Source organism: Pseudomonas sp. 13159349, from assembly GCF_013305685.1.
In the GTDB taxonomy this organism is placed as follows: domain Bacteria; phylum Pseudomonadota; class Gammaproteobacteria; order Pseudomonadales; family Pseudomonadaceae; genus Aquipseudomonas; species Aquipseudomonas asiatica.
In genome coordinates, this window is record NZ_CP045553.1 from 769639 (window position 1) to 883237 (window position 113599).

Genomic DNA, 113599 nt, shown 5'->3' on the forward strand with positions numbered 1-113599 from the left:
CAAGGACGACATCTGCTACGCCACCCAGAACCGCCAGGACGCGGTCAAGCAACTGGCGGACGAGTGCGACGTGGTACTGGTGGTCGGCAGCCCGAACAGCTCCAACTCCAACCGCCTGCGCGAGCTGGCCGAGCGCATGGGCACCCCGGCCTACCTGATCGACGGTGCCGAGGACCTGCAGCGTGGCTGGTTCGACCAGACGGCGCGGGTCGGCATTACCGCTGGCGCTTCGGCTCCCGAAGTGCTGGTGCGTGGCGTGATCGAGCAGCTCAAGGCCTGGGGCGCCACCGGTGCTGAAGAGCTGGATGGGCGGGAAGAGAACATCACCTTCTCCATGCCCAAGGAGTTGCGGGTTCGGTCGCTGATCTGACCGCAGTTTGCGCAATCCCCCCTGTAGGAGCGGCCTTGTGTCGCGAACGGGCTGCAAAGCAGCCCCAGGATTTCAGCGTTAGAGCTGATATTGCCGGGGCCGCTTTGCGGCCCTTTCGCGACACAAGGCCGCTCCTACATTGACCGCGCTGATCTGCTAGTGGTGTCTTTGCATCGGGATTTTTTTGGCTCTCCCATCTGTACGTTGACCCTGCCAGTCGATGCCATCACCACTTGATACTGGCTAGTTGCGGTCAAGCGCTCGCAAATCTCCATCGTTGAACCTAACCAATTACCGTTGGCCCCAAGCGGAACACCCTGCGCACTGAATTTCAGCTGCTCACCGCGATTGCTCGTGATCTTCAGCGGCCGTGAAAGACGCTGCTCGCGCAGCACCTGCCCGTTATGCTCCAGCATCACCTGCCAACCATTCCCCCAGTTACCGTCCAACGCCTGCACCAGCACCGGCTGGCTTTGCAACATGGCATGGCTGCGCGCACTGCGCAGCGCCTGCGCCAAGTCACGCGCAGCTGCCGCCCTGTGTAGGTCGTCGCTCAATCTGGCGTAGGCCGGCATGCCGAGCTGTGTCAGCAACACGGCCACCGCCAGGGCCGACAACATTTGAATCAGTGTTACACCTCGTTGCTTCACCGTGCATTCCTCCCTGGAAGTGCTTGGCTGTAGCTTCACGGTCGTTGGACCCGCGGTCCAGTCGCCCGGGTTCAATGCAATTGCAGGAAAAGTCGCAGGAGGTGCAGGGATGCACGCAAGACAGCGGGGCATGACGCTTCTGGAAGTGTTATTGGCGGTGGTAGTGGTGGCTGTGGGTATGTTCGCAGCGGCAGGCCTGCAACTGCAGGCATTGCGGGCTGCGGAGGACGCGCGCCGCGATGGGAAGGCGGCAATGGCGGCGCACAGTGAGCAGGAAAGGGGGCGGCCATGAGTCGGGGCCAGCGTGGTTTCGGCTTGCTTGAGGTGATGCTGGCGCTGACCATCGGGTTGCTGCTGTTGGCGGCGGCCAGCCAGCTATTCGCCTCGGCCCACCATACCTGGCGGCTGCAAAGCACGGCAGTACGCATGCAGGATGAGGCACGCCTGGCATTGCTGCGAATGGCCCAGGATATCCGCATGACCGGGATGTTTGGCTGCCTGCGACTGCGGCCAAAGCACTTCGGCAGTTCGAGCGCAGAGCACGCATTCGCCCGGCCGATGGAAGTCGAAGCATCCACCCTTAGCCTGGTCGTTGCGGAGTTACCTGGGCAAGCCGGGGGCCCGCAGTGGTTCCTGCACACGGACTGTACTAGCAAAGTGTCTGTGGACGATGAGTTGAAGGAGGGCTATCCACAGGTTTACCCCATCAGCAGATATGTCTACCAACTCCAGGGCAATACGCTGAAATTCAAACGCAACAAAAGCAACTTCCAGCCGCTGGTTGAAAATGTGCGGTCAATGCGTTTGCAGCGTGTGCAAATGGCACAGGGTGAGGGGGTGGATATTGCCCTGACGCTTTACGAACCCACGCTCGAACTTGAACAGCACCATGAACTGAGCGTCGCAATCCGCAACCCGGTGCCGAACCCATGAATCGTCAGCGTGGCATAGTCCTGTTGTTGGCTTTGGTCCTGAGCCTGCTGCTTGGGCTGCTTGCGGCGTCCGCCCTGCGTGATGCGCTGGCGCAAACGCGAATGACCGGCTATCTGAGCGAAGGCCTGCTGGCGCTGGAGCAGGCCGAGGCCACGCTGCTGGCAGGGGCAGGCGAGCTCGAGCGGGCTCCCCCCGACCCTTGCGAGGCGTGCCCGCCACCCGCTCGACCGCATGACCTGAGCGGGCAGTGGCAGCGCACGCGAACCGGCTATTTCCATTTGCAGAATCTGGGTACCAGCGAACACGCGGCGCATATGCCGGAAGGGCAGCAGGTCACCCTGTACCGCGTCACCGCCGTCAGCCTGCAAACCCAGTCACGGCATGTGCTGGAAGCGGTCTACGCCATGGCCGGCGACACAACCCGGCGCATTGCCTGGCGGCAGAGATTGCGAGGAGACTGACATGCAGCAAGGCTTGAGCCTGATCGAGTTGTTGATTGTGCTGGCCGTGACCGGCATTCTGGCAGCCATTGCCTACCCCAGTTACAGCGACCAGCTACGGCGAGCCGCGCGCAGCGAAGTGGTTGGCCTGCTGCATGACGCCGCCCTGCGCCTGGAGCGCCACCGCGTACGCACTGGCCAATACGCCGAGGGCGACCCTGCCTTGCCCGACGGTACCCGCTATTACAGCCTGCAGGCCCAGCGCGACAGCGACACCTTCACGCTGCGCGCCCGGCGGCTGCCGAGCGGGCTGATGGCGCAGGACCGCTGTGGCGATTTCCAGCTCGACCAGGCCGGCGTGCAGCGCAATCCGGGTGCCGTCGAAGACAGCGTGCACTGCTGGGGAAGCTGAAGATTGAATGATGCCCGGTGCATCGCGGATTTACTTCAGGTGTTGGATCGACAGATGAGCAAGCAAGTAGTGGTGGTCGGTGGCGGGGTGATCGGCCTGCTGACGGCATTCAACCTGGCGGCGAAGGTCGGGCAGGTGGTGGTGTGTGATCAGGGTGAAGTCGGCCGCGAATCGTCCTGGGCCGGCGGTGGCATCGTCTCGCCGCTGTACCCGTGGCGCTACAGCCCGGCCGTGACCGCCTTGGCACACTGGTCGCAAGACTTTTATCCACAGCTGGGCGAGCGTTTGTTCGCCAGCACCGGCGTCGACCCCGAAGTGCACACCACCGGCCTGTACTGGCTCGACCTGGACGACGAGGCCGAAGCGCTGGCCTGGGCCGAGCGTGAGCAGCGGCCGCTGAGTGCCGTGGATATTTCGGCGGCCTATGACGCGGTGCCGGTGCTGGGCCCGGGCTTCAAGCGTGCCATCTACATGGCCGGCGTGGCCAACGTGCGCAACCCGCGCCTGGTGAAGTCGCTCAAGGCGGCGTTGCTGGCGTTGCCCAACGTGACCTTGCGTGAGCACTGCCAGGTTACCGGTTTTGTCCAGCAAGGCGGTCGCGTGACCGGGGTGCAGACGGCAGACGACGTGCTGGCGGCGGATGAGGTGGTGCTCAGTGCTGGCGCGTGGAGTGGCGACCTGCTGCGTACGCTCGGCCTGGAACTGCCGGTGGAGCCGGTGAAGGGCCAGATGATTTTGTTCAAATGTGCCGAAGACTTTCTGCCGAGCATGGTGCTGGCCAAGGGGCGCTATGCGATCCCGCGGCGTGACGGGCATATTCTGGTGGGTAGCACGCTGGAGCATGCCGGGTACGACAAGACCCCGACCGAGGAGGCGTTGGAGAGCCTGAAGGCCTCGGCGGTGGAGTTGCTGCCTGAGCTCGAGGGGGCCACGGTGGTGGCGCACTGGGCCGGGCTGCGGCCGGGGTCGCCGGAAGGTATTCCGTATATCGGGCCGGTGCCGGGGCATGCGGGGTTGTGGTTGAACTGCGGGCATTACCGCAACGGGCTGGTGCTGGCGCCGGCTTCGTGCCAGCTGTTTACCGACCTGTTGACCGGGGCAGAGCCGATCATTGACCCGGCGCCGTATGCGCCAGCCGGGCGGTTGAGCTGAGATTGCCGGGGCCGCTCCTACAGGGGCTGCGTATTCCCTGTGGGAGCGGCCTTGTGTCGCGAAAGGGCTGCAAGGCAGCCCCAGTTTCTAACGGGATTGCCCCGGCCCTTGCTGCAGGTGTGCCTGGCTGCAATACCACTCGTTGCCCTGCTGCAGCGCCCGGTCATTGGGCAGGTGCACGCCGCAATGGGCGCAGCGCACCATCTGCAGCGGCGCATCCAGCTTCGCCTCGGGGTGCGACTGTTGGCTGGCTTTGAACTTGCGCCACAGCCAGAACGCGGCGGCGATCAGGGCGATCCAGAAAAGTAGGCGAACCATGGTGTCCAGCTTGTCGGTTGAAGAAGCCGACAGTCTAGGACGCGGCCAATAAAAAAGGGAGGCCCAGGGCCTCCCTTTCATGTACCGCTACGTATCAGTCGAACAGACCAAAGGTCATGTAGCTGAACCAGGAACGGTCCTTCTCGGCTTCCTTCGGCCCTTCCGGCACGATCGGATCACCGTTCTCGTCGGTTGGCAGCAGCTCACGCGGCATCTCGTCACGTGCGTCCTGGAACTGCTTGACCACGTCCTGGTTCGCGCGGGTTTCACCCGGCGGCAGCGGGGTGTCGGTCTCGATCAGGCCCAGGGTCGCTTTGGACAGCCAGCCGCGGCCGTCAGACTCGGTCTGCTTTGGCTGGAACTCGCCATCTACCAGGCTCGGGTGGTCCGGGTAGTTGAGTTTGAGGGTTTCCAGGCTGGTGGCGGCCAGTTCGTCCAGGTGCATCTTCTGGTACGCCTCGACCATCACCGCCAGGCCGTCGCCGACCGATGGGGTTTCCTGGAAGTTCTCCACCACGTAGCGGCCACGGTTGGCGGCGGCTACATAGGCCTGGCGGCTCAGGTAGTAGTCGGCCACGTGGATTTCGTACGAGGCCAGCAGGTTGCGCAGGTAGATCATGCGCTGCTTGGCGTCGGGCGCGTAGCGGCTGTTGGGGAAGCGGCTGGTCAGCTGGGCGAACTCGTTGTACGAGTCGCGGGCAGCACCCGGGTCACGCTTGGTCATGTCCAGCGGCAGGAAGCGCGCCACCAGGCCACGGTCCTGGTCGAACGAGGTCAGGCCCTTGAGGTAGTAGGCGTAGTCGACGTTCGGGTGCTGCGGGTGCAGGCGGATGAAGCGCTCGGCAGCCGACTTGGCAGCCTCGGGCTCGGAGTTCTTGTAGTTGGCGTAGATCAGCTCGAGCTGCGCCTGGTCGGCATAGCGGCCGAACGGGTAGCGCGACTCCAGGGCCTTGAGCTTGTTCACGGCGCTGGTGTAGCTGGAGTTGTCCAGGTCAGCTTGCGCCTGCTGATACAGCTCGGCCTCGCTGAGGTTCTCGTCGATCACTTCCTTATTGGAGGAACAGGCCGCGGTGAGCCCGAGGATGGCGATCAGCAGCAGGTGTTTCACTTGCATGGCGGCTTGCGTCCCTTTGACGGCCGCTGTCTTGGGCGGTGCCGTCCTGTTATGATGAGCGCCCCGGCCAACCCCGGGACAAAAGAAGCCGTATTTAACCACAAGCTCGCAGCCGAAACCAAAGGCTGTGCGCCCGCCGAATCGAGCATGTCCGAGATCATTCAACTTAGCGCAGAGGTCCCGTCCGAACTGGGCGGTCAACGCCTCGACCAGGTCGCCGCCCAATTGTTCGACGAGTATTCGCGCTCGCGGCTGACTACCTGGATCAAAGAAGGCCGCCTGACGGTCGATGGCGCGGTCCTGCGCCCGCGTGACACCGTCCATGGTGGCGCCGTGCTGGCCCTGGAGGCCGAGCAAGAGGCCCAGGGCGAGTGGGAGGCCGAGGACATCGCGCTGGACATCGTCTATGAAGACGACCAGATCCTGGTGATCAACAAGCCTGCCGGCCTGGTTGTGCACCCGGCTGCCGGGCATGCCAGCGGCACCTTGCTGAACGCGCTGCTGCACCATGTGCCCGACATCATCAACGTGCCGCGCGCCGGCATCGTGCACCGCCTGGACAAGGACACCACCGGCCTGATGGTGGTGGCCAAGACCCTGCAGGCGCAGACCAACCTGGTCGACCAGCTGCAAAAGCGCTCGGTCAGCCGCATTTATGAATGCATCGTGGTTGGTGTGGTGACTGCCGGTGGCAAGATCGACGCGCCCATCGGCCGCCACGGCGGCATGCGCCAGCGCATGGCAGTCACCGACGGCGGCAAGCCTGCGATCAGCCACTACCGTGTGCTCAAGCGCTTCCGCTCGCACACCCATGTGCGGGTGAAGCTGGAAACCGGCCGTACCCACCAGATCCGCGTGCACATGGCTCATGTCGGCTACCCGCTGGTCGGCGACCAGACCTACGGCGGCCGCTTCCGCATTCCGCCGGCAGCCAGCCCGACCATGGTCGAGGCGGTGAAGACCTTCCCGCGTCAGGCCCTGCACGCACGCTTCCTGGCGCTGGTACACCCGACCACCGGTGAGCGCATGGAATGGGAATCGCCGTTGCCGGATGACTTCGTCTGGTTGCTGTCGCTGCTGAACCAGGACCGCGAGAGCTTTATCGGATGAGTGGCCTGACTCAGTCGCTGCTGTTCCCCGACTGGCCGGCCCCGGCCTCGGTGCGCGCCTGTGTCACCACTCGCCAGGGCGGCATCAGCCTGCCGCCCTATGAAACCTTCAACCTTGGCGACCATGTAGGGGACGACCCTGCCGCGGTAGCCGAAAACCGTCGTCGCCTGAGCGACGAATTCGCCATCCAGCCGGCCTGGCTCAAGCAGGTGCATGGGCTGATGGTGGCAAATGCCGACCCGGCCGTGGTGGCCGAGGCCGACGCCAGCTGGACCGACCAGCCTGGCATTGCCTGCACCGTGATGACTGCCGATTGCCTGCCAGCGCTGTTCTGCGACCGGGCCGGTACCCGTGTGGCGGCGGCGCATGCTGGCTGGCGCGGGCTGGCCGGTGGTGTGCTGGAGGCCACCTTGGATCGCCTGGCACTGCCACCCGAAGAGGTGCTGGTGTGGCTGGGGCCGGCGATTGGCCCACAGGCGTTCGAAGTGGGGCAGGAAGTGCGTGATGCCTTTACGGCGGAGCACCCGGAAGCGGCCCGGGCCTTTGTCGATGGTGCCCGGCCGGGCAAGTTGATGGCCGACATCTATGAGCTGGCGCGTATTCGTTTGGCGGCGCGTGGGGTGACTGCTGTTCATGGCGGTGGCTTGTGCACGGTCAGCGACGAGCGGTTCTTCTCCTATCGCCGTACTCCGCAGGGGGGGCGGTTTGCTTCCCTGGTGTGGCTGGAACCGCGCTAGCCTGCACTGGCCTCTTCGCGGGCACGCCCGCTCCCACAGGTTTCAAACATTACGGATTCCCTGTAGGAGCGGGCATGCCTGCGAATGGCCCAGCACTAATCCAACAGGTTGATCCTGGTCAACCCCGCTACGCTTGAATCTTCCAGAATCAGCCTTATCTATAAGGTCATCTCAGGCAGGTTTCTTCACAAACAGGCGCTGTCCATCGCTCCGACCTGCCCTTTAAAAGGAAGGTACCCCCATGCGAATAGACCGTTTGACCAGCAAGCTGCAGCTTGCGATATCCGATGCCCAATCCCTGGCGGTTGGCATGGATCACCCTGCCATCGAGCCGGTGCACCTGTTGCAGGCACTGCTCGAGCAGCAGGGCGGTTCGATCAAGCCGCTGCTGATGCAGGTAGGCTTCGACATCAACAGCCTGCGCCAGGCACTGGTGAAAGAACTCGACCAGCTGCCGAAAATCCAGAACCCCACCGGCGACGTGAACATGTCGCAGGACCTGGCGCGCCTGCTCAACCAGGCCGACCGCCTGGCCCAGCAGAAGGGCGACCAGTTCATTTCCAGCGAACTTGTGCTGCTGGCTGCCATGGACGAGAACAGCAAGCTCGGCAAGCTGTTGTTGAGCCAGGGCGTGAGCAAGAAGGCCCTGGAAAACGCCATCAACAACCTGCGCGGCGGTGCGGCGGTCAATGACGCCAACGCCGAGGAATCGCGCCAGGCGCTGGACAAGTACACCGTCGACCTGACCAAGCGTGCCGAAGAGGGCAAGCTGGACCCGGTGATTGGCCGTGACGACGAAATTCGCCGTACCGTACAGGTGCTGCAACGCCGTACCAAGAACAACCCGGTGCTGATCGGTGAGCCTGGCGTAGGTAAAACCGCCATCGCCGAAGGCCTGGCCCAGCGCATCATCAATGGTGAAGTGCCGGACGGCCTCAAGGGCAAGCGCCTGCTGGCGCTGGACATGGGCGCGCTGATTGCCGGTGCCAAGTACCGCGGCGAGTTCGAAGAACGCCTCAAAGGCCTGCTGAACGAGCTGTCCAAGCAGGAAGGCCAGATCATCCTGTTCATCGACGAACTGCACACCATGGTCGGCGCCGGCAAGGGCGAGGGCGCCATGGACGCCGGCAACATGCTCAAGCCGGCCCTGGCTCGTGGCGAGCTGCACTGCGTTGGCGCCACCACGCTGAACGAGTACCGCCAGTTCATCGAAAAAGATGCTGCCCTGGAGCGCCGCTTCCAGAAGGTGCTGGTCGAGGAGCCGAGCGAGGAAGACACCATCGCCATCCTGCGTGGCCTGAAAGAGCGCTATGAAGTGCACCACAAGGTGGCCATCACCGACGGCGCCATCATTGCTGCGGCCAAGCTCAGCCACCGCTACATCACCGACCGTCAGCTGCCGGACAAGGCCATTGACCTGATCGACGAAGCGGCCAGCCGCATCCGCATGGAGATCGACTCCAAGCCGGAAGTGCTCGACCGCCTCGACCGTCGCCTGATCCAGCTGAAGGTGGAGTCGCAGGCGCTGAAGAAGGAAGAAGACGAAGCGGCGAAAAAGCGCCTGGAGAAGCTGACCGAGGAAATCGACCGGTTGGAGCGTGAATACGCCGACCTGGAAGAAATCTGGGCCTCCGAGAAGGCTGAGGTGCAGGGCTCGGCGCAGATCCAGCAAAAGATCGAGCAGGCCCGCCAGGAGTTGGAAACTGCCCGTCGTAAAGGCGACCTCAGCCGCATGGCCGAGCTGCAGTACGGGGTGATCCCGGACTTGGAGCGTAGCCTGCAGATGGTCGACCAGCACGGCAAGACCGAAAACCAGTTGCTGCGTAACAAGGTGACCGAGGAAGAAATTGCCGAAGTGGTCTCGAAGTGGACCGGTATCCCGGTGGCCAAGATGCTCGAAGGCGAGCGTGAAAAGCTGCTGAAGATGGAAGAGCTGCTGCACCAGCGTGTGATCGGCCAGAACGAGGCGGTAACCGCCGTGGCCAACGCGGTGCGCCGTTCGCGTGCCGGGCTGTCCGACCCGAACCGGCCGAGTGGTTCGTTCCTGTTCCTCGGCCCGACCGGGGTGGGCAAGACCGAGCTGTGCAAGGCGCTGGCCGAGTTCCTGTTCGACACCGAAGAGGCAATGGTGCGCATCGACATGTCCGAGTTCATGGAGAAGCATTCCGTGGCTCGCCTGATCGGTGCCCCACCAGGCTATGTGGGGTATGAAGAGGGCGGTTACCTGACCGAGGCAGTACGGCGCAAGCCATACTCGGTGGTGCTGCTGGACGAGGTGGAGAAGGCCCACCCGGATGTGTTCAACGTGCTGCTGCAGGTGCTGGAAGACGGCCGCCTGACCGACAGCCACGGGCGCACCGTGGACTTCCGCAACACCGTGATCGTGATGACCTCCAACCTGGGCTCGGCGCAGATCCAGGAACTGGTGGGTGACCGCGAGGCACAGCGTGCGGCGGTGATGGATGCGGTGGGTTCGCACTTCCGTCCGGAATTCATCAACCGTATCGACGAAGTGGTGGTGTTCGAGCCACTGGGCCGCGAGCAGATTGCCGGCATTACCGAAATCCAGCTGGGCCGCCTGCGCAGCCGTCTGCTGGAGCGCGAACTGTCGCTGAGCCTGAGCCCGGAGGCATTGGACAAGCTGATTGCCGTGGGTTACGACCCGGTATACGGCGCACGGCCACTGAAGCGGGCGATCCAGCGCTGGATCGAAAACCCGTTGGCGCAGTTGATCCTGGCAGGCAAGTTCATGCCGGGGACTGCGATTACCGCCAAGGTGGAAGGCGACGAAATCGTCTTCGGCTGATCTGTTTCACCATGAGCCCCGCATCTGCGGGGCTTTTTTTTGTCTGTATCTCCCAGGCCTCACACACATTCCGAGGACCGGTGCCGTACCTGTGGGAGCGGGCATGCCCGCGAAGGGGCCCTCACAGCCCCAGCAAATCCGGGCCTTTCCGGCTTCCTGGATAACTAGCTGAAATTTTTGAAATTTTTGCTTGCATCTAAAATCGGGTGCCCCTAATATACGCCGCGTTGTCAGGCACTAAGCGAATCACCAGCAACATCGGTGACCGCAAAACAACTTACAAATCAGTAAGTTGAATGAAAAAAAGTGGTTGACAAGCAAAACGAAGAATGTAGAATAGCCGGCCTCAGCAGCTGCAACGCGAAAGCGGATAGCCAAAGAGACCGAAGCTAACACAAGCTTCGAAGCTGTAAAGATGTGCCGAAGTTCAGTTCCGCGATAGCTCAGTCGGTAGAGCAAATGACTGTTAATCATTGGGTCCCTGGTTCGAGTCCAGGTCGCGGAGCCAATCTCGGGGTGTAGCGCAGTCCGGTAGCGCGCCTGCTTTGGGAGCAGGATGTCAGGAGTTCGAATCCCCTCACCCCGACCATTTTCCGGGTCGTTAGCTCAGTTGGTAGAGCAGTTGGCTTTTAACCAATTGGTCGTAGGTTCGAATCCTACACGACCCACCATGTAAAAAGGGCATCTCAAGCGAGATGCCCTTTTTCTTTAAGTATCACGGGGTGTAGCGCAGTCCGGTAGCGCGCCTGCTTTGGGAGCAGGATGTCAGGAGTTCGAATCCCCTCACCCCGACCATTTCCGGGTCGTTAGCTCAGTTGGTAGAGCAGTTGGCTTTTAACCAATTGGTCGTAGGTTCGAATCCTACACGACCCACCATGAAAAAAAGGGCATCTCGCATGAGATGCCCTTTTTTTTGCCAGAATTTTGGGCCTGCGTTGCAGGCCATCGCGACACAAGGCCGCTCCTACAGCAAGCAGATATTGCGCGGTCGTTTGTAGGAGCGGCCTTGTGTCGCGAAAGGGGCGCAAAGCGCCCCCAGCAATCTTCAGTGTCAGTGCAACTTCAACCTAGGCTCGGTACCCCGGCCAATCTTGCTACCCAGCATCATCAACGCCGTACGGAAGAACCCGTACAACGCCATCTGGTGCATCCGGTACAGCGACACGTAGAACATCCGCGCCAGCCAGCCCTCCAGCTTCACGCTGCCCATCAGGTTACCCATCAGGTTGCCCACCGCCGAGAAGCGCGACAGCGACACCAGCGAACCGTAGTCCTTGTACTCATAGGTCGGCAATGCCTTGTTCTCCAGCCGCGCCTTCAAACTCTGCGCCAGCATTGAGGCCTGCTGGTGAGCCGCCTGGGCACGTGGCGGCACGTTGCGGTCGCTACCCGGTTGCGGGCAGGCGGCGCAGTCACCGAAGGCAAAGATGTTGTCATCGCGCGTGGTTTGCAGGGTAGGGCGCACCACCAGCTGGTTGATGCGGTTGGTTTCCAGGCCATCGATGTCCTTGAGGAACGCCGGCGCACGGATACCAGCCGCCCACACTTTCAAACTGGCCTGGATCACTTCACCGTCTTTGGTTTTCAGGCCATCCTCGGTCACTTCACTGACCGCAGCGTTGGTCATCACCTTCACCCCGAGCTTTTCCAGAGTCTTGTGCACCGGCACGCTGATGCGCTCTGGCAGCGCCGGCAATACGCGCGGGCCGGCCTCGATAATGGTGATGTGCATGTCCTTGGGCTGGATGCGGTCCAGGCCATAGGCCGCCAGTTCGTGGGCCGCGTGATGCAGCTCGGCTGCCAGTTCCACACCGGTGGCACCGGCGCCGACGATGGCCACGCTGATCTTCTCGCTCGCCACGTCACCGGCATGGGCACGCAGATAGTGGTTGAGCAACTGCTGGTGGAAACGCTCGGCCTGCTTGCGGGTGTCGAGGAACAGGCAGTGCTGCGCCGCGCCCAAGGTGCCGAAGTCGTTGGTGTTGGAACCCACGGCAATGACCAGGGTGTCGTAGCCCAGGGTGCGCGCAGGCAGCAGCTCGCGGCCCTCTTCGTCGAGGGTGGCGGCCAGTTGAATCTGTTTGCCTTCACGGTCCAGGCCGCTCATGCGCCCCAGCTGGAAGTTGAAGTGGTTCCACTTGGCCTGGGCCACGTAGTTCAGTTCGTCTTCCGAGGAGTTCAGCGAGCCGGCGGCCACTTCGTGCAGCAGAGGCTTCCAGATGTGCGTGAGGTTGGCGTCGACCAGGGTAATCTCGGCCTGCTTGCGCTTGCCCAGGCTTTTACCCAGGCGGGTCGCCAGTTCCAGGCCGCCGGCGCCGCCGCCGACAATCACGATGCGATGAGTCATGGGGATATCTCATAAGGTTTACGGAATTCGTGGCCCCGGGGGCCGGCCGCAAACTGCACGAGGGGAGGGCGAGCGCGAAGCAGCTCATAGCACCAGTCCACTGAGCAGGCGGCTGATGAGACCCAACCCGATGGTCACGGCCACCACCAGCACAAGGAGCAGCCACGGCCGGAAGGGCCTGCGCTCGACTTGGTGCTGGGGGGCTCGCAGATACTCATCGACACGACGCTGATCTTCCGGATTCAGGCGGCTGGTCATGGTGGGGCCTCGTCAGGTAGACGTTTGGGACTGCGTAAACGCTACAGCGTTCACGCAAGCGCTTGAAACAAATGATAAGGCTTTCTATCTCTGGCGCCGAGTGTACGCCATCGCAAACACTCGCTGCAGTGGATCAAAGACTGATGCCCACGTCGAACACAATGCTGCGGCCCAGGTTGCCGCGCAGGAAGTCCGGCGCATCGGGGTGGGCGAACAGCACCCGGGCAAATGTCGGCCCGACCAGTGATAGCGAGCGCCAGCCCTGGCGCAGATATTCGGTGGGCGGCGGGAAATGGGTGTTGAGGTCGAGCACTTCGCGCTTGAGGCTGGCGAAGGCAATGATATCCAGCTCGTTCAGTTCCAGCCCGCGTTCCCGGTAGTTGTGCGCCTTCTTGCGCAAGGTCGGCGCCAGCCGCCCCAGCAGCTCGGTGGCACTGATGCGCCGCGGGCGCGCTTCGCGGCGCACCAGTTGCGCCAGGGAAAACGCACTGCGCCGGCGCTGCAGTTCTTCGCGCCATTCATCGTTGAGCCGGCGGCCCTCGTCGAGCACGAAAAATACCTCGAAGGCCGCGTCGCGGAACAGCACGTCTGGCGGTTCTTGCCCGGCCGGGGTGAAGTCCTCGCTGCGATAGGGGATGTTCAGCCCCTGCAACAGGCGTTGGCACACCCAACGCTCCCGCTCCCACTTGCGGGCGTTGGAGAGAAAGGCGTTGGCTTGTTCCGCCTGGATGGTAAGCAGGCGCAGGTAGTCTGAGTCATCCATGCAGACAAGCTTAGCTGCTAATCGATGACGATAAGATGCTGTTTGTGCGCAGAAATCAGCCCAGTATTGGCCATTGCTGCACCACCCCAAGCAGGTGCACCAGGCCAAACCCCAGGCAGATCAGCGAACTGACCACGATGAAACGCCGCGAGCGCCCGGTACCCGCCAGCAATATCGGCCCCAGCAGGCCGCGCGCCAGGTACACCAAGGTGATCAGGCAGATGGCCGGCAGCAGCAAGGGCAACCGCCCGATGGCCCCGGCAGCTGACAGCGCATACCCCGACCAGGCCAGCAGCACGCAGGCGATGGCAGCGGTGATCAGCCCTGGGTAGCAGCGGCCGTTTTCGGCGGCCACGGCCATGCGCTCGCCGGCCCCGAACAAACGGTACCAGCGCGGCCCGACGGCGATGATGACCAGGTGAAGTACTCCGATGATGGCGTTGAGCGCTGCTGCCAGCAGCAGAGCGAGGTTGATTCCTTCCGGCATGAGCAATGCTTCCTGCATTGAGTGAGGGTGCCAGCCTAGCGCAACCGAATGAAACGGAGAATGGGTGTAGACTCGGATTTATCCACATGGCTGCAAGGGGCATTCGTCAGGTGATCAGCGCGCAGGTGTTGTCGGGCACCACCCTTACGCTTGGCTGGCTGGGATATGTGCCGTTGCTGATCTGGGCGGTCAGCCAGGTGCGCTGGGTTGAGCTGTTCACCGACCGGCGCCGCCAGCATCTGCTGTTTGGCACGGTGTTCTGCCTGTTTGCCTTGTGGTTGGTGCGGCGCGATTTCGATACCGGTGTGTCGTACCACTTCATAGGCATGACGGCGGTAACCCTGTTGCTGGACTGGCCACTGGCGGTGCTTGGCGGGTTCATGGCCCAGCTCGGTTTGCTGGTGCTGGGGCGTCAGGACCTGGCGGCGCTGGGGGTGAATGGCTTGTTGCTGGTTGGCCTGCCGGTGCTGATCGCCGAGGCGTGCGCGATAGGGGTCGAGCGCGCCCAGCCGCGGAACCTGTTTGTGTATATCTTCTGTTCAGGGTTCTTCCCGGCGGCACTGACCGTGCTGGCCTGCCTGTCGACCGCGCTGGGGTTGTTGTGGCTGGACGGGCGCTTCGCCATGCCGGAGTGGCTCAGCGATTTTGTCGGCTACCTGTGGCTGATGATGTTCCCCGAAGCGTTCATCAACGGCACGGTGATCAGTGCGCTGGTGGTGTTTTGCCCGGAGTGGCTGGAAACCTTCAACCGCACGCGGTATCTGCAGGCGCCGTGGAAGGAGGATGATCGATAACTAACCAGGCCACCGCAGCGGTGCGGTCCTTGCTTGTAGGAGCGGCCTTGTGTCGCGAAAGGGCTGCGGAGCAGCCCCGGCGAACTTTGGGTTAACGCTGAAATCGAGGGCCGCTTTGCGGCCCATCGCGACACAAGGCCGCTCCTACAGGTACCGCGTCAGTCTTGAAGCTTGTGGGGTTGCCTGTGGGAGGGCTGCGGAGCAGCCCCGGCGAACTTTGGGTTAACGCTGAAATCGAGGGCCGCTTTGCGGCCCATCGCGACACAAGGCCGCTCCTACAGGTACCGCGCCAGTCTTGAAGCTTGTGGGGTTGCCTGTGGGAGCGGGCATGCCCGCGAAACGGCCCGCACAGCCACTTGGCTATCGGATCAATGCCGCGGCTCCAAATCCCCCGAGTACAGCTCATCCTCGGACTCTTCCGCCCCCGGAATCTTGTGCTCCTCCGCCGCCCAGGCCCCCAGGTCGATCAGCTTGCAACGGTCCGAACAGAATGGCCGGAACGGGCTTTTCTCGTTCCATTCCACAGGTGCGCCACAGGTCGGGCAATCGACGGTCAATGGCTGGCTCATGGCTGGCCTCCTCGTAAAGTCAGGTAAAAGTGGTGCAGGCGGTCAATCTGCTGATGCAGCGCGGCGAGGTCGCCGTCATTGACCACCACATCATCGGCATGGCGCAGGCGCTCCTCGCGGGCCAGCTGGGCCTTGAGAATGGCCTGTACCTGCTCGGCGCTGGTGTTGTCACGCGCCAGGGTACGCGCCACCTGCAGCTCCTGCGGCGCATCGATCACCAGCACCCGTTGGGTCTTCTGGTGCTGGCCCGACTCGATCAGCAGCGGCGACACATACACCGCATACGGCGACTCCGCCTTGGCCAGGTAGCTGAAAATCTCCTGCCCGATCAGCGGGTGCAGCAATTGCTCCAGCCATTTGCGCTGCGCCGGGTCGGCGAATATCAGCTGGCGCAGTGCCGAACGATCGAGTTGGCCGTCCGCCTGCAGTACGCCGGCGCCAAAGCGCTCGACGATGCTGGCCAGGGCCGGGCGGCCAGGCTCGACCACCCAACGCGCCGCCTGGTCGGCATCGACCAGGTGCACGCCAAGCTCGACGAAACGCTCGGCAGCGGCGCTCTTGCCGCTACCAATGCCGCCGGTAAGGCCGAGAATCCAGGGGGTAAAGGCCGCAGTGGTCATCAGAATCCAAGCAGGTTTGTGTATGAGGCGTATATTTCATCACCCCAGAGCACGGCAATCCACCCCGCAATCGCCAGATAGGGGCCAAACGGGATCGCGGTGCCCATGGCATGGCGGCGCAAGCGCAACAGGCACAGCCCAGCCAGCGCCCCGACCACCGACGACAACAGCAGGGTCAACGGCAACACCTGCCAGCCACCCCAGGCCCCGATCAGCGCCATCAGCTTGAAGTCGCCATAGCCCATGCCCTCCTTGCCGGTAACCAGCTTGAATACCCAGTACACCGACCACAGGCTGAGGTACCCGGCCACCGCACCCCACAGTGCGCTGGTCAGCGGAATGTAGAGGCCGAAGGCATTGACGATCAGCCCCAGCCACAGCATCGGCAGCACCAGCGCATCCGGCAGCAACTGGTGCTCGGCATCGATCAGGCTCAGGGCCAGCAGGCACCAGGTCAGCGGCAGCGCCAGCAAGGCCTCGGGCGAAACACCAAAGCGCCAGGCCACCACTAGCGACAGCAGCGCGCTGGCCACCTCCACCAACGGGTAGCGCGGGCTGATGCGGGTTTTGCAGGCTGAACAACGCCCGCGCAAGGCCAGGTAGCTGATGACCGGAATGTTCTCCCATGCGCGAATCCGATGCGCACAATGCGGGCAGCGCGAGGCGGGTAGCCACAGGTCGAAACGCTCGTGCGGCGTGATCGGCAATTCCAGCATTTCCTGCGCCTCACGCTGCCATTGCCGCTCCAGCATGATCGGCAGGCGATACACCAGCACGTTGAGAAAACTGCCCACCAGCAGGCCGAGCACCGTGGCCAGGGTGAGAAAGTACGCCGGCTGCTCAGCCAGCAAAGTCCATAAAGTCATGTTCAGATCAAGCTACCCAACTGGAAGATCGGCAGGTACATCGCCACCACCAGGCCGCCCACCAGCAGGCCCAGGACCAGCACGATGGCCGGCTCCAGCAGGCTGGTCAACTGGTCCAGCGCCTGGCTGACCTGTTCCTCGTAATGGCTGGCGGCTTTTTCCAGCATCTGGTCCAGCGTGCCGCTGGATTCCCCGATGGCCGTCAGTTGCACCAGCAGCGGCGGAAACAGCGGCTCAGCGGCCATCGCCTGGTGCAGCCCCTGCCCATTGGCCATGCCCTGGCGCAGCCGCAACACCGCCTGCTCATGCAGGTCGCCGCCACTGACCCTGGCCACCGTGCCCAGTGCATCCAGCAACGGCACCCCGGCGGCGTAGGACGTTGCCAGGCTGCGCGCAAAGCGCGCCAGAGCCGCCTGCCCCAGCAGCGTGCCGAACACCGGCAAGCCCAGCACCCGGCGAGATATCCACAGGCGTGCTGGCGCGTGCTGCCGGTAGAGCTGGCGCATGGCAAAACCCAGCACCACGGCCACCACCAACAACAACGGCGCAAACCGGCTCAGCCCTGTGGACAAGTCGATCACCCATTGGGTAAATGCCGGCAACGCCACGCCCATGCCAGAGAACATGCCCTCGAATTTCGGAATCACCTCCAGCAACAAGATGGCCGACACCCCCAGCCCCGTCAGCAACAGCAGCAACGGGTAGATCATCGCCTTGCGCACCTTCTTGTGCAGCACCCGACGCTGCTCCAGCATGCCCGCCAACTGTTCCAGCTGCCGGTCAAGCGTGCCGGACTGCTCACCCACCCGCACCAGGTTGCAGTACAGTGCATCGAACCAGCCCGGGTGGCGCTGCAACGCATCCGCCAGCCCCAAGCCCGAGGCCACATCCTGTTTCAATCTATCCAGCAATGCGGCCTGCGCTGCATCACAGCCACTGCGCCCCATCACCTCGAACGCCTGCAGCAGCGGCACCCCGGCCTTGAGCAAGGTCGCCAACTGCCGGCTGAACCCCGCCGGGTCGGCCTTTGCCCGCCGATTCGGCAAACTGAACGTCAGCCCACCGGCAGGCCGCAAACTGGCCACCTTGATGCCCTGGCGGATAAGCCCGGCACGCACATAAGCCGGGCTGCGCCCGGGCGTTTGCCCGCTGACCGGCGCGGCGTTGGCGTCGGTGCCGTGCCAGGTGTAGAGGAGTGTGGATTGGGTCATGCAAGGTCCTTTTTCTGCCCGTGCGACAAGCCTGGAAACAGCTTGCCGCGCCCATGCAAGGGCGCGCGTCCGTGATGCTCACTAGAGTAGTTCAGCGAAGACGACGCCCAAGCGGGCAGGGGTGACAAAAGGTGTCTGTTCAGGCCTACTGCGCCGCTGCCAGCCGGGGTCGAGCCTGACCTCAACGAGTACGCGTATCAAAAAGGAAAACGTTCATGAAAGGGCAACGCGGTATCACCCTGATCGAACTGATGATCGTCGTCGCGATCATCGGCATTCTGGCGACCATCGCCTTACCGATGTACACCAACCACCAGTCACGCTCCAAGGCCGCGGCCGGGTTGCTGGAGATCAGCGCGCTGAAGACCGCGATGGACCTGCGGTTGAACGACGGGAAGGATGTGCCGGATGTGGCCGCGTTGGGTGGCCAGCCGGCGACGGCGCACTGTGCGATCACGGCTAGCGGCAAGGCGGCGGATGGCACCGGGAGCATCGTTTGCACGCTGGTGGATGCGCCGGCCAATGCGCTGGGCAAGGCATTGACCCTGTCGCGTTCTGCTACCGGATGGGCGTGTACGACCAACATCGAGGAAGACCTGGCGCCGAAGGGGTGCAAGGCGCCTTGAGGGTGGGGCAATAAACTAGGGGAAACAGGGGTTTGCGTAACGGGTGCGAGCAGTGGTACGTTGCGCTACACGCCGGTGTAGCTCAGTCGGTAGAGCAGCGCACTCGTAACGCGAAGGTCGCAGGTTCGATTCCTGTCTCCGGCACCAGTCAATAGATTCATGCAGTGCCAAGCAGTCGCATGAAACCCCTCAGAAGCCCGCCTAGTGCGGGCTTTCTGTTTCATGCGGTGCCATCCGATCCCATCCCAGCGCTTGCTATCTGAGTACCCCTGCGAGTACCTTTGTGCTGTTCAATAATCTATAGGTACTCGCATGCCTTTGACAGTGCTGCAAGTGAAGAACGCCGCACCCCGCGAAAAGGACTTTGGCCTTGCTGACGGAGGTGGCTTATTCCTCTGGATTCGAGCCGCCGGCGGCAAGTCTTGGCGCTTCCGTTTCAGGCTGGACGGTAAGCAATCACACATTTCTTTGGGCACTATCGACAACGTTACGTTGGCGCAGGCTCGCCAGCTTGCGTTTGATGCACGCCAGCTGGTTTCACAGGGACGGCATCCAGGCCTTGAGAGAAAGGTCGCTCGGGCTCAGGCGGCAATTTCTCGTGCCAATACCTTCAAAAGTCTCGCATTGGAGTGGCATCAGCATAAGTCTGCACGCTGGTCAGAAGGGTATGCGACTGACGTCATCGAGGCTTTTGAGCTGGACATCTTTCCGCAGGTTGGAAGCTTGCCTCTGTCTGAGATCAAGCCTATGCAGTGGTTACAGGTCTTCCGCCGCATAGAGTCGCGTGGGGCTTTGGAAAAGCTACGCAAGGTTCGACAGCGCTGCCAAGAGGTGTACCGCTTTGCGATTGCCACCGGCAGGGTCGAGTACAACCCCATTGCAGATATCGGAGGGGCACTTCAAACGCCTACCTCCCGGCACTACCCCTTCCTTCCTATCGCGGAAATCCCAGATCTGATTCGAGGCTTCCAGGCGTGCCCAGGGCATGACGTGGTGAAAATTGCTACCCGTTTGCTAATTCTCACGGGTGTACGGACTGCCGAGCTCAGAGGGGCGCCGTGGTCCGAGTTTGACCTCGACAATGGACTTTGGACGATTCCAGCCCAGCGGATGAAAATGCGCCGAGCCCATCTAGTCCCTTTGTCGACGCAAGCGGTGACTGCGTTGCGTGAACTAGAAGGCATCACAGGTGGTTATACGCTTGCGTTTCCTGGTCGTAATGACCCCGCGAAGCCGATGAGCGAGGCTGCGATAAATCAGTTGCTTAAACGCTCTGGTTACGACGGTAAGGCGACAGGTCATGGATTCCGCCACACGATGTCCACCACTCTGCATGAGCAGGGATATCGTAGTGAGTGGGTCGAGACCCAGCTGGCGCATGTGGATAAGAACAGCATTCGCGGTACCTATAATCACGCTCAATACCTTGAAGGGCGTCGTGAAATGCTTCAGTGGTATGCCAACCGTTTAGACGCTTTGTCGTGCGGTGCTGCCTAGATTTCAATTGAATAAATATGGAGTTCCCAGTGAGTGATGACGCTATGCGCCTGTCTGATCTGGCGCCGATGTACGCCCGATTCTACAAGGTTAGCCCTCAAGAAGCTGCATATGCATTGTATGAATTGATTGAAAGATTATATATTGAGTACGGTGTGAACCGATTTAGTCCGGACTCGGTTAATGATATTTTCTGGGTTGGGTCTGTTGGAGGCTATAAACGTTCAGCTAGAACTCATGTGATTTATTTTCAGGGGTTGAGCAGGTACTTTTACGATATTTTTTGCTCGTCACAACAAAGTGATAAAGATAACTTGGATTGTTATTGTGAGGATGCCCAGCAGTCAATAAGTGTCCCTGCTAGCGTAGTATATTTCTCAAAATCCGCCCTGTCTGAGTGGATTTTGAATGCAGGTTTCGAGTCTCCTGATTTTATGATAAGTGACAAATTGGCTGGGAAGGGAAATAAAGTCGGGGGCGGTGATGAGTTTAGCCGGCAGGAGTTAGGGAGCATCGTTAAGGTTATGAAGGGTTTGCTTGAGGTAATAAAGGCAGTTGACAAGGCTCATCGTGAACCACCTAAGGACTATCATGGTGAAAAGCGTGCTCAGAAGATTAAGAACTTGGCCAATCTGTTTAATAATCCGCCGCGTGATGGATTTGATGTTTGCTCTCACTTGATACTTCTTGCGCAGGAGGCGGAAGTTGATATGCTCTCATGTCATAAGACTTTTCGGAAGTACATGGGGATTGGGCCTAAAAACGGCAAAAAGGTGTGAGCTATCCGTAGAAAATCTTGGGGAACCCTCTGAGAGTTTGGGGTTCCCCATGACTCCTCTATCGCGGTGCCATTGAATTCATAGCCATCCAAACCGGCCCCAGGAGGTCCCATAGATGGCTAATCAGTCTGTATCACCTTTGTTGCTTCGTCTGCCGGGAGTCTGCGCCCTTGTAGGGCTGAGTAAGTCTCAGATCTACCGCTTGATTCGAGCTGGGGATTTTCCTCCCGGAATCTCTCTCGGAGCGAATTCTGTGGCATGGCCGGCGGAGCAGGTACAAGCTTGGGTAGCGGATAAAATCAGTTCGGCTGTTCGTTGACGATGGCTACAAATCCGCCATTTCCACCACGCGTCAATATCAAGATAGAGGAGCTTAGAAAGAGCTCTATTGCTAGGCGTAAGGAAAAAGAGAAAGATAAGCACGTTGAGGTCGAGGTTGAAGCCAAGCGTGAATCACTACCAAGCTGGTCCGACTCAGTTAGGCGTATACCTAATGTAGCTCTTAGATCGGCGTTGTTTGGAACCATGAGGAAGGGGGCGCATCCTTATGTTGAACAAATGGAGGTCAGCGCGCTAGGTGGTGTCAGTATCCTCTATACAGGCGCTCTCCTTGATCAAGGTGATTTGGACGTTTGGGCAGCAGTTCTACATTTGGCGCGAATGCAAGAGTTGGGAGAGGAGTGCAGAATTACTGCCTACCGCCTTTTGAAGGTTTTGGGGAAAACCGACACGGGTAAAAATCGTCGTGTCTTGGACCTGAGCATCAGCCGCTTGAAAGCCACGGCTTTGCAGGTAAAGGTTGGTCGGTACGCATATGAAGGCAGCTTGATTCATGAGGTTTATCGTGATCATCATGAGCGAAGTGAACGAATTTATGTCATACGATTGAATCCGAAGCTCGGGGCGTTTTTTCGTGAAGACCAATTCACCGATGTAGATTTGTCAATAAGGTATGCTCTGCGCGGTAAGCCGCTTGCAAAGTGGATACATGGATTCTATTCCAGTCACGCACGGCCATATGATCTTAAGATCGAAACTTTGCATAGGCTGTGCAGAAGTCAAGCAAGCTCCTTGATTGATTTTAAAAAGGACTTGCTGAAGTCTCTTGAAGCAGTAAAGCAAGCAAGTGCAAATGTTGGTAGACCGTTTAGCTATCTTGTTGACGCTCATTTGATCCAAGTTAAGACGACTCCTAGCGCCTCTCAAAAGCGGCACTTAGATAAGAAGCGTTGATAGCGTCTCAGTCCCGCTGGTACCGTTTCAGCATTCCTGCTCGTAACGTACCAGCCTTCAACTTATACCGTTCCAGCACCCCTGTCGATACCGCTCCAGTACTCCTACCGATGCCGTTCCAGCCCCCCTGTCGATACCGTTCCAGCACCCCTATCGATACCGTTCCAGACCCCTATCGATACCGTTCCAGCACCCCTGTCGATACCGTTCCAGCACTCCTACCGATGCCGTTCCCGCACCCCTGTCGATACCGTTCCAGCACTCCTACCGATGCCGTTCCCGCACCCCTGTCGATACCGTTCCAGCACCCCTGTCGATACCGTTCCAGCACTCCTACCGATGCCGTTCCCGCACCCCTGTCGATACCGTTCCAGCACTCCTACCGATGCCGTTCTAGCACCCCTGAATACCGTTCTAGCACCCTTAGAATGCCGTTCTGATACCCCCATCATTACCGTTCCAGCACCCCTTGGACGATTTGAAAAATCGCGCTCCAGCCCAGTAGGAATAGGGTGTCGGCCGTAGCACGGGAGGCTGCTAATCTCTTACTAATCAAATCTAATCGCTGCTTGCAGTTGGGTGCTAATAACTGACTATGAGAAGAGATTACGATCCCTCTGGAGGGCTTGTTTCACGACTGCTGCCGTCGCATCGTCGCCAGTAGCCCATGTCTCCATGAGCACGTTTAGGTAAGCGATGCGGTCGTGCATCAACTTGACCTGTCTCTGATCGTCAGAGGCGGCCTTGATCGCGGCGTCTCGTTCTTGGTCAGCGATACCGAGAATCTGCATGAGGCTAGCTACCTCATGTCGATGATGCGTTGCAGTTGCAGCTAAGTAAGCGGCCAGAGAACACACCTTCAGAAATCCGGAAACAAGGGCGATGGTGTCCGCCTATTTTAAGCGGACGCGATCACCCTTATCGCTAGGATTTCCATGCGCCAACGAAGCTCCTATCCCAAACCCTTTAAGGCCCAGGTCGTGCAGGAATGCCTGAAACCCGGTGCCTCAGTTTCCAGCGTCGCCATCAGCCACGGCATCAATGCCAACGTGATTCGCAAGTGGCTGCCGATTTACCGTGATAAACCCGTCGCGCCACTTCCCGCGTTTGTACCGCTGCAACCGATTCCTAAACGGCAAGCTGATGAAGCCGTGGTCATCGCACTGTCGCTGGGCGACAAATCCATCACGGTAAAATGGCCCATCTCCGACCCGGACGGCTGCGCACGTTTTATCCGCAGCCTCTCGCAATGATGCGCATCGACGCCATCTGGCTAGCCACCGAGCCCATGGACATGCGCGCCGGCACCGAAACTGCGTTGGCCCGCGTGGTCGCTGTGTTCGGTGCGGCGAAGCCGCACTGCGCTTATCTGTTCGCCAACCGCCGGGCCAACCGGATGAAGGTGCTGGTGCACGATGGCGTGGGCATCTGGCTTGCCGCGAGGCGTTTGAACCAAGGCAAGTTTCACTGGCCTGGCACTCATCGCGGCTTGGAAGTTGGGCTCGACGCTGAACAACTTCAAGCGCTGGTGCTCGGTTTGCCATGGCAGCGAGTTGGCGCTAACGGCGCAATCACAGTGATTTAGCCTTGCTTTTCAGCTGTGGCAGGTGGATCGCTTTGGTAAAATCCACGGCATGACTTCCTCGCCCAATCTCGCCCAAATGACACCCGAACAACTGCGCGCACTCGCTGCGCAGTTGCTGTCGAAGGTCGACACCATGGCGCGAAAAATCCATCGTGACGAGACGATCATCGAGCAGCTCTCTCACGAGATTGCCATCCTCAAGCGCCACAAGTTCGCCAAGCGCAGCGAGCAGATCAGCCCAGCGCAAGGCAGCTTGCTGGATGACTTGCTCAACACCGACCTTGAGGCTATCGAGGCAGAACTGAACGCGCTTCGTCCCGCCCCAACGTCGGACGAACCCCGCCAAAAGCCCAAGCGCGCGCCGCTACCGCCGCAGTTCCCACGTACCGTCATTCGTCACGAGCCAGAGAACACCCAGTGTGTCTGCGGGTGCCAGCTTCAGCGCATCGGCGAAGACGTTAGCGAGAAGCTGGATTACACACCTGGCGTGTTTACCGTTGAGCAGCATGTACGTGGAAAGTGGGCCTGCCGCCAGTGCGAAACACTGATCCAAGCACCGGTGCCGGCCCAGGTGATCGACAAGGGCATCCCGACCGCAGGCCTACTGGCGCATGTGATGGTAGCCAAATTCGCTGACCATCTGCCGCTGTACCGGCAAGAAAAGATCTTTGGCCGTGCAGGCCTGGCGATCCCGCGTTCAACGCTGGCTCAATGGGTGGGCCAAACTGGCGTACAGCTACAACCGCTGGTGGATGCACTGCGCGAAGCGGTGCTGGCTCAGCGAGTCGTGCATGCCGATGAAACTCCGGTGCAGATGCTGGCTCCCGGAGAGAAGAAAACGCATCGAGCTTATGTCTGGGCTTATTGCACGACGCCTTACTCGGCCCTCAAGGCGGTGGTCTACGACTTCAGCCCCAGCCGCGCCGGCGAACATGCGCGCAACTTCCTGGGCACCTGGAACGGCAAGCTGGTCTGTGATGACTTCGCGGGTTACAAGGCCAGCTTCGACCTGGATATCACCGAAATCGGCTGCATGGCGCATGCCCGCCGTAAGTTCTTCGACCTGCATGCAGCGAACAAAAGCCAGTTGGCCGAACAAGCGCTGCACTCAATCGGCGGGCTGTACGAAGTCGAACGGCAGGCCAAAGACATGTGCGATGAAGAACGGTGGCGATTACGCCAAGAAATAGCGGCGCCCATTGCACAGAAGTTACATGAATGGATGCTGGCTCAGCGCGACCTCGTGCCCGAGGGGTCGGCCACGGCCAAGGCTCTGGATTACAGCTTGAAACGCTGGGTAGCGCTGATGCGCTACCTGGATGATGGTGCCGTACCCATCGACAACAACCCGGTGGAGAACACGATCAGACCATGGGCGCTTGGGCGCTCCAATTGGTTGTTCGCCGGGTCTCTGCGCAGTGGCAAACGAGCGGCAGCGATCATGAGTTTGATCCAGTCGGCACGCATGAACGGGCATGATCCGTACGCATATCTCAAGGATGTACTGACGCGATTGCCGACGCAGAAAGCTAGTTGTAACGGCTCGCGTTTGAAATCGGCCGCGCTCGCAATCAATGCGATTCCCGGCTCAGATTAACTGCAACTGACGGAGCAGCCGGGCTCACATTAACTGCGAGTGAGCTTGCATTCAGCTGCGTCGGCTTGCATTCCATCATCGTGGGCTCACGCTTTCTGCAATTAACCAGAGCCACTTTCCAGAGGCAAAGCGAATTAGTCGTCGTGACGGGTACTGACCTTTTGTGTGTAGGGGCTATCAGGCTCGAATGCCGCCCTCTTATCCGCGCGAGACATAAAGCGTTGATAGCACTCCAGGCCACAGAAGTGCACGACGTACTCGGAACCTTCCGGCGTAAGCGCGGCGTCAAGGGGAATGTCCTTGCAACATTCGCAGCAGCTGATGGTAGGGGTGTTGTTTGCGTTCATGATGGGGTTCCTCCATCGTCCAAGAAAACCTAGTAACGCTTCCGCACCCGTGATCGAACCTGTGCGCAGATCGACCTGCGGCCGGTAGTGCAGAAGAATTCCCGGCGCTCCCAAGTCTGCCGCAACTCGGCAGCGGAGACCGCGCAGTGGTCTGAGCGGATCACGGCCGCTCCCGAAAGGTCCGCAGTGCCGCTCGCAGGAAGAGGCAGAAGAGAACGGCCAGCGCAAGCACGGCGACACCCATATGTTCGCTGACGAAGGCCCCGGCCGCTGTCCCCGAAAGTAGCAATGCCAGCACCGGTAGATGACAGGGGCAGGTGAGCGCGGCGAGCACGCCCCAGGTATAAGCGCGTGAGCGGGAGACCTTGGTCGATTCGGCTTGGTCGGCGTTACGCATGGGCATGACCTTCGTCGGCGCAGTGGGTCAGCCCGGCCAACTGCGTTTCCACTACGGCTAAAGCCGCCTGTCGTGCCGCGATTTGCCGGAGCAAACGCTCGACACAGCCGATCACGTCGGAGCCATCGTCCGCATCGAGCGCCCGGCAGAGCCGCGCCAATTCGTCGAGCCCGATACCGGACTCGAAGGCGGCACGCACGAAGCGCAGCCGCATCAGGGATTGCTCGTCGAAAATGCCGTAACCGCTGTCCGTGCGCCGCGCGGGGTGCAGCAAGCCACGCAGCACATAGTCGCGCACCACATGCACGCTGACGCCCGCGTCCTCGGCCAATCTGGATATCGTGTAGGCATTCATCACCGACACTCCCGGCCTTCTCCGCAAACTGGGGCACTCAGATATTTCCTTCCGGCCAGGCGCTCAGGTAGCCAGAGGAGCAACGGTGTAGTACCCAGTGCCAGTAGCAGCCACAGTCTGGAGAGATGCTCGCCGTTTTGGTCAAACACATAAACCAGCAGCGCACCAAGCGCGAGCAACAGGAAGTAAGGCCCCGTGATGTAGCAGTGAAGTCGGCGACAGCGCGCGGCGTTGACCAGGCAGGCGCCGCCCATCACGGCCAGCGCGGCGCTCGCTGCCAGGAACAACGCGGGGCGTCGATCCGCCAGAACAATCGCTATCGTCGCCGCGACGGCAGGCAGCACCCATAAGCCGATCACCTGCCATGTCTTGCGTAGGCTGTCGCACCCACCGAGATCGCCTGCCGTGTTGCTCATGCTTCAACCTCGCTCTCTCATTACCCTGCGCAGCAGGACAATTGTTTGACGTCCTTCGTGAAGGTTTGCGCAGCTAGTTTCAGGCCCTCGACCATCGTCAAATAGGGGAACAATTGATCGGCGAGTTCCTGCACCGTCATCCGGGCGCGGATGGCAATGGCGGCGGTCTGGATGATCTCGCCCGCTTCCGGAGTCACCGCCTGCACGCCCAGCAGCCGGCCGGAGCCCGCTTCGGCGACCAGCTTGATGAAACCTCGCGTGTCGAAGTTAGCCAACGCTCGTGGCACGTTGTCCAGGGTCAAGGTGCGGCTGTCGGTTTCAATGCCGGCGTGGTGCGCTTCCGCTTCGCTGTAACCGACGGTGGCCACCTGTGGATCGGTGAATACCACGGCCGGCATGGCGTCGAGATTAAGCTTCGCCTCGCCGCCGGTCATGTTGATCGCCGCGCGGGTGCCTGCGGCAGCCGCGACGTAGACGAACTGCGGCTGGTCGGTGCAGTCGCCGGCCGCATAGATATCCGCTGCGCTGCTGCGCATGCCCTGGTCGATCACCACGCCACCGCGCTGATCCAGCTTCACGCCGGCACCTTCCAGATTCATGCCTCGGGTATTGGGTGTGCGTCCGGTGGCGACGAGCAACTGGTCGGCGCGCAACTCGCCATGGTTGGTGCTCAGGACGAACTCGCCGTCGGCGTGGGATACCTGGCTGGCTTGCGTCTGCTCCAGCACTTCGATGCCCTCCATACGGAAGGCCGCCGTCACCGCTTCGCCGATGGCCGGGTCTTCGCGGAAGAACAGCGAGCTGCGCGCCAGGATGCTGACCCGGCTGCCCAGCCGGGCGAAGGCTTGTGCCAGTTCCACCGCTACCACCGAGGAGCCGATCACGGCGAGCCGTTCCGGAATGGTGTCGCTCGCCAGTGCCTCGTCCGAGGTCCAGTAGGGCGTGTCCTTGAGACCGGGAATCGGCGGAACGGCCGCGCTCGCGCCGGTGGCGATCAGGCAGCGGTCGAAGGCAACGATGCGCTCGCCGCCCTCGGCCAGTTCCACGCTGAGCGTGTGGCCGTCCTGGAAACGGGCGGTGCCGCGCACCAGGCTGATCGCCGGATTGTTTTCCAGAATGCCTTCGTACTTGGCGTGGCGCAGTTCGTCCACACGACCTTGCTGCTGCGCGAGCAGCCGTTCGCGCAGGACGGTCGGCGTCGTGGCGGATAGCCCCGCGTCGAACGGACTCTCGCGGCGCAGATGGGCAACATGCGCGGCACGAATCATGATCTTGGAGGGCACGCAGCCCACGTTGACGCAGGTGCCGCCGATGATGCCACGCTCGATCAAGGTGACGCGGGCACCGCCTTCCACCGCCTTGAGTGCGGCCGCCATGGCGGCGCCACCGCTGCCGATGACCGCAACGTGGAGCCTGTCGCCATCTTTCCCGGCGCCAATGCTGCCGCTCAACCAGCCCCGCGCCTTGTCGAGCAGGCCAGGACGGGGTTGTATCGTGGAATCTTCGAACGCCGCTCGATACCCCAGTGCCTCGACGGCGGCCTGCATTTGTTCACGGCTTACGCCCTTGTCGACCGTCAATTCGGCCTTCCCGCTGGCGTAGGAAACATCCGCCTGGTGCACGCCGGGAATCTTCTCCAAGGCATCTTTCACATGCTCGACACAGGATGCGCAGGTCATGCCAACGATTTGCAATTCGGTCATAGCGTTACTCCTTCAGATGGGTCTCTTGTCGGCATCACTGTTTCTGCGGAGTTGGACAGGCGTCCGGCCCACAATGGCGGTTGGCGGGCGACACCAGATCCCATATGGACACCCCAAGCATGAGGGCCAGGCCGATATAGAGCAGCCAGCCGCTCCGCCAGCCGTGAGCCAGCATAAAAAACACCGCTGCCAGCACCAGGACAGGGCCGATCAGGCCGAGCGCAGTCCGTCGCCACTGCCGATGATTGAGCCAGCCGAGGGCATTGACGACCAGAGCCAGTCCGGCAAACAGGGGCAGCAGCGTGGTGATGAACAGGCCTTCCCACTGGCTCAAAAAGCCCAGACCGAACGCGGCACCCAGGCTGGCAAGGGCGGGAAAACACGTGGCGCAGCCTATGGCAGAAACCAGCACGCCGACGGAACCGGCTTTGTCACCGATCCGAGTGAACAGATTGAGCGGATTTGCCATCGGAACTCCCTCCTATTGCTTGACGCTGGACGGATAGCCTGCGTCCTCGGTCGCCTTGGTCAGCGCCGGGGCATTGGTCTTGGTATCGTCAAAGGTGACGATGGCCTCGCGGTTCTCGAAACTTACTTCCGCCTTGGTCACGCCATCGACCTTGGTCAACGCCTTCTTCACCGTAATCGGGCAGGCGGCGCAGGTCATGCCGGGCACTGACAGGGTGACGGTCTGCGTGGCCGCCCAGGCGGGCGCAGCGACGAGGATGGCAAGGGCGAAGGATGCGAACAGCCTTTTCATGGCGAACTCCTGATCAGTAGAACAAGGGAAGGATGTAGGGGAAGCCGAGTGCGATCAGCACCAATGCCGCCACCACCCAGAAGAGCAACTTGTAAGTGCTGCTAACCTGGGGGATAGCGCAAGCCTCGCCCGGTTTGCAGACTTGAGCCGAGCGAAAAATGCGCCGGTAGGCGAAAAGCAGCGCGACCAACGCCCCGCCGATGAAGATCGGGCGGTAAGGTTCCAGCACGGTCAGGTTGCCGATCCAGGCCCCGCTGAATCCCAGTGCGATCAGAACCAACGGCCCAAGACAGCAAGTCGACGCGAGAATCGCAGCGAGCCCCCCGGCGACAAGAGGGGCGCGCCCGTTTGACGGTTCAGACATGCATTTCTCCTTTTGAGCATGTGAGCGATGGTTTAAGGTTACTTCCGTAGTCAAGTACGGAATCAAGCACTGTGGAAAACTCTGTGGACAGCCTGACCATCGGCGCCTTTGCCAAGGCGGCCGGGGTCAACGTGGAAACCATCCGGTTCTATCAACGCAAGGGGCTGTTGCCCGAGCCGGACAAGCCCTACGGCAGTATTCGCCGCTACGGCGAGGCGGATGTCGCACGGGTGAAATTCGTGAAATCCGCGCAACGACTGGGCTTTAGCCTCGATGAAGTGGCCGGACTGTTGAGGCTGGATGACGGCGCTCACTGCGACGAAGCGCGTGTGCTCGCCGAGCAGAAGCTCGAGGATGTACGTGGGAAACTCGCGGATTTGCAGCGGATCGAGTCAGTCTTGGCGCGGCTGGTTCACGACTGTTGTGCGAGTCACGGGACTGTTTCCTGTCCGCTGATCGTTTCGCTGCATGGAAACAAAGAGCCGTGCTGACCTACGATCTCCAGTTTTGTGAGGCGCCCCTGTTTGTCGGCTTGAGCTTGGAAAAAAGCGGCGCTCAATGAGCGCCGCTGAATGGCCAAAGGAGCAATTGCAAAGGCCACAGATTGGTACTGCTATTTGCACTTGCGCCTCATCAGGGCAGGCTCACGCTGAGCCTGGTCGAGCGGATCGTGCAGCAGTCGCTCATGTCCTACCTTGCAGGTGGACAGGCGGGCTGCTCTTCGACACGGCCAGCCGCCGTGGCCCCCAGTTGCTCAATCTTCTTGGCGGTTTCCGCCACCAAGGCCGCCTCAGCCTTGTCGTGCATAGCGGCCCTCCACTCAAGCGCTCGATCGGCTCCGTTCTCGGCCCATACGGTGGATGACAGCAGAGTCGAACCAACTATCAGCAGCAGTCTTAGGTATTTCATAACAGCAATCTCCTCTCAGGTTTTCAGCCCACGATTCGACTCTACTTCCGTATTTAAGTACGGAATCAAGGGGGGAATGGAGTTGAGAAGGACCTAGATTATGGCGCTGAGAGGAGATGGCAGGGCTTAAGTGCACTTTCTATTCCGTTGCTCCCCAAACCCAAAACCCCAAAACGTACAATTTCCCAGCGCTCAGATCGGCAGCCCCGCCGCCAGCATCTTGTCGCGCAGCTCAGCGGCGCGCGCCGGATCGAGCGCGTTGCTGAACAGCGCCTTGATCTCATTGGGTCTGGCGTCGAACTGATCTACCAGATCCTTGATGCGGTAACCGTGGCGCGTCAGGGTCGGTTCCAGATCATCCAGTTGACGCGACAGCACTGATTCCACCAGCTCCGCCGAGACGGGTTTCTCGCCAGTCAGGTAGCCGGCTTCCAATGCCATGCTGAGGTGCAGTTGGATTTGCAATGGTGTGCGCAGCTTGGTGGCGAGCAGGTCGATGGCGTCTTCACTCAGGATCGACTCGGGTTCGACCTTCCCCGCAGTGCAGGTTTCCAGCAGCCAGTGGATGTACTCGCGCTGACTGCCGGCGATGCCGTCGAGCGAGAAAATATCTGTGCGGTAGCCGATTTCCTCCATCGTCGGGCGGCGCAGGTCGTTACGCAGCTTGGGATGCCCGGCCAGCACCACCGACAATCGGCCGTCGCCGTCCTCGACCAGTTCCATCAGGCGCTTAAGGCCGGTCAGCGTATGGCCGTTGAGGTCATGTGCCTCATCGACGAACAGGGCCACCGGGCGCTTATTGGGGTTATGCCGAGATAAGGGGAAAATTCACTCACTTCACTCCTATCTATCTGACTTTACTGATGATTTTAAGTTCTTTATTTCGCGCGCTAAGAGCGACTGGCCGGCATCAGGGGGCTGCGTCGGACGCCGTGCCTTCGAGGCCACTAGGTGTAACGGCTCGCATTTGAAAATCGCCGGGCTCGCAATCAACGCGATTCCCGGCTCAGATTTACTGCGGCTGACGAAGCCCTCGGGCTCACATTAACTGCGAGCGAGCTTGCATTGGGGACGATAGAGAAAACGGAAAAAATCGTACGTTAAGCGTACGGCCTGTCAGGTTGAGGCCCTAGAGGTTGCCGGCGAGGCGTCAGAAAATGCTGGAATCGGCCCTATCCTGACGCGGCCCAAGGTTCCGGCCTGACGCCTAGTTAGGGCGTACTTCAACTGGACGTTCGCGGCGGGCCTACGTTGGGTTTTGGTTCCATTGCTCCCCAAATCCCGAATAGGGAGCAGTGGAACAGGAAACGCACTTAAGCCAAGTCGGCTTAGCGTACGATTCTTCCCGAATTCTGCGGCTTCCCTCTGAAGAGCTGGGATACGTGAGGGCCGGTGGAAGTGATGACCGCATCCGTATGCAGAAGAAAAGCCTTCCCGATAAAGACCCCATGCGGGAAATCGTCATTAAATCCAAGGGCGGATCGATTACATGGGTCTCAAATACCGGGTATGACTCAAAGCTAGGCGGTGATGTTTTTCATCTCCACCAGCACTCCACCGGACAGGGTTTTTTGCAAGCCCGAGACGCACTGAGAAAGTTCGCTGACAACAAGGAGTTCGAGGCCGGAGTCAGCTACGAAGGAATGAGCACGCCCGAGCGTGAAGCCAAGATCCAAGCTCGCAAGGAACAAGAAGAAATCAGGAAAGAGCTTCGGAGAGTTGCTGTTTATGGTAGCGTTTAAGCTTTGGGAAATCAACAAGACGGCATAGCGAATGATCCCCTCTGGCAAACCAAGCCGACTGTCGCCGAGGCTAATCCCTCTTGTGGTTTTTTTGATCGGCCTGTGCTCCACCGTAGTGCTTTACCAACTCATCGTCGAGTCCGTCGATCAACGACAACAGGTCTACTTCGACTTCCGCGCCCGGGAGGCTGCTGAGCGCATCGAGAACCGCATGGCCACCTACCAGCAGGTCCTGCGGGGCACGGCCGGGTTCTTTGATGTGCATGATGATGTCGGACGTGAAGATTTCCGAAGGTATTCCGATCGCCAGGCTCTGGACCAGTACCTGCCTGGCATCCAAGGCGTGGGCTTCGCCAGGGCCATCCGGCCTGCCGATCTGCAAACCCACATCGATCAGGTCCGCGCCGAAGGCTTTCCCTCTTACACGGTGCAACCAGCAGGCCAACGAGACCTGTATTCCTCGATCGTGTATCTGGAGCCGTTTTTGGGACGCAACCTGCGTGCCTTCGGCTTCGACATGTATTCAGAACCCGTGCGGCGCGAGGCCATGCAGCGCTCGGTAGATACGGGTGCCATCGCGCTTTCGGGGCATGTGCGTCTCCAGCAGGAAACGGGGGTTCAGGAGCAGTCGGGGTTCCTGATCTACCAGGCGATCTACGCTACTGACCAGCCAGCGGCAACCGTAGCAGAGCGCCGGGAACAACTGCGCGGCTGGGTCTATGCACCGTTTCGCATGACAGACTTCCTGCAGGGTCTCCTCGGAGAGCAGGAGCGTGACCTGATCATCGACATCTTCGACGGCGAAGAGATGGTTGAAGCGACACGAACTCACTTTGGCAGTTCAGGGCGTACCGATATCCGTCCAGGGTTTGAATCGGTGCATCGGCTGCGCATGATGGGACAAACCTGGACCGTTCGCGTGCATGGCAGCACGAGCCTTCTGCAACGGGTGGACAGAGGGCTACCGATCGTGATCGCGGTAACCGGTGTCTTGCTCAGTGCCATGCTGGCTGGGCTGATGTTTTTGCTGGTGTCGGGTCGGTCCCGGGCAGAAGCGGCGGCCCGCGCGATGACAGAAGACCTGTCTCTGGAGAGGTCTCGATTGAGTGCCATTCTTGAAGGCACCCGGGTCGGCACCTGGGAGTGGAATGTCCAGAGCGGTGAAACCGTCTTCAATGAGGAATGGGCGAGGATCGTTGGATACAAGCTCCAAGAGCTTGAGCCGATCTCCATCGTCACCTGGGCAAAGCTCACGCATCCGGAAGATCTGCAAAAGTCAGAACAGCTGCTCAAGCAGCACTTGGCGGGGGAGTTACCGTTCTACGAGTGTGAGGCCAGGATGCGCCACAAGGATGGGCACTGGATCTGGGTGCTGGACCGCGGGAAGGTGGGGAAATGGGATCGGGATGGCAAGCCTCTCATCATGTACGGTACCCATCAGGACATCAGCCGGTCCAGACAGGAGCTGGATACCTATCACCATCGAGCGCATCATGACGTATTGACCGATCTACCCAACCGGGTCTTACTCGGTGACCGCATACAGCAGGCGCTTGCATTGGCAGAGCGCGAGAACACGCATCTGGCTGTGCTGTTCATGGATCTGGATGGGTTCAAGTCGGTCAACGACACCCATGGCCACGAAGCGGGGGATGTAGTGCTAAAGACCGTGGCCCGCCGTCTCCTGCGTTGCATCCGTGCCTCCGACACGCTCGCCAGGGTGGGAGGCGATGAGTACGTGGCCTTGCTGCAACACGTCAGCGACGAACAGGAGGCGCTCAAAAAGGCCAGCCTGTTCATCTCGGAGGTCCGCCGACCAATCCCCTTGTCTGCGGGTGGCGAAGCACGAATTTCCATTAGTGTCGGTATCGCGCTCTACCCTCAGCATGGAACGACCATCGAGGTGCTCAGCGAGCATGCCGATCAGGCGATGTATCAGGTCAAGAAAGGCTCCAAGAATGGAGCCTTGGTGCTTCAGGATAGCGGCTCGGTGTAGCTCTGCGTTCCCGTAGCGTTTAAACGCACCCTGATCGACAACTCCAGATCTTGTGTTGCCGGCGACAGCGTCCACGCATGAAGTTGGTCCATCACGACCGATCAGGCATTGACCGCCGATTGCTTCGAGCAACTGGCCCCACAGATGACCGCCAAGGGCTGGAAAGGGAAGCCGCAGAATTCGGGAAGAATCGTACGCTAAGCCGACTTGGCTTAAGTGCGTTTCCTGTTCCACTGCTCCCTATTCGGGATTTGGGGAGCAATGGAACCAAAACCCAACGTAGGCCCGCCGCGAACGTCCAGTTGAAGTACGCCCTAACTAGGCGTCAGGCCGGAACCTTGGGCCGCGTCAGGATAGGGCCGATTCCAGCATTTTCTGACGCCTCGCCGGCAACCTCTAGGGCCTCAACCTGACAGGCCGTACGCTTAACGTACGATTTTTTCCGTTTTCTCTATCGTCCCCCATTCAGCCGCGCCGGCTCGCATTCAATCTCAATGGGCTCACGCTTTCTGCAACTAACCAGAGCAATCCAGAGACAGCGTGCCGTGCCTGGCTACCGCCGCACTGCAAGAGAACCCGCTAGCCTTTGCTTCTACGGTCTCGCCCAAAGGGTTCGGCGAACTGCGCAAGGTAGCCTTTGGGGTAGTCCTTTTCATGCAACCCGACCTCGGCCTCCCCCAGCTTCCCCGCACTGTCGAGGAACGTGCCAAACAGTTGATCCCACACCATCAGAAACTCACCAAAGTTGACTTGGGCATCTTCAAAGTCGCGCTTGTGATGCCAGCGATGAATTTCGGCAACCCCGATAATGTGACGCAGCCACCCCAGTCGGTAGTCCAGGTTCGAATGCTGGAAGGCCAAGTGCACGGTCAGAATGCCAAACCAGGTGGCGACTACGGCAGACGGGGCGCCTAATGCGAGCAGAATCACCAGCCCCGGACCGGCCATGAGCGCCGCGTGCAGGGGATGGCGTCGCTCCCCGTTCACCCAATACAACCGCTCGGCGCTGTGATGAATCATGTGAAAACGCCACAGCCATTGCACTCGATGACTAATCCGGTGCATGCCGTACAGGCCCAGATCGAGCACGACGGCGACCAGTAGCAACTGGAGCCACAGCGGACTCTCGATCGGAAAGAGACGAACCGAAGCCGGCACCGCATCGCCAAGTTTGGCCAGGATTTCAGCGGTGAATTGAATGACGGAAAGGTTCACCAGCATGTGCAGCAGATCTGTCGCGGTGTCTTGATGATCCTCAAGCCAGGCTTCGCGAAACGGTTGGATGCGCTCCAAACCAGCGATGCTCAACAGTCCTATCGCGGCGGCTATGGGGGTGGTGGGCCAATACGGTACGCCGGCATACAGCGCCCAGATCATGAAGGCGGCAGCGCCACCAAACACGAGTGGATAGCTCACCCACCGTATGGCAAATCGAAGAAAGGTCGACATCGTTCAGCTCCCTGTGATGGAGTCATGACTCTATGCGGAGAGACGAGCTTTCGACTTGAACGAAAGAGCTAGGATTCCTGGAGATCGACTTCAGCCAGGGCAGATGATGGATCGATGCCCAGCAGCGTCCGGAATGTTCGGGAGAAATGAGCCGAGTCAGAAAAGCCTGCCTCATGCGCCGCTTCGGTCAGCCGCCCCCCTTTGGCTAGGTGCTGTAAGGCTTGCGTGAGACGTAACCATTTCGCATAGCTGCGAAGCGGCAGACCTGTCTGTTCCACGAACCAATGGGAAAACCGTGTGGGTGATAAATGCACCAGTGCGGCCATTTCTTCGCGTCTCATTTGGCCTCTACGCAGCGCTTCAATCACCTTGGTCAAGCGAGGATCTGGGATCGGTGGGTCGGGAAGCCGCAGCGTCTGGCGCACCCCAGCCTTCAGCTGTACAGCACTGTGTCCTGTCTCGCGCAGCGCGCCGATAATCGCCGCTACGTCCGCCGGCGTGATCTCAATCACCCTCGCTTCTTCGGTACCCCGCAAAGCACGAGCTTCCTCGGACAGCGCATCCACATAGATCGACAGAACTCGACCGGCGCTCAGCCGGTGTTTCAAGCCTGCCGGGATGAAGATGGCTGCCCCTGAATGAATACCCAGCGGGGTTTCGACCGCTACGGTTGAATCGAGGCCCACTGAGATCTGATGCGCCTGATGGTGGTGCCAGCCTTGGTGACCAACACGCCCATGAAAGACTCCGATACCGGGTCCGACCCATGCATGGCCTACCCAGCGCACTGTGTCCGTCGAAGACGAGCTTTTCATTCTCTGGCTCGGTTCACTTCCGCTTTTGGGGTCAGCAAACTGCTCAGGATCAACATGGCGGCGCCACCGACGATACCGATATCCGCCAGGTTAAACGCCGGCCAATGCCAGGACTGCCAGTAGAAATCCAGGTAGTCGATCACATGACCACGGAATGCGCGGTCAATCAGATTCCCAACTGCACCGCCCAGTATGAGGCTATAGCCCAGCGCTTCGCTCTTGGGACTGGGCTTACGCAGGATCAGCGCGAGCACTATCGAAATGATGACGGCCAGGGCGATGAAGACGTATCGCTGCCAACCGCCCGCGTCAGCCAGGAAGCTGAATGCTGCACCGGTATTCCAGAAATGAACCAGATTGAAGAACGTGGTCAGAGGAGTCACGGAGCCGACCGGGAGCGAACCCTCAATTACGCTCTTGGACACTTGGTCGGCTAACGCAATCGCCAGCGATAATGTCCACCAAAGCCAAGGAGCGCCGAAAAATGACCTTTCAGGAGAGGAACTCATCGCGGCTCTCCTTGAAGAAGTCGCTGCAACTCTTGGGAGACGGGCATCGGCGCGAAAGCACTAACCCTGGCCCGCCCGGTGTTTCCGAGTGGCACCCAGATCCTGGAGAACAGCAGTGCCGCAATGATCCGAGGCATTTGGCCGAGCACCTCCCGATAGTCGCGCAACTGCCAGCCAGCCCTCAGCATCAGCCAATGGCTCTGAGCGTGAAGGACTGGCATTCGCTGGCTCAATATGTGGGCCCGCTCCAACCAGGGAAAGGTTCCGGCTTCATCCTTTTCTCGGAGGGCCTGCTTTGCTCGTGAGAAGGCTTTATCAATGGCAATGCGAAGGGCTGTATTCATCTGGATCTCACTTGCGCAGCGGTCGAAGGCCGTTCAGGACAACCAGCAAGCTGACACCCATAGACGCGCAGCCGCATGGGGACGGTCCGGCTTGCTGCAAGGCGCAAGTCCTAGAGGAATTAGTGGGCTTAGGGTCATCGCCACAGCAACTGGACATGAAATACTCCTTGGTCAGATGTGCCAAGTGAACACCCTGTAGTCGCTATAGGGTCAAGCGCTATGGATTGAGGCGATGCAAAAAAAGAATTTAAGCCGTGAATAGGAAAGAGGTCTGCCGCATGGTCCTCGATCAAAAGCAGGGTCTTCGACCTCAGGATTGAAGACGTGGAATGCCGCCCTCCACCAAACCCGAAAGTATTCCGCAGTCCAAGCTTTGTCGTTCATCATCGCAGCAGCCCCGCAACGTCACCAACTGGTTTTCGAGGGCATGTAAGGATGCGATCTGAGCCCTTACCTGGGCGATATGTCTATCAAGGAGCGTATTGATCGCCGTGCATGGTTGCTGCGGCTGCTCCTGAAAGCCCTGTAAAACACCAATTTCTTCCAGTGACATGCCAAAAGAGCGGCATTGGCGAATGAACAGCAGTTTCTCCACATGATCCGCTTCGTAGGCTCGGTAGCCATTGTCCTGACGGTTAGGAGGTGGGAGCAGTCCCTGACGTTCATAAAAACGAATCGTCTGAATGTCCGCCCCCGTCAGCTTTGCAAGTTGGCCTATGCGCATGGCCTTCTCCTGAGTCAAAACTCAGTATATCCATGCTTGACCCTATACCTGCTATATGGTTTTTAATTGACAAAATAAAGCCCGATAGGAGAAGCGAATCATGAGTTCTTGTGAGAAGTCCTGTGGCTGTGGCCCAGTTTCGGCAACCACAGAAGCGGCAACCGCGCCTTCGAATGAAGGAACATGGGTCAGCAGTTTTTCTGTACCCAAGATGGATTGCCCTTCAGAAGAACGAATGATTCGGCTCGCACTGAATGGCTTGCCTGAGCTCAATTCGTTGTCCTTTGATTTGACCAGCAGACAGGTACGCGCTTTCCATGACGGGGCGGTTGACCAGATCGCTACCAAGCTGGAGTCACTTGGCCTGGGTGCAGCGTTGCTGGGTACTGAGCCGGCCAGTCAGGAAGCAGCCTCGGCCAATAGTGCCAATGAAGAGCTGACTGCTTCGAAAGAGGCAAGCACGCTGAAGATCCTGCTCGGTATCAATGCCGCGATGTTTGTCATTGAGATGGGTGCAGGTTTGATCGCCCAGTCGACTGGCCTGGTTGCCGACTCGTTGGACATGTTTGCTGATGCTGCCGTCTATGGGCTGGCTCTCTATGCGGTCGGCCGGAGTGCACGGCTTCAAGTTCGGGCTGCCCACCTGGCGGGGGTCTTTCAGATCGTGTTGGCTCTGGGCGTGCTCGTGGAAGTGGCTAGACGCGTCCTCTACGGCAGCGAACCTGAGTCGATGCTGATGATGGGGATTGGCGCAGTCGCACTAGTCGCAAACGTCAGCTGTCTCTTGATGATCTATGGCCACCGCGAAGGTGGTGCACACATGAAAGCGAGTTGGATTTTTTCAGCCAATGATGTGCTCGCGAACATTGGTGTTATCGCAGCAGGTGCATTGGTTGCCTGGACAGGTTCTTCCTACCCAGATTTGGTGATTGGTACTGTCGTGGGCCTCATCGTACTGAACGGTGCGCACCGAATACTGGCATTGAAAGCCTGACCAACCGGACACCGACATGCCCGTGATTCACTTGAGCACTACCGACGTACAAGCAAGGATCAGCGTGAGCAGGAGCAGCGCCGGCACGAAGCGCAGGTGCAGCAGCTGCAGATGGAGGCTCGCCAGCTACAGCAGACGCTGATCGTCAAGCAAGACGAACTGACCCGATTGAATCGTGACAATGAGCACCTGCTCACCGAGGCCCGACTACTGCTGAAGGAAGACGCGCTTCGACGCCTTGCAGTCGGAGAGCGCCGAGCTACACAAAACCGTTTCGACGCAACGCCAACGCGCACAAAGCTTAGAGATTACCCTTGCCGAGACTAGGACAGCGTCGAAGTTGGCTATTTTTGCCCAACCCCCGAAAACGTGAAATTAGCCAGTAATCAGATCGGCAGCCCCGCCGCCAGCATCTTGTCACGCAGCTCGGCAGCGCGCGCGGGGTCAAGCGCGTTGCTGAACAGCGCCTTGATCTCATTGGGTCTGGCGTCGAACTGATCTACCAGATCCTTGATGCGGTAACCGTGGCGCGTCAGGGTCGGTTCCAGATCATCCAGTTGACGCGACAGCACTGATTCCACCAGCTCCGCCGAGACGGGTTTCTCGCCAGTCAGGTAGCCGGCTTCCAATGCCATGCTGAGGTGCAGTTGGATTTGCAATGGTGTGCGCAGCTTGGTGGCGAGCAGGTCGATGGCGTCTTCACTCAGGATCGACTCGGGTTCGACCTTCCCCGCAGTGCAGGTTTCCAGCAGCCAGTGGATGTACTCGCGCTGACTGCCGGCGATGCCGTCGAGCGAGAAAATATCTGTGCGGTAGCCGATTTCCTCCATCGTCGGGCGGCGCAGGTCGTTACGCAGCTTGGGATGCCCGGCCAGCACCACCGACAATCGGCCGTCGCCGTCCTCGACCAGTTCCATCAGGCGCTTAAGGCCGGTCAGCGTATGGCCGTTGAGGTCATGTGCCTCATCGACGAACAGGGCCACCGGGCGCTTATTCTTCCTCACCAGCTCGCGCAGGTCACGCTCACGTTTTTCGCCCTGGGTCGGGATGCGTACCTGCTTTTCGGAGGAGAGGTCGTAGAAGAGCGCGGCGATGAAGGTGGCCAGTTTGATGCTGTGCTTCTCGATGGCCAGCGACTTGGAGACCGTGATCTTCTTTTCCTCTTCCATCGCTTGCTGAAGCCGGCGCAGCATCACGGTCTTGCCACTGCCTATGACGCCGCACAGTGCGATCAGGCGCCCCTCGAAGATCGCCCCCTTGATGTCCTTGATCAACTGCTGATGGTGGGCGGTCTCAAAGTAGCCGGCCTGGTTCAGCGGCAACGTCAGTCCGTAGTGCTGCATCACTTCAACCCGCATGTTCTTCTCCTGCTTTCTTGTGGCGGAAGTAGCCCCGAACGCGCTCCAACACGATGCGGCGCGTCAGGGTTTCGCTCAGCACCTGGTGGATGAATGCCTGATCTTCGGGTGAGAGCTTAGCCAACGGCTGCGCCAGATCATCGGCAATGGCGAGCTTGGCTGCGATGACGCTGGGAAACCGGTATTCATGCGCCTCGGCATCGAAGGGTTGGCGCGGCAGTGCCATGGGAGCTGCGGGAGGTGTCAGCCGCACATCGTCGCCGGCCAATGCGGCGATGGGTAGACCAAGCTGGTCAGCCAGCGAGCGGATGCGCTCGGATCGTTCATCGGCCTTGCCGCGTTTGAATGCGCGGTAGCGATGCAGTGGAATTGGCCCGGAGACTGGGTAATAAGGCCCGAAGCGCTCCCCCTCGAACTCGGCATAGAGCTCACCATCGAACAAGCCCCAAAGCAACACCACGGACTCACCGGCCATGTCGGGCTCCACCTCGTAGGCCGTGCCGTCGATGGTGACTCGCGCATCGACGCCAACCTTGCGTCGTTCGGGCTCGCGGGCGAACCGGCAGAACTGCTCCCAGGTGCACATTTCGCGCAGGCCCTCGGCGGGCAGGTTAGCCAGCCAGTCCTCGATCCGCGAATGCGGCTCGGAACGATGGCCCTGTGCGTTGTAGGTGCGCACCAGATAACGCATCAACCACTCGTTGGCCTGCGCTTCGGTTTCAGGCTTGTGGAAGTGATACAGCGTCTCGTGGGCTTCCTTCACCGTGCGGAAAGGGCGCTCCACCTTGCCTTTGGAGCGGGCTGTGGTACGGGCGCCATCCTTGCCGGCCGGGATGTGTGTCTGCCACTCGATGCCCAGCCCCTGCATGACGTTCTGGAAGACGCGGCGCTTGGCCACCGGGCCATTGTCCAGGTAGATCATCTTGGGGCGGCCTTGGAACGGAAAGGTGGGGTCAGCCTTCGGCGCCATGGCGTTAAACAGGAAGCGCAGCGCCGACTCTGCGTCCTCGCCGTATACGCAGTGGTATTCCTGATAGGCCACACCACTGCGATCATCCACCACGCTGAACAGCATCAGCGTTGGCTCACCTCTGGCCGGGTCGATCCAGTCCGGTTTATCGATGTGTTTGAGGTCAGAGGGCGACAGGTCGAACTGCCAACAGTCATTGCTGTGTGCCGCCTGAAAGCGCGTCGCGGGCGGCTGCCGCAACAACCGCGGTTGATCCAGTCGCCACAGGGATAGGTAGCGGTTGACGGTTGGTCGGCTGAGTACACCCTTAGGCGCCTTGACCAACCCTTGCACGGTCTCCACCCCGTAGTCTTCCAGCAACTCGATGGCGCGGCGGGTAGACAGGTGCCGCCCTTGCTTGTTGGTGGTGCGCAGTTTCAGCGCTGCAATCAGCTCGCAGTAGCGTTCCAGCTCGGCCTGCTGCAACACGCGCGGTTTACCGTGATCGGCCCGGTGGGCCGCGTGGGGTTTATGGATGAAGTTCAGCGCCCGGTACACAGTGCTCGGGGACACGCCATACAACTCAGCTATCGCAGTCACCTGGGCGGCCCGTTCCGGGCTTTTCTTCGGCAGACGGTCGAGCCGCTGCCGCAACTGCATCAGCGAATCGGTTGGGATGGCCTTATGCTGCCCGCTGGGCATTGCGTTCGGCCTCGGTCAGATAGTTGTAGAGCGTCGAGCGGCCAATGCCCATCATGCGGCAGATTTCCGCCACGGTGTGTTTCCGCTCGTGATAGAGACGCAGGGCGAGTTCTTGCTTAGCCGGATCGAGCCGTTTCTTGCGCCCACCCTTGCGGCCACGGGCCCGCGCAGCGGATAGTCCGGCTTGGGTGCGCTCGCGAATCAGGTTGCGCTCGAACTCGGCCAAGGCGCCGAATAGGTGAAATACCAGACGGCCTCCAATCGAGGCGGTATCAATGTTTTCTTGCAAGCTGCGCAAGCCGACGCCGGCGGCGTCCAGTTGTTCGACCAGTCGGATCAGATCCTTCAGCGAGCGGCCGAGGCGATCCAGGCGCCAGATCACCACGGTGTCGCCACGGCGTAGCGTGGCCAGCAAGGCGGTCAAACCAACCCGCTCGGCCTTGGCTCCGCTGGATGTATCCTCGAACACGCGCTCACAGCCGACCTTCGCCAGAGCATCGCGTTGCAGATCGAGGAGTTGGTCGTAGGTCGAGACACGGGCGTATCCAATCAACATGGCTTTGTCCAACTATTCAGTGAGAGTCCAGTGTAGTCGGATATTGAAAGCTGGAGACTGTAGCTGGATGTCAGCAATGCGGGTTTGCGCGAGGGTTGCTGTCGTTTTCAGAAGACGGCTGCACTGAACGTCAGAAGCCGACTGCACTATAGCAGCGGAGGGGTTGGATCCATCAGGCAACGACGGGCTGCTGCCGGCCATCAGCGGACGCAGGGAGGACTTTCCGCAACCGGCCGTTCGATGCGGCACCGATGGCCTTCGCGCAGGGGTAGTGAATCCGCCAGGATTGACTTGCGCTGCCCTACCTCTCACTAGTGAGGGGCGGCAGCGCATCAAGCGGTGAGCGCACTCCGGCACCGCCAACTTTCAGCACATGCGTGTAAATCATCGTCGTAGAGACGTCGGAATGGCCGAGCAGATCCTGCACGGTTCGAATGTCGTAACCGCTGCGGAGCAAGGCCGTCGCGAACGAGTGGCGGAGGGTGTGCGGTGTGGCGGGCTTCGTGATGCCTGCTTGTTCTACGGCACGTTTGAAGGCGCGCTGAAAGGTCTGGTCATACATGTGATGGCGACGCACGACACCGCTCCGTGGATCGGTCGAATGCGTGTGCTGCGCAAAAACCCAGAACCACGGCCAGGAATGCCCGGCGCGCGGATACTTCCGCTCAAGGGCGTCGGGAAGCGCAACGCCGCTGCGGCCCTCGGCCTGGTCCTTCAGCCACCATGCCCGTGCACGCGACAGCTGCTCGCGCAGGCTGGGTGCCAAGCTCTCGGGTAACATCAAGGCCCGATCCTTGGAGCCCTTGCCCTCCCGCACGATGATCGTGCCGTGATCGAAATCCAGATCCTTGACCCGCAGTTGCAAACCCTCACTGATCCGCATGCCCGTTCCATACAGAAGCTGGGCGAACAAACGATGCTCGCCTTCCAGAAAACCGAGGATGCGAACCACTTCATCCGGGGTCAGCACCACCGGCAAGCGCCGCGACGGCCGAGGTCTTCCGATCTCCTGAAGCCAGGGCAGATCCGTGCACAGCACCTTGCCGTAGAAGAACAGCAAGGCCGCCAATGCCTGACGATGCGTGGAGACCGAAACCTTGCGCTCGTTCGCCAGCCAGGACAGAAATGCCTCGACTTCGCTGCTGCCCAAGGTTGCCGGGTGACGCACACCGTGGAAACGGATGAAGGCACGAACCCAGTGGACATAAGCCTGTTCGGTTCGTAAACTGTAATGCAAGTAGCGTATGCGCTCACGCAACTGGTCCAGAACCTTGACCGAACGCAGCGGTGGTAACGGCGCAGTGGCGGTTTTCATGGCTTGTTATGACTGTTTTTTTGTACAGTCTATGCCTCGGGCATCCAAGCAGCAAGCGCGTTACGCCGTGGGTCGATGTTTGATGTTATGGAGCAGCAACGATGTTACGCAGCAGGGCAGTCGCCCTAAAACAAAGTTATGCCGCACTCACCCCCATGGAGTTTTGATGTTCAAACTTTTGAGTAAGTTATTGGTCTATTTGACCGCGTCTATCATGGCTATTGCGAGTCCGCTCGCTTTTTCCGTAGATTCTAGCGGTGAGTATCCGACAGTCAGCGAAATTCCGGTCGGGGAGGTCCGGCTTTACCAGATTGCCGATGGTGTTTGGTCGCATATCGCAACGCAGTCGTTTGATGGCGCAGTCTACCCGTCCAATGGTCTCATTGTCCGTGATGGTGATGAGTTGCTTTTGATTGATACAGCGTGGGGTGCGAAAAACACAGCGGCACTTCTCGCGGAGATTGAGAAGCAAATTGGACTTCCTGTAACGCGTGCAGTCTCCACGCACTTTCATGACGACCGCGTCGGCGGCGTTGATGTCCTTCGGGCGGCTGGGGTGGCAACGTACGCATCACCGTCGACACGCCGGCTAGCCGAGGTAGAGGGGAACGAGATTCCCACGCACTCTCTAGAAGGACTCTCATCGAGCGGGGACGCAGTGCGCTTCGGTCCAGTAGAACTCTTCTATCCTGGTGCTGCGCATTCGACCGACAACTTAGTTGTGTACGTCCCGTCTGCGAGTGTGCTCTATGGTGGTTGTGCGATTTATGAGTTGTCACGCACGTCTGCGGGGAACGTGGCCGATGCCGATCTGGCTGAATGGCCCACCTCCATTGAGCGGATTCAACAACACTACCCGGAAGCACAGTTCGTCATTCCGGGGCACGGCCTGCCGGGCGGTCTAGACTTGCTCAAGCACACAACGAATGTTGTAAAAGCGCACACAAATCGCTCAGTCGTTGAGTAGCAGGCAGATGCGGCATAACATGAAGTTGCAGCCGACCATCACTCCGCTGCGCTCCGTTCTGGCGGCTGAACTTCGGCGTTAGACATCATGAGGGTAGCGGTGACCATCGAAATTTCGAACCAACTATCAGAGGTGCTAAGCGTCATTGAGCGCCATCTGGAATCAACGTTGCTGGCCGTGCATTTGTACGGCTCCGCAGTGGATGGCGGCCTGAAGCCATACAGCGATATTGATTTGTTGGTTACTGTGGCCGTAAAGCTTGATGAAACGACGCGGCGAGCATTGCTCAATGACCTTATGGAGGCTTCGGCTTTCCCTGGCGAGAGCGAGACGCTCCGCGCTATAGAAGTCACCCTTGTCGTGCATGACGACATCATCCCGTGGCGTTATCCGGCTAAGCGCGAGCTGCAATTTGGAGAATGGCAGCGCAATGACATTCTTGCGGGTATCTTCGAGCCAGCCATGATCGACATTGATCTAGCTATCCTGCTTACAAAAGCAAGAGAACATAGCGTTGCCTTGGTAGGTCCGGCAGCGGAGGAATTCTTTGACCCGGTTCCTGAACAGGATCTATTCGAGGCGCTGAGGGAAACCTTGAAGCTATGGAACTCGCAGCCCGACTGGGCCGGCGATGAGCGAAATGTAGTGCTTACGTTGTCCCGCATTTGGTACAGCGCAATAACCGGCAAAATCGCGCCGAAGGATGTCGCTGCCGACTGGGCAATAAAACGCCTACCTGCCCAGTATCAGCCCGTCTTACTTGAAGCTAAGCAAGCTTATCTGGGACAAAAAGAAGATCACTTGGCCTCACGCGCAGATCACTTGGAAGAATTTATTCGCTTTGTGAAAGGCGAGATCATCAAGTCAGTTGGTAAATGATGTCTAAAACAAAGTTAGCCACCAAGAAGGTGCCATGAAAACATTTGCCGCATATGTAATTATCGCGTGTCTTTCGAGTACGGCATTAGCTGGTTCAATTACAGAAAATACGTCTTGGAACAAAGAGTTCTCTGCCGAAGCCGTCAATGGTGTCTTCGTGCTTTGTAAAAGTAGCAGTAAATCCTGCGCTACCAATGACTTAGCTCGTGCATCAAAGGAATATCTTCCAGCATCAACATTTAAGATCCCCAACGCAATTATCGGCCTAGAAACTGGTGTCATAAAGAATGAGCATCAGGTTTTCAAATGGGACGGAAAGCCAAGAGCCATGAAGCAATGGGAAAGAGACTTGACCTTAAGAGGGGCAATACAAGTTTCAGCTGTTCCCGTATTTCAACAAATCGCCAGAGAAGTTGGCGAAGTAAGAATGCAGAAATACCTTAAAAAATTTTCCTATGGCAACCAGAATATCAGTGGTGGCATTGACAAATTCTGGTTGGAAGGCCAGCTTAGAATTTCCGCAGTTAATCAAGTGGAGTTTCTAGAGTCTCTATATTTAAATAAATTGTCAGCATCTAAAGAAAACCAGCTAATAGTAAAAGAGGCTTTGGTAACGGAGGCGGCACCTGAATATCTAGTGCATTCAAAAACTGGTTTTTCTGGTGTGGGAACTGAGTCAAATCCTGGTGTCGCATGGTGGGTTGGGTGGGTTGAGAAGGAGACAGAGGTTTACTTTTTCGCCTTTAACATGGATATAGACAACGAAAGTAAGTTGCCGCTAAGAAAATCCATTCCCACCAAAATCATGGAAAGTGAGGGCATCATTGGTGGCTAAAACAAAGTTAGGCATCACAAAGTACAGCATCGTGACCAACAGCAACGATTCCGTCACACTGCGCCTCATGACTGAGCATGACCTTGCGATGCTCTATGAGTGGCTAAATCGATCTCATATCGTCGAGTGGTGGGGCGGAGAAGAAGCACGCCCGACACTTGCTGACGTACAGGAACAGTACTTGCCAAGCGTTTTAGCGCAAGAGTCCGTCACTCCATACATTGCAATGCTGAATGGAGAGCCGATTGGGTATGCCCAGTCGTACGTTGCTCTTGGAAGCGGGGACGGATGGTGGGAAGAAGAAACCGATCCAGGAGTACGCGGAATAGACCAGTTACTGGCGAATGCATCACAACTGGGCAAAGGCTTGGGAACCAAGCTGGTTCGAGCTCTGGTTGAGTTGCTGTTCAATGATCCCGAGGTCACCAAGATCCAAACGGACCCGTCGCCGAGCAACTTGCGAGCGATCCGATGCTACGAGAAAGCGGGGTTTGAGAGGCAAGGTACCGTAACCACCCCAGATGGTCCAGCCGTGTACATGGTTCAAACACGCCAGGCATTCGAGCGAACACGCAGTGATGCCTAACCCTTCCATCGAGGGGGACGTCCAAGGGCTGGCGCCCTTGGCCGCCCCTCATGTCAAACGTTGAACGACAGCTTTCCCAAAAGCTCTACGGCTGCTCTGGGTCGACACCGGTAATCGGATCGTTGCCGCACTGAACAGCGCCCCGTTCCAGGTCGCCTCCATTTATGCGGCTGAACCGAGGGAGAGCAGCTTTACGCCGTCTGGCCGCAGTTCGCCCTTGGGCGACACGTGCCGGTAGAGCGTCTGCCGGGTAATCCCGAGTTCTTCGCAGAGATCGCCCACCTTGGTTTCCGGTTGCCCCATGCTGGCCATCGCCAGGCGTAGCTTGGCGGCGGTCATCTTGAAGGGGCGCCCCCCTTTCCTGCCGCGAGCGCGCGCCGAGATAAGTCCAGCGACTGTTCGCTCGGAAATCAACTCACGCTCGAACTCGGCCAGCGCGGCAAAAATACCGAACACAAGCTTGCCGGCGGCAGTCGTCGTGTCGACCGCCGCACCGTGACCGGTCAGGACCTTCAGGCCCACGCTACGCGCAGTTAGGTCGTGCACGGTGTTGATCAGGTGGCGCAGATCACGGCCAAGCCGATCGAGCTTCCACACGATCAGCGTGTCCCCTTCACGAAGCGCCTTCAGGCAAGCAGCCAACCCTGGGCGATCATCGCGCCTGCCCGAGGCCAGATCCTCGTAAAGGTGCGCAAGGCTCACACCAGCGGCGATGAGCGCATCGCGTTGCAAATTGGTGGACTGGGATCCGTCCGCCTTCGATACCCGCATGTAGCCGATCAGCACCTTTTCACCCGTCACGTATACGTTCGATTATGTGACAGTGTGAGCCGGAAAGCTCTATCCGTCAAAATTTGTCACTTAACCCGTCATTTTGTTTAAGACATGCAAAGGGTGCATCAGGCAGGTAATGTGACAGAAATTCCGGCGGGATGCCTTCCTTCACGAAGGTGGCGCGCAACCGTTCCAAGGAAGCGGGATCGCGCCGACCATAGGAAGCCAACGCGAACAGCGAGCGTGCCGTCTCGGGGTTGTGTCGCGCTTCAATGATGGCCTCGTCGATGGCCTGGACTGCACGCTGCCAGTGATTGATGGGCTCGGGCTTCGGCGCTTTCGTCGGCAGGCCACTGGTGAACCCGGTTTGGGGCTCGGACCAGAATAGCTTTGCCTGCTCGCCTGGCGGGCTGATGTCCCTCACCTCAATCAAGCTGATTGCCGTTGCCGCCGCCTCCAGCATCTGTAACCGTACTATCGGATTCAGGGTTTCATACGGTCGCCACAGACTTTGCCCAGCACGCAGCGGATGCCCGCAGCCTTCCCAGACTTGGCGGGGATACCCCGCGCAGGTTCCGCACGCGGAAAGCGGGGTGTTCAGCTCATCGAGCAGCGTGCGAAGAAGTCGAAACCACAATCCGGCGTGGATGCGTCGGCGCGGCAGCTCCACGTGACCGGTTGTCAGTGCCTGCCAGGTACGCTGGTCCATCGCCGCAATCGCGTCGCTGGCAGTGCGCGGTTCGGCGTCGGCGTTCTCCCAGCCGAGAAACCGCCCTGGCACGCCCCAATAGGATTCCAGCCAGCAGCCATGCAGTGGGCAGCTCAGCATCAGGGGCAGCTTCCACGCGAGCAGTACGGCTTGGTTCTCCGGATCGTTCAGGCAGAGCGGACAGGCGCGGTGTATCGGTTGGGTGGGCAGCCAGGCACGCCAGCTCGTGATGGATCGCGTCTTACGGCGGAGTCTCGGCAGCAGTACCGAGAGCTGGAACGCATAGGTTTCCAATGCGGCTGGAATCTGATCATCAAGGCTGTCCAGTAGCCAAGGCACCCAGCCGGCGAAACTCATGCAGCGCAGCCGATCCAGCTCGATACCGCTCCGCTGGAAGAGCATCATCAGCAGCGACAGTGGTGGCGCGGTATCCAGGTCATCAACCTGGCCGTGACCAAGATCGTGCTCCAGCAGGTCGGACACCTCCATGTGATAGCAAAGGGCCACGCGGTTGAGCCATGAAGACAAGGCTTCGCCTTCCTTGGGAGCCGGATGCAGCGGCCAGCGTGGCGCTGGCTTCACATCAGTTCCCGCTCGAATTGCCGACGCCGCTCGCTTGGGCCGGTGTAATCGGCCATGCTGAGCGTGCGGTGGTTGATCGCTTCCTCGCCGCTCTCCACGGCGACGAGGGCCGCCGCCATCAGCAAGTGCGCCAGTTCGCCGATGGTGCCCTCGCTGCGTGTGAGCAGGTAGCGGGCCATGTCCAGCGTGGCAATCGACGAGGGTCGCCGCAATGGAAGCGAAGCGGCGAAGCTGGCCAGCAGTGAGCAGCAATCGTCGTTGGCCTCCCACACCGGCAGCATCATGGGCTCGAAGCGGTTTTCCAATTGGTCATCCGAGCGGATGGCCAGGTAGGCGTCGCGCGTGCCGACCCCGACCAATGGGATGCGCAGCTCATTGCCGAGGAAGCGCAGCAGGTTGAGGAATTCCCGGCGGTTGACGCTGTTGCCGGCCAGCACGTTGTGCAGCTCGTCGATCACCAGCATGCGCACGCCGACCTTGCGCAGCAGTGCCAGAGCCAGTTGCTCCATTTCCGGCAACCGTGGGCGTGGGCGCAGCGGCGCGCCCATCGCGGCGAGCAGCGCGACGTAGAAGCGGATCACGGACGGCTCGGACGGCATCTGCACGACCAACACCGGGATGTGCTCCTGGTCGGCGTCGGAGCTGGCCGGGTGGGTGCGGCGGAACTTCTCGACGATCATCGACTTGCCATTGTTGGTCGGGCCAACCAGCAGCAGGTTGGGCATGCGTTGCTTGTTTGGCCACGCATAAAGGGCTTCCAGCCGGTTCAGCGCCTCGACTGCGCGCGGATAGCCGATCCAGCGGTCGGCGCGAAGGCGCTGGATGCGCTCGTCCGCCGGAAGACGGGCCAAGCCCTGGGCCGCCGGCAGCAGGTGGGACAGGTCGATGATGGGATATTCGTCCACGGCTACCACTCCTCAATCTGGTCGAACGGTTTGGCGGGTGGCAAGTTGTCTGCCTGCGGGTCGGCAATATCCGTATCCGGCGGAACGGGCTTGTCCGGCCGAGCTGATGTCTTGAGGTGCTGGCGGCGATCCGCGTCACGCCGCGCCTTGCGTGTGGCCTTCTGCGCGCTGGTCACAATCTCACGCATCTGGCCGATCATGCGGAACAGCGCCGACTCATCCACCTGTTCGCGCCCTTGCTGCCGCAGTTTCGCCAGCGCCTGCCGTTGTTCCCAGAGGGTGACAGCCGGATGCGACAAGGTACGGTAGGGAATTTCCAGGTAATGCTGTCCCTCCGGTTCCAGGACCCAGATACGGCTGATGTCGCGCGGATCGCGCCGGATCAGAAAGGACGGCCAGCGTTCACGCCGCGCAATCCACGGCTTGAGCGCATCGGCGTAGTAGTGGATGTGGTCGATGACAAAGCCGGTGCGGGTCAGCGTGCGCCGGAGGATCGGCAGAAAATCGACCAGGAACGAAGTAGCGCGTGTGACGACGGCCGGTACGCCGACACGCGCCACGGCCTCGGCCCAGCGCGCGGCCGGCGGTTGGAGCAGGCCGTTGTGCACCGAACCGTGGTAGGTGCCGACCGCCAATGTGAGCCAGCGCTCTAGCTCGCGCAGCGTCAGGGCGGCCTTGTTTTCGGAATCGTAGTCGCCGCGCTGGTCAGGGTTGGAGAAGGTCGTTCCCGGCAGTTCGTCGTGAATCATCTGCATCGCCGTGCCGATGATCCGTTCCACGATGCCGCCATAGTGCGGCTGTCCCAGCGGGCGATAGTCCAGCCGGATGCCATGCTGCTCGCAACCCCGGCGCAGGGCCTCGCTCTTGAACTCGGCCGCGTTGTCTAGGTAGAGCAGCAAGGGCTTGCCGCTCATCTGCCAATCCATTTCCACGTTCAGTCCTTCCAGCCAAGGGCGCTTGTCGCAGGCGACATGCACGAGGCACAGGCCAACCGAAACGGCAGACGGCGCTTCCAGCGTGACGACCATGCCGAGCACGCAGCGGGTGAACACGTCGATGGCGAGGGTCAGGTACGGGCGGCCAATAGGTTGCCGGTCGCGGTCATCGACCACGATCAGGTCGATGACCGTATGGTCTATCTGCACCTGCTCCAGCGGCGCGGTCACGGCAGGAGGCTCGCCGCCCACACCTTGTAGGTCACGAGCGGCATCCTGGCCTTCCCGCCGGCGGATGACCTTGCGCGGGTCAAGGCTAGCGATCCGTAAGGCCACGGTATTGCGCGCCGGCACTCGCAGTTTTTGAGCCTTGCACACCTGAGTGACTTCGCGGTGAAAGGCCGCTAGGCTGCGCTTCTGCTTGGTCAGGAACCGCTTTTGCAGTAGCTCGTGGATGACGCGCTCGACCGGTTCCGGCAAGCGCCCCTTACCTTTACCTCCACCGGACTGGCCGGGCACCAGATCCGTCACGAGGCCGCTGCCTTGCCGGGCACGCCGGATCAGAACGTATACCTGGCGCCGAGACAAGCCCAGCGCCTGAGCCGCCATATCGGCCGCTTCGTGCCCGACCGTCTCCGACTGCGCCAACGGACTGATGATCTCCGCACGACGGCGCGCACGCTCCCAAGCCTCATCAGGCAGAGTGGCCACGCCTTGTTCTGGAATCCGTGGGGTGTCCGTCGCCATGCTCACCTCGCTTTGGTGCACACGAGTATTGAGCATAGTCGAGATTGGTGCAGATCACTTCTGATATTGAACTGTCAGGAGCTGGCTGCACAACAGCCATTACGCCCAATCAACTGGTGCAGTCGTCTTCTGAAAATGACAGTTGCCTGCTGAGAGACGGCCGTCCAACAAACCCTGGTTTATTGGACGGTCTGAGCGAGGGGCGTTCAGTTGCAGAAAGCGTGAGCCCATTGAGATTAAATGCAAGCCGGCGCGGCTGAATGCAAGCTCGCTCGCAGCTAATGTGAGCCCGAGGGCTTCGTCAGCCGCAGTTAATCTGAGCTGGAAATTGCATCGATTGCGAGCCCGGCCGTTTTCAAACGCGAGCCGTTACAGCTAGTGAGATCGAACATCTACTGCCGCATCAGTGGATGCTGCGTAATTGCATGGACTTGACCACCCGTTTGCACTCGACTTGACCAGTTGTTTGCATCGAATTTGAACCGCGCACGGGTACGCCCTGACCGGCAGAAATCGACCGACTCTGTTGAAAAAGTCGGTTCGCCCAAACAGCCCGGTCATTGACTGGTTAAAACGCCTTTTTTGCACACTGCTACGTGAAATCTGAGTCCGGAAGCCTCTGCCGAAAGTAAAGATTTCAATCTCGGACGCATACTTTTCTGCTGCGGAAACCATGGTCGACTTTTTTAACAGAATCGGCCAAAAGCGGACGTAGCTAATAGACCACTGCTTTCGGTCAGTGCGCGGTCATGAAAGCAAGTAGCTGGCCGCAGGCACTCCGGATAAGGCCATCAGCGCCCTTCGATTAACTCTCCGAACAACTCCCTGACCTTGACTTTGGCATCCGCCAACGCGACTCGGCCTTCATCGGTAATCTCGTACATGCGTCGCTCACGGCGCCCGGTACGCTCATGGTGCGAGCGCAGATAACCTTTCTTTTCCAGACCGTGCAGCATCGGATACAGCGTGCCCGCGCTAAGCTCGTAGCCGTGGTGTCGCAACTCTTCGATGATGGCCAGCCCGAAGATGGGAGCCTCGGCGGCGTGGTGCAGGATGTGCAGGCGGATCAACCCGCCGTAGAGGTCTTTGTCGGTCATTCGCCGCCTCTCACAGGGCAATGCTCAACAGCCCGCCTAGGATACCGCTGCCCAGCACGACCAGCCACGGCGGCAGCTTCCAGAACATCAACGCCACCAGTGCCACAAGGGCCAGGCCGAAGTCTTGCGGGCCATGAATCGCACTCGTCCACACGGGCTGGTAGAGAGCAGCCAGCAGCAGGCCGACCACGGCCGCATTGATGCCGAGCAGTGCAGCCTGCGTGCGCAGGTTACGGCGCAGGTGTTCCCAGAACGGCAGGGCACCCACCACCAGCAGGAAAGACGGCGCAAAGATCGCCAGAAGGCAGATCAGGCCGCCAAGCCAGCCAGTTGGTGCTTGGTTCATCGAGGCGCCGAGAAAGGCTGCAAAGGTGAACAGAGGCCCCGGCACGGCCTGCGCCGCACCATAGCCCGCGAGGAATGCATCATTGTCGACCCAGCCTGTTGGTACGACCTCAGCTTGCAACAGCGGCAGCACGACATGCCCGCCACCGAATACCAGCGAGCCGGCGCGGTAGAAGGCATCCACCATCGCCAATGTCTGATTCGGGAACACAGCTGCTAGCAACGGCAGCCCCAGCAGAAGAGCAAAGAACAGCGCCAGCCAGAACAGGCCAACGCGACGCCGCACGCTGATCGGCAGTGGATCATGGGCCTCTCCCTGTTGCGGTTTGAACAGCAGCAGGCCGACGATGGCTGCAAGGATGATGACACTCACTTGCCCCCAGGCAGAGGGTATGAGCAGCACGAAGCAGGTCGCCGCCGCCATGATGGAAATACGCGGTGCATCGGGACACAGATTGCGCGCCATGCCCCAGACCGCCTGGGCGACCACTGCCACGGCCACCACCTTCAAACCGTGCAGCACGCCAGCAGGCATGGCATCACCATAACTGGCGATGCCGAGTGCGAAGAGGATCAGGGCAATTGCGGAGGGCAAGGTGAAGCCCAGCCACGCGGCCAGCGCGCCGCGATAGCCAGAGCGCGACAGACCGAGCGCGATACCGACCTGGCTGCTGGCCGGCCCTGGCAGAAACTGGCAAAGGGCGACAAGATCCGCATAGCTGCGCTCGCTCAACCATTGTCGACGCACCACGAACTCATCGCGGAAATAGCCCAGGTGTGCGATTGGGCCGCCGAAGGAGGTGAGCCCCAAGCAGAGGAAGATCAAAAAAACAGCCCAAGGGCTACGGTCAGTCTTGGTGATCTCAGTCATGGTCATTACTTGATCTGTGACAGGGTTGGATGAAATTATCGATGTACGATAGCGTAAATCGATAATTGAGGTCGACCATCATGGAACTCATTCTGATCGGCTTTGCGGCACTGCTGGCTTCAGGGCTGACGTTGCTCTCTGGCTTCGGTCAAGGGACAGCGCTGATGCCAGTATTTGCCCTTTTCTTCCCCTTGCAGCTCGCTATTGCGGCCACCGCCGTGGTGCACTTCGCCAACAATCTTTTTAAGCTCGGGCTGATGGCCCAGCAGACTGATTGGTCGGTTGTGGTGAAGTTCAGCTTGCCGGCTGCCTTCACGGCAACCCTGGGCGCAGGCTCACTGGCGTTCTTCGACCAACTGCCGCGCGTCGGCCCATCTGGACACCATGGTCTTTCAGCATCCGGAACGACGCGGAAAGAACTCCTTGGAAGCTACGCACCAGACTGATGTGCGAACTTCTGGCCGGCGATGTGGGGGTAGATGTTATGCACGCGATGCGGCCGCAGTTCGCACTGCAGATCGACATAGGGCAGATCGCCGCCGATTTGGTGAAAGAGTTCAACAAGACTCCAGCACTCAAAACCTGGGGCTGGATGTGCATCATTGATGGCACGCCGCAGATGATGCCGCCCACATCGTTTTTGTAGCTATTCAGTTACGCCGTGCTTTGAGTGGTCAGATCCAATGCAATTGGCTGGTCAAATCCGATGCCAACAGGTGGTCAAGTGCAATGCAAACGCTTGGTCAAGAGAGGTGCAATTTCCCAGGATGCCTGGCTGATCTACGCAAGGCGTATTCCCCGTACGCTTACGCAGCTAAGCGCTCAAGGTGCAGTTGTTCGAGAGCTTCAATTTCTTCGCCTTGTTCTTTGTGCAGAGCTAGCTGTCGCTGAGTGCTGGCATCCAGCAACGTTTCAGTTTGCGCTATAGCTTTTTTGCTCTCGATGAGTAGGAGGAGGAGCACGACAATTAGAATGAGCGACGCACCTAAAACGAAGAGAAGGCAGCTGTGAATCAGGGTTGGATCGATAGTGGTGCTCAACGCAGATAGACCTCGGTAATCTCAGGGCGGAAATGGCCTAGTTCCTGTGAGACCACCTCCAAGGCTTGTTTCCGTGGGAGATGACGTTGTAGCGAAGCCATTCGCTCTTGAGCGTACGTGTGGCGTAATCCATGTGCGCCATTTGACCAGCCGAGAGCTTCCTTCGAGGCAGTGCTGACGCTTTTGCTCCAAGGCTGGCCGCCGCCAATTGCATAGAATTGCTGGTAGTTGATGCCGCGATCCGTTACGCCCCGTGGTGCCGCCAGCCGGGTCCTTTCTAATCGTTGAGCCAGTGGAATCGGGATACGCACCTCGCGAACTAGTCCACCTTTACCGTGAACGGTGTAGCTGATCGTAGTTTCCCGAATTCCTGCAAATTTCATCCCGTGCGTTGGACGTTCATCCGCTACACGGCGATGAGTTCTTTGGAGACTCAGCAATTCATGAGCACGGAGACCCGCTGCGTATGCAATCTCTGTCGCAAGCGAGTTGTGAGGAGCTTGCCGAGAGGCGATCAGCGTCATCTGCTCGCGGTTATATGCTCGTGTTTGGTTGGCCAAACGGCGACCCAAAGTCGGGTGCTGCTTCGTGCTGGTGCGAGCGGTCGCGCTGCTTTTAATTACTTCCAGAGACCGGCCTATCGGCAGTTGTAGGGTGACGTGTTGCATCATGGCCTGGAGAGCCTGACGCTCCATATCGAGTGTTTTCTGACCCACGGTCGTCGCCCTTTGCTGGAGGTAGCTAATCGCGCGATCAGGGGTCATTTCGCGGAGGCTGCCTAAGCGATGCTGCTGTAGGTAAGCGGTGATGCGTACCAACCGCTGCTCGTAGTTACGGACAGTGCCCACGGATCGAATTTGGGTGCCCTGGAGCTTTTTCATCACGGATGCAGCTTGCGTTGTAGGCTTGGCAAACTTAGCCACTCAGGCGATTCCGATGTAGCCATCGGTGCACTGTAGAGCGTTGAATCTTGATACCTCTTTCCGCTATCCAGCGTTGCAGTTCGGTGCCATTGCAGCCTGCTGAATCAAGCTGCAACAGCTCGTATTTATAGTTATCCAACAATGAGCGACGCTGGGCATAAGTTCGGGGTTTTCTCCGAATCCTTGATTCGGCCTTGAGGCGTGCAGTAATGCTCTGCGCATCGAATTCGCTCATGGGATTCTCTCTATCAGGTGTAAGAACTCCTGACCGTTGCCGGTTCAGCGACACACCATCCGGAGATGGTTCGTTGTGTGCCTGTTCGCCCCCTGCGGATTCCACGCCATCCGGCCACCCAGTCCACGCTCATCTGGCCAGGCATTCCACGGCCATCTGGCCACCTGTTCCACGGCCATCCGGCCGGGCAGTCGGAGCGCAGCGACGCAGGGGTGGCATTGTTAGTCCGGGTTGGCTGGCGTCGTCAATTTCTGCGTCCGTTTGCGCATTGATTCACCCTTCAGATTGATCCGATAAGCGTTGTGCACCAGGCGGTCGAGGATGGCATCGGCCAGGGTCGGATCGCCGATCAGTTCGTGCCAGTTGTCCACCGGCATCTGGCTGGTGACGATGGTCGAGCGCTGGCCGTAACGGTCGTCCAGTAGCTCCAGCATGTCGCGCCGTTGCTCGCCGGTGAACGGGGCCAGGCCCCAGTCGTCGAGGATCAGCAGGTCGGTCTTGGCGTAGCTGCTCATCAGCTTGGCGAAGCGGCCGTCGCCATGGGCCAGACCCAGTTCTTCCAGCAAACGTGGCAGGCGCAGATAGCGCACGCTGTAGCCCTCTCGGCAGGCCTGGTGGGCCAGGGCACAGGCCAGCCAGGTTTTACCGACACCGGTGGGGCCGCCGATGATCAGGTTGAGGCCGTCGCTCAGCCACTGGCCACTGCTCAGTTGCAAGATCAGCGCCTTATCAAGTCCGCGCGGGCTGCGGTAGTCGATGTCTTCGAGGCAGGCGTTGTGCTTGAGCCGGGCCTGGCGCAGACGGCTGCTCAGGCGCTTGTCGTCGCGTTCAGTCAGCTCGCGGTCGACCAGCAGGCCGAGGCGTTCCTCGAAGCTCAGGCTGTCGATGTCCGGGGTTTTCAGTTGCTCGGCGAGTGCCTTGAGCATGCCGGTCAGGCGCAGGGTCTGGAGCTTGTCCAGGGTCGGATGGGGCAGCATGGTGGGATTCCTTGGGGTCAGTGGTAGTAGCCGGGGCCGCGCAGGTTGGCGTGGTCGTCTGGCAGTAGAGGCAGGTTGGCTTGAGCCAGTGGCAGGTTTTCCAGCCCCTGGCGCAGGATCGATTCGAGGCTCTTGTAGCTGCACGCGCCGAGGCTGAGGGCGCGTCGGCAGGCCAGCTCCAAGCGCACTTCGCCATGGGTCTTGCCCAGGCGCAGGATGCCCAGGCAGGCCCGGTAGCCGTGAGTCGGGTGGATGCGCCGTTCGAGGATGTGGCTGATCACGCCGGCGGTGTTCGGCCCGGTCTGCTCAGCCCAGCGGATCAGCCGTTGTGGCGTCCACTCGGCGTGCTCGCGATGGCTCTTGGGCATGTGCTCGGTCTGCGTGCTGTGCCTGCCCTTGTGCATTGAGCGCAGGTGGCTGGCCACTCGCTGGTTGGCGTGGAAACACTCGACGGTGCGCGCCGTCAGCCGTACTTCCAGTTGCTTCTTCACCAGTTGGTACGGCACCGAGTAGTAATGCCCATCGACCTCGACGTGGTAGTCGATGTGCACCCGCGCCTTCTTCCACTCGGCGTAGACGTAGGGTTGCTCCGGCAGGGGGCGCAGCGCTGGACGATCCAGGGCTTCGAAGGCCGACTGCCGGGAGCCCGGCAGCTTGCGAAACGGTCGTCGGTTGAGCCGCTCCAGCAATAAGGCGATGGCGCTGTTGAGTTCATCCAGGGAGAAGAACTGGCGGTTCCTCAGCGCGGCGAGGATCCAGCGCTCGACCACCTGCACGCCGACCTCGGCCTTAGCCTTGTCGCGCGGCTTACGCGCCCGCGCCGGCACCACCGCCACGCCATAGTGCTCGGCCAGATCGCGGTAGCTCGGGTTGATGTCCGGCTCGTAGCGATGACTCTTACTCACCGCGCTGCGCAGGTTGTCCGGCACCACGATCTCCGGCACGCCGCCGAGGAAGGCGAAGCAGCGGACATGGGAGCCCAGCCAGTCCGGCAACTGCTGCGACCAGGTCGCTTCGGCGAAGGTGTAGCTGGAGGCGCCGAGTACCGCGACGAACACCTGCGCCTGGCGGATCTCGCCGCTATAGCGGTCGATCACCGGCACCGTCTGCCCGGCGTAGTCGACGAACAACTTCTCGCCAACGCGATGTTCCTGGCGCATCACCACGTCCAGCTTGCCCTGCCAGGCTCGGTAGTGCTCACAGAACCAGCTGTACTGAAAGCCCTGCGGCTGGCTCAGACGGTACTCCTGCCAGAGCAGCGCCAGGGTTACGCCGGGGCGGCGCAGTTCGGCATGCACCCATGCCCAATCGGGTAAAGGCCGCTTCTCACTGGCAACCGCCGGGGCCGGCGGGAACAGTTGCTGCTCCAACTCGGCATCGGACAGCGAACAGGGCCAGGTGAGGCCGCTGGCGGCAAAACGATTGAGGTAGTCGCCGACGGTGACACGACCGACCTGCACGCTGACCGCAATCTGGCGAGCCGATAGTCCGACCTCGAACTTGAGACGTAGTACTTCGCGAATCTTACGCATGGATAAACGCTCCACGACGACCTCTCTGCTTCGAAAAAGAGGTCGATGGTAGTGAAGAAATCCTGCGTAGCTGCCTACCCGGTTGGGTGGCCGGATGGCCGTGGAATCAGTGGCCGGATGCGCGTGGAATGGGTGGCCGGATCACCGTGGAATCGGTGGTCAGATGCTCATGGAATGGGTGGCCAGATGACCGTGAAATCCGCACCCCCCTTAGCATGAGATGCAGGCGGGGACTGTTCACGCCTACTCGGATTCTCCGAGTGAGTTCCTGAGTGTCCGCTCAGGTTCGGCTGCCATTGGGTCTGGCTGACCATGTTGGGTTGTCTTCACTCCTCAAGTGATTGGTCGTTGATGGTCCCGATACGTAGTCGGCGTTGGGCCGGGCACACACGCGATGACGCAGGTGTGGCCGATGGGCTAATGCCCGCGATGACGCAGGCTGAGCCCCCTGCCACTGTCGCAACCCACGAATCACACGGGTAACGACTGCCGGGCAGTGCGGTTTGGTTCCTGATCAGCTTACGAAAACGGGGGCGGGCAAACAACGCAACTGCGCTGCGTTGTATTTGTTGCGCGAAATCAAACCGGTCGATGGTGCCCGCTATGTAGCGCGACGTTTACGAGCGTTACATAGCGGGCACGGGGCGCGAGCAGAACCAGTAGCAGTAACTACATAGGGTTCGGTAGAACCGAAGCCAGTGGATTCATAGGATCGATACGTATCCTTTATCACTGGAGTGATGTGACGATGAAATTCGCGATTTTTTTGGACTGGGTTCAGGTGCGTATGCCATTCCTTACCAGGTGGGCGGGTCGGCTGGGATTGCTCCTAGGCCCCGTTCTTTGCGTTCTGCATCTGATCGCCGCATCAATTTTTCCACCATACGGGCAACTCGTACTCGCCCAATATGATGCGGTCCAGCTCACCGGAAGCCTCTTAGCCGCTCCGACTGCGCAGTATTTCATTCTGTTGGGCGTGGTCTTCGGTGTCCTGTGGGTATTCCTTTGGGCTGTCCGGTGTGCCTTGGCTCTGCGTAGTTGGATCATCTGTCGGCGGGCGGCATGATGAGCATTGGCACGGCTGAGGATTTCGCCGGATTCAATTGGGTATTCGGGCTGTGGGAAAACGTTGCGTTGACGATCCTGACTGCCACCGAGCCGCTATTTGTTGCATTCAACGAAACCAGCAACGCGCTTATCGTTGCGGTTGGTTTTGGGTGGATGCTGCTTGTTGCATTGCGCGTGGGACAGGGCGCGGCGCGAACGTTGTTGTCCGGAATTATGATTTTCCTGGTTGTAGCGTACGGAATGAGACCGGTGACCGTAACCCTTCCAAGCGGAGCAACGGTCCGGTTGGTTGAGGCTCAGGCGGTGCCGCTCAGTTTCGTGATGACGATTCACAAAATCTACAGACAGGCTTTTGATCAGGTTCTTAGTGATCAAACAGTGGCAGGGACAATCGTCCCCGCGCAGTCCGCGATTGACAACATGGTAGGTCGATCAGCCGAAGTGTTTGCCGGCAGTGATTTGGCTCGGTTGATTAGAGATTACAACGCTAGTTGTGCCCCGGCGCCGGCGGAGCTTGCCGGTCCCGAGCACGCGGCCAAAGTCGAAGCTTTGCAGTCTATAGGGCTGCTCGGCGGTGGTGGCTTGGGGATACCGGATGAAGAAGTCGGCGTGATAGCACAAGCACGCACCGCTATTGGCGGCGCGTGGACATATGTGTTCGGTTCAGCCGAAGAAAATGGAGGTTGGGGAGCTTATCTGTTAGGCGGCGGGGCTGCCCGAGCTAGTCTGGGTCAGGTGCTTGACCAGAGAGCTATCCAGTCGCGTCGTGAGGCCGGTATTCGTGCTCTTGAATCTGCCGGGCCGTTCATGGGGGACCGCTATGCCCTGCCAACGCAAGCGCATTGGGCCGCCAAGCTTGCAGGGGAATCTCAAGCTACGCCGTCTTACTTGTCGATCAGCACAGTGCCAGGGCAGGAGTCGGCTATCGTCGGCGACGATCAAGGAATAATGTTTCGACCCACCAGTTGCATCGAGGCATACAAAATTGCCCAGATGGGCGCTGAGCAGGCGTATCAGGCGTTGCGCGAGTCGGGTGCGGTTATAGCAGGTGGGCAGAGAGTAAGCGCTGAGGTGGGGGCTGTCAGTACAGCGACAGCTTGGCAGCGATTCATGGCTGGTTCATTGCAGAAAACGGCGGGCCTCTCTCGTGGGGATAGTGAGGTTGCTGGAAGCTTCTTAGCCGCGGCTCAGATGTGGAAGAACTTTAGCGGGTGGCTTGATCTGCAAACGCTGTTACCTGGTTATGTGATCATGTCAGCCTGGTTGTTTTGGATTGTGTTACTCCTCGCGCCGTTCTTCTTGATGCTCGCGCCTCTCAGGGGCGGTAGGATGTTGACCAATTGGCTGTCGCTGCTGATGCTGCCGGTCATCTCCGTCATGACCGCACAGATGATCACTGTTGCGGTGTCCCAGACGGTGGCTGCTGTTGCGGTTGCCCAAGCGGGGGCTGCTAGTGGGTGGTCAGGCGTCGGAGCGGACTATGACGGTCTTCGTGGGTTGATGTCAGCTATTGCAGCTGTATCACTGGGCATTTCCACCTGGATCACTTCGAGTATGCTAGGTGTATCGTTGGGGGGGTTGGCTGGTAGCCTGTCCGGCGCTGTGGCAACTGCCAGCGATGTAGGACGCCTAGGTATGAAAGCGGTTGGGTTTGCCATGATGGGCTCCCGAATTGCTAGCATAGCGGGAGCGGCCTCGACTGGGCGCAGGCGTGGCTCTAAAACTCAGTCGGGCAACGAAACCCCTCCATCCATGCCACCGTCAGCCAATCCGGTTGGGCCTAGCTCGATTCCCACATTTCGGCCCGGTAGCCCTGGTGTGAGATCGCTAAACCCACCGAAAGCCGGACGTTAGAGTTCGGGCAAGGGGGGCGGCGCTGACCGCCCTGGTACAGGTGATGACGTCGCTTTTTGCGGGGCTCATCTGTACAAGCCCTCCATTTCCGAAAGAAACCAACAGATGCATTCGCGGCGCCCTAACAACTCAATTGGGGGCACCGCTTTTGCGTTGCCGAAGCAGTTGGCCGCACAAGCTCGCAACTGCCGTTCCAGTGACTCACCTTTAAGGCTCCTCTGAGATGAGTCACTGGTTCTTCGCCCTGCCATTGGCATGGCGTCGCCAGACCCAATCAAGCCTGCGCCACACCAGTGACTACCCAGCGAAAATCTCCGAAAAACCACTGAGAATCATCGGCGCACCCTCTCGTGCTTTGGGGGACTGTTGATACACCCCGGCTTACCTATGAGATCCGCCACGAACTCCTCGATTCCCACTTGGGGTAGTGAGCATTTTTTTCCGTGGCCCGATGACACCATGCCAAGTGGTGTTTTGCTTCCCCCTCTACTGGGAGAGGAGATGAGCATGAAGACTCTTTTGATCACGGTTGTATGCGCTGGGGGAGGGTATTTGCTGGGAACGAATCGCTTAGTACCTCCATGGCTGGTAATCGGATTGGCAATTTTGGGCGTGGGGTTATGGGCCATTGCCGAGTGGATTGAGCTCCGGGAAGGGAATGACGAGGGCAAACCATGATGTATGCCGATATGAAGGATCTTGCCGTTCTATCTGCAATGTTTCCTTCCTGGAGTTGGAGGCTGGCGGTGAGACGACGGGTATTTGTGGCATCGGAAGGGCCAGTCATCCGACTCTACTGGATGCCAGCCTTGTTGAGCCTTGACGAGTTTCGTGCCCAGCTTTTTGTGAAGGAGCTCAACGCCTTAGGCGCGTCTGGTGGCTCAAGACAGGGGGAGAGGTGATAATGGCAAATTGTTATCAAGGAGTGTGCTGTGTGAAAAAATGGAAACTGGTGATGCTGGCTGTGGCATCCGCCTCCCTTGCCGGGTGCTGGCAGAGCGATTACGCCTTTGAGGGGAAATACTTCGTTGCGGAGGGAGAGGAGTGCGCGCCCCCTACTAGCGCCTCGGATCGCGAGCAATATCTTCTGGATATCACCAAACAGGTCCACGACGGTAAAGCTTTGTACTCGGCCAGATTCCCAATCGCTGCGAAGCTGGGAGCTCCTCTCACCAGCGAACAGAGCGTGACTGCAACAGACGATAATGAGCTGACTTTCCGGTTCAATAAACCTGAAGTTTCCGGAGTGTTTTCAGGAAGCCCGGCAGTGGAAATCATGCTCACCGTCGTGCCTAACAAGAGCAGAAAAGATCATCTCTGGATGAAAAAAGCGACTTTCACTAGCGTTCGAGACGGGAAGGTCATCGAACGAGATTTTTTAGCCAGTCTGAGAGCTGCAAGCAAGGTCGGGGAGTCCGGTGCTTGTTTGAGAAAAGATAGCGTCGCCCTATGATTGGCTAAACATCGGGCTGCCAGAGATAAGGGGGAGCGCCTTGGCGCTCCCTCCGTGTAACAAACCAATCGTGTTGCAGTTCGCTTGAGAGCGGGCAGAAGCCGCGAGCCATTTGGGATTTTCGAGTGATGCGCTAAAGTCCGCTATTTTCGCTCTGTCACTCGGCCAAGATAGTGGCAGTCTGTTTCCCGGTTGAGTATGTCTATAATTTCATCAAGTGCAATTTTTTCATGCAGTCCAATTTTGAAGCTGGCTCCATTGGTATAAAAAAGGTCGGCATGGTCTAAGGGGTGTTTGTGCCCATCTCGTCTGTCGGGGTCATGGTCGAAGCGCAGATATCCGTCTTCTGCATCAAGTAGCTCGGCCAGAACAGGCCAAAAGTCATTTGAAGCCCCACCCTGGCTTTCGAAATGTTCCGCTAGAGTCCACTCATTGATCAAGCCATTATTTTTCAGAAGTGATGCTATCAGTAGTATTTCTGAGGATAGCCTACTATCAATATCAATGCCGGAGATGGTTTTTACGGTAAATGAGCCTGCATCGGCTTCAACCCTAAATGGAAAGGCTACGGAAAAAGTTTTAGGGCCGCTGGAGTAAAATAGTCTACTCATTCTGGAGTTGTGGATGTGGATTTCTGCGGCAGTAATAGCTTCATGCGGTGGAAAGTAGTTGATGATTACTTTTATTGAGTCCATCCATAGTCTCAAAATATCAAACCTGCTGCGTATGGCCTTAGTGAAAGCTTCAGTCTGATATTGGTCCACTTTGAAAATATTTACCGTCATGCCGAGCTATTCCGACGTAAGCTTACGGGCAAGCTTGTGGATCTCGACTTTAGATGCATCAGGATCGAGGAGAGACTTCATTGCACTGAGATAACGAGCGACTTGAGATTCAGGTGTGCCCAGTTCTGTGAGAATGTCTAACGCGAGATCATCGAAAGATTTAAGTCTGCCATGCCATTTGACGGAGGCTCTAATTCGATCTTGTTCTTCAGCTGGTGGCGGCATGACTCTCAATACACCGCTTTCGGAGATCTTTTCTAGACCTTCCTGAATCCTGTCGAGCGTTTGATTCATAGCCCCATTCGGGACTAAAAAATACGTCTTAAGGAAGGACCTCGTAATTGCCATGTAGAGTGCATTTCGATGATTGAATGACTCCGAGAGGTGGGAGGTTACGCAGATTACAAATGGGAACTCTAAGCCCTTCACATGGTTAGTGTTGCTGAGGAAAAGCTCTCCATCTTTGCTTGGATTACCAGATTCATAGGCTTTGTTAACAGGCCAGCCGACTTCTCTAGGTATGATCTGAGCAAGCATGTCAGACATTTCGTAAATTGCTTTTCCTTTGTCGATCATGATAATACCGACATCATTTGCAGTTACGTTGGGGTACTGTCTTTTTATATCTCTTATGCATTCTATGATTTGCAGGCAGCTTTGCTGACGATACTCTCCATTTAAGCGAATTAAGTCTACGCTTCTGCTTTCTTGAGATATGTCTTCAAATCTGCTGATAGGCTCGCGCTTGAGAATTAGCTCTCCCGTGTGCGGATCGGTATGGTTTTGGTAGCCGCAAGCATCTAAATCGTCGTTGTCTAGCCAGTTAAGTTTCCGGTCTTCGAAGTATCCCATAGCTAGCGCCTGTGCGAACATAAGCGTAGTGGGTGCCGTGCGGTAGCACTTGCTAAGTGTAAATTCCGCCTTAGCTCCGGCGTTTTTTCTTTCGTCGAAAATGCTTTGGAATATGTCGCCGGCTATGAATAGAGAGTTTTTTGTTGCCAGTTCGCATAGCACAAAGAAACTCTCGGGGAAATCTTGACTTTCATCGATCAGCATGTAATCGAACGCATATACTCCGTCCGTTCCACCTTTCGCTTTCAGTGCTTCTAAAGACAGTGAGCAAGCTCGGTCAAAATCCATGGAGCGTGACCAGGGGTGGCAGGGGATATCGTACGCGCTGCAAATAGCTGCGTATGCGCCGGAATATGGCTGGCCAGATGAACCCCATGCATGAACACAAAGAAGCCTATGGTTCCATTCAATCTGCTGCTCAACCTTCATGAAGTTAAAGAACTTCGGGATTCTTGCTCGAAGGTTAGCGGCAAGAATTTTGTTGTGGCACGTGACAGCAATTTTGGAACTGTCATCGGCAACGTAGAGCTCTTTAAGCTTGTGAAGCAGTAACTCAGTTTTGCCGGTCCCTGAGAGACCTTGTATGCGGACTTCTTTTTGTTTCAAGTCTTGATATACGAAGCGAGTCTGATCTCCATCGAAAAGCAAAATATTACGCTTAATTCGATCGAGGTCATTTTCAGGTACTTCTACACCGACACGTTCGATGTCGTTAATGCTGCCGGTGGCTAATGAAACAAGCAATTCTGAAAGGCGTTGTTCTTCTGGATTGTCTAGTTCCGACGCTTCAAGGTATTCTGCTATTGATAGATTTTCGGCGTTTGGCTTCTGAGAGGTTAAAACATTTTGCCAGCGCTTCGGTCGACCGATTTTTTCTTTGTAGTTGAATTTTGTTGAGATGTAGCCAATATCCTCAACGAAATCATCGGCATATTCTGATAGGGTGTTTTCGTCTGTGCTGCAACTTGCGAATACGATCTTTCGTTTTGGGATTAATATGGCGAAACATTTGTCTGATTCGTAGTTGCCTTTGACTTCAATCAGTGGCTTGTCGATGATGTAGCACTGTACGAATTTTTGTGCGCACCAATCGGCCAGCTCATGCAGAAAACCTTCAATTTCTGCGCTTGCCTCAATGCTACTGAAGATATAACTGCTCATATTTTTCTCTGTTCTGGATGGCGCTTGAGCGAGGGGTGGTGCTTTTTACTGAGTACTCAAGCTAGGTCGTGAACGGATGATGGCCCAACCTTGGGCCACCGGCAAGGAAAGCAGCTGTTACCGGCGGTGTCTCAGCTCTACCTACAGGCTCACCAGCTCGGATATCACCGTGAGGATGCTTTGTCCTTTGTCCTACCGCTGAGAGCGCCGAAGGTAGCCCTCAATCGCATTCCCTTGTGAAGACGAGCCCGAGCCCGAGCTGAGTACCTAGATGAGTGCCTTTTTGCATATTCAAACTGAATTCAACGCCTGATTCTCTGGCGTTGAGCTAGCTGATTCGACTCCTGTCTCCGGCACCAGATCTTGTTGGCACGATGCAGGTTTTCCTGGCTTCGGCTCCTCCAAAAATGCCCGCCTTGTGCGGGCATTTTTGTTTCTGCCACATTCTGTTTTTGGCTGATCAGGCTACCTTCTGCCCTGCATTTTGGCCGAGTGAATGGTTAGCTGCTTTTCACTTCCGGTTGCACGGGTTTCAAGATAATGGATGGCTGGCATTTGGCTTTCGCCCCGTGTTTTCGGGGTGTTGGGCAAAATTCTTTTAGATAGTGTTTTCACCGGTTAGAGATATCTCAGATGGCCTGCCTGGTCACCATAGCCAGCAGACACTCCGCATTACCCTGTGGGAGCGGGTTCACCCGCGAACACCGGCGAAGCCGGTGCCATTCACTGAGGTGCTTTCTTCCCGGATAACCCAGTCCTCCAGGGATAGCCTCAGGCCAAGGGGGCATGCCATACCTGAAAAGGCAACTGTCGTGCTCAATACGAAAATGGATGGCGTGATCCCTGTGGGAGCGGGCGTGCCCGCGAACACGGGCGAAGCCCGTGCCATGCACCGAGATGCTGACTCGCCGTAGGCGCGTAGAAAGAACAGTGCCAATGCAATTTTCACCAGCGACCCTATGGTACGAGCCCTGAAAACCACGGCAATGATTTTTGGCGGATCTCCCCAAGCTGATAGCTCGCATGTTCCCGACCCATGTGATGGACGCCGATTCCAGTACACCGCTTTCGTGTGCCGGACGCTCCTCTTTTCTTTGCGGTCCTGCAGCAACCTATCCACTTGGCCAACTATTGCGCCAACCTGTGCCCGTCTCATTCTTCTGGAAAGAGACGGGCACTTCTACCACTGCTGCAGCCCTGATCGCACAAGGCTTTGCGGCATTCCCCCTCGTGACAATCGGCGTGACAAACGCCGATGTCACCAGCAACAGCGCTGTAGATGATGGTGCCGCAGACCAAGGAATGGACTGCACCTGACTGACAGTCAGGCATGCCCCGGTCATCGCATTGCTGCTTGCACATGGCTCAGGATCTTCAGGCGCAGGTCTCGTCAGCCAGTGCTGCCTCCACCCGCCCACCGGTAACGGTGTTCAGGAGGCCAGATCATGAGATGCCCTTGCTCCCGGACGTAAGGAGCCGCCAGTCCCGCGTAGTGGACATCCCCACAGGTCGCAGGGGCCTTGATCCCTGATAACACTCAGCATTCTTGGCGGGATGACGTGGGGAACGTTTCAATGGCTTTGGCATTTGAGAGCCGGGACATGGCCGTATCGACGTGGTGTCGACTTACATTGGCGGTCGAGCATGAGCCAACCATCTGGTATGGAACGGTTCCTAGCCGAAGCTCTGACCGGGTCACACGCCAACACCATCTCCGTCAGGCGGAGGCTATCCAACAGCAGTCTTTGCCGAGCTGCAATAGCGACAATCCATAGCCGTGGAAAAGAAAAAACCTTGCGTGATTCTAAAATACCACCTAAATCAGCACTCCGACTCGAAGCGTTATTACTATTTGCTGACTATGTAACCACTCACCAATCGCCTAGGCGAATCATGGCAGTTCAAGCGCTAAGCGAAGGTCAGAAAACGGAGTGGAATGGATGGCAGGTGAGCAACGGGAAAGGCCCGCGACTGCCTTTGATGGGCATTGGCGACAGAGCAACTTATTGTGCTATAAGTAAAAACATGCAGGCTGCTTTGAAATACTTTTCCTGCTAAACGCAAATGCGGATGAAAATTGGGGAGCGAGGGATATGCCATTAAGTTACGAACAATATCAAGATGAAGTGACTTCCGACATACTTAACGTTCTCGGCCAGGCCGCATGCCAGCCCATCTTATTTGTCGGATCCGGCTTTTCAAAAAGATACTCTAATGGGCCGAACTGGGAGGAACTGCTAAAAATCTTAGCTTCGAGATGCCCAAACATCAGCTTAGACTTAGCCTACTACAAGCAGAAGAACAAAAGTCTAGTTGAAATTGGAAGTATATTTTCTGACTGCTTTCGTGAGTGGGCGTGGACTGAAGGTAAAAATGAATTTCCTGCAGAGTACTTCTCTGAAGAATACCCTTCTGACATCTTTATAAAGCATACAATTGTAACAATTCTTAATGGAATGGGACCAAGCGAAGCTGGCTCCTATGGCACAGATGATTTAGATGCTGAAATAGCTGCCCTACAGGCCATGAGTCCGCACGCACTCATCACCACCAACTACGACCAGCTATTAGAGCTGATTTTTCCAGATTTCGAGCGCGTTGTAGGCCAGCAGGTGCTGAGCAAACCTTACTTATCAGTTGGCGAAATATTTAAGATACACGGATGTATTTCTGACCCTTTATCACTTGTGTTGACCGAAGAAGACTATCAAGTTTTTGAGGCAGACAAAAAGTACTTGAGCGCAAAGTTGCTCACATACTTCGCAGAGCACCCTCTTCTATTTGTTGGATACCGAGCTGAAGATCAAAATATAAAAAGCATATTATATGACGTCACTCGAATGTTTAAAGCAAGCCAGGCTTTAACTCCAAATATATACATATTGGAGTGGGATAAAGACATAAATGAATCGTCTTATCCAGCTCGTGAAAGAATTATCAACGTCGGAGAAGATGTGACAATTCGCGTGAAAAGCATTACAGCTTCTTCCTTCGAGTGGGTGTTTAAGGCTTTCGGAAATAATGGAACCCTAGAGCAGATTAACGTGAAATTACTTCGGGCATTAATGGCTCGGGCCTTCAACCTAGTGAGGAGGGATACACTGGCAAAAGAGGTAGAAGTAAATTTCTCCATGCTAGAACATGCCGTAGAGAGTGATGAAAACTTCGCCAAAATTTTGGGAATCACATCTCTTGATGGGCCTGCCAGTGTGAACGCCAATTATCCTTACACCCTTCAGTTAGTCGCGGAGAAGCTTGGATTTAGTAGCTGGAATGGTGCACACAAGCTAATTGAAATATTGGAGCAAATGACAGGTTTTGATATGAAAAACTCCGACAACCCATACCACTTCAAATTAAAAACCGGAAAGTCGGAGAGTAGCTTTACTAGGAAATACTCGGAAGCTGCTGTCATCTTGCTTGGAAAGGTTCAGTCTGGCGAAAGCTTCAAATTGGCTCCAGGTTGCTTGGCCTAGCATTCAAAGCCTGCGTCTTCTTAATTTCTCACAAAATTCGGATTACGAGATTTGTACTTTTAGTTTTTGTATCGTCGAGATTAGTCGTGGGGTTGTAGCGCCTATCGCAATCGACGGCGACCGCCTCATGACAATGAGCTCAAGGCACCTAATTCAGCAAGGGCAATTCAATCCAAATGATGTCTCTTCGCCACCAAGCGGGGAAATTTCACATCCAAACGCAGTTGACACAAACAGTGTCGCGTCAGCAGGTGATACTTATCTCAATTCCAACTCAAGATGTTTATAGAAGGCAGCAGATTTAGTCGAAGACATTCAGTAGTAATTGCGAGCCAAATGGACAGAGCATACATCAATAACGGTCAACTCCTTATGCAAAAAACGTCACCTCCGACAAAATATAAAGAACTAGACATCGAAGAGAAGATTCTAGGCGACCAACGATTTTTAGATTTAAGAACCTATTTCAACTTTGATTTCTCTATATTTTTCAACTCCCCTGCAACAGCACAACAAGAAGGCAGTGGAACTCATAGCTTTAAAAAATTCAAAAAAGACCAAGAGAAAAAGAAGTCAGAGCTCGCGCGAGCTATATTCAAAACAGAAAAATTTTTAAGTCCAGGAAAAGATATTGAGACACATGCCAGCTTTCTCATGCAACTACCAAAAAGCCACTTTAATTTTGAGCTGCTATCAAAACACATTAGAAAGTTTGAGGGTTACGCAAAAAGTTGCATTAACAGAAAAGACGCGAATGCTCAATCACTTGCTTCAATCGCAGTCCCAGCACTGATCCAACCATTGTATCATTGGTCAGAGGCACTGAATGATGATCAGCGAAAGTCTTTAATGTTGCAATTCGAAGAACTCATCCACAATATCAATAGAGTTCTTCCACCTGCAACAATTACTTCTGGTTCAGCAGAATTTAAAAGCTATATTCTATTTGCTTATATGGTTACTGCTGAAATCCTGACGCACGGATTATCCAGTGCAATATTAGCATATAATTTGGTTTACTTCAGACAGCAAAGCGTATCTACCTGGGCAAATATTCACCCTAGAGAGCGCTTACTATTTTCTGTAATAACGCTACATATTTTTCTGCGCTTTTACAACAAAAGTGACTCTTTCTCGCCAAAATATGGGTTCAGCCATAACACCTTTACTGACTTGCATGCGCTAATGTACGACGCATACGATGCATGTAGTAGCTTGGGGTTAATCACCGCAGGTCAAGTTTTCATGTGGATTGTCGAGCGCATTGAGTCAGAAGCACTAGCTTACAACGACCTTGCAGGCGGCAGGCGCGCATTGAAAGGGCTAACTCCAACAGAAACAAGATCAGTAGTCGAGTTGGTTAAGCGTTTTTCTTCCTATCGAATCCCAGTCACGGTAGAGCGTGTTGAACGCTTTCTCGCTCAATTTGTAACTACTGGAAGAATAAGAGCGGTATTAAAATTACTGAATCATCTAAAATTTTACCCTCTTTGGCAGCTTGGGGAAGCCATGGAGAATATGTTACGTATCGAGTCAAGATCTCATGGAAAAATAGTTGTTGCCCCATTGGGAGATCGAACAGGCAGCACTGCCATAATAAACTATCTGATATCTCACTCCGAATTAACCGGTATAGTGTTTGCTGACGATTTGGCACATGCGATACGCCTAACCGAGGCAGGAGATCGGATATATTTTGTCGATGACTGCACCCTCAGCGGCACGCAGTCTATCCACATTATGCAGGAATTAATGGGCGAACGCGTTTTAAAGCCTCATCACACCAAACATTGCGATACCCTTTCAAAAACTCAGCAAGCAGACGTATGTAAACGGACACTAGTATTTACTTACTGTTTAGCCTGTGACACTGCAATTAACCGTATGAAAGACGAACTCTCAAAGCTTCATGACGGAAAGATTAATTTTGAGATTATTTACGACATTCCAGAACCTTCAAAGTCAAAAGCTTTTACTTCTGCAAGCGCCGTTCCTTGGGAAAGTCAGGCTGAAAGGGATGACCTAAAAGAATATTGTTCTGACGCGGGATATTCAATCCTTGAGAAAATCGCTATAGATAAGGGCTGGAACGAAGAGCGCAGACTGGAAAGTTCTTTAGGCTATTCCGACTTCCAGAGGCTTTTAGTATTCCCATATAGCGTACCTAAAACCACTTTACCTATCCTTTGGAAAGAGGGAGATTCGGGATTCAGGTGGACACCTCTCTTCCCTGTCCTCGATTAGTGGCTGGCAACACTCGGTCAATAGTAGACAGTCAGTCCCAGTAATTTCAACATAGAGACGAACGTTCGAGTTCACCCTGAAATATTCAGGGTGATTCCGATCTGAAGCTTTGAGGTCCGCCTCAACCCTCGGATTGACCACAACCGTAGAGAGTGTCTTCTTGAATGGTTGCCGAACGGCGATTCAATCTGGTGCTACCCCTGCTTCGCTAATGGTCCTAAAGCTCTGGGAGGAACATCCCAATTTTGGTGCTCAGCATCTGCGACTTCTGGTGATGCCCGCACCAGTATGGTTTCTCGCTTAAGCGAGATTCTCTAAGAAGGGTTGCCACAATTTATCCGCGTGATCGAATAGGCTGATTTCTATCAGCCAGTTGTAGTTGGATGTCAAACATTGATGCCACATGTACTCAAACACAGCTCCTGTGCTGCCGCGCAGGAGCTGCCTAGAATAGAATTAATGAAATTTTCCGCTTATTTCCCCTGTTCTATAAACTTGGTGATGAGCGCATCCATGTTCGATAGCTTGTCATTTAGACTATGGTCTATTGAGTTAATTATATGTTTAAGTTCGTCGCTCAAAATATTCATGCGCGATACGAGAGCTAAATCCAAATTTTCTATTTCAAGCAGCGCCAACCCTAGTGGGATGCCTAACCTTGGATTTAATTCTTCGAGAATCACGTTTCCTAAGCCTTGGAATCTAGCCTGAGTTTCATAGATTTTCTGTGCTAGAAACTCTCTTGCTTGCTCAGCGCCAAACAGCGAGGTGTAGGCAGAAAAAAAAGAACTGAAAACTTCATCATCAACAGCTTCGGCGGGTACCACTTTATCTAGTGTGGTTTTTTGCTCAAAACAGTAGCGGCAAATTAGGTAAGTCAAATAAGTGTATAGAAATGCGCCTAGTGCTCCTGTTCTTTTTTTTATATTGCCATGATCTTGTAGATAACGAAACTGACAATAAAATGCTACAGCTTCAGCTAAACTTTGATGGCGATACAGTGCGTTGTCATCTGCGGAAGCTTGCCTTGAATTAGTAAAATCAGCTGCGTGACCCAGCTCGTGGCAGAGTAAATCGACAGAGCTGACCTGGTTGCTATCGATAGAGTAATAGATGTGGTGATTGTCCTGATTGCAGGATACGCACTCACCTTCAGTATAAGCACACTCATAACGCTCCAACCGGACTTCTTGCACGTTGGAGAGGTCGACGTCAGCGATACCACTCACGTAGCTAATGGCATCACCAAAAGACGTAGTTGTAATATCACTCAATCCATCCAAATCCATATGAGCAAGTTTTCGTATGGTCTTGCTCGACAAACTTATCGAATTATATATGTGAAAAATTGATTGGACTTCCCTTTGGGACCACTCGGTCCATTTCGGACAATTTTCCAAAATCAAGGAGTTAATCTTGCTGCGAACGTTATTTGCTTCGGCATCGTCACGCTTGTAATGGTTGCAATATTCAAGTTCTAATTGATAAAGCTCTTCCCTGAACAATGAGCTGCGAAGGGTCGTGGTGTCTCTCATCTTTAATATCCTTATTTAGCCAGCTTTTCGGGTTTGATCAAATGATTAGGCTGCCACTCATGATGCTGCACGCCCAAGAGCATGTGAATCATATCGACTTTTCTGTAGTCGGTCACTACAGCGTGCTTCAAGCAAACGAGCACAAATTCGGAACTATCGCTTCAGATTCCATCCAGAAGCAGACTGTCAGCACGGTTATGATTTCTCCCATTAGAGATACCAGTAAAGGTTTAAATGACATTTCAGGCAAGCCGGCAGTGCATGCAGCTCTATGATTAGATTTTAGCTGGGCAACGGACTGACATGCAGGACCGGGTTGTTCCTGACCTTGGCCAGTCGGATCTTGACTCGACTACCTGGTTTGCCAAAGAACCTCGCGGCTCTTTCACCCGTCAGCTTGTGCCCCGCCGTGTAGTTGAAACTCTCGGTCACGCTTCGGCGAACAAGCAGTTCAAAACTGCGAGAGTTCTCCGCGATCCACGTAATCACTTCTCTTGTAAGCTTGGTTGGTGCGGGTTGAATGGGTTCGGGGCGTCCTTTGATTTTTGGCCTTGCTGGCTTCGGCCGTTTGGCTTCAAACAAAGTGATGTCATCAAGCTGGAAAGAGCCAGGCACTGTGCATACGTGCGATTTCCCCCACCACAAACTCACGACGAGGTTGGTGCCGTTTGGATGGCCGATCAAGCTCTTAGCAGCCGAGGACACCCGGAGAGACAGCTTCGGGAAAGCGTTGAATACCCCCGGCTCGAAAGTGATCCCTCGACCAATCAGGCTGATTTGTTGACCAGCGACCCTTGCCCAGCCAAAGTCGTTCGACTCCAGGAAGCACAAATAGCGGTCACCTTTATCTAACCTTGCCTCAACCTTTCCGTTCAACCGTTCCCAGACCAGTAAATTGGCTTTATCTTCAGTCTTAAGAACAGAAGACTGGTCTATGCGCTTTACCTGAGCAGTTTTTGTGATGCTCGCTCTCAAGACTTTTTTGAGCTTACTGGCGATCGCAGCTCGATTTTTCGCATGCGCTTCGAAGCGCTCACGTCGGGCGCGTCGCCGGAACTTGTCAACGAAATCCTTTTGGTGCTCCGCACATTGTTTCTGGAACTCTTTGTACAAGCCCTTCAAGCGCTCGATGTCCACCTTCATATCCGCGACCATTTCTGGCGTAATGCGCTCGGCATCATCCAGCCAGGGCTCAACGATGTCCATTGCCTGCCGGCGAGCCGGTTCGTCATTGAGGTGAACACTGAGCTCGAGATTGTGCTTTCCACCTCGAGTCAGGTTCTGGCTGCCTACCGTGACAAAGGTGTCTTTGTCAGTCACCAGCTTGGCGTGCAGCCCATCGAGCTGGTAGACCTCATGTTTTTGCATCAACTCGACGATGTCCTCCAGATCCGAACCGCCGGTAGCAAAGACGTTGGTGTCAAACAACGTGTAGATCCGCGCGCCTGTCTTGCCTTTAACCAGACTCAATGCAACGTCCTGGGTGATATAGGGCGACAGGATGATCAATGGTTGGGAAGAACGCTTTGCCTGTTGTTGCCAGCGTGGGTGGATGTCCTTAAACATGCGCATGTAAGCTTCGTCCTGAAGTGCTGCCCGCCCGGAAAAACCGAGCTGATTCCAAGGGGGGCGTTGTATTAGGGGAGGATAACGCGTTCATAGAAATTAAACGGCTCAGCATGAATGGCCGTCTGGCCCGCACCGGGATGCGGAGGGTTGGATAGGTAGTTTAGTATACGGGCATGATCGCACTAGGGACCGGTAGCAGCAATGAATCACAGTGAATGTTCCCGAGTTTTCTAGACACCTATGAGCGGCTGCTTATGGCCGATTGCTGCCCTTCGCGAAGGACAGTTATGGGTCGTATTCTGCCGGGCCTCACCTAGCATTTGATGAGGGTGTACATAGCTCTCACTGGATCCTTCGCAAGTCTCGATTCGATTCCACTGAAAGCCATAATCAGCTGATTTTTTATAGCTAACCTATGAGGTACGGCTAGAAATCCACCAAATTCCAGCCCCGCGAAAACCGTGCCCTCACGACCAACAACCGTCCGTCTGTCTCCCCACCAGTTCAGGTTCCAGTGAGGGCTACCAAAATCTCTGGAACCCCCGTAAACCCGCCTTCTGGCGTTTTTTTCGTTATGGTTACTTCATTTGCAGCATGCGAAGCTTGCCCGGGCTTAAATTGAAGAAAGTCGAATAGCGAACAGACTGCTTCTTCCTCTGAAGTTCGAGAAAATAAAATCGTCCATTTTTTGTAGTAAAAATTAATCTGTCCACTTTTGTATTTTCTCGACTTGATTTCGTGAAGTGCCACATTCGAAATTTGACACTTTCACATCAAGTTAGATTGAATATAAACGTGCACGCTTGGTAAGCTTAACTAACAAATACTCTCAGGCGGCCTGTGTCGTCGGCCAAATACTCTTTATAACGTCGAACTTCTTCCTGGGTTCTACATGTCAAGTATATTACAAGGCCTTTGGAGAGCCATTTTTGTATATCTGCAACTATCGAAAGCGCTCGTGATCTCATATAGACTCTACTGGAGTCCACGTATATTGAATTGCAGCTAGTGTCAAAAACCAAAACTCCAGATTCGGAGTGGAATGAGCTTCCAATTGTAGAGCTTTTGATTTTGGCAGTGCAGCTAATTTTTGTCTCTCGAAGTTTGGTATTTATTTTTAAAAGTGAAAATTTATGGTTTTTATTTTTTGCTTCATATAAAGCATTGCCTGGTGCTATGTAGTTTTTATTGAAGGTCCCCCAAGCTTGCGCCCCACCTTTGTTGCCAGGTATCTGTGTTGCATCATATGCATTGTTGTCCCCGCTCAAAATAATTGAGGTCTGGTTGAATGTAAGGGTTAGCTTTGTTGATCCATTGTGTTTGAATGCATTTTGTACCAGTTCTAGCAATAAGTCGCACATTGTGAACGAGAATTCAGTGTCGTATTCATCTTCCGAACAATATGAGGAAAGTTTGTGTTGAATAATTGGGCCGTACTTGTCATTTAATATGTCATTGAGGTTGTCTGAGTTAAAATCGGAGAGGTAAAATGTAATGCTATTCCCAAGCATCGCATCAAGTAAAGCTAAGCACTCGTTGCTAGACTGCGAAAAATAAAAATTATTGGTATTGCAAATGGCATTGAGAATTTTGGGTGCAAGATTTGCTGAGGTTTTGGCTGTAGCTGATTGCATGTCTCTTTCAAATGAGTCACAGCCATAGTCGGAGACGGTTTTTACTATCAGCCACGGTATGCCCGTAATTGATGGTATAAGGCCGAATGCTTCCATTTCCCCCCCATCCACCGTAGGGAACTGATCAATAATATTATCTCTTTCCGTAGTGCTTGTGAGCAGCGTTTCCAAACTTACCATAGATGAGAATTTAAATGTCGAGCCGCCTTCAATGGCCTCGTATAAGCTATCAATGCTAACGGAGAGAGGGCTGTTGAAGATGGTTGATTTGTACTCAATCCTTTCTGGCGTCGAAATTTGTTTGTTTATTGAGTGTATTGTAGTGCAGATGAGAGTCTGCCCGATTTTTACTTTTTGAGGGTCTCCCCAGCAAAAGCCTATCAGAGCAATAAGTTTGGGTTTGGGGTTTTCGGCTTTTTCTAAAAAACTAGCTGCTATTCTTGCTATCGAGTCTTTTTGAGAGATTCCGCAAGTTCCGCTTATGTGAATAACAAACATATCTCCAATTTTGCCAACATAGCATCCGCGACTAGGGCCTGCTAAATTGGCGCTGCACGTATCTTCAATTAATTCGTTAATGGCCTTTTTTTCTTTCTCGTTAGATGTCAGTAGTAGTATGTAGTTGTTGTCTAGTGCTGCTTTGTGAAGATTAATTGAAATTTGGTTCATGTTGAGAGCATCCTGCATTAAGTTTGTTGTATGGAGTTTTTTTCGTTGGGGTGTGCTCGGTTACAGGGTGCAAGCTTAGAAGCACCACCTTGGAGCTTCATTGTGCCATATAAGGGACGGCAGAGCAGCCGGCAGAACTCAAAATTAGATTTCATCTTTCAAAGATAGGATAGTTGTGGCGGCAGTCTACTCTCGCTCAGGGCCACTTTTGCCAATACTGATTACCAGCCCGTAGTGGTGTTCAAGTACCGTGTGGAAGCGCAAGCGTGCAGTGAATCGCTGCAGGCACGTGCAGCTCCCCAGGACACGATCGCAATAGCAGATAAGAATAGTTTTTCATAAGGCTGCCCATCGAAAACCAAAGCATTTTCCATAAAGCAGACTGTCTGCGATGGGTTGCAGAAACCTTTTCCATCCGCAAATTCGATCCAACCGCTAACCTTTCCATGCCGCTTCTGGCCGATTGTTGTCCTCCGCCAAGGATCGCTAGGGGGCTTTTTTGCTGTTACACATCTAGGATTTGAAGTGGGTGGTCGTAGCTCTCACTGTAGCCAAAAATTCCCAGTTCGATTCCACAGAAGGCCATAACTAGCTGATTCGGTTATAGATACCCTTTGAGGTACATCAAAAAATCCATCAAATTCCAGTCCCGCGAAAACCGCGCCCTCCCGACCAACAACCGTCCGTCTGTCTCCGCAGCCGAAGCACGAACTCATGATACGGATACTTCAGTTTGGGAGTGCGTTGCCGGGGTCGATTTCCTAGCAGCTTTGATGAACATCGCCGTTCCACCTTGCCGCATATCGATCTCGAACAACTCTGACGTTCGGATGAGATCGCTAAGGGTCCGATGCCCGTAGTTCACGGCTGAAAACGAACTGTTGTTGCGGATAAAATTACCGACCTGGCTGAGGCGCGACCAACCTGTGTCATCAGCGGTCTTCTCAGCAGCCGTTCTCAGCAAGCGCACTAGCGCCGTGTCACTGCGTAGCTCGTTTCGGGTGCGTTTACTGCATTTCGCTTCGCCTTCAACAACTTTTTCCTGATCATCGCCAAGCAGGTTCTCTGTGTAGATAAACTGCGAGCAGGCATCTACAAAAGGCTTCGGTGTCTTTTTCTCCCCAAAGCCGTAAACCGGCAAGCCGCTTTCCAGCAGCCGAAGCACCAACGGGGTGAAGTCGCTGTCGCTTGTCATGAGCGCAAAGGCATCGACGTTTTTGCTGTACAGCAAGTCCATCGCATCAATGATCATCGCTGAGTCAGTGGCATTCTTGCCCTTGGTGAAAGCGAATTGCTGCATGGGGCGGATGGCGAACGGGTGGATCTTCTCGACCCAGCCAGCGAGTAGAGGAGAACTCCAGTTCCCGTGTGCATGCCTGATGTTGACCATGCCGTACTTGGCCAGCTCATCGAGTACGCCTCCGATGGAAGCATGGCTCACATTGTCGCAGTCAATCAGCAGTGCTATCCGTTTCGACTCCACGGTTACCCCCGTCAGTCCCTGTGTCACCAAACTCTAGCTCAACTGCCCTGGCAGCACTTTCAATGTTCATATCGTGCACCTCATCTCACCTTGGGAATTTCAGCTGAGCCTAGTTCGCTGCATTCGAAGTTTGATTGGGTATTTTGGTGCGTATGATCGGATGTGGACTTAGTGTTACGTTCAACGCTGTTCGCACATCATTCAGAGACGTTTCCTACAACTTCGACACTTGCTTGACCGAGATGTATAGGGCTAAATTTCCTCTGTCGCGGAAAATTCCGTGACCGGGCGTAGGAACCCGTTGGTAAACTTGGCGCACGCACTAGGCGCCCCTGCACCACAGCTGGCGCTTTTTTTGTGCCTGCCGTGCTGTGTCATGGCGGCTGTGTGTGGGCAGGCTTCGGCCTGGCCGGGTTTCCAAGTTTCCCGGTATTCCTACCCCATACACAGCTGCCACCCAATCCCGTAGGAAGGATCGTGGCAGCTCCAACTAAAACTTGGAGTGTCATGCATGCTTATCCCGAGTCCATCCAAGATCCTCGCATCCGTTCTCCACCGTCGTTCCTCGACGGCCCTCAGCGATCTCACTTCCAGTCAATCTCGCTCTGTCTCTGCAACAAGGGAGTCACGCCATGACTGACCAAGAACGCCTATCCACCATCCAAAGCTACGCCTGGACCCTCGAACTGCTAGGCGAAGCCCTGGTCCAGCACGACGAAATGCTGGAGTGCGAACACAACCCACACCTGAGTTTTCGTAACACGGCCGGTATCCATCAGGCGATCCGGATCATCAGCCGTTTGGCCAGTGAGCAGTGTGGGAAGGTGATGGAGCGAAACGGGCAGGACCCTGTTAGTTAGGCAGGATCATTGATGAGCGGCGGGCCGGATATCACGCTTGCGGCTGGCCTTCTGCTAATAGCCTCCTGGTGGTTTATTCCTGTCGGGTAGGGTTATGGGGCTGCTGCGCAGCCCTTCGCAGGCAAGCCAGCTCCTACAGGGACCGCGCTAGTCCCGCCAGCACGGCGAAATGCTGGAGTGCGAACACAACCTCCACCTGAGTTTTCGCAACACTGCCGGTATCCACCAGGCGATCCGGATCATCAGCCGTTTGGCCAGTGAGCAGTGTGGGAAGGTGATGGAGCGAAACGGGCAGGACCCTGTTAGTTAGGCAGGATCATTGATGAGCGGCGGGCCAGATATCACCCTTGCGGCTGGCCCTCTGCTAAAGGCCTCCTGGTGGTGTATTCCTGTCGGGTAGGGTTATGGGGCTGCTGCGCAGCCCATCGCAGGCAAGCCAGCTCCTACAGGGACCACGTTAGTCCCTCCAGCACGGCGAAATGCCGGAGTGTGAACACAACCCGCGCCTGAGCTTTCGCAACACGGCCGGTCTCCATCAGGTGACCCGGATCATCAGCCGTTTGGCCAGTGAACAGGGTGGGAAGGTCATGGAGCGAAATGTCCAGACCCCTGAGCGTTAGGCAAGATCCCGTTGTTGCGTGTAATCGCCATGCCGTCGTCAGCCCCGCACCGAATCGGAGGCTGGCAGGCTGCTGTGAGGCGCTTTGGCACGCCTTGCCTGCTCGTCTTGACCAAGCAAGAAGAACGCCGCTCCAGCCGACAACACGGTGAACCCGATCAGCACCAGAACCAAGGTGCCGAAGCCGTCTAGATACGCGGCCTGCAGCAGCAACGGATCGACGCCCTGAACCTGGCCCAGGTCGCCCATCACCAGGCGCTGCGCCAGTTCGCTGTAATCGCCGGCAGGCAGTACGCGCCTAAGACTGTTACCTACCAACGCGGTGAGCAGGGCGATGGTGATCGCCAGGGCGACACCTTCGCCCGCTACCCGGGTGGTGTTGAAGATGCCGGCGGCCATGCCTGCCTGCTCTTTGGGGATCACGCTAACCGCCAGCCCGTCCATCAGGCCCCAAGGGACACCGGTGCCGATACCAATAACCAGCATTGCCAGCACCAGTTGCTGGTAATCGCCAATAGCGGCATGGGCCAACAGGTACAACCCCGCGGCCGCCACCAGGAAGCCTGCAGCCGACAGCACGCCAGCACTTACCCAGCGGGTCAACCAGGCGGCCAGCAGCGGGACCACCAGCATCGGCGCCGACAGTGCCAGCATGATCAGGCCGCTTTGCATCGGGGCGATGCCTTCTACGCCGATCAAGCGAAACGGAAGCAGTACGATCAGCACGATGTAGCAATAACAGGTGCCGATCGGCAGAATCTGCACCCCGACAAAGCGCGGGTATTTCAGCAGGCTCAGCTCGAGCATCGGCTGCCTGGCGCGCAGCTCGATGGTCACGAACGCCAGCAAGCTCAGTGCCGCGCCGCCGAACAGGCCCAGTATCAGCGGGGAGCGCCAGCCGGCCTGCGGCCCCAGGATGATCGCAGTGGTAAACAGTGCGAGCATGCTCGAGAAAGCAAGCACACCGGGCAGGTCCAGCTTGGGCGCTTCGGGGTTAAAACTTTCGCGCATCCGTGACAACGCCGCCAGCAGCGAGATCGCAGCAAGGGCCGCGGTGCTGACGAAGATCGAGCGCCAGCCGAACTGTTCGATCAGCAGGCCGCTGACCATCGGCCCGAACGCCAGGCCCAGCCCGAACGTGGTGCCAAGCAGGCTGAACGCGCGCGTGCGGGCCTGGTCCTCGAACTCTTGGGCCAAGGCGGCGGAACCGCTGGCCAGGGCAGCGGCGGCGGCAACGCCTTGCACCGCCCGCAAGGCATCAAGCCAGACGATGCTGTAGACGCTCGCCAGCAGGATGCTGACGATGACGAACAGGGCCAGGCCCAGCGTGAACAGGCGCTTTCGCCCGTAAATGTCCGACAGGGTTCCGGCTGCCATCAGCAGGCTGCCGAAACTGAGCATGAAGGCGTTGGTGATCCAGGTAAGCGAGAACGGTTCGGCATCGAAGGCCTTGCCGATGGCAGGCGTGGCCACGGCGCCACCGGTGAAACTCAGCGGCAGCACCAGGGCGGCCAGGCAGATGGCTGCCAGAACATAGTAACGGCCCGCGTGCGGGGTGTGATCAGTAGCCTGATCCATTGCGCTATCCCTCCTGTTGTAGCACCGGGTGCGTTAAATCTATAGTGGCCGCAATGCTGGATAAACAGGCTGTAACTCCACTCATAATGGACAAAAAGGAAGTAATGCCATGGAGAGCTTGAACGGCATCCTCGCCTTCGTGAAAACCGCCGAGTCGTTGAGCTTTGTCAGCGCGGCGCGGGCGATGGGTATTTCCGCATCGGCGGTCGGCAAGAACGTTGCCCGCCTGGAAAGTTCGCTGAAGGTGCGGCTGTTCCAGCGCAGTACGCGCAAGGTCAGCCTGACGGCGGAAGGCCAGCTGTTCTATGAGCGCTGCCGGCGCATCCTCGACGACCTCCAGGATGCGGAGGCCATGCTGTCCCATGCGATACAGGCCCCGCGTGGTCGCTTGCGGGTCAGCCTCCCGACCATCGGCTACCGTTTTCTGCTGCCGTTGATGCCGGCTTTTCGCAAGGCATACCCTGAAATCGAACTGGAAATGGACTTCAACGACCACCTCGTCGACCTGATCGACGATGGCTTCGATGTGGTGATCCGCAGTGGTGGGCTAGCCGATTCAAAATTGATGTCGCGCAAGCTCGGGCCGTTCCGCTTTGTCCTGTGCGCAGCGCCTACCTACCTGGCACGCAAGGGGCGGCCCCAGACGCTAGCCGACCTGGAGCGACACGACTGCCTGCGCTATCGCTTTGTCACGACCGGCAAGATCATGGACTGGAGCCTCGGCGCTGATCCCGAGATTACCCAGTTGCGCTTACCCACGGTGCTGACGCTGAACAACATGGAGGCAATGCTGATGGCTGCGGTGGACGGCCATGGTATCGCCTACATGCCGGACTTTCTGGTACGTGAATCGGTCAGGACTGGCGCACTGGAAAGCCTGCTTGATGCGCATACCTCCGACCAGGGCCAGTTCTGGGCGCTGTGGCAATCGAGCCGCCACCTGTCGCCGAAGATCCGAGTGTTCGTCGACTTCATCGCCGAGCGTTTGTTCAAGGCGTAAATTGCCCGGCGCCTCCAACGATCTCCACAACACATAACTCATTGAGTTGGCAGTGACCTAGTGGGAGCGGGCGTGTCGAGGCGTCGAACCGCCGTGAACACCGGCGCAGCCGGTGCCAGGCATCGCGTTGGATTCTTCGCAGGCACGCCCGCTCCCACACGGTACGCGTACCGCTTGCGAGCGCTTCACAAATGAAGCAACCCCAACGCCCCGATCAAGGCAGGCGGCATTACCAGCGCCCCCAGGCGCAGGAAGTCCAAGGCACCGACGTGTTCGCCTTCACGGCGAACGGCAACCAGCCAGAGCAAAGTGGCCAGGGAGCCGGTAATCGACAGGTTCGGCCCGAGGTCGACGCCAATCAGCAGCGCCGCAGTGGTTTTCGCGGGTAAATCGACAATATGGCCAACGGAACCTGCGATCAGGCCGGTCGGCAGGTTGTTCATCAGGTTGCCGGCGATAGCCGCGACCACGCCGGCGCCCCAGCTCGCCTGGGTCTCGGAGCTGCGCGCCAGCGCGGCCAAACCATGGGCCAGGTGCTCGATCACACCCGTCTGTGCCACCGCTTCCACCAGCACGAACAGGCCCGCGACCAACGGCAGTACGCCCCATGCCACACCTTTGAGCACCGGCATCGGGTTGCGCCGTTGGCGCAGGTGGATCAGCCCGGCCGTGGCGATGCCGGCGCAGAAGGTGGGCAAGCCAAGCTGCCGGTCCAGGGCGGAAGTCAGCAGCAACAGGGCGCCTGTCAGCACGATACCCAGCGCGCACAAGCGTGCACCGCTGGACAGCGGTTGCATGTCGATAGTCGTTGCCAGGGGCTGGCGTATCTGTTTGCGCTGGGCCAGCCGCAGCACCAGGTAGGTCAGGCCGATGGCCGCAAGCGACGGCAAGGTGAACTGCCGCAGCCAATCCAGCAACGGCGGCATCTGGCTGCCGAACACTACCAGGTTGGCCGGGTTGGAAATGGGCAGCACAAAGCTGGCGGCATTGGCGATGAAGGCACAGATGAACAGATAAGGCAGCGGCTCGGCCTTGGCCGCCCTGCATGCGGCGTACACCGCTGGGGTAAGCACCACCGCGGTGGCATCGTTGGAGAGGAACACCGTTACCAGTACCCCCACCAGGAATACCAGGTCGAACAGGCGCTGGCCGGAGCCGCGGGCATGCTGCACCGCGTACATGGCCAGCCAGTCGAACAGCCCTTCCTGGCGTGCCAGTTCGGCCAGCACCATCATACCGATCAGAAACAGGTAAACATCGCCACCCTCGGCGACAGCGCCGAGGGCCGTGGGTAGTGGCACCAGGCCAAACGCGGTCAGCAATACAGCGGCGCCGACTGCCCAGACATATTCCGGCACCCGCCAGGGGCGCAGGATTACCCCACCGGTCGCAACGGCGGCGACGGCCCAGATGAGCGAGGATGGATCAAATACAGGCATGCAGTTTACTCAGGTGAATGAATGAGTTGGCGCGGCTTGGCCGGGTGCCAGCCTTTGGAGGATGGCGTGCAGCACGCTATATCGTGTCAACGTTATTTGGCTGAGCTGGCAATTGCCGGCTTGGGTGTCCCTTCCTAAGGCCTGCCTGATAGGTGAGTAGCCCGATTGCAGCCACGATACCGAGAACAACGAAGGCCGTGCCATAGCCGAAATGTTGCGCGATCCAGCCGGCGAGTGCGTGGCTCATGGCCGCGCCTATTCCCTGTATCGTCATCACTGCACCAAGCCCTGCATTGATGTGCCCAGTGCCGCGCAGGATGGAAGCGACAAGCCCAGGCAAGGCGACACCCAGCAGGCCTGCCCCGATTCCATCAAGGGCCTGTACCGGAATCAGGGCCCACGGGGACTCCCAGCAACCGGCGATCAGCCCGCGCAAGGGCAAGGCCAGGAGGGCGGCAAGGATCAGTGCCCGATACCCGTGCCGAGAGGCATGCCGCCCGGCCCAAAGCGCCACGGGGATCATGACCAGCTGCGCGACGATGACGGTGGATGCCGTGAACACGCTGGGGTCGGCCAGCCCACGCGTGACAACCGACTGTGCCAGCAAGGGCAGCATCGCGGCATTGCCAAGGTGGAACAGCAGCATGGTGATCGCGAGCAGGCCCAGCTCGCGCGAGTGCGTCAAAACCCGCACCATGGAAGGCGAGGGGCTGCTACCTTGCGCAGGCTGGTTGCCAGTGAGGTCACCACCGCGGGCACGCTCATGATCGATGTCATGTGGATCGATCTTGCGCAAGCAGGCAAGAGCCGCGCACGCCATCAGGGCCATCAAGACGAATACGGCTGACAGCCCCCAGCGGTAGCCTGCCAGCCCGGCCAAGGCAGCCGCTACCACGTTGCCGGCATGGTTCCAGGCTTCGTTGATGCCGAGCTGCCGAGACAAGTCTTTCTGATCAACGATGCCCAAGGTGATGCCCATGATGCCGGCGCCCATCAACGCACCCACAACACCCGTCACCACTTGAGAGGCGACGGCGACGCCGAACGTTGGCGCCGTCCATAGCGCTGCCGTGGCGAGAATGAGTGCAATTGCGCCGCTTGCCAGAAGCAGTCGCTTGTGGCGCGAGGCGTCGATCCACGCGCCCATCGGCGTGGTCGCCAACATGCCTGCGATGCCGCTGGCGGCCATCACGTAGCCAATGTCATCGGCTCGCCAGCCGTGGCTGGCCAGAAACACACCAAGGAAGGGGCCCAGGCCGTCACGGACATCGGCCAGGAAGAAGTTGAGGCCGGACAGCCAGCGCCGTGAGCTGGCATGCGCCGGGGGTATGGAAGGTGTTGCCGGGTGCATAGAGGCATTCCCTTATGGCGCGCGGTCATAGAGCGGCTGCAGGGTGGATAACGTGGTGCCCATGCTGACCGCTTCCAAAGCGGTGCCAAACGCATTGCGCGTGCCCAGCCCGGATGCCGCGAACGGTGCGCCCGTCTGCACGGAAATACGCAGGCTCTCTGACGGGAAACGTACGATGCTGCCATCGCTCAGGATGACGCCGTTGGCCTCGCCCCGTGGGCCAGTCAGCACGGTCTCCACCTGGCCTTCCACCTGTTGGGGCTGCAGGCGCTGGGCGCGCAGGTGTGGCGGCAGGGCTCGGCCTTCGCCAACCGGTGGCGGCTGGTTGTACACGGTGCGCCCGCTGTCGGCGTGGATGATGGCGTCGGCTTTGACCGTGCCTCGCGTTTCCGCCCGCCCGATGATGCGGACGGCGTCCCCCACTTTGACCGTGGCTGTGAGCGCATCGGCCATGTGCGGTGGAAACTTTGCAATGGTCCCGTCGCTCAGGCGCAGCCCGTCGACCTCACCATAGGGATTGATGAGCATCAGTTGCACCTGGCCTTCCACCACGTACTGGCTCACCAGGCCAGGTGTTTCCACACCCTGATGCGGTGTTGGAGACAGATGGGCGGCGGCGGGCGGCATGGCATGCGCGCTGAGGCTACCCAGGCCAATTGCCAGTGCAAGAGATGTGGCGATGAAATACCTGGACATTGGAGAAGCTCTTTTGGGTGGGAACACCCAACCTGTAGCGCAAACACCATGCCAGATAAAATTGTTAATTAAATCAATCAGTTATGATTGATAGGAGTGATGTGCCGTCCGATTACGTGACGCTAAGGTGTCACGGAATCGGACACCTCCTTTGCGTGCGAAGGGGTTAGTCCAGATCGAACTCGGCCAGCTTGCGGTAGAGCTGCTGGCGAGACAGACCGAGGCGCCGCGCCGCCTCTGCGCGGTTGCCCGCCGTCGCAGCCAGGGCGCGCACGATCATTTCGCGCTCCAGCTGGGCAACGGCCTGTGCCATTGGGCCTTCCCAGTCGATGTCCAGGCCTGGGGTGGGCGCCGCCGCCGTCTGCAACCCGATGTGTTCGGCCTCGATGACCGGGCCGTGGCTGAGGATGGCCGCGCGCTCCATGGCATTGCGCAGTTCGCGCACGTTGCCCGGCCAGGAATGGGCCAGCAGCAGCCGGGCTGCCGCCGCGCTCAACCGCTTGGGCGAGTCGCCGCCCAGCAGGCGTAGAAAGTGTTCGGCCAGCAGCAGTACGTCGCCCAGGCGCTCACGCAGCGGTGGTAGCCACAGTGGTACTACCTGCAGGCGGTACCAAAGGTCTTCCCGGAAGCGCCCTTCCTTGACTGCGCTGGGCAGGTCGCGGTGGGTGGCCACGATGATGCGCACGTTCACCGGCTGGGCACGATTGGCGCCCACGGGGGTGATCTCGCGTTCCTGCAGCACCCGCAGGATCTTCGCCTGCGTGGACAGCGGCATATCGCCTATTTCGTCGAGGAACAGGGTGCCGCCATCGGCCTCGCGAAAGCGCCCGGTGCGTTCATTGATGGCACCGGTGAACGCGCCTTTGACATGACCGAACAGCTCGCTTTCCATCAGTTCGGCCGGGATCGCCGCGCAGTTGACGGCGACGAAGGGGCCGGTGGCTCGCCCGCTGTTGCGATGCAAGGCACGCGCGACCAGTTCCTTGCCTGTGCCCGTCTCGCCCAGGATCAACGCAGTGGCATCGGAGTTCGCGGCCAGCCCGATACGCTTGAAGACCTGGCGCATGGCCTCGCTGCTGCTGACCAGTTCGGTGCCATCCACGGGCTCTTGTGCGGCAGGTGATGCCCCGGCCGCCTGGGGGGTGTCTGGGGTGTTGGCTGCCCATCGCAGGGCCCGTTCGAGCGTCTCGATCAGGGCGGCCCTGGTCACGGGCTTGGTCAGGTGGTCGAACGCGCCCAGGCTCATCGCCTCGATGGTGTTGCCGCCACTCGCATAGGCGGTGAGCATGATGCAAGGCACCTGCGAGATGCGCGCCGCGCGGCGCAGGAACACCAGGCCATCCTCGCCCGGCAGCCGCAGATCGACGATGGCCGCATCCACGTCCTCGGTGCGCAGCCGGTGCAGGCCTGCATCGGTGGTTTCAGCCTGCAGCACCGCATACCCCAGGTCTTGCAGCATTTCTGCAAGGCTGTCGCGGAATGCGGCGTCATCGTCGACGATCAGGATTCGGGCCACGGTAGCTCCATCTCTATGCGCGTTCCTTTGGCCGACTCGGCGAGACCGACCCGCCCGCCGTGACCCTGCACGATCTCGCGCACCAGCGCCAGCCCCAGGCCGGTACCTCCAGCGCGGTTGGTGGAGAACGGTTCGAACAGTGTATCGCGCAGGTCATGCGGAATGCCGGAACCATCGTCCGCCACCCACAACAGCAATGTGCCGCGGTGCGTGCGATGCGCACCGAGCTCGATTTCACCGCGTTCTTCCGTGTGCGCCAGCGCATTGAGCAGCAGGTTGTCAAAGACCCGCGCCATTTGTGTCGGGTCGAACAGCGCAACTTGCTTCGCGCTAGCGGTCAGCTCCGGTTCAACGGCCAGTGTTATTCGTACGCCTTTCTTTTGCGCTGCTTCGGCGTGGGCATTACGCCGCTCCTCCAGCCATTCCTGCAGGTCAACTGCCTTGCGCTCGGCGCGGAAAGGTTGCGTCAATGCCAACAGGCTCGACACCAGCGTCTCCAGCCGTGCCGTTTGCGAAAGTACGGCCTCCAGGGCACCAACCACACGTGCTTCGCGCCGGTCAGCCGGGGCAGCCATCGCGTTTTCCACCTTCATGCGCATCGTGCCCAGCGGGTTGCGGATCTCGTGTGCAAGCCCGGCGGAAACGCGCCCCAGCGTGGCCAGGCGTTCGGACTGGGCCAGTTGCTTTCGCAAATGCGCCGACTGGCGCTGCCAACGCGAAATCATCCAGCCCAGCCATGCCCCGGAGACAACGACCAGCGCCAGCAGCAGGCTTACCGCGAGTATCAAGGTATTGACTGTTTCTGTGGCCAAAAGCGGAACGCGCATCAGGGTCCAGGCGATCAGCTGTCGGTCATAGGCCTGAACGGGGCAGGCGGCGAAAGCCACGGCTTCGCGTAAGCCCGGTCGCACATCCGCCACCAGGCCTGCAGAATCCTGCGCACGCTGGGCCGTGGAGGCAATGCGCTGCAACTCGGCGCTCGGCGGGTCGCGTTTGATTCCCGTGCCGTCGTAGGTTGGGAAGGCGTAGGCCACCACACCCGCATCCGCTCGCCAGAAGCCGCCCTCCATGCCCGGCTGATCGCGCAGCGCCAAATCCAGCACTGCCTGTGCGGCAGCGGGGGGCATGAGATCGGGGTGGTCTTGTGCAGGCGGGAGCTGCTGGCGAACCCGTGCCGCACCCGCCTGGAGCGCCTGGCAACTGGTCGAGGTGAGTTGGCGCGCCTGCGCAATCTGAGGGCCGGCGCCTTGGCGGCTGATTATCAGCAGCAGCCATCCCAGCACAAGCGCAACTGCGGCAATGGAAAGCCACAGAATCAGCAGATCACGGCGAACGGAGGGTTGCAGTGACAGGTCAGGTTTCCTTGGATGTGGGGCACCGCTGGTCAGTCGGTGGGCGTTCTGCTGGCAACCTTGCCAGATGGAAAATCGCCGTGCAAGGACAGGGTCGGTTGAATTAGCAGTCACTCTGTGGGCGCTTGGCGGTGAACCAGTACTTTGTGGCCATTGGCGATGCGCGGCAGGTGAGCTTGTCCAGTACCTTCGAGTTCTAGGCCAGCCTGCACCGGCCTCTTCGCGGCTAAAGCCGCTCCCACAGGTACTGCACTGCACTCGAAGGTGGCGCGGTCCTTGTGGGAGCGGCTTTAGCCGCGAATACCGGCGCAGCCGGTGCCAGGCAACGCGTTGGATTCTTCGCGGTTAAAGCCGCTCCCACGGGGTACGCGTACCGCTTCCATTTGCCTTTGAGTGGTCTTTTCGCCTCAGCAGGCAATACTTCTCTGTATTGCAGGCGTGTTCCTGGTGGCGCGCGCCGCTGGGAGGTGTCGTGTGAACAAACTGACAATCGTGGGTGCCGGCATGGTCGGCGAGGCGGCGGCGCAGATCATCGCTCGGGAAGAGTTGTGCCGTGAGCTGGTGTTGATGGATGTGCAGGGCGAGATGGCGCAAGGCAAGGCGCTGGATGTGTGGCAGGCGGCAGTCGAGTCGGGTTCCGATACCCGGGTTCACGGCGGGGCCAAGGCTGAAATGCTGGACGGCTCTGAGCTGGTGGTCATCACTGCAGGCGTGCCGCGCAAGCCGGGGCAGTCGCGTCAGGATGTACTGAGTATCAACCTGCCAATCCTCGACGGCATCATGGCCGACATCAAGCTGCATGCACCAACTGCGACCGTGCTGGTGGTTTCGAACCCGGTCGATGTGCTCACCTATCGCGCCTGGAGCTTGAGCGGGCTAGGGCGCACCAAGGTGTTCGGCCAGGCGGGGGTGCTGGATACCGCACGCATGAAGTGTTTCATCGCCGAGCAGACCGGGTTCTCTGCCCGGGATATCACGGCGCTGGTCCTGGGCGGGCATGGCGACAGCATGGTGCCGCTGATGCGCTACTGCCAGATCGGTTCGGTGCCGTTGTCGCACTTCCTGTCCAGTGAGCAGATCGAGCAGATCGTCGAGCGCACCCGCAAGGGTGGTGGCGAGATCCTGGGGCTGAAGAAGCTGGGCAGCGCCTGCGATGCGCCGGGCGTGGCGATTGCGCAGATGGTCGATGCGATCGCCAACGGGCGAAACCGCATCTTGCCGGCGGTGGCGATTCTGGAAGGCGAGTACGGGCGCACGGATATTGCCATGGGTGTGCCCTGCGTGCTGGCAGAGGAGGGGTTGGCGCGGGTGATCGAGTTGCCGCTGGATGCGCAGGAGCAGGCGATGTTCGATCAATCGGCTGATCAGGTGGCGCGGGATATTGCTGAAATGAAGGCGCTGTAACGCTGTGGGAGTGGCTTTAGCCGCGAAGAATCCAACGCGGTGCATGGCACCGGCTGCGCCGGTGTTCGCGGCTAAAGCCGCTCCCACAGTGTCCCTGCTAATTCAATGAGTTTACGTGCAGTTCAATAAGGGGGGGGGCTGCCAACCCAGCCTGGCCCCTAGCGCTGGTAAGCCTTGCCAAAATGCCGCTCCAGCCGCGCCTGCACCAGCTCGAGCAGGATCGACAGCACCCAGTAGATCACCGCCGCCGTGGTCAGCATCTCCAGGTATCGATAGCTCGACCGCCCGTACGACTGCGCCAGGAACATCACCTCCCATACCCCCATCACCGATATCAGCGATGAATCCTTCAGCATCGAGATGAACTGGTTGGCCGTAGGCGGAATGATCACCCGCATGGCCTGGGGCAGGACGATATGCCAGAAGATCTGCGGCGTGCGCATGCCCAGCGCCAGTGCCGCTTCACGTTGCCCGCGCGCGACGCCGAGGATGCCGGCGCGGAAGATTTCGCTCAGGTAGGCCCCGTAGTTCAGCGACAAGGCGATGATGCCGGCGCTGATGGCGCCCGGTACCAGGCCCAGCTGTGGCAGCCCCAGGTAGATCAGCAGAATCTGGATCAGCAGGGGGGTGCCGCGGAAGAACGAGGTGTAGAAGCTGGCGACACCCACCAGCACCGCGCTGTTCGACAACCGCGCCAGCGCGGCGGCGAAGCCGAACAGTACCGACACCAGCATCGAGCACAGGCACAGGAACAGGGTCAGTGCCGCGCCTTGCAGAAAGCCGTTGGGCCCCAGCTTGAAACCGGCGAGGTTCGGAAACTTCTCCAGGATGATCGAGAACTTCAGATCGAAACTGAGGAAAAACGCGACGAACAGGCCAAACAGCGCCAGCCAGGTCAGCAACAGCCGGGTGCGAAAGCCGAACAGGCCGGCACCCGTGGGCTTGGCCACGGGCTTGGGGGATGAGGGGAAGGTGCTCATTTGCTGATATCGGCGCCAATCCATTTCTGCGACAGCTTGGCCAGGGTGCCGTCAGCCTTCAACTCGGCAAACACCTGGCGCACCTTGGCATCCCACTCGGGGTCGCCCTTCTCGATGGCCACCGAGTTCGGCTCTTCATACAGCGGGGCACCTGCCAGCTTGAAGCGCTTGTCCTGGTCCAGGCGCGGCTGCGCGGTCACCAGGTTGGTGAGGATGGCGTCCAGGCGTACGCCGGCGCCCAGGCCAAGGTCCTGGAAGGCGACGTTGTCGGTGTCGTAAGGCGCGATTTGCACGAAATCGAAGGGGTATTCGATCTTCTTGTCTTCGTCGCCTTCGATCACCAGGTTCTTGTTCAGGTAGCTCTCGTAGCTCGATGCACTGGTCAGGCCTACCTTGCGGCCTTCCAGGTCCTTGGCGCCATGGATGCGCTCATCCTTGGCGTTGACCACGATCACCGCAGGCGATGCGTAGTACTCCACCGGGAAGTCGAACACTTCGGCGCGGGCCTTGCTCGGGGTCATCGAGCAGATGCAGATGTCGTAGCGGCCGCTCCAGCGGCCTGCGGCGATCACGTCCCACGAAGGGGTTTCCAGCCGCAGCTTGACGCCGAGCTTGTCCGCCACTGCCTTGGCCACATCCACGTCGAAACCGTCCAGCTGGTTCTGGTCATTGAGGAAGGAAAACGGTGGGTAGCTTTCCATCAAAACGTTGACCAGTTCCTTGCGCGATTCAACCCGCTCCAGCGTGGCACCGGCAAAGGCCTGGGAAGCAGTTGCGAGCAGCACAAGGCCCGCACCGAGCACAGTTGAAAATCGCATGGACATACCTGAAATGTTGGCCAATTATAGGAAGCGGTATTTAATAGTTATAAATGTCACCTACATAATGAATTTTATTCATAAGCACCTTTAGAGTAGTTATATGAAACAGCGAGCGATGGTAATTCTCGACGGTGGCATGGGCCGTGAGCTGCAGCGCAGTGGGGCGCCGTTTCGTCAGCCCGAGTGGTCGGCGCTGGCGCTGAGCGAGGCGCCGGAAGCGGTGGTTGGTGTGCACGCAGCGTTCATCGCTGCCGGTGCCCAGGTCATTACCAGCAATAGCTATGCGGTGGTGCCGTTCCACATCGGCGAAGAGCGTTTTGCAAAGGAAGGGCGACAACTGGCCAATATCGCAGGCCAGCTGGCGCGGCATGCCGCCGATACCGCAGCGCACCCGGTCAAGGTGGCGGGCTCGCTGCCGCCGCTGTTCGGCTCCTATCGCCCGGACCTGTTCCAGCCCGAGCGCGTCGAGGAGGTGCTGGCCCCGTTGCTGCAGGGCCTGGCCCCGCATGTTGACTTGTGGCTGGCCGAAACCCAGAGCTCGGTTGCCGAGGTGCGAGCCATTCACGGCCAATTGCCGGCAGACGGCAGGCCGTTCTGGGTGTCGTTCACCCTGCAGGACGAAGAGGTCGACGAGGTGCCACGCCTGCGCTCCGGCGAGCCAGTGGCCGATGCCATCGAAGCCGTGGTCGGCCTGGGCGCGGCGGCCGTGCTGTTCAACTGCAGCCAGCCCGAGGTCATTGGCGCTGCACTGGATGTAGCGCGCTCGGTAATCGAGCGACACAACGCCGACATCGCCATTGGCGCCTATGCCAACGCCTTCCCGCCGCAGCCGAAGGAAGCCACCGCCAACGACGGCCTGGATGAGCTGCGCGAAGACCTTGACCCGCCGGGTTACCTGGCATGGGCCAACGATTGGCGTGAACGGGGTGCCAGCATGATCGGTGGCTGCTGTGGCATTGGCCCGGAGCATATCGCCGAGCTGAAACGCAACCTGGCGTAAAGCCTTGAAGGGGCAGGGCGGCTTCCGCACCCGCTCGGCCCCAGCCATTAAAAAAAACGTTACTCAGACCCGGATTCCATCGTTTTTCAGTCCCCCCGCCATGCCCCTATAGTCCGCTGAAAGCCGATGCCGAATCGGTGTACACAACTCAGCGGTGCGGGAACCGGATATGAACAAGAACGAGAAATTCGAGGGCAATGCAGCGGCCGGTATCGGTACGCGTGTGGTGTGGAGCGGGGAGCAGGTCCAGCACCCCTACAACGCTACCCAGACCCCGATCGTGGTCAGTGCCGCCTACGGCTACAACGACATCGATGCCTGGTACGACGTGGCGCAGGGCAAGCTGCCCGGCTACATCTACAGCCGCATGAGCAACCCGACAGTCGCTACCCTGGAAGCCAAGCTCTGCGAGCTGGAACAGTCCGAGTCGGCGGTGGCATTCAGCAGCGGCATGGCTGCCATCAGTGCCGTGCTGCATACCTTCCTCTCAAGCGGCAAGCGTGTGGTGTCGACCCGTGACAGTTACGGCGGTACCAACAAGATCTTCGAAGAGTTCCTGCCGCGCATGGGTGTGCAGGTCTGCCTGTGCGACACCCTCGACACCGAAGCACTGGAGCGTGAGATCGCCGCGGGTTGCGACCTGCTGTATCTGGAAACCCCTACCAACCCCACCCTCAAGGTACTGGACATCCAGCGCCTGAGCGCTGCCGCCCGGAAGGCTGGCGCCGTGGTAGTGGCCGATAACACCTTCGCCACCCCGCTGAACCAGAACCCGCTGGCCCTGGGCGTGGATGTAGTGGTGCACAGTGCCACCAAATTCCTGTCCGGGCACGGTGATGTACTGGGCGGGGTGGTGTGCGGTGCCGAGTCGTTGATGGCCCAGGTGCGCCACTACCGCGAGATCAACGGTGCGGCGCTGGACCCGTTTTCCGCCTACCTGATCATCCGCGGTATCAAGACCCTGGCCCTGCGCCTGCGTCAGCAACAGGCCAGTGCCCAGGCCCTGGCGCATTACCTGACTACCGAACCGCTGGTCGAAGCGGTCAACTACCCGGGGTTGCCCCAGCATCCGGGCCATGCGATTGCCAAGGCGCAGATGCGTGGCTTCGGCGCCATTGTCAGCTTCGTGCTCAAAGGTGGCATGCCCACCGTAGCGCGGCTGCTGCCGCGCCTGAAGTACGCCCATCGGGCGGGCAACCTGGGCGCGGTAGAAACCATCTACGGCCCGGCGCGTACCACCAGCCATGTGGAAAACACCCTCGAAGAACGGCTGGCCCTGGGCATTTCCGAAGGGCTGGTGCGCATTTCGGTGGGCATCGAGGACACCGAGGACCTGCTGGCAGACCTGGCACAGGCCTGTGCATCGGTGCGCCAGGAGTTGGCCGCAGCAAAGGAATTGCACGGTGACGAAGACGCCTGCCTGGCCGAAGCACAGGCCTGAGGCAGGCGTATAGCACCCGCTCCTTGCGGTGGGTGCCACTTCATGAAGTCGAACAAAAACAATATGCAAGGCAATTCGCTTCGCTCTGCCAAGACGAGGTCGTTGCAACGTCCTTGCCCGCCAACTTTCATGAGTAAACCACAATGTCCCTGCAGACAACGACAACGAGAAATGCTTCGGCGCATAGCTTCAAGCAGGATATGCAAACCCGCCATATCGTCATGCTGGCGCTGGGCGGTGTCATCGGTACCGGCCTGTTCCTGACGTCGGGCTACACCGTCAACCAGGCGGGCCCGCTGGGGGCGGTCATCGCCTATATCCTCGGCGCGATCATGGTCTACCTGGTGATGATGTGCCTGGGCGAACTGGCGGTACACATGCCGGAAGTCGGCTCGTTCAGCAGTTACGCCACGCGCTACCTCGGGCCGGGTACAGGCTACATGGTGGCCTGGATGTACTGGCTGACCTGGACCGTGGCCATCGGCTCGGAATTCACCGCCGCCGGTATCCTGATGGTGCGTTGGTTCCCCGATACGCCGGTGTGGATATGGAGTGCGCTGTTCGGGTTTGCGGTGTTCATCAGCAATATCATTTCGGTGCGGTCGTTTGCCGAAACCGAATTCTGGTTGTCACTGATCAAGGTGCTGGCGGTTATCGCCTTCCTGGTGGTGGGCGGCAGCGCGATCCTGGGCGTTTTCGAAATCACCCAGGCGCACAGTGTCGGGCTGGGCAACTTCACCCGCGAGGGGCTGTTCCCTACGGGCTTCTGGTCGATCGCCATGACCCTGCTGGCGGTGGCCTTCGCGTTCTCGGGTACCGAGTTGATCGGCATCGCCGCCGGCGAAACCCGCGACCCGGAAAAGAACGTACCCAAGGCCATCCGTACCACGGTCCTGCGGCTGGCGCTGTTCTTCGTCGGCACCATCTTCGTATTGGCTACCTTGTTGCCGCGTGAACAGGCCGGGGTGGTTGAAAGCCCGTTCGTGATGGTCTTTGCCATGATCGGTATCCCCTATGCGGCGGACATCATGAACTTCGTCATCATCACTGCACTGCTGTCGGCGGCCAATTCCGGGCTTTATGCAGCGGCGCGCATGCTGTGGACCCTCAGCGACCAAGGCAACATGCCCCGCCGGTACGCGGCGCTGTCGCGTCGTGGCACGCCGTTCAATGCCATCGTCCTGAGCATGGCCGGTGGCATGGCATCGCTGCTGAGCAGTGTGTTTGCCCCCGACACCATCTACCTGGCGCTGGTGTCCATTTCCGGGTTGGCGGTGGTGGTGGTGTGGATCAGCATCGCGGCCAGCCAGATGGCATTCCGTCGCCATTACATCGCCAATGGCGGCAAGCTCGAAGACCTCAAGTTCCGCGTGCGCGGCTACCCGTTCGTGCCGCTGGCGGCCATCTTCTGCTGCGTGCTGGCCTGCGTCGGCATTGCCTTCGACCCGGCACAGCGCGTGGCCCTGTACTTTGGTCTTCCATTTATCGCCTGGTGTTACCTGGCCTACTGGCTGACCCGCAAGTACCGCGACCGTCGCCCGCTGCAACCGGAAGCCTTGGCAACAGGTTCCGAGGCCGCCAGAGCAGGGTGATACTAGGGCACCGGAACGTTGCCACGAGAAACCGCCGATGACCCAGAAAACCCTGCCCCCCTTGAACTGGCTCAGAGCCTTCGAAGTGTCGGCGCGTTACCTGAACTTCACCCATGCAGCCGAGGAACTGCACCTCACCCAAGGGGCCGTGAGCCAGCAGATCCGCCACCTGGAGAGCCAGTTGGGAGTGGCGCTGTTCAAGCGCCTGCCCCGGGGGCTGGGGTTGACCGAAGAAGGCCAGTCCTACCTGCCGGTGGTGCAGGATGCGATAAGCCGCCTGGCGGTAGGCACCAATGAAATTTTCGGGCAACGCCAGCGTCGGCCCCTGAAAGTGCGCGGCAGCCTGTCGTTCCTGCATTTCTGGCTGGCGCCCCGCCTGGCCGATTTTCGCCGTTCGCACCCACAGGTGGACATCCGCTACATCAGCAACCTGTGGGTCAAGGAACTGGATGCAGAGGATGACCTGGAAATCCGCTGGGGCAGCGGCCAGTGGGCTGGCGTGGAAGCGCAGCGCCTGACCCGCGACCTGCTGGTGCCAGTCTGCTCCCCTGCGCTGATTGCCGGCTCCCCGCTGCGCGAGCCGCGCGACCTGGCCCGCGTCCCGTTGCTGCATGTGCTGGGTTACGAGGAGGGGTGGGGTTATTGGCTGGAGCGGGTAGGCGCCGATCAGGTCGATTCTTCCAGCGGCCTGCAGTTCGACACCCTGGTGGCGACCTTGCGCATGGCGGAACTGGGGCTTGGGGTGGCACTGGCGCGCTCGTCGCTGGTCGAGGACTTGCTGCAGGAGGGGCGGCTGGTGGCGCCTTTTGCGCAGCGCATCGAGGCGAGCGAGTCGTTTTACCTGGTACGTGGCCTGGCTGAGGCGTTGTCCACGGATGCCCAAGCCTTCAGCCACTGGTTGGTGGCGATGGCCCACCGTTAATCAAATACTACCTGGAGCACCGATGCAGTACACATCCACGCGCGGCAACGAGACACGGGTTGATTTCCGCACGGCGCTGCTTTCCGGGCTGGCCGACGATGGCGGGCTTTACGTGCCGACTGCGGTGCCGACGTTCAGCCAGCAGGATATTGCCAGCTGGTCGTGGTTGCCGTTCGACGAACTGGCCTGGCGGGTAATGGCGCCGTTTGTCGGCGACACGCTCGATGAGCCGACCCTGAGAGCGCTGGTAAGCGACAGCTACCGCGGCTTCAAGCACCGTGGCATCGCACCGTTGCAGCAGATTGGCCATAACGAATGGATCCTGCAGCTGTTTCACGGGCCTACCCGTTCCTCCAAGGATTTCGCCGCGCAATTGCAGGCGCGGCTCATCCGCCATTTCCTGGGCCCCGATTGCGAACGGGTCATGCTGGTCGGTGCCAGCAACGGCGATACGGCGGTGGCCGCTATCGAAGCCTTGCGGCATTGCCCTACGGCACGCTTGCTGGCGCTTTACCCCAGTGCCGGGACACCGGCCGACCGGGCGGCGGTGATGCGCAGTGCCGCTTCCGAAAGCGTGAGCTGCGTGGCCGTGGACGGCAGCTTCGATGACTGCCAGTCGCTGGTGTCGGCGCTGCTGCGTGCATGGCCGTGCCCCGGGCTGATACCCGTGAGCTTCAATTCGACCAACTGGGTCGGCGTGCTGGCGCAGATCGTGTTCTATTTCCACGCGGCGCTTCAGCTGGGTGGTGGGATTCGGCCGGTGGGTTTCAGCATCCCCACGGCCAGTTTTGCCGAGATCTACGCGGGGTTCATTGCCCAGAAAATGGGCCTGCCGATCAACCAGATCATTGTTTCCACCAACCGCAACGATGCCTTGCACCGGTTCATCCACTGCAATCGCTACAGCCGTGGCTCCACCAGCCAGACCTTGTCGCCGGTCATGGACTTTTCGCTGTTCTCCAACCTGGAACGTTTCGTCTGGGAGCTGTATGACCGCGATGGTGGGGCGACCCGGGCACTGATGGAGCATTTCGAGGATTGTGGCGAGTTGAGCATCGGCAACCGCCAGTGGCTGCACGCGCGCATGCTGTTCGACTCCTATGCCGTGGATGACGCGCTGATTCGCGAAGAAATCGTCACGCTGTTCCAGGAAACCGGCTGCGCAGTAGACCCACACGCTGCCACCGGGGCATTCGCCGGGCGCCTGCACCGGCGCAACATTGGTGCGCCGATCGTCACGCTGGGCCAGTTTGCCCCGGAAAAGTCTGCCGGGTTGCTGGCGGAGCTTGGGGCCTGGCATGGCGAGGTGCCGGCCTGTGGTGTTGGCAGCGCAGGCGTTGGGCCGCTGCTGGCGCCAGAGGACCTGGCGGGGGTTCATGAAATACTGGCCCGGTTGCAGGCAGGACGATGAAGCGCATCCTCGACCCCCTGGACGAGCGTATTCTCGCCGAGCTCACCGCCAATGCACGCATTGCCCATGCCGAACTGGGGCTCAAGGTGAACCTGTCGCGTAATGCGGTACGCCAGCGCATCGAGCGCCTGGAGCGTGACGGGGCCATCCAGGGCTATACCCTGCGTATCGGTGAGGGGCGACGACCGACCTCGCTGATCAACGCGGTCATCTTCGTCTACCGCTACGACCGCATGCGCGGAGAGGCTGTGCTCGATGCATTGCGCCAGATCCCCGAGGTGATCCAGTGTGAAGTGCTCAGCGGCGAATTCGACCTGCTGCTGCGCGTCGAGGCTTCCAGCCCGGAACGGGTGCACCATGTATGGAAGGAGATTGCCGCCATGCCTGGGGTCGAGAACACCGTGACATCGTTCGTCCTGGCCACGGTGATCTGAGACGCGCGCTTGCCGTTTGGTAACCCTCGCTACAACAACGCTGCCCGGGTTTGCGCCCTGGCGGCGTTTTGCATTCCGGCGGCGCTCAGGCGTGCATCGGCTACTGGTCAGATTGGCCAGTAAATACAGCGGATTGCCATATTCAACTGGCATTGCACGGCTCTTACGCTTGTCCCCATCGACCAACCGCCTGGAAAGGACAGCGAACCATGACCGAATACAAAATTGCACTTGTTGGCTTTGGCGGTGTGAACCGTGCCCTGGCCCAACTGATCGCCGAACGCAATGCGCGCTGGCAGCAAGAGCTGGGCTTTGGCCTGAAGATCGTTGGCGTGACCGACCTGTTCCTGGGGTCGGCAATCGACCGCAACGGCCTGGATGCGGCCACGCTCGCTGCACTGCCTGCTCAGAAGGGGGCGCTGGCGCAGATCCCGCAAGGTTCGGCTGAAGCGTTCAACGAATCGGTGATCAAGCAGTCCGGTGCCGACATCATCGCCGAGGCCACATTCACCAACCCCAAGGACGGTGAGCCGGCGGCAACCTTCTGCCGTTGGGCGCTGGAAGCTGGCAAGCATGTGGTCACTACCAACAAGGGGCCGATCGCCTTGCATGCTGCGGCGCTGAAGGCCCTGGCCAAGGCCAATGGTGTGTCGTTCGAGTACGAAGGCGCGGTCATGAGCGGTACGCCGGTGCTGCGCATGGCGCGCCAGACGTTGGCCGGTGCAGGCCTGGTGGGGTTCGAGGGCATCCTCAACGGCACCTCCAACTATGTGCTGACGCGCATGGAAGAGGGACTCGGTTTTGCCGATGCAGTGGCCCAGGCGCAAGCACTTGGCTATGCCGAGGCGGACCCGAGCGCCGATGTGGAGGGGTATGACGTACGCCTGAAAGTGGTGATCCTCGCCAACGAGCTGCTCGGCGCTTGCTTGCAGGTGAATGATGTGACCTGCAGCGGGATCAGCAGCCTCGATAGCGCTGCTATCCAGCAAGCGCAGGCGGCGGGCCAGCGCTGGAAACTGATCGGCAGTGCCAGCCGTGAAACCGATGGTTCGGTGCGTGCCAGCGTCGAAGCGCGCCTGTTGCCCGGCAACCACCCTCTGGCGGGTATTTCCGGTGCCACCAATGCGGTTGCGTTCAACACCGAATTGCTGGGCGCTGTAACCGTGTCCGGCCCGGGTGCGGGGCGTGTCGAAACGGCATTCGCCCTGTTGTCGGATATCGTCGCCATCCACACTGCTGGCCGCTCGGCCTGAGGAGCAACCTTCATGAGCCTGACTTCCGTGTCCCGGGTAGCCGTCCAGCAACCCGCCTTGATCGATGTCTACAGCCCGTTCGACGGTAGCCTGGTCGGCAGCGTCGCCAACCTTGCTGCCGATGCCGTGCCAGGTCTGCTCGTGCGTGCTCGGCAGGGCGTGCACGAAAGTGCCGCGCTGCCTCGGCACCGTCGCGCCAGCATCCTGGAGCAGGCGGCCCGGCTGATTGAGCGCGATGCAGCCGATTTTGCCGGCCTGATTGTCGACGAAGCGGGCAAGACCCTGCGTCAGGCCGAGAAGGAGGTGAAACGCTGCATCAACACGCTCAAGCTGTCTGCCGAGGAAGCGCGGCGCAATGCCGGCGAGGTGGTGCCGTTCGATGCCTACGAAGGCTCCGAATCGCGTCAGGGCTGGTTCACACGCGAGCCGCTGGGGCTGATCCTGGCCATCACGCCGTACAACGACCCGCTCAACCTGGTGGCGCACAAGTTGGGGCCAGCGATTGCCGGGGGCAATGCGGTCATTCTCAAACCCTCGGAGCTGGCCCCGCTTTCTGCCTTGAAGCTGGTGCAGTACCTGGTCGACGCGGGGCTGCCAGAGGCCGTCGTCACCGTGGCCACTGGCGGTGCCGAACTGGGCAAGGCCCTGGTGGCCGTGCGTGAAGTGCGGATGATTTCCTTCACCGGCGGTTTCGCCACAGGCGAACAGATTGCCCGGGGGGCGGGCCTGAAAAAACTGGCCATGGACCTGGGTGGCAACGCCCCGGTGCTTGTACTGAAGGACTGCGACCTCGAGGCCACTGTCGAGTCTTGTGTATCTGGCGCGTTCTGGGCAGCCGGGCAGAACTGCATCGGCACCCAGCGCATCCTGGTGGAAGCTTCCATCTATGAGGCATTCCGCCAGCGCTTCGTGGCCTTGACCCAGGCCATGGTGGTAGGTGATCCAGGCCTGCGCGAAACCGACATGGGGCCGATGATCACCGAAGGCTCGGCCCGGCAGATTGAAGAGCGCGTGAACCAGGCCCTTCAAGGCGGCGCTCGCCTGCTCTGTGGTCACAAGCGCCAGGGGGCTACCTATTCGCCGACGGTGCTGGAAGGTGTTGACCACGCCAGCCGGCTGTGGCGTGAAGAGGTGTTCGCACCGGTGGTGATGCTGGCGCCCTTCGAGGAGATCGAGCAGGCCATAGCGCTGGCCAATGCCCCGGAGTACAGCTTGCACGCTGGTGTGTTTACCCGAGACCTGTCCTTGGCGTTGAGCCTGGCACGGCGTATCGAGGCGGGCGGCGTGATGATCAACGACTCGTCCGACTACCGCTTCGATGCCATGCCATTCGGTGGCTCGAAATATGGAAGCCTTGGCCGCGAGGGGGTGCGGTTCGCCTACGAGGACATGACCCAGCCCAAAGTCGTCTGCCTCAACCAGATGGGTTGAGAGGGGGAACCTTGATGATCGAACGTTATGGACAAGGCGAGCGGATGTCGCTGGCGGTCTGCTACAGGGGCCTGTTCGAAACGGCAGGCGTGGTTGCGGACGACCTGCAGCAGGATGTACAGGGCCAGTTGCGCCAGGCGTTGGGTACGATCGATGGGCTGATGGCAGAGGCCAACGTCGACAAGGAGCATTTGACCCGGGTTCAGTTATGGATCGCCGACTACAGCCACTTCGACCTGGTCAATGAGGTGTACGATGCCTGGTTGAAGGGGTATCCGAAACCTCCACGGGCTTGCGTAGGCGCAGACCTGGGAGAGGGGTATCTGGTCGAGGTGCAGGTGTTTGCCGTGTGCCCTGAGCGCTCCTGACCCAAAGCGGCTGACGCCCCGGGTCAGCGCACAAACCGGGGTATCGCCTTTACGTAGGCCAGTTCGCCTAGCAGTTCCACCAATGTCTGCGTAATCACAGCTGCCGCCGCCAAACCGCGCATGTCTTCCGGCAACGCCAGCGCCAGCGGCAGCACTACCAGCGAATTGCGCGTGGCGGCGCTGAAGGTTACCGAGCGTGCCTCGGTCACCGGCAAGCGCAGCAAGCGCGCCGCAACGAACCCGAGCACTGGCGCCAGCAGCATGAAGCCGATGTACACCGGAATCACCGGCAGCAAACGGTCGAAATCACGCAGTACCACGGCAATCTGCGAGGCGATGACCACCACCAGCACCAGAGCCATGGCCGGTACCGGCATCCACGCCCAGGCGTCGTTCCAGGTCGAGACCGTGCGTGAGCGACGGGTGCCGGCGCTGGTGAGTACGGCGAGGACCATCGGCAGCACGATCAGTAGCACGAAGGCTTCCACGAACGGGGTGATGGAGATGGCCACGCTGCTGTTGTCACCCAGCATCAGGGCCAGGTAGAGCGGCAGCATTGCCAGTTGTACCAACAGCAGCACAGGGGTGGCGGCCAGGGTCAGGCGGGAGTCGCCTTTGCCGATGTGGGTGAAAACCACCACGTAATCGATGCACGGTGTCAGCAACACCAGCAGCGCGCCGATGAGTATCGCCGGGTGCTCGACCAGCCCGCGGGTGATGGCCCATACCAGTAGCGGCACGAGGACGAAGTTGGCCAGCAGCAGGGCGGAAGTGAAGCGGCGGTTGCCCAGACCCTGGCGCAAGTCGAGGAAGGGGATCTGCAGGAACATCGCGTACATCAGCACCGCGATGGCGGGGGTGACCAGCGCCTCCAGGAGCTGTGCAGTGTCGCTGGTCAGCAGGCCGAACGTGACGGCGGCAAGCACGGCGACGAAATAGATCGGGACCTGGTGGGTTTCAAGTTGCTCTCTGGTCAAGGTAGGGCCTGTGCTTGAAGGGAGGAACGCAATCATAACCTGTGGGAGCGGGCGTGCCCGCGAATACCGGCGCAGCCGGTGCCATCCACCGAGTCGTCTTCTTCGCGGGCACGCCCGCTCCCACAGGATTCGCCACCTGAAAACGAAAAAGCCCGGCACTAGGCCGGGCTTTTTCCTGTCAGGCAATCGCCAATCAGTTGCCGTAAACCGGCAGCTTCTTGCAGATGGCCTTGACCTTCTCACGCACGGCGTCGATCACCGCTTCGTTGTTCAGGTCAGCCAGGATGTCGCAGATCCAGCCAGCCAGCTCGCGGCACTCGGCTTCCTTGAAACCACGGGTGGTAACGGCTGGGGTGCCGAAACGAAGGCCCGAGGTGACGAACGGGGAACGTGGGTCGTTCGGTACCGAGTTCTTGTTGACGGTGATGAAGGCTTTGCCCAGGGCGGCGTCAGCGTCCTTGCCGGAGATTTCCTGCTTGATCAGCGACAGCAGGAACAGGTGGTTCTGGGTGCCACCGGAAACCACGTCGAAACCACGCTCGATGAACACGCTGGCCATGGCCTGGGCGTTCTTCACGACCTGCTGCTGGTAAGCCTTGAACTCAGGCTGCAGGGCTTCCTTGAAGCAGATGGCCTTGGCAGCGATGACGTGCTCCAGCGGGCCACCCTGGGCGCCAGGGAAGACGGCGGAGTTCAGCTTCTTCTCGATCTCTTCGTTCTTGCGAGCGAGGATCAGGCCGCCGCGCGGGCCGCGCAGGGTCTTGTGGGTGGTGGTGGTGACCACGTCGGCGAACGGAACAGGGTTCGGGTACACGCCAGCGGCAACCAGGCCGGCAACGTGGGCCATGTCGACGAACAGGTAGGCACCGACTTTGTCGGCGATGGCGCGGAAGCGGGCGAAGTCCAGAACCTGCGAGTAGGCCGAGAAGCCGGCAACGATCATCTTCGGCTTGTGCTCGACGGCCAGGCGCTCGACTTCGTCGTAGTCGATCAGGCCGTTGCTGTCGATGCCGTACTGGATGGCGTTGTACAGCTTGCCCGAGGAGCTTACCGAAGCACCGTGGGTCAGGTGGCCACCGTGGGCCAGGCTCATGCCCAGGATGGTGTCACCGGCCGACAGCAGGGCCAGGTAGACGGCGGCGTTGGCCTGGGAGCCGGCGTGCGGCTGGACGTTGGCGTAGTCGGCGCCGAACAGTTCCTTGGCACGGTCGATGGCCAGCTGCTCGACGACGTCGACGTACTCGCAACCACCGTAGTAGCGCTTGCCTGGGTAGCCTTCGGCGTACTTGTTGGTCAGGACCGAGCCCTGGGCCTCCATGACTGCCGGGCTGGTGTAGTTTTCCGAAGCGATCAGCTCGATATGCTCTTCCTGGCGCAGAGCTTCTTGCTGCATGGCTTCGAAGAGCTCGGCGTCGTACTTGGCAATGGTCAAATCACGGCTGAACATGGCGGTCCTCAAGGATCGGGGTGAATTGGGGGGGCATTCTAACCGATTGATCCGCGGCTGGCATATGAAGTGGCATCAAGTCGCGGACCAATGGGCTTCACGTTGCATCCCGCGCCGTGTCTGGGCTGGGCGGGAACTGGAGTTGACTCGCAGGTCCGTTTTTACAGGTGCGCTTCTCAGGCCGGGCGCGGTCCCTGTAGGAGCGGCCTTGTGTCGCGAAAGGGGCGCGCAGCGGCCCCGCGATTGCAGCGTTGCCGCCGAAATTGTCGGGACCGCGTTGCGGTCCTTTCGCGACACAAGGCCGCTCCTACAGAGTCCGCGCACGCCAGGAGGCGTCGGGGTCAATGGAACATGAAGAGCTTCTCGTTGGCGAACTGCGCCTCGAACTGATGCGCCGGCATCGGCCGCCCGAACAGGTAGCCCTGCACCTCGTCGCAACCATGCTCGCGCAGGAACTCCAGCTGCTCGTGGGTCTCCACCCCTTCGGCGATCACCGCCAGGTTGAGGCTGTGGGCCATGGCGATGATCGCCCGGGCAATTTGCGCATCCTGTTCGCCTTCGGGCAGGCCGTCGACGAAGGTGCGGTCGATCTTCAGCACGTCGATCGGGAACTGCTTGAGGTAGTTCAGCGACGAATAACCGGTGCCGAAGTCGTCCACCGCGATGCTCAGGCCGAGGTTTTTCAGGCTGGCGAGAATCTGCATGGCTTCGTTCACTTCGCGCATCAGGATGCTTTCGGTCAGCTCCAGCTCCAGGCACGCCGGTGGCAGGCCGGTTTCTTCCAGAATGGTGGCGATGCGCGTACCCAGCTGGCCGTCGGAAAACTGCCGCGCCGAGATGTTCACCGACACCTTGGGCACGCGCACCTTGGCCTTGTGCCAGGCCTTGAGCTGGCGGCTGGCCTCGCGCAGCACCCAGTCGCCCACGTCCACCACCAGGCCCAGTTCTTCGATCACCGGGATGAAATCGCCCGGCGGCACCAGGCCGCGGGTCGGGTGGCGCCAGCGCAGCAGGGCTTCGGCGCCGGTCAGGCGCTTGCCGTCGCCACTGAACTGCGGCTGGTAGTAGAGGATGAACTCGTTCTGCTCCATGGCATGGCGCAGGTCGCTCTCCAGCTCCAGGCGTTCCAGGGCGCTGGCGTTCATCTCCGCCTGGTAGAACTGGAAGTTGTTCTTGCCGCGCTCCTTGGCGTGGTACATGGCGGTGTCGGCGTTTTTCATCAGCTGGCTCAGTTCGCTGCCGTCCTGCGGGCTGAGGGCGATGCCGATACTGGCGGTAACGAAGAACTCGCGGTTTTCCAGCACGAACGGCCGCACCAGGCTGCCGAGGATGTTCTCGGCCACGTGGATGGCGCGGTTGAGTGCCATCTCGCGGGTCGCGCGCGGTTGCAGCAGCAGGGTGAACTCGTCGCCGCCCATGCGCGCCACGGTGTCGTCGTTGTCCACACAGGCCAGCAGGCGCTGGGCCATGTCCTTGAGCATGCGGTCGCCGGCAGCGTGGCCGAGGGAGTCGTTGATCGGTTTGAAGCGGTCCAGGTCGAGGAACATCAGCACCACCCAGGCCTTTTGCCGCTCGGCCTGCTGCAGGGCGTTGTACAGACGGTCCTGGAACAACGTGCGGTTGGGCAGGTGGGTGAGGGCGTCGTAGTAGGCCAGGCGGTGGATGCGCTGTTCGCTGGCCTTGCGCTCGCTGATGTCGGTGAAGAAACACACGTAGCTGGCCAGGTCGCCTTCGTCGTCCAGCACTGCGGTAATGCCGACCCAGGCCGGGTAGTGGTCGCCGTCGCGGCGCTTGAGCCACATTTCGCCCTCCCAGCTGCCTCGCTGGTAAAGCTGCTTCACCACGTAGCGCAGGTGGCCTTCCTGCTGCTCGTCGACGGTAAGCATGCCCGGCAACTGGTCGAGCACCTCGCTGACGGCGTAGCCACTGACGCGGCTGAACGCTTCGTTGGCCTGGACGATATAGCCCGCCGGGTCGGTGATGAGGATGGCCGAGGTGGAGTGCTCGAATACCGTCGCTGCCATGCGCAGGTCTTTCTCGGCACGGCGTTGCTGGCTGATGTCGCGGCCAACCCCGAGCACGCCTTCGAAGCGCTCTTCATCGTCCCACACCAGCACCAGGCGCAGTTCGATGGGGATCTTGCGGCCATCGGCGCGCAGGCAGTCGAAAAGGAACAGCTGGGTGGGCAGTTGGTTGCGTAGCTGGGCCAGCTGGGCCGGGTCGCCCATGGCCTTGCTGACGCGCTCCATCAGGCTGTAGATGCCGGTGAGCTGGGACGGGTTGGCGATGATCGACTGCCAGCCGTTGGCGAAGATCCAGTCGGCCTGGTAGCCCAGCACGCTTTGCACCGAGGGGCTTACGTAGTTGAGCTGGAGCAGGTTGTCGGTGGAGAAGATCACGTCGCTGATGCTTTCGGCGAGCATGCGGTAGCGCTGCTCGCTGTCGCGCAGCGACTGGCTGGCCTCGATCTGCACCGTCACGTCCTTACCCACGCCGATGATGCGTGTCACCAGGCCGTCGGCGTCACGGGTCAGCACTTGTTCGCGGATGTCGTAGCAGCGCCAGCCGCCATCGCGGTGGCGGAAACGCAGCTGGCAGTGCAGCGGCTGGTCATGGCCGCTGTCCCGCTGTTGCTGGCGCAGCGCCTGGTAGTGCGTGGCATCCTCGGGGTGCAGCAGCAGTTCCCAGAAGCGCTCGCCCATCTGCGCCAGCTCGGTACGGTCGTAGCCCAAGGTCTGGCCGAGGTGGCGGTTGCTGAAGATCATGCGCTGGCTGAGCACGTCCTGCACATACAACTGGTCGGGCACGGTGCGCACCACGTCCGACCAGAAGCTTTCGCGCTCCAGCAGCGACAGCTCCACCTGCTTGCGGCTGGTGATGTCGCTGATGCTGAGGATGACCGCCTGGTAGTCGCGGCGCTGCTGCGGCAGGCGGGCCATCAGCCACAGGTGCAGCTCGCCACCCAGCGGCGCCGGCAGGCGCACCTCCAGCTCCAGCAGCGGGCGCTGCTCGATCAGCGCGTCGATCAGTTGCATGCCGATGCTGTCGCGGCCATCGCCAGTGCCATCGATCAGGCGCTGCCAGGCACCTTCGTGGCTGTCGATGTTCAACAGTTGGCGGGCCACCTGGTTGATCTCGGTGATCTTCAGCTCCAGCAGCAGCGAGCGGCGCAGGTTGGGGTCCAGGGCCAGGCTGTGTTTGAGCGCGGCACGGTTGCGCAGGTGGTAACGGTCGAGTTGGCCGGGCAGGCTGGACAGGTCGAGCACACACAAGGCCACGCCGGTGCCTTCGAAAATTTCCTGATAGCGCCGGCGGTCGTCCTGCAGCGCCCGTTGGCGGCGGCGCATGTTGACCAGGGCCAGCATCGGCAGCAGGGCGCAGAACAGCACCAGCAGGCATTTGCCGAGCAGCGCCGGCAGCAGCTTCTGTTGGGCCAGCTTGGCGTCGAACAGGCCGCGCAACTGCCAGGTACTGTTGTCGATGAAAGCCAGCATCACGCTTTGCAGCGGTTCGTTGCTGGTAACGGCCGGCGCATGGCTTTGCAGTACCTCGCCGTTGCGGCTGTTTTCCAACAGCCACAGCGGGTGGCCGGCACCATCCAGGTGGAGGGTGAGGGTGCGGTAGTAGTCCGGCGACAGGCGCAGCAGCCAGTAGCCGCGGCCTTGTTCGGTGGCCTGGCGTAGCAATAGGTAGACGGTGCGGTTGTCGCCCGAATTGGTGAAGAAGTACGGGCTGCCCTGGTTCAGCCTAAGCAGCTCGTCAAGCAAATGGCGGTCGGGGCTGCCGGCCAGGCTGTCGGCCTGCACCTGCCCGGTAGCGTCCAGCCAAGCCATGCTCTGCAGGGCCGGCAGGCGCTCGCGAAGGGTGCCCATGAGGCTGGGCAGGGCCGAGGGCGTCGGCGCCTTGACGTAGGGCTGCACCACATTCACGGCCTGTTGCGCCTTGAGGGCCATGTTCAGGCTCAGGTGGTCGGCCAGTTCGGCGGTGGCGTCCAGGCTCTGTTTGCGCAGGTCGGCCTGGGTATGGTTGAACTGGGCGAACAGCTGCCACAGCAGCAGGCCCAGCAGGATCAGGGCCAGCAGCGCCAGCGCACCCTTGATCGACCCGCGCAGCGAGGCCACGGGCGCCTGTGGCGCGGAACGCAATGTCGACGGATGAGTAAGATTGGTCAAGCGTTGATCCTGCGATTGGGCTGGCGATGGCAGGGATGGATCATGCACGGTGTGTGCCGGTGTCTGGTTGCCAGACCGCGGTGGCGCACTATAAGGCCGGACACCCGAAACGGGCTAGCATGCCTAGGATTATGGCAAAGTGCCAGCCGATGTGACCGGTGGTGCCTGCCCGGTGGTTCGGCAAGCCCCTGCAACCTGTGCGAGAATAGCGCCCGCTTCAAATGACAACGCATCGGAGATGTTCGGTTTTGGTTACTCACTTTTCCTCCAATGGCCTCGATTCCGCCTGCGGGCGCAGCAGTCAGACCCTTGTCAGCACTGCCGTGACCGAGGACGTATCCTGCAAGTCTTGCCAGCGTTCGCTGAGCAAACCCGAGGCGGCAGCTGTCGCCAAGAGCAAGAGCCCATCGCTGGCCGAACTGCGCAAGACCGCCAAGGCGGCAGTTGAGCCGGCAGTCGCCGTGGCCGAGGTCAAGCCGGCGGCCAAGGTTGTCAGCGTGCCTGCGGCCGCCAAACCGGCAAAAGCTGCCGAGCAGCAGCCGACTCGTAGCGGTGGCTTCAGCGTGAAGTCCGCCTGGGCCGCGCGCCTGGCCGAGCAGGGCGACCGTTGCCGCTTGCCGCGGGGCAAGGCCAAGCAGCGTCACGTCTGAGTCATCTGCAGCTGTACCGGCCCTTTCGCGGCTTCAGCCGCGAAGAGGCCGGTACAGGCAATAGAATCCCCCCGGTCCTACCCCCACCATCCGCCCCTCCTATGCAACGCCGCGCGTTGGCGTAGAATGGTCGACTTTGTTCAATGACACCCCGTAAATACATCCCCCTGGCCAGCGCGCCGGGGCGATCGTCGATGTCTTTACCTATCTGATTAGAGGGCTTGGTTTTGGCTCAATACGTCTACACCATGCATCGGCTGAGCAAGGTCGTGCCGCCGAAGCGGGAAATTCTCAAGAACATTTCCCTGTCGTTCTTCCCGGGCGCCAAGATCGGCGTGCTCGGCCTGAACGGCGCGGGTAAATCGACCCTGCTGCGGATCATGGCGGGCGTCGACAAGGAATTCGACGGCGAAGCCCGTCCGATGCCCGACATCAACGTCGGCTACCTGCCACAGGAACCGCAACTGGACCCGAACAAGTCGGTGCGCGAAGTGGTCGAGGAAGCGGTCAGCGTGATCAAGGACGCCCAGGCGCGCCTGGACGAGGTCTATGCTGCCTACGCCGAACCGGATGCCGACTTCGACAAGCTGGCCGCCGAGCAGGCCAAGCTGGAAGCCATCCTGCAGGCCGCTGACGGCCACAACCTGGAGCGCCAGCTGGACGTTGCCGCCGACGCCCTGCGCCTGCCGGCCTGGGATGCACGCATCGAGCACCTGTCCGGTGGTGAGAAGCGCCGAGTGGCCCTGTGCCGCCTGCTGCTGTCGGCCCCCGACATGCTGCTGCTGGACGAACCGACCAACCACCTGGACGCCGACTCGGTGGCCTGGCTGGAGCGCTTCCTGCACGACTTCCCGGGCACCGTGGTAGCCATTACCCACGACCGTTACTTCCTCGACAACGTCGCTGGCTGGATCCTGGAACTGGACCGCGGCGCCGGTATCCCGTACGAAGGCAACTACTCGGGCTGGCTGGAAGCGAAGTCCGAGCGTCTGGCGCAGGAATCCAAGCAGCAGAGCGCCCACGAAAAGGCCATGAAAGAGGAACTGGAGTGGGTGCGCAAAGGCGCCAAGGCCCGCCAGTCCAAGTCCAAGGCACGTCTGCAGCGCTTTGAAGAAATGCAGTCGCAGGAATTCCAGAAGCGCAGCGAAACCAACGAGATCTACATCCCGGCCGGCCCGCGCCTGGGCGACAAGGTCATCGAGTTCAAGAACGTCACCAAGGGCTACGGCGACCGCGTGCTGATCGACAACCTGTCGTTCTCCATGCCTAAAGGCGCCATCGTCGGTGTGATCGGTGGTAACGGTGCCGGTAAGTCGACCCTGTTCCGCATGCTGATGGGCAAGGAACAGCCGGACTCGGGCAGCATCGAGATCGGTGAAACCGTGCAGCTGGCCTGCGTCGACCAGAGCCGCGAAGACCTGGACGGCGGCAAGACCGTATTCCAGCAGGTTTCCGACGGCTCTGACATGATCCGCATCGGCAACTACGAGATCCCGTCGCGTACCTATGTGGGCCGCTTCAACTTCAAGGGTGGCGACCAGCAGAAGTTCGTCAAGGACCTGTCCGGTGGTGAGCGTGGCCGCCTGCACCTGGCCCTGACCCTGAAGGAGGGCGGTAACGTCCTGCTGCTCGACGAACCGTCCAACGACCTCGACGTCGAAACCCTGCGTTCGCTGGAAGAAGCCCTGCTGGACTTCCCGGGCGCGGCGATCGTGATCTCCCACGACCGTTGGTTCCTGGACCGTGTGGCTACCCACATCCTGGCGTACGAAGACGACTCGAACGTGGTGTTCTTCGAGGGTAACTACACCGAGTACGAAGCCGACCGCAAGAAGCGCCTGGGCGATGCTGCTGCCCAGCCGCACCGTGTACGGCACAAGAAGCTGGCCCAGTAAGCCGGTGTTCTGATGCACAAGAATGGGGCCCTTCGAGGCCCCATTTTTGTGCCCGACTGGGAAGTGGTGCTGGCTTCATTCGCGGGCATGCCCGTACCCACAGGAGCCCCTGAAACCCAAGGCCTGTGATGAACCTGTGGGAGCGGGCGAGCCCGCGAATGAAGCCGCCGCCGCCCCGAGTTTTGTATACACTTATATAAAACGCACCAAATAATTTCAAAAAAACGACATTTCGCCCTATTCCGGTGCGATTGCTTCTTGGTACATTCCTGAAAAAAACCAATAAGTCCAATCCTCTTGGTGAGATGTCTACCATGATCGAATCTGTCGACAATTTCCTCGCGCGCCTGAAGCAACGCGATCCGGCCCAACCTGAATTCCACCAGGCTGTGGAAGAAGTGCTGCGCAGCCTGTGGCCATTCCTCGAGGCCAACCCGCATTACCTGCAGGCCGGCATTCTGGAGCGTATGGTCGAGCCCGAGCGCGCCGTACTGTTCCGCGTGTCCTGGGTCGATGACCAGGGCAAGGTGCAGGTCAACCGCGGCTACCGCATCCAGATGAGCAGCGCCATCGGCCCGTACAAGGGCGGCCTGCGCTTCCACCCGTCGGTCAACCTGGGCGTGCTGAAGTTCCTGGCCTTCGAGCAGGTGTTCAAGAACTCTCTCACCTCGCTGCCCATGGGCGGCGGCAAAGGCGGCTCGGACTTCGACCCCAAAGGCAAGAGCGACGCCGAAGTCATGCGTTTCTGCCAGGCGTTCATGAGCGAGCTGTACCGCCACATTGGCGCTGACCTGGACGTCCCGGCCGGTGACATCGGCGTGGGTGCCCGCGAAATCGGCTTCATGTTCGGCCAGTACAAGCGCCTGGCCAACCAGTTCACTTCGGTGCTGACCGGCAAGGGCATGACCTACGGCGGCAGCCTGATCCGTCCGGAAGCCACCGGCTACGGCTGCGTGTACTTCGCAGAGGAAATGCTCAAGCGCCAGGACAAGCGTATCGATGGCTGCCGCGTGGCGATTTCCGGTTCGGGTAACGTGGCCCAGTATGCCGCGCGCAAGGTCATGGACCTGGGCGGCAAGGTGATTTCGCTGTCTGACTCCGAAGGCACCCTGTACGCCGAAGCTGGCCTGACCGATGCCCAGTGGGATGCGGTGATGGAACTGAAGAACGTCAAGCGTGGCCGCATCAGCGAACTGGCCGCGCAGTTCGGCCTGGAGTTCCGCAAGGGCCAGACCCCGTGGAGCCTGCCGTGCGACATCGCCCTGCCGTGTGCCACGCAGAACGAACTGGACGCCGAAGACGCCCGCACCTTGCTGCGCAATGGCTGCATCTGCGTGGCCGAAGGCGCCAACATGCCGACTACCCTGGAGGCTGTGGATATCTTCCTGGAGGCCGGCATCCTGTACGCCCCGGGCAAGGCCTCCAACGCCGGCGGCGTGGCCGTGTCGGGCCTGGAGATGTCGCAGAACGCCATGCGCCTGCTGTGGACTGCCGGTGAGGTGGACAGCAAGCTGCACAACATCATGCAGTCGATTCACCATGCGTGCGTGCATTACGGTGAAGAGGCGGATGGCAGCATCAACTACGTCAAAGGTGCGAACATCGCGGGCTTCGTGAAAGTGGCTGATGCGATGTTGGCGCAAGGCGTGGTTTGATCTGAGGCCGTTGGGGCCGCTTTGCGGCCCTTTCGCGACACAAGGCCGCTCCTACAGGTATCGCGCATGTTCAGAAATGACGCGGTCCTTGTAGGAGCGGCCTTGTGTCGCGATGGGCTGCAAAGCAGCCCCCAGGTCCTCAATCTTCACCAAAAACCTCAACCACTTCGATCACCTGCTCCCCCACCGGCCGCCGCCAGACCACCTCATCCCCTGGCCCCGCCCCGAGCAAAGCCCGCCCCAACGGCGAACCCCAGTTTATCAACCCCCGCCCGGCATCCGCCTCATCCTCGCCCACCAGCCTTACTACTTGCTCCTGGTCCTGCGCATCGACAAACCGCACCCGGCTGCCAATCTGCACCTTGCTGCGCGATGTCGCCGCCGGCACAACCTGGGCGCTTTGCAATCGCGCGCTGAAGTAGCGCAGGTCCCGTTCGGTATCCGCCAGCCGCTGCTTGTCGCCACGTTCACCTTGTGCCTGCAGTTCGCTGCGCAGGGCATTCAGCTCGGTCACGCGCTCCTGCAGCTGGCGCAGGCCACTGGCAGTGACGTAGTTGGGTTGTTCGCTGACCCGTCGCTCGACCGGCTGATCAGCCTGGGCGGCGGCTTGGTCTTCGTTGACGAATGCTCGGCTC

At 59.0% G+C, this 113599-nt stretch carries 106 protein-coding genes, 6 tRNA genes and 3 pseudogenes (2 of these 115 running past the window's edge); 56 read left to right on the forward strand and 59 right to left on the reverse strand.

Annotated features, from left to right (window positions below; translation table 11 throughout):
- Positions 1-370, forward strand: the 3' portion of a protein-coding gene (ispH, locus tag GEV38_RS03500; protein ID WP_013970753.1) for a 4-hydroxy-3-methylbut-2-enyl diphosphate reductase. Its footprint begins 578 nt before the window's first position; the window shows 370 of its 948 coding nt (coding positions 579-948); its start codon lies off the left edge, out of view; the stop codon is at positions 368-370.
- 134 nt (positions 371-504) lie between these two features.
- Here ispH and GEV38_RS03505 read toward each other — a convergent pair whose 3' ends face one another.
- On the reverse strand, positions 505-1020 hold the full coding sequence (locus GEV38_RS03505) for a GspH/FimT family pseudopilin (protein WP_043935296.1): 516 nt from the start codon (positions 1018-1020) through the stop codon (positions 505-507).
- A 109-nt stretch (positions 1021-1129) separates the two neighbouring features.
- Here GEV38_RS03505 and GEV38_RS03510 point away from each other — a divergent pair, with 109 nt between their 5' ends.
- Genes GEV38_RS03510 through thiO form a run of 5 tightly spaced genes read left to right on the forward strand, consistent with a single transcriptional unit; the run spans position 1130 to position 3957 of the window.
- On the forward strand, positions 1130-1312 hold the full coding sequence (locus GEV38_RS03510; protein ID WP_054573225.1) for a prepilin-type N-terminal cleavage/methylation domain-containing protein: 183 nt from the start codon (positions 1130-1132) through the stop codon (positions 1310-1312).
- The gene (locus tag GEV38_RS03515; protein ID WP_054573226.1) at positions 1309-1953 is read left to right on the forward strand and encodes a PilW family protein; all 645 of its coding nucleotides are present in this window, start codon (positions 1309-1311) and stop codon (positions 1951-1953) included. Before GEV38_RS03510 ends, GEV38_RS03515 begins: the two co-directional genes overlap by 4 nt.
- Positions 1950-2414 (forward strand): hypothetical protein, encoded by a 465-nt coding sequence (locus GEV38_RS03520; RefSeq protein WP_039614945.1) that lies wholly within the window; start codon positions 1950-1952, stop codon positions 2412-2414. The genes GEV38_RS03515 and GEV38_RS03520 overlap by 4 nt, the downstream gene beginning before the upstream one ends.
- A gap of 1 nt (position 2415) precedes the next feature.
- Complete coding sequence (locus GEV38_RS03525) at positions 2416-2805, forward strand: type IV pilin protein (protein WP_013970758.1); 390 nt, start codon at positions 2416-2418, stop codon at positions 2803-2805.
- Positions 2806-2859: 54 nt separating this feature from the next.
- Positions 2860-3957, forward strand: a complete 1098-nt coding sequence (gene thiO / locus GEV38_RS03530) for a glycine oxidase ThiO (protein WP_015268853.1) — start codon at positions 2860-2862, stop codon at positions 3955-3957.
- 87 nt (positions 3958-4044) lie between these two features.
- Here the strand turns inward: thiO and GEV38_RS03535 are convergent, their stop codons facing one another.
- Both GEV38_RS03535 and GEV38_RS03540 read right to left on the reverse strand, forming a co-directional pair.
- Positions 4045-4275 (reverse strand): PP0621 family protein, encoded by a 231-nt coding sequence (locus tag GEV38_RS03535; RefSeq protein WP_054573227.1) that lies wholly within the window; start codon positions 4273-4275, stop codon positions 4045-4047.
- Between the two features lie 94 nt (positions 4276-4369).
- On the reverse strand, positions 4370-5389 hold the full coding sequence (locus GEV38_RS03540) for an outer membrane protein assembly factor BamD (protein ID WP_015268855.1): 1020 nt from the start codon (positions 5387-5389) through the stop codon (positions 4370-4372).
- A gap of 147 nt (positions 5390-5536) precedes the next feature.
- Here GEV38_RS03540 and rluD point away from each other — a divergent pair, with 147 nt between their 5' ends.
- The 8 genes from rluD (at position 5537) to GEV38_RS03580 (ending at position 10918) form a co-directional block, all read left to right on the forward strand.
- Positions 5537-6499, forward strand: a complete 963-nt coding sequence (gene rluD, locus GEV38_RS03545; RefSeq protein ID WP_015268856.1) for a 23S rRNA pseudouridine(1911/1915/1917) synthase RluD — start codon at positions 5537-5539, stop codon at positions 6497-6499.
- Complete coding sequence (gene pgeF, locus GEV38_RS03550; RefSeq protein ID WP_054573228.1) at positions 6496-7236, forward strand: peptidoglycan editing factor PgeF; 741 nt, start codon at positions 6496-6498, stop codon at positions 7234-7236. Before rluD ends, pgeF begins: the two co-directional genes overlap by 4 nt.
- A gap of 241 nt (positions 7237-7477) precedes the next feature.
- Entirely contained in the window at positions 7478-10042 is a 2565-nt protein-coding gene (gene clpB / locus GEV38_RS03555; RefSeq protein ID WP_015268858.1) for an ATP-dependent chaperone ClpB, read from the forward strand.
- 432 nt (positions 10043-10474) lie between these two features.
- Positions 10475-10550 (forward strand) — tRNA-Asn (locus GEV38_RS03560).
- 4 nt (positions 10551-10554) lie between these two features.
- Positions 10555-10631: transfer RNA gene (locus GEV38_RS03565), tRNA-Pro, on the forward strand.
- A 6-nt stretch (positions 10632-10637) separates the two neighbouring features.
- Positions 10638-10713, forward strand: a tRNA-Lys gene (locus GEV38_RS03570).
- A 47-nt stretch (positions 10714-10760) separates the two neighbouring features.
- Positions 10761-10837, forward strand: a tRNA-Pro gene (locus GEV38_RS03575).
- A gap of 5 nt (positions 10838-10842) precedes the next feature.
- Positions 10843-10918: transfer RNA gene (locus tag GEV38_RS03580), tRNA-Lys, on the forward strand.
- Between the two features lie 175 nt (positions 10919-11093).
- Here GEV38_RS03580 and GEV38_RS03585 read toward each other — a convergent pair.
- From GEV38_RS03585 to GEV38_RS03600, 4 genes are all read right to left on the reverse strand, one after another.
- On the reverse strand, positions 11094-12389 hold the full coding sequence (locus GEV38_RS03585) for an NAD(P)/FAD-dependent oxidoreductase (RefSeq protein ID WP_003260618.1): 1296 nt from the start codon (positions 12387-12389) through the stop codon (positions 11094-11096).
- A gap of 84 nt (positions 12390-12473) precedes the next feature.
- A complete protein-coding gene (locus GEV38_RS03590) occupies positions 12474-12647 on the reverse strand; it encodes a DUF3094 family protein (protein WP_013970765.1) in 174 nt (57 codons plus the stop codon).
- Between the two features lie 133 nt (positions 12648-12780).
- Complete coding sequence (locus tag GEV38_RS03595; protein ID WP_013970766.1) at positions 12781-13410, reverse strand: DUF1780 domain-containing protein; 630 nt, start codon at positions 13408-13410, stop codon at positions 12781-12783.
- A 55-nt stretch (positions 13411-13465) separates the two neighbouring features.
- Positions 13466-13897 carry a hypothetical protein gene (locus GEV38_RS03600; protein ID WP_054573229.1) on the reverse strand — a complete coding sequence of 144 codons (432 nt, stop codon included), beginning with the start codon at positions 13895-13897 and terminating at the stop codon, positions 13466-13468.
- An 86-nt stretch (positions 13898-13983) separates the two neighbouring features.
- Here GEV38_RS03600 and GEV38_RS03605 point away from each other — a divergent pair, with 86 nt between their 5' ends.
- Entirely contained in the window at positions 13984-14691 is a 708-nt protein-coding gene (locus GEV38_RS03605) for an energy-coupling factor ABC transporter permease (RefSeq protein ID WP_043935298.1), read from the forward strand.
- Positions 14692-15059: 368 nt separating this feature from the next.
- Here the strand turns inward: GEV38_RS03605 and yacG are convergent, their stop codons facing one another.
- Genes yacG through GEV38_RS03625 form a run of 4 tightly spaced genes read right to left on the reverse strand, consistent with a single transcriptional unit; the run spans position 15060 to position 17957 of the window.
- Positions 15060-15260, reverse strand: coding sequence for a DNA gyrase inhibitor YacG (gene yacG / locus GEV38_RS03610; protein ID WP_003260624.1), 201 nt, complete (start codon positions 15258-15260; stop codon positions 15060-15062).
- The gene (gene coaE, locus GEV38_RS03615; protein WP_013970769.1) at positions 15257-15880 is read right to left on the reverse strand and encodes a dephospho-CoA kinase; all 624 of its coding nucleotides are present in this window, start codon (positions 15878-15880) and stop codon (positions 15257-15259) included. Before coaE ends, yacG begins: the two co-directional genes overlap by 4 nt.
- Complete coding sequence (locus GEV38_RS03620) at positions 15880-16746, reverse strand: A24 family peptidase (RefSeq protein WP_054572236.1); 867 nt, start codon at positions 16744-16746, stop codon at positions 15880-15882. Before GEV38_RS03620 ends, coaE begins: the two co-directional genes overlap by 1 nt.
- A 2-nt stretch (positions 16747-16748) precedes the next feature.
- Positions 16749-17957, reverse strand: a complete 1209-nt coding sequence (locus tag GEV38_RS03625) for a type II secretion system F family protein (RefSeq protein ID WP_054572237.1) — start codon at positions 17955-17957, stop codon at positions 16749-16751.
- 215 nt (positions 17958-18172) lie between these two features.
- On the opposite strand from GEV38_RS03625, the gene GEV38_RS03630 reads away from it, so the two are divergent.
- The 9 genes from GEV38_RS03630 (at position 18173) to GEV38_RS03670 (ending at position 25274) form a co-directional block, all read left to right on the forward strand.
- A complete protein-coding gene (locus tag GEV38_RS03630; protein WP_054572238.1) occupies positions 18173-18583 on the forward strand; it encodes a pilin in 411 nt (136 codons plus the stop codon).
- A gap of 71 nt (positions 18584-18654) precedes the next feature.
- Positions 18655-18730, forward strand: a tRNA-Thr gene (locus GEV38_RS03635).
- A gap of 165 nt (positions 18731-18895) precedes the next feature.
- A complete protein-coding gene (locus GEV38_RS03640; RefSeq protein WP_099593723.1) occupies positions 18896-20080 on the forward strand; it encodes a tyrosine-type recombinase/integrase in 1185 nt (394 codons plus the stop codon).
- 29 nt (positions 20081-20109) lie between these two features.
- Entirely contained in the window at positions 20110-20859 is a 750-nt protein-coding gene (locus GEV38_RS03645) for a hypothetical protein (RefSeq protein ID WP_157765891.1), read from the forward strand.
- Between the two features lie 115 nt (positions 20860-20974).
- A complete protein-coding gene (locus tag GEV38_RS03650) occupies positions 20975-21178 on the forward strand; it encodes an AlpA family transcriptional regulator (protein WP_099593719.1) in 204 nt (67 codons plus the stop codon).
- A gap of 2 nt (positions 21179-21180) precedes the next feature.
- On the forward strand, positions 21181-22092 hold the full coding sequence (gene trfA, locus GEV38_RS03655) for a plasmid replication initiator TrfA (RefSeq protein ID WP_099593717.1): 912 nt from the start codon (positions 21181-21183) through the stop codon (positions 22090-22092).
- A gap of 935 nt (positions 22093-23027) precedes the next feature.
- Positions 23028-23345: a transposase gene (locus GEV38_RS03660; RefSeq protein WP_009405708.1), complete on the forward strand. Its 318-nt coding sequence runs from the start codon at positions 23028-23030 to the stop codon at positions 23343-23345.
- Positions 23342-23677, forward strand: coding sequence for an IS66 family insertion sequence element accessory protein TnpB (tnpB, locus tag GEV38_RS27540; protein ID WP_009405710.1), 336 nt, complete (start codon positions 23342-23344; stop codon positions 23675-23677). Before GEV38_RS03660 ends, tnpB begins: the two co-directional genes overlap by 4 nt.
- A gap of 49 nt (positions 23678-23726) precedes the next feature.
- Positions 23727-25274, forward strand: coding sequence for an IS66 family transposase (locus GEV38_RS03670; RefSeq protein WP_250169573.1), 1548 nt, complete (start codon positions 23727-23729; stop codon positions 25272-25274).
- 134 nt (positions 25275-25408) lie between these two features.
- Here the strand turns inward: GEV38_RS03670 and GEV38_RS03675 are convergent.
- The 8 genes and pseudogenes from GEV38_RS03675 to merT form a co-directional block, all read right to left on the reverse strand.
- Positions 25409-25666 (reverse strand): annotated as a pseudogene (locus GEV38_RS03675) (DUF3330 domain-containing protein); the annotation flags it as partial.
- A 115-nt stretch (positions 25667-25781) separates the two neighbouring features.
- Positions 25782-26018 (reverse strand): broad-spectrum mercury transporter MerE, encoded by a 237-nt coding sequence (gene merE / locus GEV38_RS03680; protein ID WP_099593710.1) that lies wholly within the window; start codon positions 26016-26018, stop codon positions 25782-25784.
- Positions 26011-26373 carry a mercuric resistance transcriptional repressor MerD gene (merD, locus tag GEV38_RS03685; protein WP_099593707.1) on the reverse strand — a complete coding sequence of 121 codons (363 nt, stop codon included), beginning with the start codon at positions 26371-26373 and terminating at the stop codon, positions 26011-26013. Before merD ends, merE begins: the two co-directional genes overlap by 8 nt.
- On the reverse strand, positions 26373-26789 hold the full coding sequence (locus GEV38_RS03690; RefSeq protein ID WP_099593705.1) for a hypothetical protein: 417 nt from the start codon (positions 26787-26789) through the stop codon (positions 26373-26375). Before GEV38_RS03690 ends, merD begins: the two co-directional genes overlap by 1 nt.
- A 20-nt stretch (positions 26790-26809) precedes the next feature.
- Entirely contained in the window at positions 26810-28492 is a 1683-nt protein-coding gene (gene merA, locus GEV38_RS03695; RefSeq protein ID WP_099593703.1) for a mercury(II) reductase, read from the reverse strand.
- Positions 28493-28526: 34 nt separating this feature from the next.
- On the reverse strand, positions 28527-28961 hold the full coding sequence (gene merC / locus GEV38_RS03700; protein ID WP_099593701.1) for an organomercurial transporter MerC: 435 nt from the start codon (positions 28959-28961) through the stop codon (positions 28527-28529).
- Between the two features lie 12 nt (positions 28962-28973).
- On the reverse strand, positions 28974-29252 hold the full coding sequence (merP, locus tag GEV38_RS03705; RefSeq protein ID WP_099593699.1) for a mercury resistance system periplasmic binding protein MerP: 279 nt from the start codon (positions 29250-29252) through the stop codon (positions 28974-28976).
- Positions 29253-29265: 13 nt separating this feature from the next.
- Positions 29266-29616 carry a mercuric ion transporter MerT gene (gene merT, locus GEV38_RS03710; protein WP_099593697.1) on the reverse strand — a complete coding sequence of 117 codons (351 nt, stop codon included), beginning with the start codon at positions 29614-29616 and terminating at the stop codon, positions 29266-29268.
- 71 nt (positions 29617-29687) lie between these two features.
- Here merT and merR point away from each other — a divergent pair, with 71 nt between their 5' ends.
- Positions 29688-30107 carry an Hg(II)-responsive transcriptional regulator gene (merR, locus tag GEV38_RS03715; RefSeq protein ID WP_099593695.1) on the forward strand — a complete coding sequence of 140 codons (420 nt, stop codon included), beginning with the start codon at positions 29688-29690 and terminating at the stop codon, positions 30105-30107.
- A 199-nt stretch (positions 30108-30306) separates the two neighbouring features.
- On the opposite strand, the gene GEV38_RS27890 is transcribed toward merR, so the two are convergent.
- A complete protein-coding gene (locus GEV38_RS27890) occupies positions 30307-30525 on the reverse strand; it encodes a co-regulatory protein PtrA N-terminal domain-containing protein (protein WP_099593694.1) in 219 nt (72 codons plus the stop codon).
- 192 nt (positions 30526-30717) lie between these two features.
- Positions 30718-31326: pseudogene (locus GEV38_RS27545) on the reverse strand (AAA family ATPase); the annotation flags it as partial.
- Positions 31327-31820: 494 nt separating this feature from the next.
- Here GEV38_RS27545 and GEV38_RS03725 point away from each other — a divergent pair.
- Complete coding sequence (locus GEV38_RS03725; RefSeq protein WP_157765890.1) at positions 31821-32267, forward strand: hypothetical protein; 447 nt, start codon at positions 31821-31823, stop codon at positions 32265-32267.
- Between the two features lie 82 nt (positions 32268-32349).
- Positions 32350-34263 carry a CHASE domain-containing protein gene (locus tag GEV38_RS03730; RefSeq protein ID WP_172959809.1) on the forward strand — a complete coding sequence of 638 codons (1914 nt, stop codon included), beginning with the start codon at positions 32350-32352 and terminating at the stop codon, positions 34261-34263.
- A gap of 579 nt (positions 34264-34842) precedes the next feature.
- Here GEV38_RS03730 and GEV38_RS03735 read toward each other — a convergent pair.
- The 5 genes from GEV38_RS03735 to cadR all read right to left on the reverse strand — a co-directional run bounded on the left by GEV38_RS03735 (position 34843) and on the right by cadR (position 38104).
- Positions 34843-35712 carry a sterol desaturase family protein gene (locus GEV38_RS03735; protein ID WP_099593687.1) on the reverse strand — a complete coding sequence of 290 codons (870 nt, stop codon included), beginning with the start codon at positions 35710-35712 and terminating at the stop codon, positions 34843-34845.
- A 68-nt stretch (positions 35713-35780) separates the two neighbouring features.
- Positions 35781-36527, reverse strand: coding sequence for an AraC family transcriptional regulator (locus GEV38_RS03740; protein ID WP_099593685.1), 747 nt, complete (start codon positions 36525-36527; stop codon positions 35781-35783).
- Complete coding sequence (lspA, locus tag GEV38_RS03745) at positions 36524-37036, reverse strand: signal peptidase II (protein ID WP_099593683.1); 513 nt, start codon at positions 37034-37036, stop codon at positions 36524-36526. Before lspA ends, GEV38_RS03740 begins: the two co-directional genes overlap by 4 nt.
- A complete protein-coding gene (locus GEV38_RS03750) occupies positions 37033-37380 on the reverse strand; it encodes a DUF3703 domain-containing protein (protein ID WP_099593681.1) in 348 nt (115 codons plus the stop codon). Before GEV38_RS03750 ends, lspA begins: the two co-directional genes overlap by 4 nt.
- Positions 37381-37690: 310 nt before the next feature.
- Complete coding sequence (gene cadR, locus GEV38_RS03755) at positions 37691-38104, reverse strand: Cd(II)/Pb(II)-responsive transcriptional regulator (protein WP_099593679.1); 414 nt, start codon at positions 38102-38104, stop codon at positions 37691-37693.
- A 97-nt stretch (positions 38105-38201) separates the two neighbouring features.
- Here cadR and GEV38_RS03760 point away from each other — a divergent pair, with 97 nt between their 5' ends.
- A complete protein-coding gene (locus GEV38_RS03760) occupies positions 38202-39098 on the forward strand; it encodes a cation transporter (protein WP_371929299.1) in 897 nt (298 codons plus the stop codon).
- 9 nt (positions 39099-39107) lie between these two features.
- Positions 39108-39320: pseudogene (locus GEV38_RS27550) on the forward strand (cointegrate resolution protein T); the annotation flags it as partial.
- Between the two features lie 164 nt (positions 39321-39484).
- On the opposite strand, the gene GEV38_RS03765 reads toward GEV38_RS27550, so the two are convergent.
- The 4 genes from GEV38_RS03765 to intI1 all read right to left on the reverse strand — a co-directional run bounded on the left by GEV38_RS03765 (position 39485) and on the right by intI1 (position 43978).
- Entirely contained in the window at positions 39485-40456 is a 972-nt protein-coding gene (locus GEV38_RS03765; protein ID WP_099593675.1) for an ExeA family protein, read from the reverse strand.
- The gene (locus tag GEV38_RS03770) at positions 40446-42083 is read right to left on the reverse strand and encodes a DDE-type integrase/transposase/recombinase (RefSeq protein WP_216641847.1); all 1638 of its coding nucleotides are present in this window, start codon (positions 42081-42083) and stop codon (positions 40446-40448) included. Before GEV38_RS03770 ends, GEV38_RS03765 begins: the two co-directional genes overlap by 11 nt.
- A 4-nt stretch (positions 42084-42087) precedes the next feature.
- Entirely contained in the window at positions 42088-42663 is a 576-nt protein-coding gene (locus GEV38_RS03775; protein ID WP_110765430.1) for a recombinase family protein, read from the reverse strand.
- Positions 42664-42964: 301 nt separating this feature from the next.
- Positions 42965-43978, reverse strand: a complete 1014-nt coding sequence (gene intI1, locus GEV38_RS03780) for a class 1 integron integrase IntI1 (RefSeq protein WP_000845048.1) — start codon at positions 43976-43978, stop codon at positions 42965-42967.
- A gap of 166 nt (positions 43979-44144) precedes the next feature.
- Here intI1 and GEV38_RS03785 point away from each other — a divergent pair, with 166 nt between their 5' ends.
- The 4 genes from GEV38_RS03785 (at position 44145) to GEV38_RS03800 (ending at position 47245) form a co-directional block, all read left to right on the forward strand.
- Complete coding sequence (locus tag GEV38_RS03785) at positions 44145-44945, forward strand: subclass B1 metallo-beta-lactamase VIM-2 (protein WP_003108247.1); 801 nt, start codon at positions 44145-44147, stop codon at positions 44943-44945.
- 87 nt (positions 44946-45032) lie between these two features.
- Entirely contained in the window at positions 45033-45824 is a 792-nt protein-coding gene (locus tag GEV38_RS03790) for an ANT(3'')-Ia family aminoglycoside nucleotidyltransferase AadA2 (protein ID WP_001261740.1), read from the forward strand.
- Positions 45825-45858: 34 nt separating this feature from the next.
- The gene (locus tag GEV38_RS03795; RefSeq protein WP_000846390.1) at positions 45859-46659 is read left to right on the forward strand and encodes an oxacillin-hydrolyzing class D beta-lactamase OXA-10; all 801 of its coding nucleotides are present in this window, start codon (positions 45859-45861) and stop codon (positions 46657-46659) included.
- Positions 46660-46690: 31 nt separating this feature from the next.
- Entirely contained in the window at positions 46691-47245 is a 555-nt protein-coding gene (locus GEV38_RS03800) for an aminoglycoside N-acetyltransferase AAC(6')-Ib3 (protein WP_032488579.1), read from the forward strand.
- A gap of 162 nt (positions 47246-47407) precedes the next feature.
- Here GEV38_RS03800 and GEV38_RS03805 read toward each other — a convergent pair whose 3' ends face one another.
- From GEV38_RS03805 to chrA, 6 genes are all read right to left on the reverse strand, one after another.
- Complete coding sequence (locus tag GEV38_RS03805; RefSeq protein WP_003155741.1) at positions 47408-48031, reverse strand: recombinase family protein; 624 nt, start codon at positions 48029-48031, stop codon at positions 47408-47410.
- Between the two features lie 61 nt (positions 48032-48092).
- Complete coding sequence (locus GEV38_RS03810) at positions 48093-49310, reverse strand: TniQ family protein (RefSeq protein WP_173895562.1); 1218 nt, start codon at positions 49308-49310, stop codon at positions 48093-48095.
- Positions 49307-50215 (reverse strand): TniB family NTP-binding protein, encoded by a 909-nt coding sequence (locus GEV38_RS03815; RefSeq protein WP_173895564.1) that lies wholly within the window; start codon positions 50213-50215, stop codon positions 49307-49309. Before GEV38_RS03815 ends, GEV38_RS03810 begins: the two co-directional genes overlap by 4 nt.
- A gap of 2 nt (positions 50216-50217) precedes the next feature.
- Positions 50218-51897: a Mu transposase C-terminal domain-containing protein gene (locus GEV38_RS03820; protein ID WP_000179844.1), complete on the reverse strand. Its 1680-nt coding sequence runs from the start codon at positions 51895-51897 to the stop codon at positions 50218-50220.
- A 791-nt stretch (positions 51898-52688) separates the two neighbouring features.
- The gene (locus GEV38_RS03830; RefSeq protein WP_009405714.1) at positions 52689-52994 is read right to left on the reverse strand and encodes a PadR family transcriptional regulator; all 306 of its coding nucleotides are present in this window, start codon (positions 52992-52994) and stop codon (positions 52689-52691) included.
- A 10-nt stretch (positions 52995-53004) separates the two neighbouring features.
- Entirely contained in the window at positions 53005-54210 is a 1206-nt protein-coding gene (gene chrA, locus GEV38_RS03835; RefSeq protein ID WP_029380191.1) for a chromate efflux transporter, read from the reverse strand.
- Positions 54211-54290: 80 nt separating this feature from the next.
- Between chrA and GEV38_RS27560 the strand changes: the two genes are divergently transcribed.
- Both GEV38_RS27560 and GEV38_RS03840 read left to right on the forward strand, forming a co-directional pair.
- The gene (locus tag GEV38_RS27560; RefSeq protein ID WP_013970866.1) at positions 54291-54656 is read left to right on the forward strand and encodes a hypothetical protein; all 366 of its coding nucleotides are present in this window, start codon (positions 54291-54293) and stop codon (positions 54654-54656) included.
- Positions 54656-54856, forward strand: coding sequence for a hypothetical protein (locus GEV38_RS03840; protein ID WP_016711371.1), 201 nt, complete (start codon positions 54656-54658; stop codon positions 54854-54856). The genes GEV38_RS27560 and GEV38_RS03840 overlap by 1 nt, the downstream gene beginning before the upstream one ends.
- Positions 54857-55016: 160 nt before the next feature.
- Here the strand turns inward: GEV38_RS03840 and GEV38_RS03845 are convergent, their stop codons facing one another.
- The 5 genes from GEV38_RS03845 to istA all read right to left on the reverse strand — a co-directional run bounded on the left by GEV38_RS03845 (position 55017) and on the right by istA (position 58917).
- Positions 55017-55250, reverse strand: coding sequence for a hypothetical protein (locus GEV38_RS03845; RefSeq protein WP_157765889.1), 234 nt, complete (start codon positions 55248-55250; stop codon positions 55017-55019).
- Positions 55247-56173: a site-specific integrase gene (locus GEV38_RS03850; protein ID WP_247846873.1), complete on the reverse strand. Its 927-nt coding sequence runs from the start codon at positions 56171-56173 to the stop codon at positions 55247-55249. Before GEV38_RS03850 ends, GEV38_RS03845 begins: the two co-directional genes overlap by 4 nt.
- Positions 56166-56408, reverse strand: a complete 243-nt coding sequence (locus GEV38_RS03855) for a hypothetical protein (RefSeq protein WP_099593658.1) — start codon at positions 56406-56408, stop codon at positions 56166-56168. The genes GEV38_RS03850 and GEV38_RS03855 overlap by 8 nt, the downstream gene beginning before the upstream one ends.
- 221 nt (positions 56409-56629) lie before the next feature.
- The gene (gene istB / locus GEV38_RS03860; RefSeq protein WP_074198791.1) at positions 56630-57385 is read right to left on the reverse strand and encodes an IS21-like element ISPpu7 family helper ATPase IstB; all 756 of its coding nucleotides are present in this window, start codon (positions 57383-57385) and stop codon (positions 56630-56632) included.
- 17 nt (positions 57386-57402) lie between these two features.
- On the reverse strand, positions 57403-58917 hold the full coding sequence (gene istA / locus GEV38_RS03865; protein ID WP_074198792.1) for an IS21 family transposase: 1515 nt from the start codon (positions 58915-58917) through the stop codon (positions 57403-57405).
- Positions 58918-59979: 1062 nt separating this feature from the next.
- On the opposite strand from istA, the gene GEV38_RS03870 reads away from it, so the two are divergent.
- Complete coding sequence (locus GEV38_RS03870; RefSeq protein WP_225521601.1) at positions 59980-61839, forward strand: hypothetical protein; 1860 nt, start codon at positions 59980-59982, stop codon at positions 61837-61839.
- A 934-nt stretch (positions 61840-62773) separates the two neighbouring features.
- A complete protein-coding gene (locus tag GEV38_RS03875; RefSeq protein ID WP_173895566.1) occupies positions 62774-63292 on the forward strand; it encodes a hypothetical protein in 519 nt (172 codons plus the stop codon).
- 143 nt (positions 63293-63435) lie between these two features.
- Here GEV38_RS03875 and GEV38_RS03880 read toward each other — a convergent pair whose 3' ends face one another.
- The gene (locus GEV38_RS03880) at positions 63436-64077 is read right to left on the reverse strand and encodes a hypothetical protein (protein WP_099593652.1); all 642 of its coding nucleotides are present in this window, start codon (positions 64075-64077) and stop codon (positions 63436-63438) included.
- 6 nt (positions 64078-64083) lie between these two features.
- Positions 64084-66090: an ATP-binding domain-containing protein gene (locus GEV38_RS03885; RefSeq protein ID WP_173895574.1), complete on the reverse strand. Its 2007-nt coding sequence runs from the start codon at positions 66088-66090 to the stop codon at positions 64084-64086.
- A 1023-nt stretch (positions 66091-67113) separates the two neighbouring features.
- Between GEV38_RS03885 and GEV38_RS27565 the strand changes: the two genes are divergently transcribed.
- The 3 genes from GEV38_RS27565 (at position 67114) to GEV38_RS03900 (ending at position 71810) form a co-directional block, all read left to right on the forward strand.
- Positions 67114-67407 (forward strand): hypothetical protein, encoded by a 294-nt coding sequence (locus tag GEV38_RS27565; protein WP_239688263.1) that lies wholly within the window; start codon positions 67114-67116, stop codon positions 67405-67407.
- Between the two features lie 776 nt (positions 67408-68183).
- Positions 68184-69566 carry an SIR2 family protein gene (locus tag GEV38_RS03895; protein ID WP_081013932.1) on the forward strand — a complete coding sequence of 461 codons (1383 nt, stop codon included), beginning with the start codon at positions 68184-68186 and terminating at the stop codon, positions 69564-69566.
- A 336-nt stretch (positions 69567-69902) separates the two neighbouring features.
- Positions 69903-71810 carry a hypothetical protein gene (locus tag GEV38_RS03900; protein WP_152976797.1) on the forward strand — a complete coding sequence of 636 codons (1908 nt, stop codon included), beginning with the start codon at positions 69903-69905 and terminating at the stop codon, positions 71808-71810.
- Positions 71811-72283: 473 nt separating this feature from the next.
- Here GEV38_RS03900 and GEV38_RS03905 read toward each other — a convergent pair whose 3' ends face one another.
- On the reverse strand, positions 72284-73345 hold the full coding sequence (locus GEV38_RS03905) for a hypothetical protein (RefSeq protein ID WP_054572288.1): 1062 nt from the start codon (positions 73343-73345) through the stop codon (positions 72284-72286).
- A 59-nt stretch (positions 73346-73404) separates the two neighbouring features.
- On the opposite strand from GEV38_RS03905, the gene GEV38_RS03910 reads away from it, so the two are divergent.
- Positions 73405-73620 carry a hypothetical protein gene (locus GEV38_RS03910; protein ID WP_150124434.1) on the forward strand — a complete coding sequence of 72 codons (216 nt, stop codon included), beginning with the start codon at positions 73405-73407 and terminating at the stop codon, positions 73618-73620.
- A 7-nt stretch (positions 73621-73627) separates the two neighbouring features.
- Here the strand turns inward: GEV38_RS03910 and GEV38_RS03915 are convergent, their stop codons facing one another.
- The 3 genes from GEV38_RS03915 to GEV38_RS03925 all read right to left on the reverse strand — a co-directional run bounded on the left by GEV38_RS03915 (position 73628) and on the right by GEV38_RS03925 (position 78700).
- A complete protein-coding gene (locus GEV38_RS03915) occupies positions 73628-74917 on the reverse strand; it encodes a hypothetical protein (RefSeq protein ID WP_054572289.1) in 1290 nt (429 codons plus the stop codon).
- A gap of 809 nt (positions 74918-75726) precedes the next feature.
- Positions 75727-77217, reverse strand: coding sequence for a 5'-methylthioadenosine/S-adenosylhomocysteine nucleosidase (locus tag GEV38_RS03920; protein ID WP_150124433.1), 1491 nt, complete (start codon positions 77215-77217; stop codon positions 75727-75729).
- A 712-nt stretch (positions 77218-77929) separates the two neighbouring features.
- Positions 77930-78700 carry an NYN domain-containing protein gene (locus tag GEV38_RS03925; protein WP_054572322.1) on the reverse strand — a complete coding sequence of 257 codons (771 nt, stop codon included), beginning with the start codon at positions 78698-78700 and terminating at the stop codon, positions 77930-77932.
- 632 nt (positions 78701-79332) lie between these two features.
- On the opposite strand from GEV38_RS03925, the gene GEV38_RS03930 reads away from it, so the two are divergent.
- Entirely contained in the window at positions 79333-79560 is a 228-nt protein-coding gene (locus tag GEV38_RS03930) for a hypothetical protein (RefSeq protein ID WP_015268870.1), read from the forward strand.
- A 658-nt stretch (positions 79561-80218) separates the two neighbouring features.
- On the opposite strand, the gene GEV38_RS03935 is transcribed toward GEV38_RS03930, so the two are convergent.
- Positions 80219-81757, reverse strand: a complete 1539-nt coding sequence (locus GEV38_RS03935; protein ID WP_054572290.1) for an MFS transporter — start codon at positions 81755-81757, stop codon at positions 80219-80221.
- 109 nt (positions 81758-81866) lie between these two features.
- Here GEV38_RS03935 and GEV38_RS03940 point away from each other — a divergent pair, with 109 nt between their 5' ends.
- A complete protein-coding gene (locus tag GEV38_RS03940) occupies positions 81867-82757 on the forward strand; it encodes a LysR substrate-binding domain-containing protein (protein WP_015268872.1) in 891 nt (296 codons plus the stop codon).
- A 185-nt stretch (positions 82758-82942) separates the two neighbouring features.
- Here GEV38_RS03940 and GEV38_RS03945 read toward each other — a convergent pair whose 3' ends face one another.
- The 5 genes from GEV38_RS03945 to GEV38_RS03965 form a co-directional block, all read right to left on the reverse strand.
- Positions 82943-84196, reverse strand: a complete 1254-nt coding sequence (locus GEV38_RS03945; protein WP_054572291.1) for an arsenic transporter — start codon at positions 84194-84196, stop codon at positions 82943-82945.
- 76 nt (positions 84197-84272) lie between these two features.
- On the reverse strand, positions 84273-85547 hold the full coding sequence (locus GEV38_RS03950; protein ID WP_054572292.1) for an MFS transporter: 1275 nt from the start codon (positions 85545-85547) through the stop codon (positions 84273-84275).
- Between the two features lie 12 nt (positions 85548-85559).
- The gene (locus GEV38_RS03955; RefSeq protein WP_054572293.1) at positions 85560-86243 is read right to left on the reverse strand and encodes a hypothetical protein; all 684 of its coding nucleotides are present in this window, start codon (positions 86241-86243) and stop codon (positions 85560-85562) included.
- A gap of 166 nt (positions 86244-86409) precedes the next feature.
- Entirely contained in the window at positions 86410-87759 is a 1350-nt protein-coding gene (locus GEV38_RS03960; protein WP_054572294.1) for a sigma-54 dependent transcriptional regulator, read from the reverse strand.
- Positions 87744-89225: an ATP-binding protein gene (locus GEV38_RS03965; RefSeq protein WP_235891283.1), complete on the reverse strand. Its 1482-nt coding sequence runs from the start codon at positions 89223-89225 to the stop codon at positions 87744-87746. The genes GEV38_RS03960 and GEV38_RS03965 overlap by 16 nt, the downstream gene beginning before the upstream one ends.
- A gap of 360 nt (positions 89226-89585) precedes the next feature.
- Between GEV38_RS03965 and GEV38_RS03970 the strand changes: the two genes are divergently transcribed.
- Complete coding sequence (locus tag GEV38_RS03970; RefSeq protein WP_023663598.1) at positions 89586-90515, forward strand: malate dehydrogenase; 930 nt, start codon at positions 89586-89588, stop codon at positions 90513-90515.
- A gap of 158 nt (positions 90516-90673) precedes the next feature.
- On the opposite strand, the gene GEV38_RS03975 is transcribed toward GEV38_RS03970, so the two are convergent.
- Positions 90674-91495: an amino acid ABC transporter permease gene (locus GEV38_RS03975; protein WP_015268879.1), complete on the reverse strand. Its 822-nt coding sequence runs from the start codon at positions 91493-91495 to the stop codon at positions 90674-90676.
- Positions 91492-92313 (reverse strand): ABC transporter substrate-binding protein, encoded by an 822-nt coding sequence (locus GEV38_RS03980; protein WP_003256303.1) that lies wholly within the window; start codon positions 92311-92313, stop codon positions 91492-91494. The genes GEV38_RS03975 and GEV38_RS03980 overlap by 4 nt, the downstream gene beginning before the upstream one ends.
- A gap of 118 nt (positions 92314-92431) precedes the next feature.
- On the opposite strand from GEV38_RS03980, the gene GEV38_RS03985 reads away from it, so the two are divergent.
- The 9 genes from GEV38_RS03985 (at position 92432) to GEV38_RS04025 (ending at position 102168) form a co-directional block, all read left to right on the forward strand.
- Positions 92432-93316: a homocysteine S-methyltransferase family protein gene (locus tag GEV38_RS03985; protein WP_170976289.1), complete on the forward strand. Its 885-nt coding sequence runs from the start codon at positions 92432-92434 to the stop codon at positions 93314-93316.
- A gap of 169 nt (positions 93317-93485) precedes the next feature.
- Entirely contained in the window at positions 93486-94757 is a 1272-nt protein-coding gene (locus GEV38_RS03990) for a cystathionine gamma-synthase family protein (protein WP_015268882.1), read from the forward strand.
- Between the two features lie 143 nt (positions 94758-94900).
- Complete coding sequence (locus GEV38_RS03995) at positions 94901-96349, forward strand: amino acid permease (protein ID WP_054572296.1); 1449 nt, start codon at positions 94901-94903, stop codon at positions 96347-96349.
- Positions 96350-96386: 37 nt separating this feature from the next.
- Complete coding sequence (locus GEV38_RS04000) at positions 96387-97271, forward strand: LysR substrate-binding domain-containing protein (protein ID WP_054572297.1); 885 nt, start codon at positions 96387-96389, stop codon at positions 97269-97271.
- A gap of 22 nt (positions 97272-97293) precedes the next feature.
- Positions 97294-98682: a threonine synthase gene (locus GEV38_RS04005; protein ID WP_015268885.1), complete on the forward strand. Its 1389-nt coding sequence runs from the start codon at positions 97294-97296 to the stop codon at positions 98680-98682.
- Positions 98679-99116: an Lrp/AsnC family transcriptional regulator gene (locus GEV38_RS04010; RefSeq protein WP_015268886.1), complete on the forward strand. Its 438-nt coding sequence runs from the start codon at positions 98679-98681 to the stop codon at positions 99114-99116. Before GEV38_RS04005 ends, GEV38_RS04010 begins: the two co-directional genes overlap by 4 nt.
- A gap of 209 nt (positions 99117-99325) precedes the next feature.
- Positions 99326-100369, forward strand: a complete 1044-nt coding sequence (locus tag GEV38_RS04015; protein WP_054572298.1) for a homoserine dehydrogenase — start codon at positions 99326-99328, stop codon at positions 100367-100369.
- Positions 100370-100381: 12 nt separating this feature from the next.
- Entirely contained in the window at positions 100382-101800 is a 1419-nt protein-coding gene (locus tag GEV38_RS04020) for an aldehyde dehydrogenase family protein (protein ID WP_015268888.1), read from the forward strand.
- 44 nt (positions 101801-101844) lie between these two features.
- Positions 101845-102168: a RidA family protein gene (locus GEV38_RS04025; protein WP_052329203.1), complete on the forward strand. Its 324-nt coding sequence runs from the start codon at positions 101845-101847 to the stop codon at positions 102166-102168.
- A gap of 23 nt (positions 102169-102191) precedes the next feature.
- On the opposite strand, the gene GEV38_RS04030 is transcribed toward GEV38_RS04025, so the two are convergent.
- From GEV38_RS04030 to GEV38_RS04040, 3 genes are all read right to left on the reverse strand, one after another.
- Positions 102192-103145 carry an arsenic resistance protein gene (locus tag GEV38_RS04030; RefSeq protein ID WP_054572299.1) on the reverse strand — a complete coding sequence of 318 codons (954 nt, stop codon included), beginning with the start codon at positions 103143-103145 and terminating at the stop codon, positions 102192-102194.
- A 193-nt stretch (positions 103146-103338) separates the two neighbouring features.
- Complete coding sequence (gene glyA, locus GEV38_RS04035) at positions 103339-104592, reverse strand: serine hydroxymethyltransferase (RefSeq protein ID WP_003256308.1); 1254 nt, start codon at positions 104590-104592, stop codon at positions 103339-103341.
- A 341-nt stretch (positions 104593-104933) separates the two neighbouring features.
- The gene (locus GEV38_RS04040; protein ID WP_043935307.1) at positions 104934-108764 is read right to left on the reverse strand and encodes a bifunctional diguanylate cyclase/phosphodiesterase; all 3831 of its coding nucleotides are present in this window, start codon (positions 108762-108764) and stop codon (positions 104934-104936) included.
- A 248-nt stretch (positions 108765-109012) separates the two neighbouring features.
- On the opposite strand from GEV38_RS04040, the gene GEV38_RS04045 reads away from it, so the two are divergent.
- From GEV38_RS04045 to gdhA, 3 genes are all read left to right on the forward strand, one after another.
- Positions 109013-109414, forward strand: coding sequence for a hypothetical protein (locus tag GEV38_RS04045; RefSeq protein WP_054572300.1), 402 nt, complete (start codon positions 109013-109015; stop codon positions 109412-109414).
- A 227-nt stretch (positions 109415-109641) separates the two neighbouring features.
- Positions 109642-111309, forward strand: coding sequence for an energy-dependent translational throttle protein EttA (gene ettA, locus GEV38_RS04050; RefSeq protein WP_015268893.1), 1668 nt, complete (start codon positions 109642-109644; stop codon positions 111307-111309).
- 314 nt (positions 111310-111623) lie between these two features.
- Positions 111624-112964, forward strand: a complete 1341-nt coding sequence (gene gdhA / locus GEV38_RS04055; protein ID WP_015268894.1) for an NADP-specific glutamate dehydrogenase — start codon at positions 111624-111626, stop codon at positions 112962-112964.
- Between the two features lie 139 nt (positions 112965-113103).
- On the opposite strand, the gene GEV38_RS04060 is transcribed toward gdhA, so the two are convergent.
- Positions 113104-113599, reverse strand: the 3' portion of a protein-coding gene (locus tag GEV38_RS04060; RefSeq protein ID WP_015268895.1) for a GreA/GreB family elongation factor. Its footprint extends 2 nt past the window's final position; 496 of the gene's 498 nt are visible here — the last part of the coding sequence; the start codon is cut by the window's right edge — 1 of its three bases falls inside, at position 113599; the stop codon is at positions 113104-113106.

What these genes read in the sequence shown, in the direction of transcription:
- GEV38_RS03950 (WP_054572292.1), bottom strand. Translation starts at nt 85,547, where the DNA reads ATGCACCCGGCAACACCTTCCATACCCCCGGCGCATGCCAGCTCACGG.
- glyA (WP_003256308.1), bottom strand. Translation starts at nt 104,592, where the DNA reads ATGTTCAGCCGTGATTTGACCATTGCCAAGTACGACGCCGAGCTCTTC.
- GEV38_RS03690 (WP_099593705.1), bottom strand. Translation starts at nt 26,789, where the DNA reads ATGAGCAACACGGCAGGCGATCTCGGTGGGTGCGACAGCCTACGCAAG.
- GEV38_RS03820 (WP_000179844.1), bottom strand. Translation starts at nt 51,897, where the DNA reads ATGGCGACGGACACCCCACGGATTCCAGAACAAGGCGTGGCCACTCTG.
- GEV38_RS03940 (WP_015268872.1), top strand. Translation starts at nt 81,867, where the DNA reads ATGGAGAGCTTGAACGGCATCCTCGCCTTCGTGAAAACCGCCGAGTCG.
- GEV38_RS03660 (WP_009405708.1), top strand. Translation starts at nt 23,028, where the DNA reads ATGCGCCAACGAAGCTCCTATCCCAAACCCTTTAAGGCCCAGGTCGTG.
- GEV38_RS03905 (WP_054572288.1), bottom strand. Translation starts at nt 73,345, where the DNA reads ATGAGAGACACCACGACCCTTCGCAGCTCATTGTTCAGGGAAGAGCTT.
- GEV38_RS03945 (WP_054572291.1), bottom strand. Translation starts at nt 84,196, where the DNA reads ATGCCTGTATTTGATCCATCCTCGCTCATCTGGGCCGTCGCCGCCGTT.
- GEV38_RS03605 (WP_043935298.1), top strand. Translation starts at nt 13,984, where the DNA reads ATGGCTGCAAGGGGCATTCGTCAGGTGATCAGCGCGCAGGTGTTGTCG.
- GEV38_RS03910 (WP_150124434.1), top strand. Translation starts at nt 73,405, where the DNA reads ATGATGCTGCACGCCCAAGAGCATGTGAATCATATCGACTTTTCTGTA.
- rluD (WP_015268856.1), top strand. Translation starts at nt 5,537, where the DNA reads ATGTCCGAGATCATTCAACTTAGCGCAGAGGTCCCGTCCGAACTGGGC.
- chrA (WP_029380191.1), bottom strand. Translation starts at nt 54,210, where the DNA reads ATGACTGAGATCACCAAGACTGACCGTAGCCCTTGGGCTGTTTTTTTG.
- merD (WP_099593707.1), bottom strand. Translation starts at nt 26,373, where the DNA reads ATGAATGCCTACACGATATCCAGATTGGCCGAGGACGCGGGCGTCAGC.
- GEV38_RS03955 (WP_054572293.1), bottom strand. Translation starts at nt 86,243, where the DNA reads ATGTCCAGGTATTTCATCGCCACATCTCTTGCACTGGCAATTGGCCTG.
- cadR (WP_099593679.1), bottom strand. Translation starts at nt 38,104, where the DNA reads ATGCGCATAGGCCAACTTGCAAAGCTGACGGGGGCGGACATTCAGACG.
- GEV38_RS03620 (WP_054572236.1), bottom strand. Translation starts at nt 16,746, where the DNA reads ATGACTTTATGGACTTTGCTGGCTGAGCAGCCGGCGTACTTTCTCACC.
- GEV38_RS04025 (WP_052329203.1), top strand. Translation starts at nt 101,845, where the DNA reads ATGTCGCTGGCGGTCTGCTACAGGGGCCTGTTCGAAACGGCAGGCGTG.
- GEV38_RS03590 (WP_013970765.1), bottom strand. Translation starts at nt 12,647, where the DNA reads ATGACCAGCCGCCTGAATCCGGAAGATCAGCGTCGTGTCGATGAGTAT.
- merC (WP_099593701.1), bottom strand. Translation starts at nt 28,961, where the DNA reads ATGGCAAATCCGCTCAATCTGTTCACTCGGATCGGTGACAAAGCCGGT.
- tnpB (WP_009405710.1), top strand. Translation starts at nt 23,342, where the DNA reads ATGATGCGCATCGACGCCATCTGGCTAGCCACCGAGCCCATGGACATG.
- intI1 (WP_000845048.1), bottom strand. Translation starts at nt 43,978, where the DNA reads ATGAAAACCGCCACTGCGCCGTTACCACCGCTGCGTTCGGTCAAGGTT.
- GEV38_RS03975 (WP_015268879.1), bottom strand. Translation starts at nt 91,495, where the DNA reads ATGAGCACCTTCCCCTCATCCCCCAAGCCCGTGGCCAAGCCCACGGGT.
- GEV38_RS04010 (WP_015268886.1), top strand. Translation starts at nt 98,679, where the DNA reads ATGAAGCGCATCCTCGACCCCCTGGACGAGCGTATTCTCGCCGAGCTC.
- GEV38_RS03735 (WP_099593687.1), bottom strand. Translation starts at nt 35,712, where the DNA reads ATGTCGACCTTTCTTCGATTTGCCATACGGTGGGTGAGCTATCCACTC.
- GEV38_RS03600 (WP_054573229.1), bottom strand. Translation starts at nt 13,897, where the DNA reads ATGCCGGAAGGAATCAACCTCGCTCTGCTGCTGGCAGCAGCGCTCAAC.
- GEV38_RS03830 (WP_009405714.1), bottom strand. Translation starts at nt 52,994, where the DNA reads ATGACCGACAAAGACCTCTACGGCGGGTTGATCCGCCTGCACATCCTG.
- GEV38_RS03980 (WP_003256303.1), bottom strand. Translation starts at nt 92,313, where the DNA reads ATGCGATTTTCAACTGTGCTCGGTGCGGGCCTTGTGCTGCTCGCAACT.
- GEV38_RS03595 (WP_013970766.1), bottom strand. Translation starts at nt 13,410, where the DNA reads ATGGATGACTCAGACTACCTGCGCCTGCTTACCATCCAGGCGGAACAA.
- GEV38_RS03520 (WP_039614945.1), top strand. Translation starts at nt 1,950, where the DNA reads ATGAATCGTCAGCGTGGCATAGTCCTGTTGTTGGCTTTGGTCCTGAGC.
- GEV38_RS03775 (WP_110765430.1), bottom strand. Translation starts at nt 42,663, where the DNA reads ATGTTGATTGGATACGCCCGTGTCTCGACCTACGACCAACTCCTCGAT.
- thiO (WP_015268853.1), top strand. Translation starts at nt 2,860, where the DNA reads ATGAGCAAGCAAGTAGTGGTGGTCGGTGGCGGGGTGATCGGCCTGCTG.
- GEV38_RS03640 (WP_099593723.1), top strand. Translation starts at nt 18,896, where the DNA reads ATGCCTTTGACAGTGCTGCAAGTGAAGAACGCCGCACCCCGCGAAAAG.
- GEV38_RS03650 (WP_099593719.1), top strand. Translation starts at nt 20,975, where the DNA reads ATGGCTAATCAGTCTGTATCACCTTTGTTGCTTCGTCTGCCGGGAGTC.
- GEV38_RS03900 (WP_152976797.1), top strand. Translation starts at nt 69,903, where the DNA reads ATGGACAGAGCATACATCAATAACGGTCAACTCCTTATGCAAAAAACG.
- GEV38_RS27560 (WP_013970866.1), top strand. Translation starts at nt 54,291, where the DNA reads ATGGAACTCATTCTGATCGGCTTTGCGGCACTGCTGGCTTCAGGGCTG.
- istB (WP_074198791.1), bottom strand. Translation starts at nt 57,385, where the DNA reads ATGCTGCCCCATCCGACCCTGGACAAGCTCCAGACCCTGCGCCTGACC.
- GEV38_RS03995 (WP_054572296.1), top strand. Translation starts at nt 94,901, where the DNA reads ATGTCCCTGCAGACAACGACAACGAGAAATGCTTCGGCGCATAGCTTC.
- GEV38_RS03750 (WP_099593681.1), bottom strand. Translation starts at nt 37,380, where the DNA reads ATGAATACAGCCCTTCGCATTGCCATTGATAAAGCCTTCTCACGAGCA.
- trfA (WP_099593717.1), top strand. Translation starts at nt 21,181, where the DNA reads ATGGCTACAAATCCGCCATTTCCACCACGCGTCAATATCAAGATAGAG.
- merE (WP_099593710.1), bottom strand. Translation starts at nt 26,018, where the DNA reads ATGCGTAACGCCGACCAAGCCGAATCGACCAAGGTCTCCCGCTCACGC.
- GEV38_RS03790 (WP_001261740.1), top strand. Translation starts at nt 45,033, where the DNA reads ATGAGGGTAGCGGTGACCATCGAAATTTCGAACCAACTATCAGAGGTG.
- GEV38_RS03990 (WP_015268882.1), top strand. Translation starts at nt 93,486, where the DNA reads ATGAACAAGAACGAGAAATTCGAGGGCAATGCAGCGGCCGGTATCGGT.
- merP (WP_099593699.1), bottom strand. Translation starts at nt 29,252, where the DNA reads ATGAAAAGGCTGTTCGCATCCTTCGCCCTTGCCATCCTCGTCGCTGCG.
- GEV38_RS03920 (WP_150124433.1), bottom strand. Translation starts at nt 77,217, where the DNA reads ATGAACCAAATTTCAATTAATCTTCACAAAGCAGCACTAGACAACAAC.
- gdhA (WP_015268894.1), top strand. Translation starts at nt 111,624, where the DNA reads ATGATCGAATCTGTCGACAATTTCCTCGCGCGCCTGAAGCAACGCGAT.
- GEV38_RS03935 (WP_054572290.1), bottom strand. Translation starts at nt 81,757, where the DNA reads ATGGATCAGGCTACTGATCACACCCCGCACGCGGGCCGTTACTATGTT.
- istA (WP_074198792.1), bottom strand. Translation starts at nt 58,917, where the DNA reads ATGCGTAAGATTCGCGAAGTACTACGTCTCAAGTTCGAGGTCGGACTA.
- GEV38_RS03795 (WP_000846390.1), top strand. Translation starts at nt 45,859, where the DNA reads ATGAAAACATTTGCCGCATATGTAATTATCGCGTGTCTTTCGAGTACG.
- GEV38_RS03510 (WP_054573225.1), top strand. Translation starts at nt 1,130, where the DNA reads ATGCACGCAAGACAGCGGGGCATGACGCTTCTGGAAGTGTTATTGGCG.
- GEV38_RS03740 (WP_099593685.1), bottom strand. Translation starts at nt 36,527, where the DNA reads ATGAAAAGCTCGTCTTCGACGGACACAGTGCGCTGGGTAGGCCATGCA.
- GEV38_RS04005 (WP_015268885.1), top strand. Translation starts at nt 97,294, where the DNA reads ATGCAGTACACATCCACGCGCGGCAACGAGACACGGGTTGATTTCCGC.
- GEV38_RS27890 (WP_099593694.1), bottom strand. Translation starts at nt 30,525, where the DNA reads ATGAAATACCTAAGACTGCTGCTGATAGTTGGTTCGACTCTGCTGTCA.
- GEV38_RS03535 (WP_054573227.1), bottom strand. Translation starts at nt 4,275, where the DNA reads ATGGTTCGCCTACTTTTCTGGATCGCCCTGATCGCCGCCGCGTTCTGG.
- GEV38_RS03915 (WP_054572289.1), bottom strand. Translation starts at nt 74,917, where the DNA reads ATGCGCATGTTTAAGGACATCCACCCACGCTGGCAACAACAGGCAAAG.
- GEV38_RS03930 (WP_015268870.1), top strand. Translation starts at nt 79,333, where the DNA reads ATGACTGACCAAGAACGCCTATCCACCATCCAAAGCTACGCCTGGACC.
- yacG (WP_003260624.1), bottom strand. Translation starts at nt 15,260, where the DNA reads ATGAGCCAGCCATTGACCGTCGATTGCCCGACCTGTGGCGCACCTGTG.
- GEV38_RS03765 (WP_099593675.1), bottom strand. Translation starts at nt 40,456, where the DNA reads ATGCGGGTTGAAGTGATGCAGCACTACGGACTGACGTTGCCGCTGAAC.
- GEV38_RS03895 (WP_081013932.1), top strand. Translation starts at nt 68,184, where the DNA reads ATGCCATTAAGTTACGAACAATATCAAGATGAAGTGACTTCCGACATA.
- GEV38_RS03885 (WP_173895574.1), bottom strand. Translation starts at nt 66,090, where the DNA reads ATGAGCAGTTATATCTTCAGTAGCATTGAGGCAAGCGCAGAAATTGAA.
- GEV38_RS04000 (WP_054572297.1), top strand. Translation starts at nt 96,387, where the DNA reads ATGACCCAGAAAACCCTGCCCCCCTTGAACTGGCTCAGAGCCTTCGAA.
- GEV38_RS03870 (WP_225521601.1), top strand. Translation starts at nt 59,980, where the DNA reads ATGATGAGCATTGGCACGGCTGAGGATTTCGCCGGATTCAATTGGGTA.
- lspA (WP_099593683.1), bottom strand. Translation starts at nt 37,036, where the DNA reads ATGAGTTCCTCTCCTGAAAGGTCATTTTTCGGCGCTCCTTGGCTTTGG.
- GEV38_RS03785 (WP_003108247.1), top strand. Translation starts at nt 44,145, where the DNA reads ATGTTCAAACTTTTGAGTAAGTTATTGGTCTATTTGACCGCGTCTATC.
- GEV38_RS03585 (WP_003260618.1), bottom strand. Translation starts at nt 12,389, where the DNA reads ATGACTCATCGCATCGTGATTGTCGGCGGCGGCGCCGGCGGCCTGGAA.
- GEV38_RS03855 (WP_099593658.1), bottom strand. Translation starts at nt 56,408, where the DNA reads ATGAGCGAATTCGATGCGCAGAGCATTACTGCACGCCTCAAGGCCGAA.
- GEV38_RS27565 (WP_239688263.1), top strand. Translation starts at nt 67,114, where the DNA reads ATGTTCCCGACCCATGTGATGGACGCCGATTCCAGTACACCGCTTTCG.
- GEV38_RS03625 (WP_054572237.1), bottom strand. Translation starts at nt 17,957, where the DNA reads ATGACCCAATCCACACTCCTCTACACCTGGCACGGCACCGACGCCAAC.
- GEV38_RS03670 (WP_250169573.1), top strand. Translation starts at nt 23,727, where the DNA reads ATGACTTCCTCGCCCAATCTCGCCCAAATGACACCCGAACAACTGCGC.
- GEV38_RS03985 (WP_170976289.1), top strand. Translation starts at nt 92,432, where the DNA reads ATGGTAATTCTCGACGGTGGCATGGGCCGTGAGCTGCAGCGCAGTGGG.
- coaE (WP_013970769.1), bottom strand. Translation starts at nt 15,880, where the DNA reads ATGACCACTGCGGCCTTTACCCCCTGGATTCTCGGCCTTACCGGCGGC.
- GEV38_RS03540 (WP_015268855.1), bottom strand. Translation starts at nt 5,389, where the DNA reads ATGCAAGTGAAACACCTGCTGCTGATCGCCATCCTCGGGCTCACCGCG.
- GEV38_RS04020 (WP_015268888.1), top strand. Translation starts at nt 100,382, where the DNA reads ATGAGCCTGACTTCCGTGTCCCGGGTAGCCGTCCAGCAACCCGCCTTG.
- merT (WP_099593697.1), bottom strand. Translation starts at nt 29,616, where the DNA reads ATGTCTGAACCGTCAAACGGGCGCGCCCCTCTTGTCGCCGGGGGGCTC.
- merA (WP_099593703.1), bottom strand. Translation starts at nt 28,492, where the DNA reads ATGACCGAATTGCAAATCGTTGGCATGACCTGCGCATCCTGTGTCGAG.
- GEV38_RS03515 (WP_054573226.1), top strand. Translation starts at nt 1,309, where the DNA reads ATGAGTCGGGGCCAGCGTGGTTTCGGCTTGCTTGAGGTGATGCTGGCG.
- GEV38_RS03525 (WP_013970758.1), top strand. Translation starts at nt 2,416, where the DNA reads ATGCAGCAAGGCTTGAGCCTGATCGAGTTGTTGATTGTGCTGGCCGTG.
- GEV38_RS03630 (WP_054572238.1), top strand. Translation starts at nt 18,173, where the DNA reads ATGAAAGGGCAACGCGGTATCACCCTGATCGAACTGATGATCGTCGTC.
- GEV38_RS03880 (WP_099593652.1), bottom strand. Translation starts at nt 64,077, where the DNA reads ATGACGGTAAATATTTTCAAAGTGGACCAATATCAGACTGAAGCTTTC.
- GEV38_RS03840 (WP_016711371.1), top strand. Translation starts at nt 54,656, where the DNA reads ATGTGCGAACTTCTGGCCGGCGATGTGGGGGTAGATGTTATGCACGCG.
- clpB (WP_015268858.1), top strand. Translation starts at nt 7,478, where the DNA reads ATGCGAATAGACCGTTTGACCAGCAAGCTGCAGCTTGCGATATCCGAT.
- GEV38_RS04015 (WP_054572298.1), top strand. Translation starts at nt 99,326, where the DNA reads ATGACCGAATACAAAATTGCACTTGTTGGCTTTGGCGGTGTGAACCGT.
- pgeF (WP_054573228.1), top strand. Translation starts at nt 6,496, where the DNA reads ATGAGTGGCCTGACTCAGTCGCTGCTGTTCCCCGACTGGCCGGCCCCG.